General features: G+C 72.9%; 81 protein-coding genes and 1 pseudogene (2 of these 82 only partly in view). 23 read left to right on the plus strand and 59 right to left on the minus strand.

Translation table 11 applies throughout. The features are described 5' to 3' along the window. The 26 genes from CP969_RS29970 to CP969_RS30100 all read right to left on the minus strand — a co-directional run. A protein-coding gene (locus CP969_RS29970; RefSeq protein ID WP_016824056.1) for a daunorubicin resistance protein DrrA family ABC transporter ATP-binding protein crosses the window boundary here: on the minus strand, nucleotides 1–554 show its 5' portion. The gene continues 403 nt to the left of window position 1, outside the view; 554 of the gene's 957 nt are visible here — the first part of the coding sequence; it begins with the start codon at nucleotides 552–554; its stop codon lies beyond the left edge, outside the window. Next, nucleotides 551–1,135 carry a DUF3995 domain-containing protein gene (locus tag CP969_RS29975; RefSeq protein WP_004981609.1) on the minus strand — a complete coding sequence of 195 codons (585 nt, stop codon included), beginning with the start codon at nucleotides 1,133–1,135 and terminating at the stop codon, nucleotides 551–553. The genes CP969_RS29970 and CP969_RS29975 overlap by 4 nt, the downstream gene beginning before the upstream one ends. A gap of 48 nt (nucleotides 1,136–1,183) precedes the next feature. Further along, nucleotides 1,184–2,452, minus strand: coding sequence for a cytochrome P450 (locus CP969_RS29980; protein WP_016824054.1), 1,269 nt, complete (start codon nucleotides 2,450–2,452; stop codon nucleotides 1,184–1,186). Nucleotides 2,453–2,513: 61 nt separating this feature from the next. Further along, on the minus strand, nucleotides 2,514–6,485 hold the full coding sequence (locus CP969_RS29985; RefSeq protein WP_016824053.1) for an amino acid adenylation domain-containing protein: 3,972 nt from the start codon (nucleotides 6,483–6,485) through the stop codon (nucleotides 2,514–2,516). Then, nucleotides 6,482–20,845: a non-ribosomal peptide synthase/polyketide synthase gene (locus CP969_RS34310; RefSeq protein ID WP_150474982.1), complete on the minus strand. Its 14,364-nt coding sequence runs from the start codon at nucleotides 20,843–20,845 to the stop codon at nucleotides 6,482–6,484. Before CP969_RS34310 ends, CP969_RS29985 begins: the two co-directional genes overlap by 4 nt. Further along, nucleotides 20,842–42,447 (minus strand): non-ribosomal peptide synthase/polyketide synthase, encoded by a 21,606-nt coding sequence (locus CP969_RS34315; protein ID WP_150474983.1) that lies wholly within the window; start codon nucleotides 42,445–42,447, stop codon nucleotides 20,842–20,844. Before CP969_RS34315 ends, CP969_RS34310 begins: the two co-directional genes overlap by 4 nt. Before the next feature lie 315 nt (nucleotides 42,448–42,762). Then, nucleotides 42,763–42,975: an MbtH family protein gene (locus CP969_RS30000; RefSeq protein ID WP_004981600.1), complete on the minus strand. Its 213-nt coding sequence runs from the start codon at nucleotides 42,973–42,975 to the stop codon at nucleotides 42,763–42,765. Nucleotides 42,976–43,042: 67 nt separating this feature from the next. After that, nucleotides 43,043–43,663 (minus strand): 2-hydroxychromene-2-carboxylate isomerase, encoded by a 621-nt coding sequence (locus CP969_RS30005; RefSeq protein WP_039830687.1) that lies wholly within the window; start codon nucleotides 43,661–43,663, stop codon nucleotides 43,043–43,045. Between the two features lie 117 nt (nucleotides 43,664–43,780). Beyond that, nucleotides 43,781–44,527 carry a 3-oxoacyl-[acyl-carrier-protein] reductase gene (gene fabG / locus CP969_RS30010; RefSeq protein WP_004981596.1) on the minus strand — a complete coding sequence of 249 codons (747 nt, stop codon included), beginning with the start codon at nucleotides 44,525–44,527 and terminating at the stop codon, nucleotides 43,781–43,783. 9 nt (nucleotides 44,528–44,536) lie between these two features. Further along, nucleotides 44,537–45,016 carry a 3-hydroxyacyl-ACP dehydratase FabZ family protein gene (locus CP969_RS30015; protein ID WP_004981594.1) on the minus strand — a complete coding sequence of 160 codons (480 nt, stop codon included), beginning with the start codon at nucleotides 45,014–45,016 and terminating at the stop codon, nucleotides 44,537–44,539. Beyond that, the gene (locus CP969_RS30020) at nucleotides 45,013–45,471 is read right to left on the minus strand and encodes a 3-hydroxyacyl-ACP dehydratase FabZ family protein (protein WP_016824045.1); all 459 of its coding nucleotides are present in this window, start codon (nucleotides 45,469–45,471) and stop codon (nucleotides 45,013–45,015) included. The genes CP969_RS30015 and CP969_RS30020 overlap by 4 nt, the downstream gene beginning before the upstream one ends. Continuing rightward, nucleotides 45,471–45,710 (minus strand): acyl carrier protein, encoded by a 240-nt coding sequence (locus CP969_RS30025; protein WP_004981588.1) that lies wholly within the window; start codon nucleotides 45,708–45,710, stop codon nucleotides 45,471–45,473. Before CP969_RS30025 ends, CP969_RS30020 begins: the two co-directional genes overlap by 1 nt. Before the next feature lie 56 nt (nucleotides 45,711–45,766). Continuing rightward, the gene (locus tag CP969_RS30030; protein ID WP_016824044.1) at nucleotides 45,767–46,858 is read right to left on the minus strand and encodes a beta-ketoacyl synthase N-terminal-like domain-containing protein; all 1,092 of its coding nucleotides are present in this window, start codon (nucleotides 46,856–46,858) and stop codon (nucleotides 45,767–45,769) included. Between the two features lie 22 nt (nucleotides 46,859–46,880). Further along, nucleotides 46,881–47,303, minus strand: coding sequence for a DsrE family protein (locus CP969_RS30035; protein WP_016824043.1), 423 nt, complete (start codon nucleotides 47,301–47,303; stop codon nucleotides 46,881–46,883). Then, nucleotides 47,303–47,710, minus strand: coding sequence for a hypothetical protein (locus tag CP969_RS30040; protein ID WP_004981579.1), 408 nt, complete (start codon nucleotides 47,708–47,710; stop codon nucleotides 47,303–47,305). The genes CP969_RS30035 and CP969_RS30040 overlap by 1 nt, the downstream gene beginning before the upstream one ends. Before the next feature lies 1 nt (nucleotide 47,711). Beyond that, the gene (locus tag CP969_RS30045) at nucleotides 47,712–48,068 is read right to left on the minus strand and encodes a hypothetical protein (protein ID WP_004981578.1); all 357 of its coding nucleotides are present in this window, start codon (nucleotides 48,066–48,068) and stop codon (nucleotides 47,712–47,714) included. Then, complete coding sequence (locus CP969_RS30050) at nucleotides 48,065–49,036, minus strand: acyl-CoA thioesterase family protein (protein ID WP_004981570.1); 972 nt, start codon at nucleotides 49,034–49,036, stop codon at nucleotides 48,065–48,067. The genes CP969_RS30045 and CP969_RS30050 overlap by 4 nt, the downstream gene beginning before the upstream one ends. Further along, nucleotides 49,033–49,884: an alpha/beta fold hydrolase gene (locus CP969_RS30055; RefSeq protein ID WP_016824042.1), complete on the minus strand. Its 852-nt coding sequence runs from the start codon at nucleotides 49,882–49,884 to the stop codon at nucleotides 49,033–49,035. The genes CP969_RS30050 and CP969_RS30055 overlap by 4 nt, the downstream gene beginning before the upstream one ends. After that, nucleotides 49,884–50,837 (minus strand): beta-ketoacyl synthase N-terminal-like domain-containing protein, encoded by a 954-nt coding sequence (locus CP969_RS30060; RefSeq protein ID WP_016824041.1) that lies wholly within the window; start codon nucleotides 50,835–50,837, stop codon nucleotides 49,884–49,886. The genes CP969_RS30055 and CP969_RS30060 overlap by 1 nt, the downstream gene beginning before the upstream one ends. Continuing rightward, nucleotides 50,834–51,979 carry a beta-ketoacyl synthase N-terminal-like domain-containing protein gene (locus CP969_RS30065; RefSeq protein WP_016824040.1) on the minus strand — a complete coding sequence of 382 codons (1,146 nt, stop codon included), beginning with the start codon at nucleotides 51,977–51,979 and terminating at the stop codon, nucleotides 50,834–50,836. Before CP969_RS30065 ends, CP969_RS30060 begins: the two co-directional genes overlap by 4 nt. Then, nucleotides 51,973–53,235, minus strand: a complete 1,263-nt coding sequence (locus CP969_RS30070) for a beta-ketoacyl-[acyl-carrier-protein] synthase family protein (protein ID WP_004981559.1) — start codon at nucleotides 53,233–53,235, stop codon at nucleotides 51,973–51,975. Before CP969_RS30070 ends, CP969_RS30065 begins: the two co-directional genes overlap by 7 nt. Before the next feature lie 60 nt (nucleotides 53,236–53,295). Continuing rightward, entirely contained in the window at nucleotides 53,296–53,550 is a 255-nt protein-coding gene (locus tag CP969_RS30075; protein WP_004981556.1) for an acyl carrier protein, read from the minus strand. A gap of 304 nt (nucleotides 53,551–53,854) precedes the next feature. Beyond that, nucleotides 53,855–54,622 carry a thioesterase II family protein gene (locus CP969_RS30085; protein WP_016824039.1) on the minus strand — a complete coding sequence of 256 codons (768 nt, stop codon included), beginning with the start codon at nucleotides 54,620–54,622 and terminating at the stop codon, nucleotides 53,855–53,857. 49 nt (nucleotides 54,623–54,671) lie between these two features. After that, the gene (locus tag CP969_RS30090; RefSeq protein ID WP_026084769.1) at nucleotides 54,672–55,607 is read right to left on the minus strand and encodes an ACP S-malonyltransferase; all 936 of its coding nucleotides are present in this window, start codon (nucleotides 55,605–55,607) and stop codon (nucleotides 54,672–54,674) included. A gap of 269 nt (nucleotides 55,608–55,876) precedes the next feature. After that, nucleotides 55,877–56,872, minus strand: a complete 996-nt coding sequence (locus CP969_RS30095; RefSeq protein WP_016824037.1) for a helix-turn-helix transcriptional regulator — start codon at nucleotides 56,870–56,872, stop codon at nucleotides 55,877–55,879. Continuing rightward, a complete protein-coding gene (locus tag CP969_RS30100) occupies nucleotides 56,865–57,782 on the minus strand; it encodes a helix-turn-helix transcriptional regulator (RefSeq protein WP_223887122.1) in 918 nt (305 codons plus the stop codon). Before CP969_RS30100 ends, CP969_RS30095 begins: the two co-directional genes overlap by 8 nt. A gap of 513 nt (nucleotides 57,783–58,295) precedes the next feature. On the opposite strand from CP969_RS30100, the gene CP969_RS30105 reads away from it, so the two are divergent. From CP969_RS30105 to CP969_RS30130, 6 genes are all read left to right on the plus strand, one after another. Continuing rightward, nucleotides 58,296–59,060 carry a 4'-phosphopantetheinyl transferase family protein gene (locus CP969_RS30105; protein WP_223887123.1) on the plus strand — a complete coding sequence of 255 codons (765 nt, stop codon included), beginning with the start codon at nucleotides 58,296–58,298 and terminating at the stop codon, nucleotides 59,058–59,060. A gap of 2,168 nt (nucleotides 59,061–61,228) precedes the next feature. Then, the gene (locus CP969_RS30110; RefSeq protein ID WP_078495324.1) at nucleotides 61,229–61,480 is read left to right on the plus strand and encodes a thiamine-binding protein; all 252 of its coding nucleotides are present in this window, start codon (nucleotides 61,229–61,231) and stop codon (nucleotides 61,478–61,480) included. Beyond that, nucleotides 61,477–61,845, plus strand: a complete 369-nt coding sequence (locus CP969_RS30115) for a helix-turn-helix domain-containing protein (protein ID WP_016824032.1) — start codon at nucleotides 61,477–61,479, stop codon at nucleotides 61,843–61,845. Before CP969_RS30110 ends, CP969_RS30115 begins: the two co-directional genes overlap by 4 nt. A gap of 218 nt (nucleotides 61,846–62,063) precedes the next feature. Then, entirely contained in the window at nucleotides 62,064–62,984 is a 921-nt protein-coding gene (uraD, locus tag CP969_RS30120) for a 2-oxo-4-hydroxy-4-carboxy-5-ureidoimidazoline decarboxylase (protein WP_016824031.1), read from the plus strand. Nucleotides 62,985–62,988: 4 nt separating this feature from the next. Then, nucleotides 62,989–63,945, plus strand: coding sequence for a factor-independent urate hydroxylase (gene pucL / locus CP969_RS30125; RefSeq protein WP_016824029.1), 957 nt, complete (start codon nucleotides 62,989–62,991; stop codon nucleotides 63,943–63,945). Between the two features lie 155 nt (nucleotides 63,946–64,100). Then, nucleotides 64,101–65,480: an 8-oxoguanine deaminase gene (locus CP969_RS30130; protein WP_016824026.1), complete on the plus strand. Its 1,380-nt coding sequence runs from the start codon at nucleotides 64,101–64,103 to the stop codon at nucleotides 65,478–65,480. Nucleotides 65,481–65,596: 116 nt separating this feature from the next. On the opposite strand, the gene CP969_RS30135 is transcribed toward CP969_RS30130, so the two are convergent. The 3 genes from CP969_RS30135 to CP969_RS30145 form a co-directional block, all read right to left on the minus strand. After that, a complete protein-coding gene (locus tag CP969_RS30135) occupies nucleotides 65,597–65,983 on the minus strand; it encodes a 3'-5' exoribonuclease (RefSeq protein WP_223887124.1) in 387 nt (128 codons plus the stop codon). Between the two features lie 99 nt (nucleotides 65,984–66,082). After that, nucleotides 66,083–66,742 carry a peptidoglycan recognition protein family protein gene (locus CP969_RS30140; protein ID WP_016824023.1) on the minus strand — a complete coding sequence of 220 codons (660 nt, stop codon included), beginning with the start codon at nucleotides 66,740–66,742 and terminating at the stop codon, nucleotides 66,083–66,085. A 112-nt stretch (nucleotides 66,743–66,854) separates the two neighbouring features. Next, nucleotides 66,855–67,739 carry a lysozyme gene (locus tag CP969_RS30145; RefSeq protein WP_016824022.1) on the minus strand — a complete coding sequence of 295 codons (885 nt, stop codon included), beginning with the start codon at nucleotides 67,737–67,739 and terminating at the stop codon, nucleotides 66,855–66,857. Nucleotides 67,740–68,552: 813 nt separating this feature from the next. On the opposite strand from CP969_RS30145, the gene CP969_RS30150 reads away from it, so the two are divergent. Both CP969_RS30150 and CP969_RS34690 read left to right on the plus strand, forming a co-directional pair. Next, nucleotides 68,553–70,448, plus strand: a complete 1,896-nt coding sequence (locus CP969_RS30150) for a TerD family protein (protein WP_016824021.1) — start codon at nucleotides 68,553–68,555, stop codon at nucleotides 70,446–70,448. A 1-nt stretch (nucleotide 70,449) separates the two neighbouring features. Next, nucleotides 70,450–70,599: pseudogene (locus CP969_RS34690) on the plus strand (IS5/IS1182 family transposase); the annotation flags it as partial. Between the two features lie 365 nt (nucleotides 70,600–70,964). Here CP969_RS34690 and CP969_RS30160 read toward each other — a convergent pair. From CP969_RS30160 to CP969_RS30170, 3 genes are all read right to left on the minus strand, one after another. Then, entirely contained in the window at nucleotides 70,965–71,165 is a 201-nt protein-coding gene (locus tag CP969_RS30160) for a hypothetical protein (RefSeq protein ID WP_016824017.1), read from the minus strand. A 311-nt stretch (nucleotides 71,166–71,476) separates the two neighbouring features. Then, the gene (locus tag CP969_RS30165; protein WP_016824016.1) at nucleotides 71,477–72,130 is read right to left on the minus strand and encodes a class I SAM-dependent methyltransferase; all 654 of its coding nucleotides are present in this window, start codon (nucleotides 72,128–72,130) and stop codon (nucleotides 71,477–71,479) included. Between the two features lie 12 nt (nucleotides 72,131–72,142). Continuing rightward, nucleotides 72,143–73,084: a cation diffusion facilitator family transporter gene (locus tag CP969_RS30170; RefSeq protein ID WP_016824014.1), complete on the minus strand. Its 942-nt coding sequence runs from the start codon at nucleotides 73,082–73,084 to the stop codon at nucleotides 72,143–72,145. Between the two features lie 48 nt (nucleotides 73,085–73,132). Here CP969_RS30170 and CP969_RS34040 point away from each other — a divergent pair, with 48 nt between their 5' ends. Next, complete coding sequence (locus CP969_RS34040; protein WP_016824012.1) at nucleotides 73,133–73,312, plus strand: hypothetical protein; 180 nt, start codon at nucleotides 73,133–73,135, stop codon at nucleotides 73,310–73,312. An 852-nt stretch (nucleotides 73,313–74,164) separates the two neighbouring features. Here the strand turns inward: CP969_RS34040 and CP969_RS30185 are convergent. From CP969_RS30185 to CP969_RS30205, 5 genes are all read right to left on the minus strand, one after another. Continuing rightward, nucleotides 74,165–75,340 (minus strand): zinc-dependent alcohol dehydrogenase, encoded by a 1,176-nt coding sequence (locus CP969_RS30185; RefSeq protein WP_004981489.1) that lies wholly within the window; start codon nucleotides 75,338–75,340, stop codon nucleotides 74,165–74,167. Further along, a complete protein-coding gene (locus CP969_RS30190; RefSeq protein WP_016824009.1) occupies nucleotides 75,337–76,275 on the minus strand; it encodes an SRPBCC family protein in 939 nt (312 codons plus the stop codon). The genes CP969_RS30185 and CP969_RS30190 overlap by 4 nt, the downstream gene beginning before the upstream one ends. A gap of 438 nt (nucleotides 76,276–76,713) precedes the next feature. After that, complete coding sequence (locus CP969_RS30195) at nucleotides 76,714–77,889, minus strand: glutathione-independent formaldehyde dehydrogenase (protein ID WP_004981483.1); 1,176 nt, start codon at nucleotides 77,887–77,889, stop codon at nucleotides 76,714–76,716. Nucleotides 77,890–78,185: 296 nt separating this feature from the next. Beyond that, nucleotides 78,186–79,316, minus strand: a complete 1,131-nt coding sequence (locus tag CP969_RS30200; RefSeq protein ID WP_016824007.1) for a hypothetical protein — start codon at nucleotides 79,314–79,316, stop codon at nucleotides 78,186–78,188. A 962-nt stretch (nucleotides 79,317–80,278) separates the two neighbouring features. Next, nucleotides 80,279–81,010: a ferritin-like domain-containing protein gene (locus CP969_RS30205; protein WP_016824005.1), complete on the minus strand. Its 732-nt coding sequence runs from the start codon at nucleotides 81,008–81,010 to the stop codon at nucleotides 80,279–80,281. 466 nt (nucleotides 81,011–81,476) lie between these two features. On the opposite strand from CP969_RS30205, the gene CP969_RS30210 reads away from it, so the two are divergent. Next, nucleotides 81,477–82,205: a hypothetical protein gene (locus tag CP969_RS30210; protein WP_016824004.1), complete on the plus strand. Its 729-nt coding sequence runs from the start codon at nucleotides 81,477–81,479 to the stop codon at nucleotides 82,203–82,205. A 601-nt stretch (nucleotides 82,206–82,806) separates the two neighbouring features. Here the strand turns inward: CP969_RS30210 and CP969_RS34695 are convergent. The 3 genes from CP969_RS34695 to CP969_RS30220 all read right to left on the minus strand — a co-directional run bounded on the left by CP969_RS34695 (nucleotide 82,807) and on the right by CP969_RS30220 (nucleotide 84,278). Then, a complete protein-coding gene (locus tag CP969_RS34695; RefSeq protein ID WP_109542219.1) occupies nucleotides 82,807–82,881 on the minus strand; it encodes a 50S ribosomal protein bL37 in 75 nt (24 codons plus the stop codon). Nucleotides 82,882–83,244: 363 nt separating this feature from the next. Next, nucleotides 83,245–83,523: a hypothetical protein gene (locus CP969_RS30215; protein WP_016824002.1), complete on the minus strand. Its 279-nt coding sequence runs from the start codon at nucleotides 83,521–83,523 to the stop codon at nucleotides 83,245–83,247. Between the two features lie 83 nt (nucleotides 83,524–83,606). After that, complete coding sequence (locus tag CP969_RS30220; RefSeq protein ID WP_016824000.1) at nucleotides 83,607–84,278, minus strand: formylglycine-generating enzyme family protein; 672 nt, start codon at nucleotides 84,276–84,278, stop codon at nucleotides 83,607–83,609. Between the two features lie 304 nt (nucleotides 84,279–84,582). Here CP969_RS30220 and CP969_RS30225 point away from each other — a divergent pair, with 304 nt between their 5' ends. Then, nucleotides 84,583–85,383: a formate/nitrite transporter family protein gene (locus CP969_RS30225; protein ID WP_026084764.1), complete on the plus strand. Its 801-nt coding sequence runs from the start codon at nucleotides 84,583–84,585 to the stop codon at nucleotides 85,381–85,383. Nucleotides 85,384–85,494: 111 nt separating this feature from the next. On the opposite strand, the gene CP969_RS30230 is transcribed toward CP969_RS30225, so the two are convergent. Genes CP969_RS30230 through CP969_RS30245 form a run of 4 tightly spaced genes read right to left on the minus strand, consistent with a single transcriptional unit; the run spans nucleotide 85,495 to nucleotide 87,623 of the window. Next, nucleotides 85,495–85,917, minus strand: a complete 423-nt coding sequence (locus CP969_RS30230) for an acyl-CoA thioesterase (protein ID WP_004981448.1) — start codon at nucleotides 85,915–85,917, stop codon at nucleotides 85,495–85,497. A gap of 58 nt (nucleotides 85,918–85,975) precedes the next feature. Continuing rightward, complete coding sequence (locus CP969_RS30235; RefSeq protein WP_016823996.1) at nucleotides 85,976–86,602, minus strand: hypothetical protein; 627 nt, start codon at nucleotides 86,600–86,602, stop codon at nucleotides 85,976–85,978. Further along, complete coding sequence (locus tag CP969_RS30240) at nucleotides 86,599–86,796, minus strand: DUF397 domain-containing protein (RefSeq protein WP_026084763.1); 198 nt, start codon at nucleotides 86,794–86,796, stop codon at nucleotides 86,599–86,601. Before CP969_RS30240 ends, CP969_RS30235 begins: the two co-directional genes overlap by 4 nt. Continuing rightward, nucleotides 86,793–87,623, minus strand: coding sequence for a helix-turn-helix domain-containing protein (locus CP969_RS30245; RefSeq protein WP_016823992.1), 831 nt, complete (start codon nucleotides 87,621–87,623; stop codon nucleotides 86,793–86,795). The genes CP969_RS30240 and CP969_RS30245 overlap by 4 nt, the downstream gene beginning before the upstream one ends. Nucleotides 87,624–87,780: 157 nt before the next feature. On the opposite strand from CP969_RS30245, the gene CP969_RS30250 reads away from it, so the two are divergent. Beyond that, the gene (locus tag CP969_RS30250; protein WP_016823990.1) at nucleotides 87,781–88,236 is read left to right on the plus strand and encodes an ATP-binding protein; all 456 of its coding nucleotides are present in this window, start codon (nucleotides 87,781–87,783) and stop codon (nucleotides 88,234–88,236) included. 101 nt (nucleotides 88,237–88,337) lie between these two features. Here CP969_RS30250 and CP969_RS30255 read toward each other — a convergent pair whose 3' ends face one another. Continuing rightward, on the minus strand, nucleotides 88,338–88,664 hold the full coding sequence (locus tag CP969_RS30255) for a hypothetical protein (protein WP_004981440.1): 327 nt from the start codon (nucleotides 88,662–88,664) through the stop codon (nucleotides 88,338–88,340). 65 nt (nucleotides 88,665–88,729) lie between these two features. Continuing rightward, complete coding sequence (locus CP969_RS30260; RefSeq protein ID WP_016823989.1) at nucleotides 88,730–89,938, minus strand: pyridoxal phosphate-dependent aminotransferase; 1,209 nt, start codon at nucleotides 89,936–89,938, stop codon at nucleotides 88,730–88,732. Between the two features lie 89 nt (nucleotides 89,939–90,027). Between CP969_RS30260 and CP969_RS30265 the strand changes: the two genes are divergently transcribed. Then, nucleotides 90,028–90,654 (plus strand): winged helix-turn-helix transcriptional regulator, encoded by a 627-nt coding sequence (locus tag CP969_RS30265; protein WP_016823988.1) that lies wholly within the window; start codon nucleotides 90,028–90,030, stop codon nucleotides 90,652–90,654. Between the two features lie 88 nt (nucleotides 90,655–90,742). Here CP969_RS30265 and CP969_RS30270 read toward each other — a convergent pair whose 3' ends face one another. The 3 genes from CP969_RS30270 to CP969_RS30280 are packed head-to-tail and all read right to left on the minus strand — an operon-like array spanning nucleotide 90,743 to nucleotide 94,449. Beyond that, nucleotides 90,743–91,555, minus strand: coding sequence for a hypothetical protein (locus CP969_RS30270; RefSeq protein WP_016823987.1), 813 nt, complete (start codon nucleotides 91,553–91,555; stop codon nucleotides 90,743–90,745). Then, nucleotides 91,555–92,829, minus strand: a complete 1,275-nt coding sequence (locus tag CP969_RS30275; protein WP_004981429.1) for a VWA domain-containing protein — start codon at nucleotides 92,827–92,829, stop codon at nucleotides 91,555–91,557. Before CP969_RS30275 ends, CP969_RS30270 begins: the two co-directional genes overlap by 1 nt. A gap of 45 nt (nucleotides 92,830–92,874) precedes the next feature. Beyond that, nucleotides 92,875–94,449 carry an IucA/IucC family protein gene (locus CP969_RS30280; protein WP_016823985.1) on the minus strand — a complete coding sequence of 525 codons (1,575 nt, stop codon included), beginning with the start codon at nucleotides 94,447–94,449 and terminating at the stop codon, nucleotides 92,875–92,877. Nucleotides 94,450–94,574: 125 nt separating this feature from the next. Here CP969_RS30280 and CP969_RS30285 point away from each other — a divergent pair, with 125 nt between their 5' ends. The 6 genes from CP969_RS30285 (at nucleotide 94,575) to CP969_RS30310 (ending at nucleotide 104,388) form a co-directional block, all read left to right on the plus strand. Further along, nucleotides 94,575–96,200: an IucA/IucC family protein gene (locus tag CP969_RS30285; RefSeq protein WP_191093704.1), complete on the plus strand. Its 1,626-nt coding sequence runs from the start codon at nucleotides 94,575–94,577 to the stop codon at nucleotides 96,198–96,200. A gap of 104 nt (nucleotides 96,201–96,304) precedes the next feature. Next, nucleotides 96,305–97,291, plus strand: coding sequence for a phosphotransferase (locus tag CP969_RS30290; protein WP_016823984.1), 987 nt, complete (start codon nucleotides 96,305–96,307; stop codon nucleotides 97,289–97,291). 325 nt (nucleotides 97,292–97,616) lie between these two features. Next, nucleotides 97,617–98,639 (plus strand): DNA topoisomerase IB, encoded by a 1,023-nt coding sequence (locus CP969_RS30295; protein WP_016823983.1) that lies wholly within the window; start codon nucleotides 97,617–97,619, stop codon nucleotides 98,637–98,639. Between the two features lie 59 nt (nucleotides 98,640–98,698). After that, nucleotides 98,699–99,418: a type 1 glutamine amidotransferase gene (locus CP969_RS30300; RefSeq protein ID WP_026084762.1), complete on the plus strand. Its 720-nt coding sequence runs from the start codon at nucleotides 98,699–98,701 to the stop codon at nucleotides 99,416–99,418. 323 nt (nucleotides 99,419–99,741) lie between these two features. Then, nucleotides 99,742–102,618 (plus strand): lectin, encoded by a 2,877-nt coding sequence (locus CP969_RS30305; protein ID WP_150474985.1) that lies wholly within the window; start codon nucleotides 99,742–99,744, stop codon nucleotides 102,616–102,618. 27 nt (nucleotides 102,619–102,645) lie between these two features. Continuing rightward, nucleotides 102,646–104,388: a lectin gene (locus CP969_RS30310; RefSeq protein WP_016823976.1), complete on the plus strand. Its 1,743-nt coding sequence runs from the start codon at nucleotides 102,646–102,648 to the stop codon at nucleotides 104,386–104,388. Nucleotides 104,389–104,443: 55 nt separating this feature from the next. Here the strand turns inward: CP969_RS30310 and CP969_RS30315 are convergent, their stop codons facing one another. Beyond that, entirely contained in the window at nucleotides 104,444–104,701 is a 258-nt protein-coding gene (locus tag CP969_RS30315) for an HU family DNA-binding protein (RefSeq protein ID WP_016823975.1), read from the minus strand. A 272-nt stretch (nucleotides 104,702–104,973) separates the two neighbouring features. On the opposite strand from CP969_RS30315, the gene CP969_RS30320 reads away from it, so the two are divergent. The 3 genes from CP969_RS30320 (at nucleotide 104,974) to CP969_RS30330 (ending at nucleotide 106,331) form a co-directional block, all read left to right on the plus strand. Next, complete coding sequence (locus CP969_RS30320) at nucleotides 104,974–105,237, plus strand: hypervirulence associated TUDOR domain-containing protein (RefSeq protein ID WP_004981408.1); 264 nt, start codon at nucleotides 104,974–104,976, stop codon at nucleotides 105,235–105,237. 6 nt (nucleotides 105,238–105,243) lie between these two features. Beyond that, nucleotides 105,244–105,576, plus strand: a complete 333-nt coding sequence (locus CP969_RS30325; protein WP_016823980.1) for a DUF3140 domain-containing protein — start codon at nucleotides 105,244–105,246, stop codon at nucleotides 105,574–105,576. 176 nt (nucleotides 105,577–105,752) lie between these two features. After that, entirely contained in the window at nucleotides 105,753–106,331 is a 579-nt protein-coding gene (locus tag CP969_RS30330) for a Dps family protein (protein ID WP_004981404.1), read from the plus strand. Here CP969_RS30330 and CP969_RS30335 read toward each other — a convergent pair. The 4 genes from CP969_RS30335 to CP969_RS30350 all read right to left on the minus strand — a co-directional run bounded on the left by CP969_RS30335 (nucleotide 106,258) and on the right by CP969_RS30350 (nucleotide 109,083). Then, nucleotides 106,258–106,746, minus strand: a complete 489-nt coding sequence (locus tag CP969_RS30335; RefSeq protein ID WP_223887126.1) for a hypothetical protein — start codon at nucleotides 106,744–106,746, stop codon at nucleotides 106,258–106,260. The genes CP969_RS30330 and CP969_RS30335 overlap by 74 nt on opposite strands. Nucleotides 106,747–106,823: 77 nt before the next feature. Beyond that, nucleotides 106,824–107,468: a class F sortase gene (locus tag CP969_RS30340; protein WP_016823978.1), complete on the minus strand. Its 645-nt coding sequence runs from the start codon at nucleotides 107,466–107,468 to the stop codon at nucleotides 106,824–106,826. Next, nucleotides 107,461–108,303, minus strand: a complete 843-nt coding sequence (locus CP969_RS30345; RefSeq protein ID WP_016823977.1) for a DUF4397 domain-containing protein — start codon at nucleotides 108,301–108,303, stop codon at nucleotides 107,461–107,463. Before CP969_RS30345 ends, CP969_RS30340 begins: the two co-directional genes overlap by 8 nt. Before the next feature lie 171 nt (nucleotides 108,304–108,474). Next, the gene (locus CP969_RS30350; protein ID WP_004981393.1) at nucleotides 108,475–109,083 is read right to left on the minus strand and encodes an RNA polymerase sigma factor; all 609 of its coding nucleotides are present in this window, start codon (nucleotides 109,081–109,083) and stop codon (nucleotides 108,475–108,477) included. A gap of 164 nt (nucleotides 109,084–109,247) precedes the next feature. Here CP969_RS30350 and CP969_RS30355 point away from each other — a divergent pair, with 164 nt between their 5' ends. Beyond that, nucleotides 109,248–110,303: a MerR family transcriptional regulator gene (locus CP969_RS30355; protein ID WP_150474986.1), complete on the plus strand. Its 1,056-nt coding sequence runs from the start codon at nucleotides 109,248–109,250 to the stop codon at nucleotides 110,301–110,303. A 56-nt stretch (nucleotides 110,304–110,359) separates the two neighbouring features. Here the strand turns inward: CP969_RS30355 and CP969_RS30360 are convergent, their stop codons facing one another. From CP969_RS30360 to CP969_RS30380, 5 genes are all read right to left on the minus strand, one after another. Further along, a complete protein-coding gene (locus CP969_RS30360; RefSeq protein WP_016823972.1) occupies nucleotides 110,360–111,928 on the minus strand; it encodes an SDR family oxidoreductase in 1,569 nt (522 codons plus the stop codon). A gap of 103 nt (nucleotides 111,929–112,031) precedes the next feature. Beyond that, nucleotides 112,032–113,057 carry a TerC family protein gene (locus CP969_RS30365; RefSeq protein ID WP_004981385.1) on the minus strand — a complete coding sequence of 342 codons (1,026 nt, stop codon included), beginning with the start codon at nucleotides 113,055–113,057 and terminating at the stop codon, nucleotides 112,032–112,034. 62 nt (nucleotides 113,058–113,119) lie between these two features. Continuing rightward, nucleotides 113,120–113,974: an ABC transporter ATP-binding protein gene (locus tag CP969_RS30370; protein ID WP_004981382.1), complete on the minus strand. Its 855-nt coding sequence runs from the start codon at nucleotides 113,972–113,974 to the stop codon at nucleotides 113,120–113,122. Then, on the minus strand, nucleotides 113,971–115,173 hold the full coding sequence (locus CP969_RS30375) for a FecCD family ABC transporter permease (RefSeq protein WP_016823971.1): 1,203 nt from the start codon (nucleotides 115,171–115,173) through the stop codon (nucleotides 113,971–113,973). Before CP969_RS30375 ends, CP969_RS30370 begins: the two co-directional genes overlap by 4 nt. Next, on the minus strand, nucleotides 115,170–115,343 hold the end of the coding sequence (locus CP969_RS30380; RefSeq protein ID WP_016823970.1) for an ABC transporter substrate-binding protein. 873 nt of this gene lie beyond the right edge of the window; only the last 174 of its 1,047 coding nucleotides appear in the window; its start codon lies off the right edge, out of view; it ends in the stop codon at nucleotides 115,170–115,172. The genes CP969_RS30375 and CP969_RS30380 overlap by 4 nt, the downstream gene beginning before the upstream one ends.

Raw genomic sequence — 115,343 nt, forward strand, 5'->3', positions numbered from 1 at the left:
CCCTTGGCCACCTGCTCCCGGATCATCCCCCACAGCACGAGCCGGCTGCTGGGGTCGAGTCCGGTGGTCGGCTCGTCCAGGAAGAGGACCGGCGGGTCGACCATCAGGCTGGCCGCCAGGTCCAGCCGCCTGCGCATGCCGCCGGAGTAGGTCCGCACCACCCGGTCGGCGGCCTCGGAGAGTTCGAACCGCTCCAGCAGCTCGTCCGCCCGCCGGCGCGACGGGCCCTTGCCCAGGTGCAGCAGGGTGCCGATGAGCCGCAGGTTCTCCCGGCCGGTGAGCCGTTCGTCGAGGGCCGCGTACTGGCCGGTGAGGCCGATCCGGCGGCGCACCTCCTTGGGCTGCTTGAGGGCGTCGAACCCGGCGACCACGGCCCGGCCCTCCTCGGGCTGGAGCAGGGTGGCCAGGATGCGGACGGTGGTGGTCTTGCCCGCGCCGTTGGGGCCGAGCAGTCCGAGGACCGTCCCCTCGGGCACGGTGAGGGACACTCCGCTCAGCGCCTCGTGCCCCTTGTAACTCTTGCGGAGGCCCTCGGCCTCGATGGCGTTCGTCACGAGTTCACCTCGATGGTCGACGGGGTCTGCCGGGCCCGCCCGTCCGGCCGCGGGACGTCGGTCCCGGAGGCGGACGGGCGGCGGGGGCGGTGGCGCAGGTGGAGGCCGGCGAGCACCAGCGACGCGCCCCAGACGAAGAACACGGGGTACCAGTAGAAGTTCCAGGGGCCGAAGGAGGCGGCCACCTCCGCGCTCGGTTCGACCCTGCCCACGGCGACGAAGAACCGCAGGTAGCCGTAGCCGAGCCCCCACAGCGCGAGCCCGGTGCCGCCGATCAGGGCCGCCCCGACGCGGAGCCACCGGGGGAAGAAGTCCCCCCAGGGCCGGAAGAGGGCGGTGGTCGCGAGGGCGGCGAGAGCGGAGGCCGCCCCCATGCCCCAGAAGGCGATCATGCGCTGCCAGGCCACGTCCGGCACCGACTCGGGGGTGTCGGGGTAGGCGAACATGATCCCCAGTCCCCACCACAGGTGCGGCAGGGCGTAGGCGAGCCCGGCGATCACCGCGCAGTACCCGACGGTCCGCTCCCACCGGGAGACCGGGACCGCGGACACCGGCGTGGCACCCTCTCGTGCCTTCGACATCGAATTCCTCTTCCTACTCGTCAGGGCCGCGGGCGGAGCGAACGGCCCTCAGTTCCATCCGGCGAGCCCCGCACGGTCCACCTCGAAGCGGACGGGCAGGCTCTCCAGGCCGCTGAGGAAATTGGAGAACACCGGCTCCACCGGGCCGTTGGGCTCGATGCGGTCCGCCACGGTCCGCAGCCCGTCGAGCATGGCGTTGATCTCGACGCGGCCGAGGAACGCACCGAGGCAGAAGTGCGGTCCGTAGCCGAACGACACGTGCTTGTTGGGGGTGCGGGCCAGGTCGAACGTCCCGGGGGCGTCGAAGACGTCCTCGTCCCGGTTGGCGGAGGTGTTCCACAGGGTGACGATGTCGTCGGCGGCGATCCGCTGCCCCGCCACCTCGACGTCCCGCAGCGCCCGGCGGCCGAAGTGCATGCCCGGGGTCGTCCAGCGCAGCACCTCCTCCACCGCGCTCTCCACCGTCACCTCGCCCCGCTTCAGCGCGTTCCACTGCTCCGGGTGGCGCATCAGCGCCTGCACCCCGCCGATCATCGACAGCCGGCTGGTCTCGTCGCCGCCGATGATCAGGCTGTAGCAGTTCAGGACGATCTCGTCCTCGTCGAGCGGCTCTCCGTCGATCCGGCCGGTGGCCAGCACGCTGATGACGTCGTCGACCGGGTTCTTCTTGCGCTCCTCGGCGAGCTCGCCGAAGTACAGGAGGATCTCGTTGCGGGCGAGCCAGGAGTCCTCGGCACTGGTGTCGGCCGAACTGGAGCTGAGCGCCTCCTTGTTGAGGCTGAGCAGGAAGGCGCGGTCCGACTCGGGGACGCCCAGCAGGTCGCAGATGGTGGCGATCGGGATGTGCTCGGCGACGTCCCGAGCGAAGTCCGCCTCGCCCCGCTCCACCGCGTTCCTGAGGAGCGTGCGGGTGCGCTGCACGACCTGCTCCGAGATGTGCCGCAGGGCGCGCGGCGAGAAGGACTTGAGCATCAGCTTGCGGATCGCCGCGTGCCGGGGGCCGTCGGTGACCGCGAGCATCTTGCCCGCCGCGGAGTCACTGCCGTGCAACAGCGTGACCAGCAGGTTCCCCCGCTCGGAGGTGAAGTTCTCGTCGTCCTTGTACACCTTCATGATGTCGTGGTACTTGGACAGGACCCAGAATTCGGGCCCCGTCTCGGTCGCCGGGTGACGGTGCACCGGTCGCTCGGCGCGGAACCGGCGCCACATGGCGTGGACGTCGGTCGTCTGATAGGTCGCGGGATCGGTCAGGTCGAAGCTGTCGAGCTCACGGTCCTCGACGTCGGCTCCGCCCAGTGCCGCGGTGGCGCTGGTCATAGGGGCTTGCTCCAAGTGGGTGCGCTGTGGCGGGTCGTCGGTACGGTGACGCTCCGGCGGTTCACCGGAGCTCGCGCAACTGCGCGGCGAGCGCCCGGCCGATCTCGCCGATGGGTCCCGGCCGGGTCAGCTCGTTGTGCCCGCAGTCGACGACCTGGAGGTCGACCCGCCCTTCCACGAAGGGACGCCACGCCGCGGCCATCGCCTGCGGGGAGGCGTGGTCCCGGCCTGCGACGGTCAGCATGACATCGCCACGGACGACGCCCAGTAGATCAGGGCTGTACGGATGGATGATGCTCCTCGACATGTTGGTGCCAACACGGGCGAGCGCGCCGATATGACGCTTTTCCAGGCCGGCGAGTGCGCTGTCCCCGGCCCGCAGGACCTCCATCACCCGCTCGTACACCAGCGGCTCGTCCGGGTCGCGGTCCCCTGCCCGGCCGCTGAGGTCCAGCAGGGTGGCCAGCACGTCCTGTTCGTCGTACGCGAGACCCTCGTGCTCCTCGGCGGGGATGTCCGGGTCGGTGTCCAGCACGGCCAGCAGCCCGACCCGCTCGCCCGCGTCCTGGAGCCGGGTGGCGATCATGTGCGCGAGGATCCCGCCGAGGGACCAGCCCACCAGGTGGTAGGGGCCGGACGGCTGCACACTGCGGATCCGGTCGAGGTAGTCGTCGGCCATCTCCTGGATGGACGAGGGCAGTTCCTCGTCGCGGGCGAGCCCTCGGGCCTGGATCGCGTAGATCGGGTGGTCGGCCGGGATGTGCCGCAGCAGGCCCGAATAGCCCCACCCGATACCGGCTCCGGGGTGCAGGCAGAACACGGCCGGTTTCGAGCCGCCGGGCCGCAGGGGCAGCAGCACGTCGAACGGGTCGTGGTCGGAACCGGCGGTGAGCTCGGCGGCCAGCGCGGCCACGGTCGGGTTCTCCAGCAGGCTGCGCACCGAGAGCCGCACGCCGAACGCGGCCCGCGCCCGGCTGATCACCCGGGTCGCGAGCAGCGAATGCCCGCCGAGGTCGAAGAAGTTGTCGTCGACGCCGACCCTGGGCAGCGAGAGCACCTCGGCGAACAGGCCGCAGAGCACCTCCTCCTCGGGGGTGCGGGGCGCCCCGCTGCCCAGCGCCCCGGTGAACTGGGGGTCGGGCAGCGCCTTGCGGTCCAGCTTCCCGTTCGGCATCAGCGGGACCTCGTCCAGCCGCACGAACGCGGCGGGCACCATGTACTCGGGGAGCGTGCCGGCCAGACCGGCCCGCAGCGCCTCCGGCTCCAGGCAGCCGGCCGGTCCGGCCGGGTCCGCCGGAACCACGTAGGCCACGATCATCCGGTCGCCCCCGGCGTCCTCCCGCACCACCACCACCGCACGGCCGACACCGGGCAGCGCGGCGAGCGCCGACTCGATCTCGCCCGGTTCGATGCGGAAGCCGCGGACCTTCACCTGGTCGTCGGCGCGGCCGAGGTACTCCAGAGCGCCCTCGTCGGTCCAGCGCACCAGGTCCCCGGTGCGGTACATCCGCTCGCCGGGCCCGCCGTACGGGCAGGCGGTGAACCGTTCGGCCGTCAGCGCCGCACGGCCCAGGTAACCGCGGGCCAGACCGTCCCCGGCCACGTACAGCTCACCCGGTACGCCGACGGGCACGGGGCGCAGCGTGTCGCCCAGGACGTAGACCCTGGTGCCGCGGACCGGCCGGCCGATGGGCGGGGTGCCGCCCCCCGCGGCCAGGGGCTCGCTGAGGGTGGCCGCGACGGTGGCCTCGGTCGGCCCGTAGGCGTTGACCATGCGGCGGCCCGGCGCCCAGCGGTCCACGAGCTCGGCGCCGGTGGCGTCGCCACCGACGACCAGGGAGCGGAAGTCGGGCAGCCCTTCCACGGGCACGGTGGCGAGCGCCGCCGGCGGCACCAGGGCGTGGGTCACCCGCTGCTCGCGCAGCACCTCGGCGAGGGCCTCGTCACCGAGCGGGCCGGGCGGGGGCACGACCAGCGCGGCCCCGGCGGGCAGCGCGGAGCACAGTTCCAGCACCGAGGCGTCGAAGCTCGGCGAGGCGAACTGGAGCACCCGGGCCGTGCCGTCCACGGCGAACCCTTCGGCCACCGCGGCGGAGAAGGCCGCCAGCCCGGTGTGCTGCACCAGCACACCCTTGGGCCGGCCGGTGGAGCCGGAGGTGTGGATGACGTACGCGGGATGACCGGGCAGCAGCGCGGTGGCGCGGTCGGAGTCGGCCAGGTCGTGGGCCGGCAGCGCGGCGAGCTCCCCGGCGACGGCCGGGTCGTCCAGCCGCAGCACCGGGAGCCCGGCCGGCGGCACGCCCTGCGGCAGGGCGACGCCGGAGGCGGTGACGGCGAGCACCGGCGCCGCGTCGTCGAGCATGAACGCGATGCGCTCGGCCGGGTAGGACGGGTCCACCGGCAGGTAGGCGGCCCCGGACTTGAGCACCGCGAGCTGCGCCACCACGATGTCCACCGACCGGGGCAGCAGCAGGGCGACGATCCTCTCCGGCCCGGCCCCGCGCGCGACCAGCAGCCGGGCGAGCCGGTTGGCCCGCTCGTTCAGCTCGGAGTAACCGAGCCGCACCCCCGGCGCGACGACGGCGTCGGCGTCCGGGGTGCTGCGGACCTGCTCCTCGAACAGTTCGGGGAAGGTCCGGGCCCGCGGCCCGTCGCCGCCGCGGCTCCAGGTCTCGACGAGCCGCCGGTGCTCCTGCGGGGAGAGGACGTCCAACCGGCCGACGGCCTGCTCCGGGTCCTCGACCACGGCCCGCAGCAGCGCCTCCAGGCGTCCGCCCATCAGCCGCACGGTCTCGTCGGAGAACAGGTCGGGCCGGTAGCTCAGCCGCAGGTGGAGCCGGGGGCCGGGGACGGCCGCGAGGCTCATCGGGTAGTGGTTGGCGTCTTCCCCCACCAGCCCGGTGACCCGCAGCTCGTCCGGGTCGCCCGGGTCCTCGGCCGCCAGCGCGGACGGGTCGACGGGGTAGTTCTCCGTCACGGTGAGCGTGTCGAACAGCTCGCCGACCCCCTCCTGCCAGCCGCTGAGGGACTGGACCTCGGTGAGGCTCAGCTGCTGGTGGTTCATGAGGCCGGACTGCTGCTTCTGCAGCCGTGCCAGGAACCCGGCCAGCGATTCGGTGGGGTCGAGGGTGACCCGGACCGGCAGGGTGTTGATGAACAGCCCGATCATGTGCTCCACACCGGGCAGCTCCGGCGGGCGCCCGGAGACCGTACCGCCGAAGACGACGTCGTCCCGGCCGGTGAGACGGCTCAGCAGCAGCCCCCACACGCCCTGCAGGACGGTGTTCAGCGTCAGAGCGCTCCCGCGGGTCCGCGCCGCCAGCGCCGAGGTGAACTCCTCGGACAGGTCCAGCGTGTGGTGGCGCGGCCGGACCGGCCGGCGGGACGGGTCCCCGGGAGCCAGCAGGGTGGGCTCGCAGACGTCGCCGAGCACATCGCGCCAGGCCTGCTCGCTCTGCGCCCGGTCCTGCTTGGCCACCCACGCCAGGTAGTCGCGGTAGGGCGTGACGTGCGGCATCCCGGACGGGTCGCCGTGCTGCCGGTACAGCGTGAAGAGTTCACCGACCAGCAGCGGTGTGGACCAGCCGTCCAGCAGGATGTGGTGGTTGCTCACCACGAGCCGGTGCTCGCGCTCGCCGAGGCGCACCAGGGTGAAGCGCACCAGCGGCGGCCGGTTCAGGTCGAAGCGGCGCGCGCGGTCGTCGGCCAGGACCCGTTCCAGCGCGGCGGGCCGCTCCTCCTCGGGCAGCCCGCCGAGGTCGACCTCCCGGTAGGGCGGCCGGACCCGGCTGCGGATCACCTGCACCGGGCGCTCCAGGCCCTCGTGCCGGAACCCGGCGCGCAGGCTGGTGTGCCGGGCGACGAGCGCGGCGACGGCGGCCGTCATCCGCTCGGTGTCCACCAGGCCGGTCAGCTCCAGCACCAGCTGCACCGTGTAGACGTCCATCTCCTGCTCGTCGAGCAGGGCGTGGAACAGCAGTCCCTCCTGCAGCGGTGACAGAGGGAGCACGTCCTCGATCGCCGGCTTGGTCATCGGTTCCTCCTGTTGGTGCCGGCATCGGCGTCGTCGTGTTCGTTGTCCTGCGGGGCCCGCTTCGTCCATCGGTCCTGGGAACCGCCGGACGCGTCGGAGCCGTCGAAGTCGTCCTCGAAGTCGTCGTCGAGGTCGTCGCCGAGCCCGTCGATGTCGTGCTGGCTCAGCGACACCAGCGGCAGGTCGGAAGGCGTCCAGCCGCCCGCCTCGGGGGAGGCCGCGTGCTCGGCGAGCACGCGGAGCATGCGGAACCACCCTTCGGCCAGCCCGGCCACGTCCTCCTCGCCGAGGAGTTCCCCGGCCCAGGTCCAGGTGGCCACGAGCTGCGGACCCTCGGGGCCGTCCTGCGTGAAGGCGTTGACCTCCAGCGGGTGCGCGAGCGGCATGGCGTCGTCGGAGCCGCCGCCGAGCCCGCCCGACTCGGGAGCCGGGCCCCAGTCCGCGGCCTCGGCCGCTTCACCGCCCCCGCCGAGCCGGCCCAGGTAGTTGAAACCGATCTGCGGAGGGGCGAAGCCGGCGAGGACGGACCGGGTGTCCGGGTTGAGGTAGCGCAGCAGCCCGTACCCGAGCCCGTGGTCGGGCACCGCCCGCAGCTGCTCCTTGATCTGCTTGAGCACCTTGGCCGCACCCGAACCGGTGGCGGTGAGCTGCTCCCAGTCCTGGTGGCCGGTCTCCAGCCGCACCGGGTGGATCCCGGTGAACCAGCCGACCGTGCGCGACAGGTCGCGGGCGGCGTCGCCGCCCGGCCCGGTCCTGCCGTGGCCTTCGAGGTCCACCAGGACGCCCCGGGTGTGCCGGCCCCGGCTCTCCTGCCACGCGGCGACGGCCAGCGCGAACCCGGTCAGCAGCACGTCGTTCACCCCGGCGTGGAACGCGGAGACGACGGAGGTCAGCAGCGGCTCGGTGTGCTCGCGGGCGAGGGACAGGGTGAGGGTGCGCGCGGTCGCCAGGGTGTCGCGCGCCGGGTCGAGCGGACGCTCGCCGAGCAGCGGTTCGCCGTCGGCCAGCATCGTCGTCCAGCGGTCCAGGTCGCCGACGCGTTCGGGCCTGAGGGCCTCCTCGTGCAGCAGGCGGGCCCAGGTGCGGAAGGACGTGGGCACCGGTTCGAGCACCGGCTTCCCGCCGTCGGCCAGGGCCTGGTACGCCGCGGCCAGATCGGGGGCGATGATCCGCCAGGAGACGCCGTCGACCACGAGGTGGTGGGCGATCAGCAGCAGCCGCCCGGAGTGGTCCGGGCCGGCGTCGAACCAGAGCGCCTGGACCATGACGCCGTTCTCGGGCGACAGCCGGTCCCACGCCGCGGTGGCGTGCTCCTCCAGCGCGGCGGCGAGCGCCTCGGCCCGGACCGGGCCGGACGGCAGCGCCACCCGGTGCAGCAGGGCCGCCGCGTCGACCGTGCCGCGGTCCGGGACCTCCAGCGACCAGCCGTCGGCGCCGCGCGTGAGCCGCGCCCGCAGCATGTCGTGGTGGTCCAGCAGCGTCTGCAGCGCGGCCGTCAGGTGTGCGGCCGACGCGCCCGCGGGGACCTGGAGCAGCATCGACTGGTTGAAGCGGTCGACGGGCCCGCCCCGTTCCTCCAGCCAGCGGACGATCGGCGTCGCCCCCACGGTTCCGATCCCGGCGTCCGGGCCCTCGTCGGCCGTGCGGTCGACGGTGGTGGCGACGGCGGCCAGCGCCTCGACCGTCTTGTGCTCGAAGACGTCACGCGGGGTCAGGAGCAGTCCGGCCCTGCGGGCGCGGGCGACGAGCTGGATGGAGACGATGGAGTCGCCGCCCAGGTCGAAGAAGCCGTCGTCCACGCCGACGGAGGGCAGTCCGAGGACTTCCGCGAACAGGCCGCAGAGCAGCTCCTCGCGTTCGGTCCGCGCCGCGCGGCCTCCCACCGCGGCGGCGAAGTCGGGGGCGGGCAGCGCCTTGCGGTCGAGCTTGCCGTTGGCGGTCAGCGGCAGTCGCGGCAGCGTCACGAACGCCGACGGCACCATGTACTCGGGGAGTTGCGTGCGCAGGTGCTTGCGCAGGTCCTCCGGTTCCACGGTCCGGTCCTCCGCCTCCGGGACGACGTACCCGACGAGCTTGCGGTCGCCCGGCCGGTCCTCCCGTGCGACGACGGCGACCTGGCCGACCTGCGGATGCGCCGCGAGGCAGGCCTCGATCTCGCCGAGCTCGATGCGGAAGCCGCGGATCTTGACCTGGTGGTCGGCGCGGCCGATGTACTCCAGGTCGCCGTCTGCGGTACGGCGCGCCAGGTCGCCGGTGCGGTACATGCGGGTGCCGGGCGGGCCGTAGGGGTCGGCGACGAAGCGCTCGGCGGTCAGGGCGTGCCGGCCGAGGTAGCCCCGGGCCAGGCCCGCGCCGGCCACGTACATCTCACCGACGACGCCGGCGGGGACCGGTACGAGGTCGGCGTCGAGGACGTGCACCCGCAGATCCGGGATCGGCCGGCCGATGAGGCTGCCCGTGGCGGACTTGGCGGTCAGCCGGTCCAGTGCGCGGTGGGTGACGTGGACGGTGGTCTCGGTGATGCCGTACATGTTGATCAGGCGGGGGGCGTCCTCGGGGTGGCGGCCGTACCACTCCTGCAGCCGCCACAGGTCGAGTGCCTCGCCGCCGAAGACGACGTAGCGCAGGGCCAGCCGGGCGCCCAGGTCCGGGCGGTCGCCCTCGGTCCGCATCAGCTGGTAGAAGGCGGAGGGCGTCTGGTTGAGCACCGTCACCTTCTGGTCGGCCAGCAGGGCCAGGAAGTCCTCCGGCGAGCGGGAGACCTCGAAGGGGACGATCACCAGGCGGCCGCCGTGCAGCAGCGGGCCCCAGATCTCCCAGACGGAGAAGTCGAAGGCGTAGCTGTGGAAGAGGGTCCACACGTCGTCGGGGCCGAAGCCGAACCAGGGGTCGGTCGCGGAGAACAGGCGGACCACGTTGCCGTGCGGGATCACCACGCCCTTGGGGCGGCCGGTGGAGCCGGAGGTGTAGATGACGTAGGCGGCGGAGCCGGCGGTGAGCGGGCCGCCGCGGTCGGCGTCCGTCAGGTCGTGGCCGGCCAGGGCGGCCAGGTCCGCCCGCAGGTGGGGGTCGTCCAGGGTGAGGACGGTGGCGGTGCCGCAGTCGACGCCGGACAGGTCCACGCCGGAGGTGGTCAGCACCAGGGCGGGGGCGGAGTCGGTGACCATGTGGGCCAGGCGTTCGGCGGGGTAGTCGGGGTCCATGGGGACGTAGGCGGCGCCGGTCTTGATCACGGCGAGCAGGGCGGTGACCAGGTCGGTGGTGCGGGGCAGGGCGAGGCCGACGAACCGGCCGGGGCCGGCGCCGGTGGCGGTCAGGCGGCGGGCCAGCCGGTTCGCCGAGGTGTTCAGGTCGCGGTAGGAGAGGGCGTGGTCGCCGCAGACCACGGCGGTCGCGTCCGGGGTGGCGGCCGCCCGTGCCTCGAACAGCTCGGCCAGCGACGGCCCGTGCGTGTCGGCCTCACCCACCACCGCACCCACACCGGCGAGGGCGGCTTCCCACTCGGCCGCGTCCAGGACGTGCACGTCGCTGAGGACCCGGTCGGGCTCCTCGGCCCACGCGGACAGCAGCCGGACGAAACGCTCGGCGAGACGGCCGGCCGTGGACGGGTCGAAGAGGTCGACGGCGAACTCCAGCGCACCCGTGATCCCCGCGGGCGAACCGCCGGGGGTCCGCTGCTCGGTCAGGCTCAGCGCCAGGTCGTACTTGGCGACGGTGTGCTCGACCGGGTGACCGCCGAAGGTCAACCCGGGCAGCTCCAGGCCGTCCTCGGCGGGGGCCTGGTTGTGGAACGTCAGGTTGACCTGGAACAGCGGGTGCCGCGCCGCGGAGCGCTCCGGGTTCATGACCTCCACGAGCCGCTCGAACGGAACGTCCTGGTGGGCGTAGGCGGCGAGGTCGGTGTCCCGGACCCGCGCCAGCAGCTCCCGGAAGCTCGGGTTGCCGGAGGTGTCGGTGCGCAGCACCAGCGTGTTGACGAAGAAGCCCACGAGGTCGTCGAGGGCGCTGTCGGTCCGTCCGGCGACCGGCGTGCCGATCGGGATGTCGGTGCCGGCGCCCATCTTGGTGAGCAGGGCGGCGGTGGCCGCCTGGAGGACCATGAACACGCTGGTGCCGGTGCGGCGGGCCAGCGTCGTGATCCGGGCGTGCAGCTCGGCGTCGAGCTCCAGCGGGACCAGGCCGCCGCGGTGGGAGGAACGCTGGGGCCGCGGCCGGTCGGCCGGCAGCGTCAGCTCCTCGGGGAGGTCCGCGAGAACGGTACGCCAGTGCTCGAGCTGGGCCGAGACCTTGCTGTCCGGGTCGTCCTCGCTGCCCAGCACCTCCCGCTGCCACAGCGTGTAGTCCGCGTACTGCACCCGCAGGGGTTCCCAGTCGGGGGCCTGCGCCAGACGGCGCGCCGCGTAGGCGGTGGACAGGTCCCTGGCCAGCGGTGCCAGCGAGGCGCCGTCGGCGGCGATGTGGTGCACCAGCAGGTGGAGCACGTGCCGGTCGGGGGCGAGGGCGAAGAGGTCCGCCTTCAGCGGCACGTCGGTCGTCAGGTCGAAGGCGTGGCTGGCCGCGGCGCTCAGCGCGTCGGGCAGTTCGGCCTCGGTCACCTCGGTGACCGGCAGTTCGAGGCTGACGGCGGAGGTCTCCAGCACCCACTGGCGCGGACGCCCGTCGGTGTCGGGGAAGACGGTCCGCAGGCTCTCGTGCCGGTCGACCACGTCCCGCAGCGCGGCGGCGAGAGCCGCCCGGTCCAGGTCGCCGGTCAGGCTCAGCGCCAGCGGGATGTTGTACGCGGCGCTGGGCCCGTCGAAGTGACCGAGGAACCACAGCCTGCGCTGGGCGAAGGAGAGCGGAACCTCCGCGGGGCGTTCGACCGCGCGCACCGGGGGACGTACCCCGGACGCCGAGCCGAGCTGCCGGACGAGCTCGGCCACGGTCGGGTGCTCGAAGACGCTGCGCACCGGGAGCTCCACACCGAGCTCGTCCCGGACGCGGGCCGCGAGACGGGTGGCCAGCAGGGAGTGGCCTCCGAGGTCGAAGAACCCGTCGTCGATGCCGACGTCCTCCACGCCGAGCACCTCGGCGAACAGGCCGCACAGCAGCGCTTCCTGGACGGTCCGGGGGGCACGGCCGGTGGCGGTGGCGGCGGTGTCGGGTGCGGGGAGTGCGGTGCGGTCGAGTTTGCCGTGGACGGTGAGCGGGAGGGCGTCGAGGGGGACGATCGCGGCGGGCACCATGTGCTCGGGCAGGGTGGTGCGCAGCGCGTCGCGGAGGGCGGCCGGGTCGGCGGTGTGGTCGGTGTCGTGGACGGTGTAGGCGATGAGGCGGCGGTCGCCGGGGCGGTCCTCGCGGATGACGGCGGCGGCCTGGCGGATGCCGTCGAGGTGCCGGAGGGCGGTTTCGACTTCTCCGAGTTCGATGCGGAAGCCGCGGAGCTTGACCTGGTCGTCGGTGCGGCCGAGGTAGGTGAGTTCGCCCGGTGCGCTCCAGCGGACGAGGTCGCCGGTGCGGTACATCCGCTCGCCCGGCGACCCGAACGGACACGCGACGAAGCGTTCGGCGGTCAGGTCGGGGCGGTTCAGGTAGCCGCGGGCCAGGCCGGTGCCGGCCACGTAGAGCTCACCCACCACGCCGGGGGCGACCGGTCGCAGTCCCTCGTCCAGGACGTAGACGCGGGTGTTGGTGATGGGGGTGCCGATGGGCACGCTGTCGGGCTGGGGGCCGGTGAGCGGGGTGCTCATGGTGGCGCAGACGGTGGTCTCGGTGGGGCCGTAGGCGTTGATCATGCGGCGGCCGGGTGCCCAGGCTTCGACGACCTGGGCGGGGACGGCCTCGCCGGCGACGACGAGGGTGGTCAGTCCGGGCAGGTCCGACGGTTCCATCGCGGCCAGGGCGGCGGGGGGGATGGTGGCGTGGGTGATGCGCAGGTCGCGGACGGTGTCGGCGAGGTCGGTGCCGGGGCGCAGGTGGTCGGCGGTGGCGGTGACCAGGGTGGCGCCGGACAGCCAGGTGGTGAAGACCTCGGAGACGGAGGCGTCGAAGCTGGGGGAGGCGAACTGCAGCAGGCGGCCGGCGTCGGTGAGGGCGAAGCGGTCGATCTGGGCGGTGGCGAGGTTGCCGACGCCGGCGTGGGAGACCACCACGCCCTTGGGGCGGCCGGTGGAGCCGGAGGTGTAGATCACGTAGGCCGGGTGGGAGACGTGCAGCGGTGACCGCCGGTCCGCGTCCGTCGGGTCGCTGACGGGCCGGGTGTGGAGCGGCAGGTCGTGCAGGTGCAGGACGGGGCGGTTCCCGGTCGTCGCGGTCGCCGGGGCGGGGTGATCGGTGAGGACGAGGACGGGGTCGGCGTCCTTGAGGGTGTAGGCGATGCGGTCGGTGGGGTGGGCGGGGTCGATGGGCAGGAACGCGGCGCCGGTCTTGAGGACGGCCAGTTCGGCGACGAGGAGTTCCACGGAGCGGGGCAGGAGCAGGGCGACGATGCGCTCGGGGCCGGCGCCCCGGTCGATGAGGTGGTGGGCGAGGCGGTTGGCGCGCTCGTTGAGCTGGCTGTAGGTGAGGGTCTCGCCGTCTGCGGAGAGCAGGGCGGTGTGGGCGGGGGTGCGGGCGGCCTGGGCCTGGAACAGGTCCGGGAGGGTGCCGGTGAGGACCGGTGCCGTGGTGTCGTTCCAGGTGGTCAGGAGGTCGGTGCGTTCGTCGGCGGACAGGACGTCCACCGTGCCGACCGGGGCGTCGGGGTCGGCCGCGACCGCGCGGAGCACGCGCTCCAGCCGGCCGAGGAACGCCTCGATGGTCGATCGGTCGAACAGGTCCACGGCGAAGTCCACGAAGCCGTCCAGTCCGGCCGGGGAACCGTCGTCGGCCGACCGCTCACCGAAGCTCAGCGCGAGGTCGAACTTGGCGACGCCCGTGTCGGCCTCCTCGTTCCGCACGGTCAGACCGGGCAGTTCGAGGTCGCTGCCCCCCGCGTTCTGCAGGGTGAGCATGACCTGGAAGAGCGGGTGGCGGGCCAGCGAGCGCTCGGGGCTGACCAGGTCGACGAGGCGTTCGAAGGGGACGTCCTGGTGGGCGTAGGCCTCCAGGTCGGTCTCCCGGACCCGGTCCAGCAGTTCCCGGAAGGTCGGATCGCCGGAGGTGTCGGTGCGCAGCACCAGCGTGTTGACGAAGAAGCCGACCAGGTCGTCCAGGGCGCTGTCGGTGCGGCCGGCGACCGGGGTGCCCAGCGGCACGTCCGGTCCGGCGCCGAGCTTGCCCAGCCAGACCGCGACGGCGGCCTGCAGCACCATGAAGAGGCTGGCGCCGGATTCCCGTGCCAGCGCGGCCAGGCCGGCGTGGACGTCGGCGTCCAGGGTGAAGGGGACCACGTCACCGCGGTAGGAGGCGCGTGCCGGGCGCGGCCGGTCCACCGGCAGGGGCAGTTCCTCCGGCAGGCCCGCCAGGGCCCGGCGCCAGAAGTCCAGCTGGCCGGAGACCACGCTGGTCGGGTCGTCCTCGCGGCCCAGTACCTCCCGCTGCCACAGGGCGTAGTCCGCGTACTGCACCGGCAGTTCGTTCCAGGCCGGCGCCTCGCCGCGGCACCGTGCCGCGTAGGCGGCCGACAGGTCACGCGCCAGCGGACCCATGGACCACCCGTCGGCGGCGATGTGGTGCAGCACGAGCAGCAGCACGTGCTCCCGCTCGCCGGCCCGGAACAGCGTCGCCCGCAGCGGCAGGTCGGTCGCGAGGTCGAAACCGCGTGCCGCGGTCGCGCCGAGCGCCGTCCGCAGGTCCTTCTCGTCGACCTCGACGAGGTCCAGCCGGGGCACCGCCCCGTCCAGGACGACCTGGACCGGACTGCCGTCGACCTCCCGGAAGACGGTGCGCAGCACCTCGTGGCGGCCGACCACGTCGTGCAGGGCCGCGGCCAGCGCGGCCGGGTCGAGCACACCGGTGAGCCGCACCGCGACCGGCAGGTTGTACGTGGCGGCCTCCGCGCCGTCCAGCCGGCTGAGGAACCACAGCCGCTGCTGCGCGTACGAGAGGGGCAGGTGCTCGGGGCGCGGTACGCGGGACAGGGCCCGGCGGGCCGGTCGGGCGTCGCCGAGCAACCGGGCGAGCCCCGCCGGGGTGGGCGTCTCGAACAGGGCCCGGATGGGCAGTTCGACGTCGACCTCGCCACGGATCCGGCTGATCAGACGGGTGCCCAGCAGGGAGTGGCCGCCCAGCTCGAAGAAGCTGTCGTCGGCCCCGGCCGGGGCGTCGAGTCCGAGGACCTCCCCGAACAGGCGGCACAGCAGGGCCTCCTGCGCCGTGGCCGGAGCACGGCCGGGCTCCCCGGTCTGCACCTCGGGCGCGGGCAGGGCCTTGCGGTCGAGCTTGCCGTTGGGGGTGAGCGGCAGGGCGTCGAGGGTGACGAAGGCCGACGGCACCATGTACTCGGGCAGCGCGGCCGCCAGGTGCCTGCGCAGTGCGCCGCCGTCCGTGTCCGGGGCGGGGGTGTCGGCGGGGACGGTGTAGGCGACGAGTCGCTTGTCGCCGGGCCGGTCCTCGCGGACCAGGACGGCCGCCTGGGCGACGTCCGGGTGGGACACCAGCACCGACTCGATCTCGCCGAGCTCGATCCGGAAGCCGCGCAGCTTGACCTGGTGGTCGGCGCGGCCCAGGTACTCCAGGGCTCCGTCGGAGCCCCAGCGGACCAGGTCGCCGGTGCGGTACATGCGGCCGCCCGCGTCCCCGTAGGGGCAGGCGGTGAACCGCTCCGCGGTCAGCGCCGGGCGGCCCAGGTAGCCGCGGGCCAGCTGCTCGCCGGCGAGGTAGAGCTCTCCCACCACGCCCGGGGCGACCGGGCGCAGCGCCGCGTCCAGCACGTACACCCGGGTGTTCCACACGGGGTGGCCGATCGGGACGGCGCGTGCCTCCTCGGAGGGCTCGCAGGTCCAGTGGGTGACGTCGACGGACGCCTCGGTCGGGCCGTAGAGGTTGTGCAGCTCGGCGTCGAACAGGTCGAAGAAGCGGGAGCGCTGGTCGCCGGTGAGGGCCTCACCGCTGCAGATCACCCGGCGGAGGGAGGCCCCGCACCCGGCCGCGGCCGGCTCGGCGAGGAAGGCCTGGAGCATGGACGGCACGAAGTGCAGCGTGGTGATCCGTTCGGCGCGGATCAGTTCGGCCAGGTAGACCGGGTCCCGGTGGCCCTCGGGACGGGCCAGGACCAGCGTGGCGCCGGTGATCAGCGGCCAGAAGAACTCCCACACCGACACGTCGAAGCCGGACGGCGTCTTCTGGAGGACCCGGTCGTCGGCGCGCAGGCCGTACCGGTCCTGCATCCACAGCAGCCGGTTGACGATGCCGCGGTGCGGCACGGGCACGCCCTTGGGGCGGCCGGTGGAGCCGGAGGTGTAGATGACGTACGCCGGGTTGTCGGGGCGGGCGGTGTCCGGCAGCGGTGAGGCGTCGAGCGCCCGGAGCTCGGCGATCAGCCCCGCGTCGTCCAGGGACAGGCGGGGGGTGCGCAGGTCCGGCTGCTCCGGGAGCCCGGCCGCCGCGACCGTGAGGAGCAGGGCGGGCTCGGCCTCGCCGAGCAGGTGGCCGATGCGGTCGGCCGGGTAGTCCGGGTCGACGGGCAGATAGGCGGCGCCGGCCTTGAGGACGGCGAGCAGCGCGACGACGAGTTCGGGGGAGCGCGGTACCGCCACGGCAACGGTCCGCTCCGGCCGGACGCCCTCGGCGACGAGACGCCGGGCCAGGCGGTTGGCGCGGGCGTCGAGTTCGGCGTAGGTGAGGGTGGTGTCCTCGAAGACGAGGGCCGGCGCGTCCGGGGTGCGGGCCGCCTGCTCGGCGAGAAGGCCGGTCAGGGTGGTGTCGGGCACCTCGTGGCGGGTGTCGTTGCGGCGGACGAGGAGTTCGTGCCGCTCGACGGGACCGAGGACGTCGATCCGGCCGATGGCGCGGTCCGCGTCGGCGGCGACCGCCTCCAGCAGCCGGACGTACCGGGAGACGAACTTCTCGACCGTGGCCCGGTCGAACAGGTCGGTGCTGTACTCGACGATGCCGTCGAGCCCGTCGTGGCCGCCGTCGGCGCCGCGCTTCTCGCCCAGCTCCAGCGCGAGGTCGAAACGGGCCGAGCCGGTCCGCACCGCGCGGGGTGCGACGCTCAGGCCGGGAAGCTCCAGGGTGGCCCGTTCGGTGTTCTGCAGCGTGAGCATCACCTGGAACAGCGGGTGCCGGGCGAGGGAGCGCTCGGGGTTGACGACCTCCACGAGCCGGTCGAAGGAGACGTCCTGGTGGGCGTAGGCGGTGAGGTCCGTCTCGCGGACCCGGGCCAGCAGCTCGCGGAAGGACGGGTCGCCGGAGGTGTCGCAGCGCAGCACCAGGTTGTTGACGAAGAAGCCGACGAGGTCGTCGAGGGCTTCGTCCGTGCGGCCCGCGACGGCGGTGCCGATGGGGATGTCCTCGCCGCAGCCGAGCCGGTCGAGCAGGGCCGCGAGGCCCGCCTGGAGGACCATGAAGAGGCTGCAGCGGCTGTCGCGGGACAGCTGGACGAGCTTGCGGTGCAGCTTCGGGGTGAGCGAGAAGGGCACGACGTCGCCCCGCAGGCTCGCCTGCGCGGGGCGCGGACGGTCCGTGGGCAGCGCCAGTTCCTCGGGCAGACCGGCCAGGACCTGCTTCCAGTGGGCGATCTGACGCGCGCCGACGCTGTCCTCGTCGTCCTCGCTGCCGAAGAGTTCGTGCTGCCAGAGGCTGTAGTCGGCGTACTGCACCGGCAGCGGCTCCCACGCGGGGGTCGCGCCGGACCGGCGGGCGGCGTAGGCGGTCGAGAGGTCGCGGGCGAGCGGCGCGAGCGACCAGCCGTCGCCGGCGATGTGGTGCAGCAGGAGCAGCAGGACGTGCCGCCGCGCGCCGAGGGCGAAGAGGGTGACCCGCAGCGGCGTCTCGGTCGCCAGGTCGAACGGAAGGGACGCGGCCTCGGCGAGCCGGTCGTCGAGGTCGTCGTCGGTGACGGCGACGGGACGGAGCGCAGCGGCCGGGGCCGGGGGCAGGACGACCTGGTGGGGGCGGCCGTCGGTCTCGGCGAAGACGGTGCGCAGGCTCTCGTGCCGGGCGATGACGTCGGTCAGGGCGTCACTCAGGGCATCCCGGTCCAGTTCGCCGTCGAGCTGCAGCACGAGCGGGATGTTGTAGCCGGCACCGGTGGTGTCGAAGCGGCCGAGGAACCACAGGCGCCGCTGGGCGAAGGAGAGCGGGATCTCGGCCGGCCGCGGCCGGGGCTCCAGGGGCGGGCGGCCGTCCGCGGACCGCTGGAGGAGGGCGGCGAGCCCGGCCGGGGTGGCCGACTCGAAGAGGCTGCGCAGCGGCAGTTCGACGTCGAACGCGGACCGCACGCGGCTGACCAGGCGGGTGGCCTGGAGGGAGTGGCCGCCGAGCTCGAAGAAGCTGTCGTCCACCCCGACGGCCGGGAGGCCGAGGATCTCGGCGAACAGACCGCAGAGGATCTCCTCCTGCGGGGTGCGCGGGGCGCGGCCGGCACCGCCGACCGCCTCCTCGGGCGCGGGCAGCGCCTTGCGGTCGAGCTTGCCGTTGGCGGTGAGCGGGAGTTCGCCGAGCACGACGAACGACGACGGCACCATGTACTCGGGGAGCGTGGCGGACAGCCGGTCGCGCAGCGCCCGGGGATCGACCGGCGGGCCCTGGACGTCGCGGGGGACGGTGTAGGCGACGAGCCGCTTGTCGCCGGGCCGGTCCTCGCGGACCAGCACGACCGCCTGGGCGACGTCCGGGTGCGACACCAGCACCGACTCGATCTCGCCGAGCTCGATCCGGAAGCCGCGCAGCTTCACCTGGTCGTCGGCGCGGCCCAGGTACTCCAGGGTGCCGTCCTCGGAGGACCGCACCAGGTCGCCGGTGCGGTACATCCGGGCACCCGGACCACCGTAGGGGCAGGCGGTGAACCGCTCCGCGGTCAGCGCCGCACGGCCCAGGTAGCCGCGGGCCAGCTGCTCGCCCGCGAGGTAGAGCTCTCCCACCACGCCCGGGGCGACCGGGCGCAGCGCCGCGTCCAGCACGAGGACGCTGGTCCCGTCCACGGCCCGGCCGATGGCCGGGACACCCGTACCCGCGACCAGCGGTTCGCTGATCGTGGCCACGACGGTGGATTCGGTGGGGCCGTAGGCGTTGACCATGCGGCGGCCGGGGGCCCAGCGGTCCACCAGGGCGGCGTCGGTGGCGTCGCCGCCCACGATCAGGGTGGTGAAGTCCGGCAGCTCCATGGCCGGGACGGTGGCCAGCGCGGCCGGGGGGATCAGCGCGTGGGTGATGGCGCGGTCCGCGAGGACCCGGCCCAGGGCCTCGTCGGCCAGCGGGCCGGGCGGGGGGACCACCAGGGCGGCGCCCCGGGGGAGGCTCATGCACAGTTCGAGGACCGAGGCGTCGAAGCTGGGCGAGGAGAACTGCAGCACCCGGCTGTGCGGGCCGACCGCGCAGCGTTCGGCCAGGACCGTGGCGAAGGCGGCCAGGCCCTGGTGGGAGACCACCACGCCCTTGGGGCGGCCGGTGGAGCCGGAGGTGTAGATGACGTAGGCGGGGTGGGCCACGGTCAGCGGCGCCGGCCGGTTCGCGTCCGTGGGGTCGGTCGCCGGTGCGGCGGTCAGGTCGAGGCGGTCCAGGAGCAGGCGGGCGGCGGCGGTCGATTCGGGCAGGCGGTCCGCGTCGTGGCCGGTGGTGAGGACCAGGACGGGGTCGGCGTCGTGGAGCATGTAGGCGATGCGGTCGGCGGGGTAGTCCGGGTCGACCGGCAGGTAGGCGCCGCCGGCCTTCATCACCGCCAGGCGGGCCACGACGATGTCCACCGAGCGGGGCAGCAGCAGGGCGACGATCCGCTCCGGGCCCACGCCCCGGTCGATGAGGTGGTGGGCGAGCCGGTTGGCCCGCTCGTTGAGCTGCGCGTACGACAGCGACTCGTCGTCGGAGAGGACCGCGGGGGCGTGCGGGGTCCGGGCCGCCTGCGCCTCGAACAACGCCGGGAACGTCGCGGCGGGCACCGCGGGCCGGGCACCCCGCCACGCCTGCAGCAGCTGCTCCCGCTCCGCGCCGGTGAGCACGTCGAGGCGGCCCAGGAGCTGCTCGGGGGCATCGGTGAAGCTCTCCAGGATGTGCTGGAGCCGCCGGCCGATGAGCTCCGCCTGCCGGGCGGTGAACAGATCCGGGCGGTAGCCCATGCGCAGCCGCATCCGCTCGCCGGGGAGGATCGCCAGGCTGAACGGGTAGTGGTTGTCGTCGGTGGTGTGCACGCCGGTGACGCGCAGGCCGTCGACGGGCTCCGAGAAGCCGTCGGTGTCGATCGGGTAGCTCTCGAACGCCGTGATGGTGTCGAAGAGTTCGCCGCCGCCGAGGAGGGACTGGATGTCGGAGAGGCCGTAGTGCTGGTGGTCCATCAGCTCCGACTGCTCGTCCTGCAGACGGCGCAGCAGGTCGGCGACGGGCTGCCCGGCGTCCAGCCGGACGCGGACCGGCAGGGTGTTGATGAACAGGCCGACCATGTGCTCCATGCCGGCCATCTCCGGCGGGCGGCCGGAGACCGTGCTGCCGAAGACGACGTCGTCCCGGCCGGTGAGACGGCCCAGCAGGACGCCCCAGGAGGCCTGCACCACGGTGTTGACCGTGAGGTCGTGACGGCGGGCCAGGGCCGTGACGGCCGCGGTCAGCTCCTCGGAGAGCTCGTGGTGGTGGTAGTGCGGGGGCTCGGCGGCGGCGGCCGGGGCGGCCGGGGCCAGCAGGGTGGGCTCCTCGACCCCGGCGAGGGCCCGGCCCCACGCCTTCGCCGCAGCGTCGCGGTCCTGGGCGGCGGCCCAGGCGAGGTAGTCGCGGTACGGCGTGACCCGCGGCAGCCCGGTGGCGTCACCGCCCTGCGCGTACAGGACGAACAGCTCCTGCAGCATGATCGCCATCGACCAGCCGTCGAGCAGGATGTGGTGGTTCGCCAGCACGAAACGGAACCGCCGGCCCGAGAGCCGTATGAGGGTGAAGCGCACCAGCGGCGGCGCGGTCAGGTCGAAGTGCTGGGCGCGGTCGGCGGCCATGAGCGCCTCGAGGCGCCCCGGCTCGTCCTCGGCCGCCACGTCCGTCAGGTCGATCTCCTGCCAGGGGAGTTCCACCTCGCGGGGGATGATCTGCACGGGCTTGTCGAAACCCTCGTGCACGAAGCCGGCGCGCAGGTTCGCGTGCCGCCGCAGCAGGGCGGCGGCAGCCGTCTTCAGGGCCGCCACGTCCAGGGCGCCTTCGAAGTCGAAGGCGATCTGACCGCCGTACACGTCGAGCTCCTGCTCGTCGAGCAGGGCGTGGTACAGCATGCCCTCCTGCATCGGTGACAGGGGGAGGACGTCCTCAAGTCCCGCACCATTCATGACGACTTCCTCCACGTGCTTTCCAGAAGATCGAGTTGTGCCTGCGACAGGTTCACCAGCGGCATGTCCGACGGCGAGTGGCCGCCCGACTCCGGTGCGGCGGCGTACCGGGCCAGCGCCTCCAGGGCGTCGAACCAGTTGTCCGCCAGGTCCTGCATGTCCTGCTCGGGGAACAGCCCGTCGGGCCAGGTCCAGGTGACGTTCAGTTCGGGACCTCCGGGAAGGTCCCTGACGAGGGCGTTGATCTCGATGGCGTGTGCCAGTCGGGTGTCCGGGTCGCCGGCGGCGGCTCCGGTCAGGGCGGCCGACTCCGGTGCCACGGCCCAGTCCTGGTCCTCGGCGCCCGGAGCACCGAGGCGCCCGAGGTAGTTGAAACCGATCTGGGGGTCCGGGTACTCGGCCAGCAGGGGGGCCGTGGCCGGGTTGAGGTGGCGCAGCATGCCGTACCCGATGCCGTGGTCCGGCACGGCCCGCAGTTGCTCCTTGACCCGTTTCACGGCGCGTCCCAGCGCCGCCCCGCCGGCCCTCACCTCGTCCCGGTCGAGCTGTCCGGGGTCGAGCCGCACCGGGTACACGGTCGTGAACCAGCCGACCGTACGGGACAGGTCGGCGCCCCCGACCACGTCCTCACGGCCGTGGCCCTCCAGGTCGACGAGGACGGCTCCGTCCTCGCCGAGGCCCCGGCGGCGGCGCCACTGCGCCACGGCCAGAGCGAGCCCGGTGAGCAGGACGTCGTTGACCCCGCCGTGGAACGCGGCCGGGACGTCGGTGAGCAGCGGTTCGGTGCGGTCGGCCGGCAGGCTCAGGGTGAGCGAGCGCGCTCCGGCCGCGGTGTCGGACGGCGCGAGCGGGCGTGCGCCGAGAGGCGCCTCCTCCTCGGACAGCATCTCCAGCCACAGCTCCACCTCGTCCTCCCGCTCGGCGGCGGCCTCGGTCAGGCGCTGCGCCCAGCGGCGGAAGGAGGTTCCGTTCGGTGCCGGGCGCGGCTGCCCGCCCTCGGCGGCGGCCTGCCAGGCGGCGGCGAGGTCCGGGAGCAGGATGCGCCAGGACACGCCGTCGACGACCAGGTGGTGGGCGGTGATCAGCAGCCTGCCGGGGGTGGACGGCCCGGCGTCGAACCAGACCACCCGGAGCATCCGCCCGGCGGCCGGGTCGAGTGCGCGCCAGGCGGCCTCCGCCTCGGCGGCGATCAGCGCCTCCAGGTCCGCGCCGGTGAAGCCGTCCGTGGGAACGCGGACGACGACCTCGGCGGCCGGGACGCAGCCGCGGGCGGGTACCTCCAGCGACCAGGGCGTGTCGTCCGCGCCGCGGGTCACGGTCATGCGCAGCGCGTCGTGGTGGTCCAGCAGGGCCTGGACGGCCGTGGTCAGGTGCTCCAGGCCCAGTCCGGCCGGCACCCGCACCAGCATCGACTGGACGAAGCCGTCGGTGGCCCCGCCGTGCTCCTGGAGCCAGCGGATGACGGGGGTGGCCGGCAGGGTGCCGATCCCGGCGTCCGGGTCCTCCGCGGGGGTGTCCTGCGCCCGGCGGACCACGGGCGCCAGGGCGGCGACGGTCCGGTGCGTGAAGACGTCCTTCGGGGAGAACACCAGGCCGGCGGCGCGGGCGCGGGCGACGAGCTGGATGGAGACGATGGAGTCCCCGCCGAGGTCGAAGAAGCTGCTGTCGACACCGACCTCGGGCAGTCCGAGCACGTCGGCGAAGAGCGCGCACAGCGCCTGCTCGACCGGGTCGCCCGCCGCACGGCCGCCCGTCGCCCGGGCCGAGAAGTCCGGTGCGGGCAGCGCCCCGCGATCGAGCTTGCCGTTGGCCGTCAGCGGCAGCGCGTCCAGCAGGACGACGGCCGCGGGGACCATGTACTCGGGCAGGGTCCGCCCCACCCGCTCCCTCAGCGCCGCGGGCTCCGGGGCGGCGCCGGCGGCCGGGACCGCGTAACCGACCAGCCGGCGGACGCCGGGGGTGTCCTCACGGACCACGACGGCGGCCGCGGCCACGTCGGGACCGGCGGCCAGCGCCGACTCGATCTCGCCGAGCTCGATGCGGAAACCGCGGACCTTGACCTGATCGTCCGTCCGGCCCCGGTACTCCAGCAGCCCGTCCGCCGTGGCCCGCACCAGGTCGCCGGTGCGGTACAGGCGGGAGCCGGGCTCCCCGAAGGGGTTGGCCACGAAGCTGCCGGCCGTCAGGTCGGGGCGGCCCAGGTACCCGCGGGCCAACTGGTCGCCCGCGAGGTACAGCTCACCGGTCACGCCCGGCGGGACGGGCCGCAGGTGACCGTCGAGGACATGGACCCGGGTGTTGCGCACCGGCCGGCCCACCAGGGGCTTCTCGCTCTCCGCCAGGGGCAGGAACACGGTGTCGATGGTGGCCTCGGTCGGGCCGTAGAAGTTGTACGCGGTGGTGCGCGGGGCGGCGCGCAGCCGGGACCACAGGTCGGGGCCGAGGGCCTCGCCGCCGAGCATCAGCACCGCGGGGTGGTGCCGGCCGTCGGCCAGCAGCCCCGCCTCCACCAGTTGCCCGGCGAACGCCGGGGTGAGGTCGAGGAAGTCGACGCGTTCCCGGTCGACGTAGGCGGCCAGGGCCTCCGGATCGCGACGGGTGTCGTCGTCGATCAGGTGCAGTTCGTGGCCGTCGAGCATCCACAGCACGCCGTCCCAGGCGGTGTCGAAGGAGAACACGGCCGTCAGGGCCACCCGGAAGCGGCCGTCGGGGTCGTCGGCCCGTGCGTGCCGGTCGAAAAGCGTCTCCTTGTGGCCGTGGAACAGGTTGACCAGGTTGTGGTGCTGCACGACCACGCCCTTGGGGCGGCCGGTCGAGCCCGAGGTGTAGATGACGTACGCCGGGGCCGCGGGGGTCAGCGGCGCGGTGCGGTCGGTGTCCACCACGTCCGCCGGATCGGCGGCGGCCAGCTCCCGGCCGGTCTCCTCCGCGTCCAGCACCAGGCGTCCGATGCCCGCGCCGAGACCCTCGGCCGTCCAGTGGGCGTCCCCCTCGCGGTCGGTCAGCACCACCGTCGGCGCGGCGTCCCGCAGCAGGTAGGCGATGCGGTCCGCCGGGAACTCGGGGTCCACCGTCAGGAAGGCGGCACCGGCCTTCAGCACCGCGAACATCGCGACCAGCGCCTGGGGGCCGCGCGGCAGCGCGAGCGCGACGATCCGCTCCGGTCCGGCGCCGCGTGCGATGAGCAGCCGGGCCAGCCGGTTGGCCCGCTCGTTGAGTTCCGAGCAGGTCAGCGTGGTGCCGCGGAAGACGACGGCGGTCGCGTCGGGCGTGCGGGCGGCCAGGTCCTCGAGCAGGGCCTGGACGGGGTGCCCGGGCACCGGGTGCAGCAGCGCGTTCCCGCCGGTGAGCGCCGTCTCCCGCTCCTGCGCGGTCAGCACGTCCAGCCGGCCGACCGGACGGTCCGGGTCCTCGGCCACCGCTTCGAACAGCCCGGTCAGCCGAGCGGCCAGAGCCTCCGCCCGGTCCTGCGGGAAGCGGCCCGGAGCGTACTCCAGCCGCAGCCGGAGCCGGTCCCCGGGCAGCGCCGCGAGGGTGACGGGGTAGTGGGTGGCGTCCGCGCCGTCGACGTCGGACACCCGCAGTCCGGTGCCGGGGAGTTCGAGCACCGCGGCGTCCATCGGGTAGCTCTCGAACACGGTGAGGGTGTCGAAGAGGTCGCCGATGCCGACGAGCCCCTGGATCTCGGAGAGCTGCACGTGCTGGTGGGGCATCAGTGCGCTCTGCGCGGCCTGCACCCGGGTCAGCAGGGTGGTGACGGTCTCCGCCGGGTCGACGGTGATCCGCACCGGCACGGTGTTGATGAACAGGCCCACCATCGACTCGATGCCCGGCACCTCCGGCGGCCGGCCGGAGACGGTGGCACCGAACACCACGTCGTCCCGGCCGGTGAGACGGCCCAGCAGCACCGCCCACAGGCCCTGCACCACGGTGTTGAGCGTCAGTCCGGACCGGCGGGCCCACTCCTGGAGCGACGCGGTCAGCTCCGCCGGCAGCTCGAAGGGAAGCTGTCGCGGCACCTCGGCCCCGTGGTCCGCGCCCCGGGCCCCGGAGTCGTCCGGGACCAGCAGCGTCGGCTCCTCCACTCCGTCCAGCGCGCTCCGCCAGGCGTCCAGGGCCACGGCGCGGTCCTGCTCGCCGACCCAGGCCAGGTAGTCGCGGTACGGGGTGACGCGCGGCAGGTCGCGGTCGGCGCCGACGTTCCGGGCGTAGAGGGTGAACAGTTCGCCGAACACGATCGGCATGGACCACCCGTCGAGCAGGACGTGGTGGTTGGCGAACACCAGCCGGTGGCGTTCGCCGGCCAGCTTCACGAGGGTGAAGCGCAGCAGGGGCGCGACGGACAGGTCGTAGCGGGCGGCGCGGTCCTCGGCGAGGACCCGCTCCACCCCGGCCCGCTGCGCGGCCTCGTCGAGGCCGCTGAGGTCGACCTCCCGCCAGGGCAGGTCCACGGTCGCGGGGATCACCTGGACCGGGCGGTCCGCGACGTCCAGGCGGAACGCGGCCCGCAGGTTGTCGTGGCGTGCCAGCAGCGACTCGGCGGCGGCACGGAGGGCGCCGGCGTCCAGCGGTCCGTCCAGGCCGAAGGAGAACTGGACGCTGTAGACGTCCGGTCCGCCCTCGTCGAACATCGCGTGGAAGAGCAGCCCCTCCTGGAGCGGCGCGACCGGCAGGATGTCGGACGGCGCGGGGTGCGTCTCCTCGATCCGGTCGATCTGCTCCTGGCTGAGCCGTACCAGCGGAAGGTCGGCCGGGGTGAAGCCGCCCGCCCCCGGCAGGGCGGCGTGCGCGGCGATGTCCCGCAGCGCGTCGAACCATGCGGCCGAGAGCGCCCTGACGGCCGCCTCGTCCAGCAGGCCCTCGGCCCACACCCAAGTGACGGTGAGCACGGGACCCTCGTCCTGCCCGTCCCGGACGACGGCGCTGATCTCCAGCGGGTGCGGCACGGCCATCGCCGCGTCGGCGACGCCGGTGCCCAGCAACAGGTCCGACTCGGCGGCCGGGGCCCAGTCGGCCGGGCCCGCACCGCCGTCCATGCGGCCCAGGTAGTTGAAACCGATCTGCGGAACGGGCAGCGCGGCGAGCAGGGGCCGCGCCCCGGGGTCGAGGTGGCGCAGCAGGCCGTAGCCGATGCCGTTGTCGGGCACCGCCCGCACCTGTTCCTTGACCCGCTTCACCGCGGTGTCCACCCCGTCCGCACCCGCGTTCAGGCGCACCGGGAACAGGCTGGTGAACCAGCCCACCGTCCGGGACACGTCGACGCCGGCCAGTACGTCCTCCCGGCCGTGTCCCTCCAGGTCCAGCAGCACGTCGTCACCGTCGAGGCCACGGGCCCGGCGCCACTTCGGCACCGCCAGGGCCAGACCCGCCAGCAGCACCTCGTTCGCCCGGGCGTGGAACACCCGGGTCACCTCGCCCAGCAGCGCCGAGGTCACGGGGGCCGGCAGCGACACCGACAGCGACCGGGTGGTCCCCATGGTGTCGCGGGCCGGGTCGACGGGGCGGTCGCCCAGCAACGGGTCGGGCCCGGCCAGGGTCCGCTCCCAGAACGGCAGTTCGCCGGTGCGGTCGGCCGTGTGGGCGGTGAGCTCCCGGGCCCAGGTGCGCAGCGAGGTCGGCACCGGGTCGAGCTCGATCCGGCGGCCCGCCGCGACGGCCGCGCCCGCGGCGGCCAGGTCGGTGAGCAGGATGCGCCAGGACACACCGTCGACCACGAGGTGGTGGGCGACCAGCAGCAGCCGGCCGGGAGCCTCGTCCCCGGCGTCGAACCACACGGCCCGCAGCATCACCCCGTCCTCGGGGGCGAGGGCCGCCTGCGCCATGTCGTGGTGCCGGGTGACGGCCTGCCGCAGACCGGCCCCGGTCACGCCGTGCGCGTCGGCGCGCAGGATCAGGTCGGCGGCCCGGACGGCGTCGCGCGGGAGCACCTCCAGGGACCAGCCGTCGGCGCGGCGGTGCAGCCGGCTGCGCAGCGCGTCGTGACGGTCCAGGAGCGCCTGCAGCGCCTCGGTGAGCTGCTCCCGACGCGTTCCGGCGGGGATCTGCAGCAGCATCGACTGGCTGAACCGGTCGGTGGGGCCGCCGAGTTCGGAGAGCCAGGCGACGATGGGCGTGGTGTCGACGGGGCCGATGCCCGCGTCCGGGTCCTCCGCCGTGTGCGCGGTGGCGGCTTCGGCGACCTCCGCGAGCGCGGCGACGGTCTTGTGCTGGAAGACGTCGCGGGCGGTGAGGGCGAGCCCTGCCTTGCGGGCGCGGGCGACGAGCTGGATGGAGACGATGGAGTCGCCGCCCAGGTCGAAGAACCCGTCGTCGACGCCGACGGTCTCCACCCCGAGCACATCGGCGAAGATCGCGCACAGCGTCGTCTCCACCGGCCCGGAGGGTGCCCGGCCCGCGCCCGCCGCCCGGCCGTACGCGGGTGCGGGGAGTGCGGTGCGGTCGAGTTTGCCGTGGACGGTGAGCGGGAGGGCGTCGAGGGGGACGATCGCGGCGGGCACCATGTGCTCGGGCAGGGTGGTGCGCAGCGCGTCGCGGAGGGCGGCCGGGTCGGCGGTGTGGTCGGTGTCGTGGACGGTGTAGGCGATGAGGCGGCGGTCGCCGGGGCGGTCCTCGCGGATGACGACGGCGGCCTGGCGGATGCCGTCGAGGTGCCGGAGGGCGGTTTCGACTTCTCCGAGTTCGATGCGGAAGCCGCGGAGCTTGACCTGGTCGTCGGTGCGGCCGAGGTAGGTGAGTTCGCCGTCTTCGGTCCAGCGGACGAGGTCGCCGGTGCGGTACATCCGCTCGCCCGGCGATCCGAACGGACACGCGACGAAGCGTTCGGCGGTCAGGTCGGGGCGGTTCAGGTAGCCGCGGGCCAGGCCGGTGCCGGCCACGTAGAGCTCACCCACCACGCCGGGGGCGACCGGTCGCAGCGTCTCGTCCAGGACGTAGACGCGGGTGTTGGTGATGGGGGTGCCGATGGGCACGCTGTCGGGCTGGGGGCCGGTGAGCGGGGTGCTCATGGTGGCGCAGACGGTGGTCTCGGTGGGGCCGTAGGCGTTGATCATGCGGCGGCCGGGTGCCCAGGCTTCGACGACCTGGGCGGGGACGGCCTCGCCGGCGACGACGAGGGTGGTCAGTCCGGGCAGGTCCGACGGTTCCATCGCGGCCAGGGCGGCGGGGGGGATGGTGGCGTGGGTGATGCGCAGGTCGCGGACGGTGTCGGCGAGGTCGGTGCCGGGGCGCAGGTGGTCGGCGGTGGCGGTGACCAGGGTGGCGCCGGACAGCCAGGTGGTGAAGACCTCGGAGACGGAGGCGTCGAAGCTGGGGGAGGCGAACTGCAGCAGGCGGCCGGCGTCGGTGAGGGCGAAGCGGTCGATCTGGGCGGTGGCGAGGTTGCCGACGCCGGCGTGGGAGACCACCACGCCCTTGGGGCGGCCGGTGGAGCCGGAGGTGTAGATCACGTAGGCCGGGTGGGAGACGTGCAGCGGTGACCGCCGGTCCGCGTCCGTCGGGTCGCTGACGGGCCGGGTGTGGAGCGGCAGGTCGTGCAGGTGCAGGACGGGGCGGTTCCCGGTCGTCGCGGTCGCCGGGGCGGGGTGATCGGTGAGGACGAGGACGGGGTCGGCGTCCTTGAGGGTGTAGGCGATGCGGTCGGTGGGGTGGGCGGGGTCGATGGGCAGGAACGCGGCGCCGGTCTTGAGGACGGCCAGTTCGGCGACGAGGAGTTCCACGGAGCGGGGCAGGAGCAGGGCGACGATGCGCTCGGGGCCGGCGCCCCGGTCGATGAGGTGGTGGGCGAGGCGGTTGGCGCGCTCGTTGAGCTGGCTGTAGGTGAGGGTCTCGCCGTCTGCGGAGAGCAGGGCGGTGTGGGCGGGGGTGCGGGCGGCCTGGGCCTGGAACAGGTCCGGGAGGGTGCCGGTGAGGACCGGTGCCGTGGTGTCGTTCCAGGTGGTCAGGAGGTCGGTGCGTTCGTCGGCGGACAGGACGTCCACCGTGCCGACCGGGGCGTCGGGGTCGGCCGCGACCGCGCGGAGCACGCGTTCCAGCCGGCCGAGGAACGCCTCGATGGTCGATCGGTCGAACAGGTCCACGGCGAAGTCCACGAAGCCGTCCAGTCCGGCCGGGGAACCGTCGTCGGCCGACCGCTCACCGAAGCTCAGCGCGAGGTCGAACTTGGCCGCTCCGGTACCCAGCGGCAGGATCTCCGCGTCGACGTCGGCCAGCGCGAGGTGACCGCGTGCGTCGTTGTCCAGGGTGAGCATGACCTGGAAGAGCGGGTGGCGGGCCAGTGAGCGCTCGGGGCTGACCAGGTCGACGAGGCGTTCGAAGGGGACGTCCTGGTGGGCGTAGGCCTCCAGGTCGGTCTCCCGGACCCGGTCCAGCAGTTCCCGGAAGGTCGGATCGCCGGAGGTGTCGGTGCGCAGCACCAGCGTGTTGACGAAGAAGCCGACCAGGTCGTCCAGGGCGCTGTCGGTGCGGCCGGCGACCGGGGTGCCCAGCGGCACGTCCGGTCCGGCGCCGAGCTTGCCCAGCCAGACCGCGACGGCGGCCTGCAGCACCATGAAGAGGCTGGCGCCGGATTCCCGTGCCAGCGCGGCCAGGCCGGCGTGGACGTCGGCGTCCAGGGTGAAGGGGATCACGTCACCGCGGTAGGAGGCGCGTGCCGGGCGCGGCCGGTCCACCGGCAGGGGCAGTTCCTCCGGCAGGCCCGCCAGGGCCCGGCGCCAGAAGTCGAGCTGGCCGGAGACCACGCTGGTCGGGTCGTCCTCGCGGCCCAGTACCTCCCGCTGCCACAGGGCGTAGTCCGCGTACTGCACCGGCAGTTCGTTCCAGGCCGGCGCCTCGCCGCGGCACCGTGCCGCGTAGGCGGCCGACAGGTCACGCGCCAACGGGGTCAGCGAGGAGCCGTCGGCGGCGATGTGGTGCAGCACGAGCAGCAGCACGTGCTCCCGCTCGCCGGCCCGGAACAGCGTCGCCCGCAGCGGCAGATCGGCCGCGAGGTCGAAACCGCGCGTCACCTGCTCGGCGAGGAGCGCGTCCAGGCCGGGCCCGTCCGCGTCCACGTCGACGACGGCCCACTCGGGCCGTGCGTCGCACGCGTCGAGAACACGCTGGTGCGGCACGCCGTCGGTGTCGGGGAAGACGGTGCGCAGCGGCTCGTGGCGGCCGACCACGTCGTGCAGGGCCGCGGCCAGCGCGGCGGAATCCACCGGGCCGGTGAGCCGCAGGGCCAGCGGGATGTTGTAGGTCGCACCCGGGCCCTCGAAACGGCCGAGGAACCACAGCCGCTGCTGCGCGTACGACAGCGGCACCGCCTCGGGCCGGGGCATCGGGGCGAGCGTCCGCCGGGCCACCGCGGTCTCGCCGCTCAGCCGGGCGGCGAGACCGGCCGGGGTCGGGGTCTCGAAGAGCGCGCGCACCTGGAGCTCGACGCCCAGCGCCACCCGGATGCGGCCGGTGAGACGGGTGGCGAGCAGCGAATGCCCGCCCAGCTCGAAGAAGCTGTCGTCGGGACCGACCTCCGGCACGCCGAGGGCGTCGGCGAACAGGGCGCAGAGGATCTCCTCCTGCGGCGTGCGCGGGCTGCGGCCGGTCCCGGCGGCGGTGTGCTCGGGCGCGGGCAGGGCCTTGCGGTCGAGCTTGCCGTTGGCGGTGAGCGGCAGGGCGTCCAGGGTGACGAAGGCCGACGGCACCATGTACTCGGGCAGTACGGCGGAGAGCGCGGCACGCAGCGCACCGGCGTCCGGAGCGGAGGCGCCGTCGGGGACGGTGTAGGCGACGAGCCGCTTGTCGCCGGGGCGGTCCTCACGGACCAGGACGACGGACCGGCCGACCCCCTCGCAGGCCGTGAGCGCGGCCTCGATCTCGCCGAGCTCGATCCGGAAGCCGCGCAGCTTGACCTGGTGGTCGGCGCGGCCCAGGTACTCCAGGGTGCCGTCGGAGCCCCAGCGGACGAGGTCGCCGGTGCGGTACATGCGGCCGCCCGCGTCCCCGTAGGGGCAGGCGGTGAACCGCTCCGCGGTCAGCGCCGGGCGGCCCAGGTAGCCGCGGGCCAGCTGCTCGCCGGCGAGGTAGAGCTCTCCCACCACGCCCGGGGCGACCGGGCGCAGCGCCGCGTCCAGCACGTACACCCGGGTGTTGACGATCGGGGTGCCGATGGGAGGCGCTGTGCCGGCACCGGCGACCAGCGGTTCGCTGATCGTGGCCACGACGGTGGATTCGGTGGGGCCGTAGGCGTTGACCATGCGGCGGCCGGGGGCCCAGCGGTCCACCAGGGCGGCGTCGGTGGCGTCGCCGCCCACGATCAGGGTGGTGAAGTCCGGCAGGTCCATGGCCGGGACGGTGGCGAGCGCGGCCGGGGGGATCAGCGCGTGGGTGATGGCGCGGTCCGCGAGGACCCGGCCCAGGGCCTCGTCGGCCAGCGGGCCGGGCGGGGGGACCACCAGGGCGGCGCCCCGGGGGAGGCTCATGCACAGTTCGAGGACCGAGGCGTCGAAGCTGGGCGAGGAGAACTGCAGCACCCGGCTGTGCGGGCCGACCGCGCAGCGTTCGGCCAGGACCGAGGCGAAGGCGGCCAGGCCCTGGTGGGAGACCACCACGCCCTTGGGGCGGCCGGTGGAGCCGGAGGTGTAGATGACGTAGGCGGGGTGGGCCACGGTCAGCGGCGCCGGCCGGTTCGCGTCCGTGGGGTCGGTCGCCGGTGCGGTGGTCAGGTCGAGGCGGTCCAGGAGCAGGCGGGCGGCGGCGGTCGATTCGGGCAGGCGGTCCGCGTCGTGGCCGGTGGTGAGGACCAGGACGGGGTCGGCGTCGTGGAGCATGTAGGCGATGCGGTCGGCGGGGTAGTCCGGGTCGACCGGCAGGTAGGCGCCGCCGGCCTTCATCACCGCCAGGCGGGCCACGACGATGTCCACCGAGCGGGGCAGCAGCAGGGCGACGATCCGCTCCGGGCCCACGCCCCGGTCGATGAGGTGGTGGGCGAGCCGGTTGGCCCGCTCGTTGAGCTGCGCGTACGACAGCGACTCGTCGTCGGAGAGGACCGCGGGGGCGTGCGGGGTCCGGGCCGCCTGCGCCTCGAACAACGCCGGGAACGTCGCGGGCTCGATCGCCCGGCGGGCGCCGTTCCACGTGTGGAGGACGCGCTCGCGCTCCGCCTCGGTGAGGTGGTCCAGCCGGCCGACCGGGAGGTCCGGCTCGGCGGTGATGCGGGCCAGCAGGTCCGTCAGCCGGTCGGCCATGGCCTCGGCCCGGTCGGCCGGCAGCAGTTCCGGCCGGTGGTTGAGGCGGAGTTCCAGCCGGTCGCCCGGCAGGACGACGAACGTCACCGGGTAGTGGGTGGCGTCGCGGCCGTCGATGTGGGTGACGTCCAGCGCCCCGGGGGCCCGCAGCTTCTCCGGGTCCAGGGGGTAGTTCTCCAGCACCGCCAGCGTGTCGAAGAGTTCGCCGTGACCGGCGATGCGCTGGATCTCGGACAGGCCGAGGTACTGGTGGTCCATCAGGTCCAGTTGCTCCGCCTGCAGACGGGTGAGCAGCTCCGCGACGGTCTCGTCGTGGCGCAGCCGGACCCTGACGGGCAGCGTGTTGATGAAGAGGCCGGCCATCGACTCGATGCCCGGGACCTCCGGGGGACGGCCGGAGACGGTGGCGCCGAACACCACGTCCCGGCGTCCGGTGAGCCCGGCGAGCGTCAGCGCCCACGCGCCCTGGACCAGGGTGTTGAGGGTGAAGCCGTACCTGCGGGCGAGGGCCGTCAGCGCGGCGGTGGACTCCTCGGAGAGCCACCGGGAGACCCGGCCGGGCGTCACGGTGGCGTCGGAGGTCCCCGGCACGAGCAGGGTGGGCTCCTCCAGCCCGTCCAGCGCGGTGTGCCAGGCCCGCCTCGCGGGCTCGTCGTCCAGGCCGGCGCGCCACGTCAGGTAGTCGGCGAAGGCCGGGGCCGGAGGCAGCGCCGAGGCGTCCCCGCGGGTCTCGTAGAGCGCGAACAGCTCTTCGAGCAGGACGGGCATCGACCAGCCGTCGAGCAGGATGTGGTGGTTGGTGAGGAGGAGGCGGTGACGGTCGGCGGCGAGCCGGACCAGGGTGAAGCGGATCAGCGGTGCGGTCGTCACGTCGAACCGGGTGGTCCGGTCCGCCTCCATCACCCGGTCGAGCTCGGCGGCGCGCCCGGCTTCGTCGAGGGGGGCGAGGTCGATGTCGGTCCAGGGCAGTTCCACGGCGTTCGGCACGAGCTGCACGGCGTGCGGCAGCCCGTCCTCACGGAAGCAGACCCGCAGGTTCGGGTGGCGGGCCAGGAGCCCGGCGGCCGCGGAGCGCAGCGCCGTGACGTCCAGGGGGCCGGCGAGGTCCATGTGGAGCTGGACGTTGTAGACGTCCGGGGCGCTGTCGTCCAGCAGGCTGTGGAAGAGCAGGCCCTCCTGGAGCGGGGCCAGCGGCAGGACGTCCGCGAGGCCGGGCCGGTCGGCCTCCAGCAGATCGATGTGGTGCTGCTCCAGGGAGACGAGCGGCAGGTCGGAGGGGGTGAGGCCGGTGACCGGGCCGGACGGGCCCGCCGGGACGGCGAGCCGCTCCAGCGCCTCGAACCACAGCCCGGCCAGTTCGCGGACCGCGGACTCCTCCAGGATCTCGCCGGCCCAGGTCCAGGTGGCCACGAGGTGCGGCCCGTCGGGGCCGTCCTGGGTGACGGCGTTGATCTCCACCACGTGCGGCATGGCCATGTCGTCGTCGGCGCCGCCGCCGATCACGCCCGCCCCGCCCGCCGGGGCCCAGTCCCCCTCGCCCGGGGAGCCGAAGCGGCCCAGGTAGTTGAAGCCGATCTGCGGGGCCGCCAGGCCGTGCATCAGCATCGCCGTCTGAGGGTTGAGGTGGCGCAGCAGCCCGTGTCCGACGCCGCCGTCGGGGACGGACAGCAGCCGCTCCTTGACCCGCTTGACGGTCTCGGCGGGGTTCTGCCGGCCGTCCGCCTCCAGGCGGACGGGGTGCAGGCTGGTGAACCAGCCGACGGTGCGGGAGAGGTCCGCACCGGTCAGCGACTCGTCGCGGCCGTGGCCCTCCAGGTCGATCAGCACGCCCGCGGCCGTGTCGTGGCCGCGGCGGCGCCGCCACTCGGTGACGGCGAGGGTGAGCCCGGCGAGCAGGACCTCGCCGACGCCGGTGCGGAAGTCGGCGGGCACGCTGGTGAGCAGCGGTGCCGTGGCCTGCGGCGGGAGGGTCAGCGACAGGCTGCGGGCGGTGGCGACGGTGTCCCGGCGGGCGTCCAGCGGCCGGTCGCCGAGCGGTGCGTCGGGCACGGCGAGCATGTCGGTCCAGAACTCGAGCTCGTCGAGCCGCTCCGGTTCCTGGGCGAGGGCGGTGAGCTGCTCGGCCCAGCGGCGGTAGGAGGTGCCGACGGCCGGGAGACGCGGGGCGCGCCCCGCGCGGACGGCGTCCCAGGCGGCCGACAGGTCGGGCAGCAGGATCCGCCAGGACACCCCGTCGACGGCCAGGTGGTGCACGGTCAGCAGCAGCCGGCCCGCCGTGTCCGGTCCGGCGTCGAACCACACGGCCCGCAGGACGGCGCCGTCCTCGGGCGCCAGCGCGGCCCGGGTCCGGGCGGTGTGGTCGGCGACGAGCTCCGCGAACGCCTCGTCCCCCGTGCCCTCCGAGGGGACCCGGGAGAGCACGGACGCGGCCGTGACGCTGCCGCGGTCGGTCACGTCCAGGCCCCAGAGCGGTCCGCGGCGGGTCAGCCGCACCCGCAGCATGTCGTGCCGGTCGAGCACCGCCTGGAGGACGGCGACGAGGTCCCGCTCCGTCGCACCGGCGGGGGTGCGCACCAGCACGGACTGGCTGAAGGCGTCGACGGTGCCGGGCAGGGCGCGCAGCCAGTGCATGATCGGGGTGAGCGGCAGCGGGCCGAGGCCGTCGTCCGCGTTCTCCTGCGCGGCATCCTCCGGCGCGTCCTCCTCGGTGGCCCGGGCGACGACCGCCAGGGCGGCGGCGGTGCGGTGCACGAAGACCTCGCGCGGTGTGATGACGAGGCCGCGGGCACGGGCCCGGGAGACGAGCTGGATGGAGACGATGGAGTCGCCGCCCAGGTCGAAGAAGCTCCTCTCGGCGCCCACCGCGGGCAGGCCGAGCACCTGGGCGAACAGTTCGCACAGGATCCTCTCCCGCTCCGTCGCCGGGGCCCGGCCGGTGTCGGCGGGCGTCCCGGGGGCGGGCAGCGCCGCACGGTCCAGCTTGCCGTTCGGCGTCAGCGGCAGCGCGTCGAGCACGACGACGGCGGAGGGCACCATGTGGTCGGGGAGTTCGCGGGCGACCGCGGAGCGCAGCTCCTCCGGGTCGGCCGCGGCGCCGTCGGCCGGCACCGCGTAGCCCACCAGCCGGCGGGGCCCGGCGGGCTCCTCGCGCACCACGACGACGGCCTGGGCGACCTGCGGCAGGGCGGTGAGCACGGACTCGATCTCACCCAGCTCGATCCGGAAACCGCGCACCTTGACCTGGTGGTCGACCCGGCCGAGGAACTCGAGCTGGTCGTCGTGGTTCCAGCGCACGACGTCGCCCGAGCGGTACATCCGGGCGCCCGGTACGCCGAACGGGTCGGCCACGAAACGGTCGGCCGTCAGGTCCGGCCGGCCCAGGTACCCGCGGGCGAGACCGGCGCCGGCGATGTACAGCTCGCCCGCGACGCCGGGCGGCACCGGCCGGAGGTGGGCGTCCAGGACGTACACCCGGGCGTTGACGACGGGACCGCCGATGGGCGGCAGTCCGCCGCCGCCGAGGGGGGCGCTCATCGTCGCGCAGACCGTGGTCTCGGTGGGGCCGTAGGCGTTGACCATCCGGCGGCCGGCCGACCAGCGTTCGACCGTCTCGCCGGCGGTGGCCTCCCCCGCGACGACCAGCGTCGAGACCGAGGAGAAGTCGCCGGGGGAGGCGGCCCCGAGGACCACCGGCGGCAGCGTCGCGTGGGTGACCCGGTGCCGGTCGGCGAGCGCCGCCAGGGCCGGGCCGGGGGTGACCTCCTCCGCGGTGCCCACGACCAGGGCGGCCCCGGACAGGAGCGCCATCGTCAGCTCCCAGAACGCGGCGTCGAACGACGGCGAGGCGAACTGCAGCACACGGCTGTCCGGTCCGACGTCGAAGCGCTCGGTCTGGGCGGCGATCAGGCTCGCCACGCCGGAGTGGGTGACCACCACGCCCTTGGGACGGCCGGTGGAGCCGGAGGTGTAGATCACGTACGCGGGGCTCGCGACGTCCGCCGGGACGACGGGCGCGACGGGCCCGGCGAGGTCGTCCGGGCGGTCCACGAGGAGCCGCGGCACGTCACCGGGGATCGTGTCCGCCACCGCCGACGTGGTGATGACCAGCGCGGGCCGGGAGTCCCGCAGCATGTAGGCGACGCGGTCGGCCGGATAGTCGAGGTCGACCGGCAGGTACGCGGCGCCCGCCTTGAGGACGGCGAGCACGCACACGACGAGTTCCGCCGAACGCGGCACCGCGACGGCCACGATCCGCTCGGGGCCGACGCCCCGGCCGGCCAGCACGGCCGCGAGCCGGTCGGTGCGCTCGTCCAGCTCCCCGTAGGTCAGCACCCGGTCGCCGAAGAGGACGGCCGGGGCGTCGGGGGCGGCGGCGACCCGCGCGGAGAACAGCTGCGGGAAGGTGGCGTGCGGGACGTCGCGCGCGGCGCCGTTGACGCCGCGGACCAGGTGTTCGTACTCGGCGGCGGGGAGGACGTCGATCCGGCCCACCGGCTCCTGCGGGCGGTCCGCCCAGAACTCCAGGACCGCCTGGAAGCGGCCCACCAGCTGCCGGACGGCGTCGGCGTCGAACAGGTCGGGCCGGTAGTTGATCCGCAGGTGCAGCCGCTCGCCGGGCATCACGGCGAGGCTCAGCGGGTAGTGCGTGGCGTCCCGGCCGTCGATGGCGGTGACGGCGAGACCGGGCACCCTCAGCCGCGCCGGGTCCAGCGGGTAGTTCTCCAGCACGGTGATGGTGTCGAAGAGTTCGCCGATCCCGGCGATCCGCTGGACGTCGGCGAGTCCGATGTGCTGGTGCTCCATCAGCCGGGTCTGCTCGTCCTGCAGCCGGGTCAGGAACGCGACGGCGCTCTCCCCGGGCACGATGCGGACCCGCACCGGGAGGGTGTTGATGAACAGGCCGACCATCGACTCCACGCCGGGGACCTGGGGCGGCCGGCCGGAGACCGTGCTGCCGAAGACGACGTCGTCGCGTGCGGTCAGCCGGCTCAGCACCACGGACCAGGCGCCCTGGAGCAGGGTGTTGAGGGTGAGACCGTGTGCGCGTGCGGTGTCCTGGAGCCGCGCGGTCAGATCGGCGGGCAGGTCGGCCGTCAACTGGTCGGGCACGACCGGCTGCCGGTCGGGGACGGAGGGGGCGAGGAGGGTGGGCTCGTCGAGCCCCTGGAGCGCCTCGCGCCAGACGCTCGCGGTGGCGGACGCGTCCTGTTCGGCCAGCCAGGCGAGGTAGTCCCGGTGGGGCGGGGTGCGGTCCGGGGTCCGGCCCGCGTAGAGGTCGAGGAGTTCCCGGACGAACAGCGGCATGGACCAGCCGTCGAGCAGGACGTGGTGGTGCGTGAAGACCAGCCGGTGCCGGTCGTCGGCGAGCGCGACCAGCAGGAAGCGCATCAGCGGAGGGGCCGCCAGGTCGAAGCGGTTGCCGCGGTCCTCCTGCAGCATCCGGTCCAGGACGGTCTGCTGCTCGGTCGGGTCCAGGTGGCGCAGGTCCAGGTCCGTCCAGGGCAGTTCCACCGACTCGGGGACCACCTGGACGGCGTGGTCCAGCCCGTCGAGCCGGAAGGCCGCGCGCAGACCGGGGTGACGGCGCAGCATCTCCTCGGCCGCGCCCCGCAGGGCCGCGGCGTCCAGCCGGCCCTCCAGGTCGTAGAGGAACTGGACGGTGTAGACGTCCGGGCCGCCCTCGTCGAACAGGGTGTGGAAGAGCAGCCCCTGCTGGAGCGGCGTCACCGGGAGGATGTCGACGGTCGCCGGGTGCGCGGCCTCGATGCTCCGGATCTGCTCCTGGGTGAGCCGTACCAGCGGCACGTCGGAGGGGGTGAAGCCGCCCGCCCCGGGCTGCGAGGACGCCTCCACGAGCTCCCGCAGGGCCCGGAACCACAGGTCGGCCAGACCGCTCACCTCCGCCTCGGTGAGCAGGCCGCCGGCCCAGTTCCACACGGCGGTGAGCACCGGGCCCTTGGCGGTCTCCCGGGTGTACGCGTTGAGGTCGACGGTGTGGGCCACGGGCATCGACGGATCGTCGGCGCCCGTCAGGGCGCGCTCCCCGGCCACCGGGGACCAGTCGCCGCCCGACGGACCACCGACGCGGCCGAGGTAGTTGAAGCCGATCTGCGGGGTCGGCAGGCCGGCGAGCGCGGCCCCCGCCACCGGGTGCAGATGGCGCAGCAGACCGAAACCGATGCCGTTGTCCGGCACCGCCCGCATCTGCTCCTTGACGCGCCTCAACGCCTCCCCGGCGTCCTCCTCGCCGGCGTCCAGGCGGACGGGGAACAGGCTGGTGAACCAGCCCACCGTCCGCGACACGTCCACGCCCTCCAGCACGTCCTCCCGGCCGTGCCCCTCCACCTCCAGCAGCACCTCGGAGGTGTCCACGCCGCGGGCCCGGCGCCACCTCGGCACCGCCAGCGCGAGCCCCGCCAGCAGCACCTCGTGCGCACGGGCGCGGAACACCCGCGCCACCTCGCCCAGCAGGGCCGACGTCTCCGCGGGCGGCAGCGACACCGTGAGCGACCGCACCGTCGCCGCCGTGTCCCGCTCCGGGTCCACGGCACGGCTGCCCAGCAGCGGGTCCGGACCGGAGGCGAGGTGCTGCCACAGTTCGGCCTCGGCCACCCGCTCGGGGCGGTGGGCCAGCCGGTGGAGCTCGCGGGCCCAGGTCCGCAAGGAGGTCCCGTACGGGGGGAGCGCGGGGGTGCGTCCGTCGGCGGCGGCCTGCCACGCCTCCGCGAGGTCGGACAGCAGGATGTGCCAGGAGACGCCGTCGACCACCAGGTGGTGGGCGACCAGCAGCAGCCGGCCGGGAGCCTCGTCCCCGGCGTCGAACCACACGGCCCGCAGCATCACGCCGTCGTACGGGGCGAGTTCGGCGACGGCGGCGCCGGTCCGCTCGTCGAGCAGCTCCGGCGGGAGGCCGGCGGCCGGGTCCGGGACTTCGACGCGCCGCAGGGTGTCCCGGGCCTCGACCGAGCCGGCCGGTGCCACCTCGAGGGTCCATCCGCCGTCTCCGGTGGCCACGGCACGCATGCGCAGGGCGTCGTGGCGCTCCAGCAGTGCCTGCAGGGCCGCGGTGAGGTGCTCCTGCCGCAGGCCGGCGGGGACCTGGACGAGGGTGGCCTGGTGGTACTGGTCCATGCTGCCGCCGCGGCCGGCGAGCCAGTGGACGACCGGAGTGGCGACGAGCGGGCCGACGGGCTCGTCCCGCACCGGCTCGGCGGCCGCCGAGCCGGTGGCCGCGACGGCCGCCAGGGCCGCCGGGGTGCGGTGCTTGAAGACGTCCCGGGTGGTCATCCGCAGTCCGGCACGGCGGGCGAGGGAGATCATCTGCAGGGAGACGATGGAGTCGCCGCCCAGGTCGAAGAAGTTGTCGTCCGGGCCGACGGCGGGCAGCCCCAGCGCCTCGGCGAAGACGGCGCAGAGCGTCTCCTCCGTGTGGGTGGCGGGGGCACGGCCGGTGGTGCCGGCGGCCACCACGGGGGCGGGCAGCGCCTTGCGGTCGAGCTTGCCGTTGGAGGTCAGCGGCAGGACGTCGAGCGCGACGAACGCGGCGGGCACCATGTAGTCGGGCAGCAGCGCGGCCAGGTGGTCCCGGAGCGCGGCCGGGTCGCAGTGCCGACCGTCGGCCAGGACCGTGTAGCCCACCAGCCGCTTGTCGCCCGGCCGGTCCTCGCGGACGACGACGGCCGCCTGGACGACGTCGGCGTGGGTCTCGAGGCAGGCCTCGATCTCGCCGAGCTCGATGCGGAAGCCGCGGATCTTGACCTGCTGGTCGGCGCGGCCGATGTACTCCAGCTCGCCGTCGTCGTCCCAGCGCGCCAGGTCGCCGGTGCGGTACATGCGGGTGCCGGGCGGGCCGTAGGGGTCGGCGACGAAGCGCTCGGCGGTCAGGGCGTGCCGGCCGAGGTAGCCCCGGGCCAGGCCCGCGCCGGCCACGTACATCTCACCGACGACGCCCGGCGCGGCGGGCCGGAGGGCGGAGTCCAGCACACGTATCCCGAGGTCGGGGATGCCCCGGCCGATGAGGCTGCCCGTGGCGGACTTGGCGGTCAGCCGGTCCAGTGCGCGGTGGGTGACGTGGACGGTGGTCTCGGTGATGCCGTACATGTTGATCAGGCGGGGGGCGTCCTCGGGGTGGCGGCCGTACCACTCCTGCAGCCGCCACAGGTCGAGTGCCTCGCCGCCGAAGACGACGTAGCGCAGGGCCAGCCGGGCGCCCAGGTCCGGGCGGTCGCCCTCGGTCCGCATCAGCTGGTAGAAGGCGGAGGGCGTCTGGTTGAGCACCGTCACCTTCTGGTCGGCCAGCAGGGCCAGGAAGTCCTCCGGCGAGCGGGAGACCTCGAAGGGGACGATCACCAGGCGGCCGCCGTGCAGCAGCGGGCCCCAGATCTCCCAGACGGAGAAGTCGAAGGCGTAGCTGTGGAAGAGGGTCCACACGTCGTCGGGGCCGAAGCCGAACCAGGGGTCGGTCGCGGAGAACAGGCGGACCACGTTGCCGTGCGGGATCACCACGCCCTTGGGGCGGCCGGTGGAGCCGGAGGTGTAGATGACGTAGGCGGCGGAGCCGGCGGTGAGCGGGCCGCCGCGGTCGGCGTCCGTCAGGTCGTGGCCGGCCAGGGCGGCCAGGTCCGCCCGCAGGTGGGGGTCGTCCAGGGTGAGGACGGTGGCGGTGCCGCAGTCGACGCCGGACAGGTCCACGCCGGAGGTGGTCAGCACCAGGGCGGGGGCGGAGTCGGTGACCATGTGGGCCAGGCGTTCGGCGGGGTAGTCGGGGTCCATGGGGACGTAGGCGGCGCCGGTCTTGATCACGGCGAGCAGGGCGGTGACCAGGTCGGTGGTGCGGGGCAGGGCGAGGCCGACGAACCGGCCGGGGCCGGCGCCGGTGGCGGTCAGGCGGCGGGCCAGCCGGTTCGCCGAGGTGTTCAGGTCGCGGTAGGAGAGGGCGTGGTCGCCGCAGACCACGGCGGTCGCGTCCGGGGTGGCGGCCGCCCGTGCCTCGAACAGCTCGGCCAGCGACGGCCCGTGCGTGTCGGCCTCACCCACCACCGCACCCACACCGGCGAGGGCGGCGTCGAGCTCCGCGGGGGTGGCCACGTCGAGGGCGCCGACGGCCCGGTCGGCCGGGGCCTCGGCCAGTTCCGCCAGGAACCCCACGAAGCGCCGCAGGTGGGAGGCGAGTTCGCGCTCGGAGTAGAGCTCCGGGTTCGCGTCGAAGTCGATCTGCAGCCCCTGGCCGTCGGTGCGGTCGTAGACGATGACCGACAGGTCGTCGGCGGGGCCGATGCAGAGGTTGTGGACCGTCGCCCGGTGCTCGCCGAAGGTGAGGGCGTAGTCGAACATCATGATGTTGACCTGAGGCCCGGTCAGGCGCTCGTCGCCGCCGAGGAGCTGCAGGTCGCGGCGCAGGTCCTCGTAGCGGTAGCGCTGGTGCCGCATGACGCCGCGCATCTCGCGGGAGACCCGCTCCAGCAGCCGGGGGAGGGAGTCGGCCGGATGCACCGGAACCCGGAGCGGCAGCACGTTGGAGACCATGCCGGGCACGCCGCGGGCGGCCCTGCCCAGCCGGGTGGTGACGGGGAGGCCGAGCACGATCTCCTCCGCGCCGGTGAGCCGGTGCAGGTAGACCGAGACAGCGGCGGTCATCATGCAGGGCCACGGCACCCCCGCCTCGCGGGCCGCGTCGCGGAGCCGCTCGGCCGCCCCGGCGTTCAGGTACTCGGTGCGGCGCAGCAGGCCGCGGGCGGCCGTGGGCTCCTTGGCGGAGAGGCTCACGGGTTCGGGCCGGCCGGCCAGCTTCTCCGCCCACCACGCGCGGTCGGCTTCGAAGGCGTCGGAGGAGCGGTAGGCGGCGTCCATGCCGACGAGGTCGTCCAGGGCGCCGAAGGGGTTGTCGCTCGTCCCGCCGCCCAGCAGGGCGGTGTAGACCTCGGCGACGCGCCGGGCGACGAGCGCCACGGTGAACCCGTCGACGAGCAGGTGGTGGTAGCGGTGCAGCCAGAACCAGCGGTCCTCGGCGGCCCGGAAGAGAACGAAGAGGAACAGCGGCCCGACCGACGGGTCCTGGGGCCGTGCCAGGTCCGCGCGCATCCACGCCTCGGCGGCCGCCCGCGGGTCGGCCTCGCCGCTCACGTCGATGACCCGCAGCTGCCACTCGGGGTCCGGGTGGACGTACTGGCGCGGTCCGTCGGGCGTCTCGACGAAGGTGACGCGCAGGTTCTCCGCCTCGGCCACAACCTGCCGCAGCGCGGCCTCGAATACCGAGACGTCGACGGGCCCGTGAATTTCCAGGTATTCGCCGGCGTTGTAGATCGGATTCGACGCGTCGAGTTGCTGGGCGAACCAGATTCCCGACTGCGCGGACGTAAGCGGTACTCCGTCACCAGCGAGCATGATTCTCTTCCACCTCTAGCGGATCGCCTTGGCAGGGATTGCGCAGTGTGCGTGCGGCAGGTATCCCGGCGGTTGAATACCGCGACCGGACATGGCCGACGTCGGTCAATTCCGAGCACTGTCGCACCGGCTTCGGAAGACGGACAATGGCAACTGCATCAAGCTGCCAACGGAAAGCCCGTCGGCGCATTGCGGCGACGGGCGGGGCTCCCCGTACGCGGGAGGGCCCGGTGGGCGTCGCACCCGCCCACCGGGCCCTCCGCGCGGGGCGCGGCCGGCCGGGGATACCGGACCGCGCCCCCGTGCGACGCCCGGTCAGGCGTCCATGGCCATCGCGAGGCTCTTGGGCCGCATGTCGGTCCAGTTCTCGGTGATGTAGTCGAGGCACGCCTGCCGGGGCTCCTCGCCGAACACGATGGTCCAGCCGGCGGGCACCTCGGCGAACGCGGGCCACAGCGAGTGCTGGTTCTCGTCGTTGACCAGGACGTAGTAGCTCGCGTTGTCGTCTTCGAACGGGTTGGTCGCCATGTCGGGCTCCTTCGTTGCTGAGGGTGAGCGGGTCGGGTTGCGGACGGGGTCGGGGGTGTGGGCCGGTTCAGGAGGTGCGGGAGCGGACGGAGGAGACGAAGCCGGGCAGCCGGTCCACTCCCCAGAACTTCTCGTAGCCGTCGATGAAGAACGGAACGCCGAAGACGCCGTCGCGGTGGAGCGAGTCGAGGGCCTCGAGACCGCGCTCGCGTACGGCCGGATCGGTGCACGCGGTGGACAGGCGCACCGGGTCCAGGCCGATCCGCTCGGCGATGCCGGCGATGACGGCCGGATCGGAGATGTCCTGTCCCTCCTCCCAGCGTGCTCGGTAGACCGCCGCGATGAACTCCCGCCCGCGGCCGAGTTCGTCGGCCACCAGGTACGCCAGGTGCGACACCTCCCACCGGGGTTCGCGGTCGACCGGCCACACCATCTTCAGACCGCGGTCGCGGGCGAGTCTGCGCACGTCCTGGAGGATGTAGAGGTGCTTCTCCTTCGACATCGCCACGTACGGCAGGCTGATGCCGGCCTGCTCCAGGCGGTCGCCGGCCTCCGCGTCCGGCTCCCAGAAGGGGAACCAGTCGATGCGGTCCGCGACGTCCCGGTGGTCGGCCATCAGGTCCCGGTACGCCATCCACGCATAGGGACTGCGGAACGAGAAGTACCAGCGCGGCCTCCGTCGGGCCATCACCGCCTCCAAACATGCTGAGTGCTGCCGCCGGTCACGGATCGGGCCGGCGCGGACGGGCCGGACGCTCCGGCCCGTCCGGTGGTCGGGTGGTCGGGTGGTCGGGGGGTCGGGGGGTCAGATGGTGATGCCGCCGTCGATCTGCAGGACGGAACCGGTGATGTACTCGGCCTTGTCCGACACCAGGTACGCGACGAGGTCGCCGACCTCCTCGGCACGGCCCATGCGGCGCAGCGGGATCGTCCGGGTGATGTCCTTGCGGGCCTTGTCGTTCATCGCGGCGACCATGTCGGTGTCGATGAAACCGGGGGCGACCGCGTTGACGCGGATCCCGGAGCGGCCGACCTCCTTGGCCAGCGACCGGGAGAAGCCGATGATGCCGGCCTTCGTGGCGGAGTAGTTGCTCTGGCTGGCGTGGCCGTACACCCCCGCCACCGACGAGATGTTGACGATCGCGCCGGTACGGCGCTTCATCATGGAGAAGACGACCGCGCGGCACAGGTGGTAGACGCCGTCGAGATTGGTGTCGACGACCTGGTGCCACTGGTCGTCGTCCATCAGCACCAGGGGGTTGTCGCGGGTGATCCCGGCGGCGGTGACCGCCGCGTCGACGGGGCCGAGCGTGTCCTCGGCCTCCTCGACGAAGGAGCGCACGGCCTGGCCGTCGGCGACGTCCGCCCGCCGGGACACGACGCGTACGCCGAATTGGCCGGCCTCCTTCTCCACCTGCCGGGCCGCCTCGTCGTCGGCGCGGTAGCAGAAGGCGACGTCGAATCCGTCGCGGGCGAGGGCCAGTACGCACGCCCGTCCGATCCCGCGTGAACCACCGGTGACGAGTGCCACCCGGGAAGTGTTGTCCTGCATGGTCTTCGCTCAGCTCGCTTCGGGTCTCAGGACTTCGGCCGGGCGGAAGGCCATGACGATACGGCCGACGGTCATCACCGTCTCGCCGTCCACCAGGCTCTCGCCCTCGAACATCACGGTGTCGTCCACCCGGCGTTCGACGCGCACCCGGTGCTCCAGGACGTCGCCGGGCAGGACGGTGCGGTGGAACTCGACCCCGGTCATGCCGCCGAAGAGCATGACCTGCCCGGTCAGCACATCGGGGTTGGGGGCCTCCCAGGTGGCCAGGACACCCGCGGACTGGCACCAGGACTCCACCAGCAGCGGTTTCGGGTAGCCGAAACCCTCCTCGGGGGTGTCCGGGCCCAGGTCCGCGTACCAGGGCTCGTTGCAGGTGACCGCCTTGAGGGCGGTCAGCGCGCGGCCGGGATCGACGTGCGTGACCCGGTCCACCAGCAGCACGGGGTAGCGGTGCGGCAGCCTGCCGCGGATCTCCCTCTGCCCGCTCACGCCGACGCTCCGTCCGTGCCGCGGCGGTAGCGCAGGCGCACCGACGCGGCGTCGCCCCGGCCGGAGCGGATCTTCGCCCGGCACTGCCACGTCACGCCGTCCACTGGCTTCCAGTCGATGTCCGCGGTCAGCGCGTCGCCCGGGTACACGGGCCCGGTGAACCGGGTGCTCTCCACGGCCACGAGCTCAAGGCCGGGCTCCCGCGCGGGCGCCGTGGCGAGCACGCTCCGGTGCACGTACTCGACCAGGCACACGCCGGGGAAGATCGGGAAGCCCGGGTAGTGGCCGGGGAGCACCGTCTCGTCCGCGGTCACGGTGAACCGGGTGGAGGTGCGCCCCTCCCGCTGCGACGGCAGGACCTCGACGGCGCCCGAGAGCACGGCGGCGGACCGCGGTCCGGACCGGGTCGCGGCGCGGGCCGGGGCGCCCGGACGCGTCTCGGCGAGGACGTCCATCAGACGGCCTGCAGCTTTCCGGCCAGCAGGTCGTAGGCGCTCTGCAGGGTGACGATCTGCCGCAGCTCGGACTCCGGCAGCTTCACCCCGTACTTCTTCTCCAGGACGACCACGATCTCCAGGGCCAGGAGGGAGTCGACCTCCAGGTCGTCGACGAACCTGACGTCGTCGGTGATCTCGGCCGTATCGACGTCCAGCACCTGCGCGACGATCGAGCGCAGTTCTTCCTTGTCCAGCACGGTGGTACCTCTCTCGGCGTTTCGTTCTTCGGTTTCGGCGCGGGGGCGGACGGTGGTCAGCGCAGCCGGAGCAGGGCGCAGCCGACGGTCCCGGTCCGGTCGACGGAGGTGACGAGGCCCACCTTCCCGGCCACGGTGCGGTCGTCCTCCGCGTGAGCCAGCAGGGCGGCGGTCTGGAAGGCGGCGGAGGCGGCGCCGGTGTCGCCGATCAGCGCGACCTGGGTGAGGTCGGCCGCGTCCACGCCGGCCAGCAGCTCGCCGACGACCGCGGCCTCGGCGTCGCCCTCCGCCCCGGGGGCACCGGAGCGGGCGACGGCGGCGATCTCCGCGAGGTCGACGCCGGACCGGCGCAGTGCGCCGCGCAGGCAGGCCGTGAGGCTGCCGGCCACGTCGTCACGGAGCACGACGCCCAGTTCGACGGCCAGGATCTCGGCCAGCACCGGCTGTCCGCCGTCCTCGCCGGCCGCGGGTTCGACGAGGAACACGGCACAGCCCTCGCCGAGCGGCGCGCCCGGCGCGCCGTCACCGGAGTGGTGCTCGAGCCAGGCGCGGGCGGTGGAGTACTCCTCGGCGGCGCCGCACAGCACGGTCTGGGCACGGCCCGCGGCCAGCAGCCGGCGGGAGTAGTTCAGGGCGTGCAGCCCGGCCGCCCGGCCGCCCGCGATGGTCGTGTTGGGCCCCTTGAGCTGGTACCAGATGGCGCTCTGGCCGGCCGCGCAGTTCATCACGGTGTTGGGGAAGCGCGCCGGGTCGACGAAGAACGGCTGCTCGCCGGTGAGCGAGTCCCGCGTGAAGTCCATCATGCTCTGGGCGCTGCCGGTGGTGGTGCCCAGGGCCAGGGCGGCGCCCTCGCCGGTGCCGACGGCCCGGCTCCGTTCGGTGTCGTCGAGCAGCGCCCCCACGGCGGTGACCGCCAGCCCGGTGACCCGGTCCATGGACCGGGTGCCCTTCTTGCCGAGCACCGCCCGGACCTCGAAGCCGGGGACCGTGCAGGCGTCGTCCCGTGGCCCGGCCTCGGCGAGCGCGGAGACGGTGGAGCGCCGCTCGCGGGCCCCCTCGGCGAACGCGGTCCGGCCGATGCCGAACGGCGACACCGCGGACCACGCGGTGATGACGGGGCGGCCGGCGCCCGTTGCGGTGGTGGTCATGTCCGCCACGCTTCCCTTCGGTTCACAGGTAACAGACCATTCGGTACTCGGGCCAGCGCAGGGCCGTGCTCCCGTCGGGGACCGCCCGCACCCCGTCCAGCAGCCGGTCCGGGGCCAGTCCGTGCGCGGCCAGGGCGGACTCCTCGGCGTGGACCCGGACCCCGGCGTCCATGAGGGTGCGCAGGTCCCGGCGGGGGTCGGTGAGGGTGTCCAGGGTGCGGCTGCCGATCCGCAGCGCGGGCACCGGCTCGGCGCGCACGCCGTAGGTGACGGCGCGTCCGCGCAGCAGCACGTCCAGCCCGCCGAGCTGGCGGTGCAGCTCCACCGCCAGGTACAGGGCGTCGAAGAACTGCTTCTCCAGCGCCCCGCGGTAGGCCTTCTCCACGATGGCCAGGGTGCGCCGTCCGGGCGTGCCGGTCTCCCCGGCGGTCCGTGCGCCGGCCATCACAGGACCCCCACCTGGAGGGTGCGCCCGGCCGCGGCCACGTTGGCGCCGTAGCCGGACGGGGGACGCATGACGACCTGCGGCAGGTGGTCCGCCGCACCCCGGTCGTCGCTGCAGAACCGGCAGCCGTACCAGTACAGCCGGCCCGGGAACGTTTCCAGCATGTCCTTCACCAGGGCGGCCGTGGACGGGTAGACCCCGTTCCAGTTCGCCAGGTTGCGCGGTTTGTCCTCACCCAGCGGGTTCTGGGTGAGCAGGGTGGCGTACCCGCAGGCCCACACCTGTACGGCACGGCCCTGCTCCAGCAGTGCCTGGACCAGGCGCAGCGCGCTGGTGACGCGCTCCGACTCGTGCGGTGAGCCCATGAGGGTGATCAGTACGTCGGTGGGCGGAATGCTGCGCGCCATGTCAGTGCCACACCGCCTGTACGTCGGGGCCGGTGATCCAGCCGGCCAGTTCGTCCATGTCGGAGACCGTCGCCCGGGGGCGCAGCGGGAGGTGCTCGATCCCCCGCTGCACGAGGGAGAAGCGGTCGACGGCCAGCCGGCCGCCCGCCGCCTCGAAGCGGTCCAGTTCCTCGTCGGTCCCGGGCCGGGCGAGGAGGCATCCGTCCTCCACCAGGTACATCAGCACCGGGTGCCCGGCCCGCGCCTGCGCCGTGGCGTCCCGCCGCAGGCCGGCGTCGACCGGGGCGCACGGCCCGTGACTCTCGATCAGCAGGATCCGCGGCGTCTTCCCGCGGCTCCCTCCCCAGGCGTCGTTCACGGCTGCCGCGTCGTGCCGTTGAGCGCGTCCAGCACGTGCTGGTCGAAGTTCTCCAGGCTCCAGTCGCGGCGGTTCCTGATGACCGCGTAGCCGTGCACGATGGTGCCCGTGGCGGTCTTGAGGAGGCCGCCGTCGCGGACGACGTACCAGTTCATCCGGGTGGTGTAGGTGAAGTCCTTGAAGACCTCCTCCACCTCGTAGGTGGTGTAGAGGTCCTCCTCCATCATCGCCTCGTCGAGGATCCGGATCTGGGACCGCGGCACGACGGGGATCCACCGGCGCTCGTCCAGCAGCGTCTTGATGGAGATGCCCCGGTCCGCGACGAACCGGTCCTTGCCCTCCTCCATCAGCCTCAGGTAGCCGGACATCTGGAGGCGCTCGGTGAAGTGGCAGTACGGGTACGGGATGTTCCACTTCCAGCCGTAGGCGTTCTTGCCCTCCAGCAGCTCCCCCAGGACCGTGTCCTCGGAGGTGAACGGGGTGAGCGGCGCGGGCACCACGTCGGCTCCGAGCCGGTCCACGGCGAAACGGGCGAGTTCCTCGGGCACCTCGCCCGCGGAGTCGAGGTAGGTGTCGATCCGCAGGGACACGCGCACCTTGGAGGTGACGGCCTTGAGGATCTCCCCGTCGCGTTCCACGTGCACGGTCACCCTGAAGCCCAGCGTGCCGTCCGCGTCCTTGGTGACCGGGACGACCTCGGCGGTGGCGAGGTCGTCCATGTGGAAGGCGTGCAGGATACGGGTGTCGATCCCGACGATGTCGAGGCCGAGGCCGTGCTCCTCGTACAGGCCGCGGGCCGGCAGGGCGGCCTGCCGGAAGTGGTCGAGGACCGCCTCCTCGACCATGTAGTTCACGTGCTTGAAACCGATCCAGGTGCAGATGTTGGAGCCCTCGTAGCGGGGGCGGACCTGGACGGAGGTCGTCTCGGTGAGGAGCGCCTTGACGGCGGTCTCCGTGACGATGGTCATCGACGGTGCTCCAGAGCTGTGTCGGGGACGGGCCCGCGCTGCGGAGCGCCGGTCCCAAGGGAGTTGACGAAAGTGACGGTCTCGGAGGCGAACCGTTCCGCTTCCTCGATCATCGGGAAGTGCCCGCAGCCGGGGAGGACGAGTGCGCGCGCGTCCGGCAGCGCGGCGGCCAGCGCCACGCTCTCGCCGGGCGGCGCGGCGAAGTCCTTCTCGCCCCCCAGCACCAGACAGGGCACGGTGATCCGGCCCGTCTGGAGCTGCGGAGTACGCAGGTAGAGCTCGAAGAAGCGCAGCCAGCCGTACGGGCCCACCCGGTCCCGCACCCGCTCCCCCATGGCCGCCCGCAGGGAGGCGGGAAGCCGGTCGCCGGAGTGGACCCGCAGGCCCTCCTCCATGATCAGGTGGAAGTCGTTGAGGTAGTGGCTGATGGTGTCCCAGTCGAACTCCTCGGCGGTGCGCCGGTAGAACGGCGAGACCAGCACCAGGCCGCGGATCCCGAACCGGGCGAGGGCGTCGCCGCCGCGCCGGCTCTCCCGGTCGACGAGGTCCAGCAGGACGGCCGCCGACATGGAGTGCGCCACCACGATCTCCGGGCCGCCGGGCACCGCGGCCAGCACCCGGGCCAGGGGACCGGCGAGATCGCCGTCGGTGCCCCAGTCCTGCACGCCCTCGGCGCTCCAGGGGAGCCGGGCCGACCACACCTCGTACGCGGGCGGCAGGAGCCCGATGCTCCGGTCCCAGACGCTGTCGTTCTCCGCCAGTCCGTGGACCATCAGCAGCCGGGGTCCGCCGGCGCCGGCGGTGCGCCGGCGGACCGTCCCGGCGCCGGGGCCGTCGGGCGCGGGCATCAGAGGGCCTCCGGGGCCGGGGGCTCCAGCAGCACGAGCCCGGCCGAGGCGTCGTCGGCGTCGGTGCCGCAGACCGCGTACACCGGCCCCTCGCCGTACTCGTCGAACAGGCCGACGGCCGTCGCGCACTGCAGCACACCGAGCGCGCCGGAGGCGCGGCCGGAGTGCTCGGGCAGGGCGATCCGCTCCACCCCGGGCAGCAGGTCGGCGCCGATCCCCTCGGGAGCCGTGTCGGGGAGGTGCCACCAGGCCGGGCCGGGCGCGCCGGAGGCGGCCAGCCGTTCCAGGACCGTCCCGACACCGGCCGCGCGGACGTACCGGCCGAGCACGGCGCGGACCCGCACGCCCCGCGCGCGGGCCGCTCCCGCGTCCTCCAGGACGACGGCGGCGCCCCCGTCGACGGCGTGCCGGCCGCCGAGCAGCCGGCGTACGACGTCGTTGTCCGGCTCGACGCCGACGACGAGGACCCGGTCCACGCGGCCCGCCGTGATCATGGTCGTGGCCCAGTTGACCGCGTCCAGACCGGACGTCGCGCCGTTGCACACCATCAGGTTGGGACCGCGCAGGCCGTAGCGGATGGCCGCGGAGGAGGCGATGACGTTGCTCGAGGCGTTCGGCAGGTCCATCGGGCTGGTCGCCGAGACGGTGCCCTCCCGCAGGGTGTCCAGGGCGCGGACGACGGTGTCCAGGTTGCCGTAGTTGGAGCTGACGACCACGCCGACGTCCCCGCCGGAGACCGTGCCGTCCTCGCCGAGGAGTCCGGCGTCGGCCAGGGCCGCGGAGGTCAGGCAGTAGCCGAGCTGGGTGGCCCGGTCCTTGTAGCGCAGGCCCTTCCTGCCCACCAGGGCGGCCGGGTCGACGGGCCCGTCGCCGGGCTGGGGGCCGGCGGCCAGCGCCTTGGCGCTGTCGGCGCCGGGGATCAGTACGGACACTCCGCTGACGACGACGCTCACGGGGCGGCCTCCACGATGGCGACGGCGTTGATGCCGCCGAATCCGAACGCGTTGAGCTGCGCCACGTTCATCGACGCGGACGCGGCGTCACCGGTCACGAAGCGGAACTCCGCGGCCTCCTCGACCGGCCGCTCCAGTCCGACGGTGGGCGGGACGCGTCCCTCGGCGAGGGCGGTGACGCCCATGACCAGGCCCATCAGCCCGGACGCGCCGGAGGTGTGGCCGGTCATCGACTTGATCGCCGTCATCAGCGGACCGCCCGCCGCGTCGCCCAGCGCGTCGGCCATCGCCGTCGCCTCGGCCTCGTCGTTGAGCAGGGTCCCGGTGCCGTGCAGCATCACCAGGTCGATGTCCTTCGGTTTGACGCCCGCCATGTCGTACGCGGTGCGCATCGCCTTCGCGATGCCCTCCGGGGAGGGCGCGGTGACGTGGAAGGCGTCACAGTTGACGGCGACGCTGCGGAGCAGGGCGTGCGTCCTGCCGCCGCCGGTCTCCCGGCCGAGCACGACGGCGGCGGCGCCGTCGCCCATGAGGACTCCGGTGCGGTCCCGGTCGAAGGGCCGCACCCGGTCCGGCGGGGTCGGGTGGACCCGCTCCAGCAGTCCGTACATGCTCTCGGTGAGCACGTCCACGCCCGCGACGATCACCGTGTCGGGAGCGTGGTCGCCCTCCTCCGCCAGCAGGTCCGAGCCGAGCGCCAGCGCGTACAGCGAGGCGGAGCAGGCGTTGGAGAAGGTGTGGGTCACATCGGCGTTGAACCGCTCGCGCAGCGCGGTGCCGAAGTGCAGGCCGGTGTCGTCCAGGTCGGTGCCCTCGCGCCACCAGAGCTCCAGGGAACGCAGCTCGCGCAGCCCCGTCCCGATGAGTACCGGTATGCCGGAGAGGTCCTCGCCCAGGCCCGCGTCGGCCGCCGCCTGCGCGATCGCGTCGACGAGCAGCGCGGTGGCGCGGGCGGGCACGTCCTCGCCCGCCACGGGGCGGTCGTCCACCTCGTAGGCGTGCTGCGCCCGGAAGCGGGTGCGGTCGAACCCGCGCAGCTCCGCGTGGCCGGTGACTCCCCGGCACAGGTTCTCGAAGAGCGTTCCGACGCCTCTTCCGGTGCTGGCCACGGCACCCATGCCGATGATCGGACGGCTCAGCATGCTTCCTCCTCGGGGCGGTCGTACCGGCCGAGCAGAACCACCGCGTTGTTGCCGCCGAACGCCAGACCGTTGTTCTGGACGACCCTGAGGTCGGCCTCGACGGCCTGGTTCGGCACGCAGTCGACGTCGCACTCGGGGTCCGTGGTGACGTGGTTGATCGTCGGCGGGATGAACCGGTGGGCGAGGGCGAGCGCGCAGCCGATGGCGCCCAGGGCGCTGGCCGCGCCCATGCTGTGGCCGAGCATCGACTTCATGGAGACGGTGCGCGGCGGGGTGCCGAACACCTCGCGGATCGCGCCCGCCTCGGTGATGTCGTTGGCCTTGGTCCCCGTCCCGTGGGCGGAGATCAGGTCCACCTCGGCCGGTTTCACGCCCGCGTTGTCCAGGGCGAGTTCCATGCAGCGCGCGACGCTCGCCCGGTTGGGCGCCACCTGGTGGTGGGCGTCGCAGTTGAGGCCGTAGCCGAGCACCTCGGCGTAGATGGTGGCGCCGCGTTCCAGGGCCGACTCCAGCCGTTCCAGGACGAGCACCCCGGCGCCCTCGCCGGTCAGGATGCCCTTGCGGTCGGCGTCGAACGGCCGGCAGTGCTCCGGCGCGATGGTGCCCAGCCGGTAGAAGCCGGTGAACGTCTTGCGGCACATGGCGTCCGCGCCCCCGCAGAAGGCGTAGTCCGCCTCCCCGGAGCGCACCGCGTCGAAGCCGTAGCCGATGGCGTAGTTGCCAGCGGCGCAGGCGGTCGGAACCGTGACGGCTTCGACGTCGGCCAGTTCGAGCTCCTGGGCGATGGCGACCGAGAGCCGTCCGGCGGGAATCCTCCGGGCCGCCATCGGGTCGAACGTCTCCGGTCCGCCCTTGATCTCGGCCTCGACCAGCTGATCGAGGTCGTACGACTCGCCATCGGTGGTGCCGATGGAGATCAGACCCCGTCGGCCGCGCAGGTCGGCAGCGTCCAGGCCGGCGTCCTCCAGGGCCATCCGGGCCGCGGCGGCCGAGAACTGCGCCGCCCTGCCGAGCTGTTCCGCCTCCAGGGTGCGGATCCAGTCCAGCGGCTCGAACTCGACGATCTCGCAGCCGTTGGCGTGGGCGAACCCTTCGGTGTCGAACACCGTGATGGGCCGGGCCCCACTGCGGCCCTCCTTCAGACCTTCGAGGAACTCCTTCACCCCCAGCCCGATGCTGGAGACCACCCCGAGTCCCGTGAGAACCACCCGGTGCCGTCCCGTTGCCTCCGGGCCGGCGTCGTGCACTGCCGACATGCCTACCTCCTTGTCCACGTCCGACCTACGCGCGCGCCACCCGGAGGCGTCGCGGACGGGTCACCAGCCGGCCGGCTCCCCGACGACCTCGTACACGCCCGCGAGGTTGACCATGCGCGGCAGTTCGGACTGGTTGATGACCACGCCGAACTCCTTTTCCAGGGCCGCGAGGATCTCGATCGCGCGGAGCGAGTCGGCGTTGTGGTCCTCCTTGAAGAGGCTGGTTTCCGAGACCTCTTCCTCTTCGATCTCAAGAATGTCGCAGACGATTTCCTTGATGATGACAAGACGCTCTTCGCGCGTTGCAGCGGCCATGCCGACACCTCTCTCGTGAATTGCCGAACGGGCAATTCCAGTGACTTCCTGACGATTTCTAAGCCGTGGCCGTCCGCTCCGGCAAGCCGCCTTGCACAAAGCTGCCAAGCAACACCGGGGAATTCTCTGCGGGCAGCGGGCGGGGACAGGTTTCGGCAGGGTCCGGCCGCGGCCGGGGACACAGCCGCGCGGCCGCGGCCGGGGGAGGGGCGGGGGACGGGGGCAGCGCGGACGGGGCACCGGCCGCGGTCGCGCGGCAGGGGCAGGGGCAGGGGCAGGGGTAAGGACGGGGACGGGGCGGGGGTCAGCGCAGACGGGACGCCAGGTCGGCGACGAGTTCGTCCCTGCGCGGCGTCAGGTAGAAGTGGTCGCCCTGCAGCACCTTGAGCTCGAAGCCCTTCGGGGCGATGCCGGACCAGGCGGCCACCTCCTCCACGGTCACATTGGGATCGCGGTCCCCGACGTAACCGACGACCGGGCAGCGCACGGGCATGGCGGGCCGGGGGCCCTTCTCGGCGTACCGCCCGACGACGGAGAAGTCGGCCAGGAGCGCCGGCAGCACGAGTTCCCGGAGGTCGGGGTCCTCCAGCAGCGCGGCGTCGGTACCGCCCAGCTTGCGGACCTCGGCGAGGACGGACTCGACACCGTCCAGGTGCGCGGTGCGCGGCCGCTGTCTGTGCGGGGGTTGCTGGCCGGAGACGAGGAGGAGGCTCGGACAGAAGCCGTGCCTGCGTTCCAGGCGGACCACCACCTCGTAGGCGAGCGAGGCCCCCATGCTGTGGCCGAAGACGGCCAGCGGCTTGTCGAGGAGGGGCAGGACGGCGGTGGTCACCGCGTCGGCCAGTTCCTCCATGCTCTCCAGGCAGGGCTCGGCGATCCGCTCCTGGCGCCCCGGGTACCGGGTCGCCAGGACCTCGACGTCGTCGCCGAAGGCGTTTGCCCAGGAGTGGTAGAAACTCGCCGAACCACCGGCGTACGGCAGGCAGAGCAGTCGCATGCGGGTGGAGGAGGACGGGGGGTAGCGCCGGAACCACGTCACGTCGTTCCGGGGGGTGTGCTTCAGGGTGTTCATGGCACCGGGCTTCTCGTATCGGGGAGTTCGGTCCAGGGCGGCGGGGGTGTCACACGGCGGCGAGGCCCTCCAGGGCGCCGGGGCCGTCCACGGTGACCACCTCGACGCCGCGGTCGATCCGGTGGATCAGGTTCGTCAGTACGCGCCCCGGGCCCAGCTCGACGATCCGCCGGCAGCCGAGCTGTCCGGTCAGGGTCCGCACGCTCTCCTCCCAGCGCACCGGGGAGACCAGTTGGCGCACGGCCAGCTCCGGCCAGTCGCCGTCGCCGGTGTACGGCTTCGCGTCCACGTTGGCGACCACCGGGAGGTTCCCCGGGGCGAACCGCACGTCCCGCAGGGTCCGGGCCAGCCGCTCGGCCGCAGGCGCCATGAAGGGGCTGTGGAAGGCTCCGCCCACGGAGAGGCGGATGAGCTTGGCCCCCACGCCCGGAGCCAGTTCGGCCGCTCGTCCGATGCCCTCCGCGGAGCCGGAGAGCCCCGTCTGGCCGGGGGCGTTGACATTGGCCACCCACACGTCGAGCCCCTCGGCCCGCACCTCGGCGGCCAGTACCTCGGCTTCCGGCAGGCCGGTCCCGACGAGCACGCCCATGGTGCCCGGACGGAGCCGCTCGGCGTCCCGCATGGCCTGTCCCCGTTCCGTCACCAGGGCGACCGCGTCCGGCAGCGTGAGCACTCCGGCCGCCGTCAGCGCCGCGTACTCTCCCAGGCTGTGCCCGGCGCACGCCACGGCGCCGTCCAGTGCCCCGCACCGTGCCGCCTCCGCGTGGGCCATCAGGGCCACCGTGAAGACCGAGAGCTGGGCCAGGTCGGTGCGGCGCAGCACGTCGGTCGGGGTCCGCAGCAGCAGTTCCTCGACGTCCTCGCCGCTGTGCCGGGAAACCTCACCGGCCAGGCTCCACGCGGTGGTGTCCCGCCAGGGTTCACCCATGCCTTGACGTTGCGTCCCCTGTCCGGGGAATACCAGACCGATCGGCGTCGGGGTCAACTCTCCACACCTTCCACGCGGCACACGGGCAGAAACGGGGGCCGCACCCGGTCGGCCGGGTCTCGGACGACAGGCCCCCGTCATCCGGTGCGCCGCGGGCCGGGGAGTGAGGGTCCCCGGGGCCCGTGGCGCACCGGATCGCCGACGGCACGGAAAACGCGGGGGGCCGCCGGAGTTCTCGGGTCAGGGGCGTCCGGCGGTCCGCTCGGGGCGGACGCCGTTCGTGTGGTCCCTGTCTAACCGGCTCCGTCCGACGGGGGCAATGACGGCTACAGGAAGCTGCCAGTGCCGAACCGGCCGTCACGCGGAGCTGCGCCGTCCGCGTCGCGTACGTCCCGTGCCGCGGCCTGGGCCGGCACGTCCTGCCGTCGTGCGCCCCGCCGGACCGGCGGCCCGGACGACCCCTTGACCGGTCCGGCCGGCGGGTGACCGGAGCCCTTCCGGCCCTTGGGGAGCAACCCCAGCTCGGCCGCCCGGACCCCGGCCTGGAAGCGTGAACTCGCCCCGAGGAGCGTCATGATCTCCGCGACGTAGCGGCGGTAGGTGCGCACCGAGACGGAGAGTTCGCGTGCGGCGACCTCGTCGGTGATGCCGACCTGGAGGCGGTTCAGGATCTGCCGGGCCACGTCGGCACGGTCGCGGTCACCGAAGTCGATCCGTTCCTCGACGGGGACCGCGTGGCGCCAGAGCCCCTCGAAGAGGGTGCTCAGCGTGCCGATCACGGTGGTGGCACGGATCACCGAGGCCTGTCGCCCGATGACCGCTTGCGAGGTCACCAGGGCGGCCGCCCCGTCGACGAGCATCACCTGGAGCATGGGCACCCTGGCCACCCGCACCTCGTACCGGAGGCTCTCCAGCTTGTGGGGCTGGACCACGCCGTCGTCGAGCATCGCCTGGGTGCACAGGAGCCGCAGTCCGATGTTCTTCCGGGAGGTCTCCAACTCCCAGTAGACGGAGTTGATGGCCTCGACGTGCTCCGCGTCGGCCAGCACGATGTCGATGGTCCGTTCGGCCTCGGCGACGAGCCCGAGGGCGGCTGCCGCCACCTCGCCGACGCAGGCGGTGACGTTGGTGATCAGCGAGTCCCGCACGACACGGTCGCGGTGCTTGGCGACGGTGGCCTCGATCAGCCGGCGGACCTCCATGAGCGTCTGCTCCAGGTCGTCCGGGGGCTGTTCGTCGGGTCGCCCGGTGTCCCCGGTGCGGCTTCGCAGGTCCTTCGCGGTGGTGTACCGCGGTCGTTCGACAGGATGGGGATCAGCCATGGCCTCGTGTTTCCGTACCGGATTCTCTGGCGGGGACATCGGTGCGCTGCGGCAGCAGTGCCATCTCCACGGCCCTGACCCCGGCCTGGAAACGGGAGTTGGCCCCCAGCGTCTGCATGATCTCCGCGACGTGACGGCGGTACGTGCGCAGGGACACCCGGAGTTCGCGGGCCGCCACTTCGTCGGTGTGGCCCTCGCACAGCTGCTCCAGGATGCGGCGCACCGACTCCGTCCGCATGCGCGCACTGGTGCGCTGGTACTCGGCGAGCGATTGGGCGTTGGCCCACATCCCGGCGAACAGCAGGTCCAGGGCGCGCGCCGACGCCGTGTCCTTGACGATGGTGGCGTCGCCCGCCTTCCCGGGGAAGCCCGGTACGAGGGCGACCCGGCTGTCGACGATCAGCATGCCGCGCAACTCCCTGTCGTCGACCCGGATCTCGCATCGGGTGCCCCGGAAGTGCTCGGCGTTCGGCCCGCAGTTGTTCACCGCCTGCGGCGTGCACAGCAACCGGATGACCGGGCCGCCCGTCCCGCCGCCCGCCGCCCGCTCCTTGGAGGGTGTCGCGTGGGCGGCGAGCGCGTCGAACACGGCGGACACGTTCTCGCCGGCGGACAGCGACACGGAGACGGAGTGGCGTGCCAGTCCGACGAGCCGGGTGACCGTGCCCCCGATGTCGGAGTCGTCCGCGCGCAGGACGAGGGATTCGCGCACCGGCCTGGTCCGGTGCAGCGACATCGTCGATTCGATCAGCGCACGTGCCTGAAGCAGCGCGCTTTCCATCCTGGTGAAGTCTTCGACCGTGTCGATGGTGCCGTCGGCCGGACCCACGGTCGACTCGCCTGGTGAAGGTTTCCCGATCACGGTGGCCATCAGGTCTTCACCGTGGGTTTTCAACGTGGAAGTCTTCATTACACCGATTATTCCCCGTAATGCTCAGCGGTAGAATCCTCGCCCTGAAGGAGGATGAAGCTGGCGAATCCGATGTCAGGAATTGTATTCCTGTTGAAAAGTGCACAGGGATCCTGGCTGTTAATTTTGCCTGAACAATCATCCATTCATCGTCAATGTACTTGCCGAAGTAAAGCGATTTCCGACGTGGCGGGCGGGGCTCAGGACGGGCCAAGTCTGCTTGACTCCGAAGCTCAGAGATTATGGGCTGGCCGCGAGCCAGTCAACGTCGGTCACAGGCATAGTCCAGGTAAAGTCGCGCCCGCCGGGGGACCTCGCAGACCATCGCGCCCAAATCCTCCGGCCGGGCTGTCAGGAAGTTGCAGCACTTCCGGCGGGCGTCGTGGAACCGGCCCCGGGTCGGACACGGAGCACATTCGGGCGGTGACGGCCGGTCACTGTCACGGTCCGCTGCTGTCCACTTACTGTCATCCGGCGTCGGCCTGTCGAGTGGCGGACCTAGCGTCTCGGCGCATGACCGCGCTCCGGAACAGTGCCGAATCAGCCAGTGGGTCCCCGAACGTCCGGGGCGTACCGGACGGGGCGACCGTGTGGTGGTGGCGGGGCGCGACGACGGTCCTGGCCGCGGATCTCGCCCTCCTGGACGACTCCGAGAGGCGGCGCCTGAGGCGCATGCGCACCGCGGCCGACGCCGCGGAGTTCGTCGGCAACCGGGCGTCGGTGCGCCGCGTCCTGGCCGGTCTGCTGGACGCGGCGCCGGAGCGGATCCGCCTGGGCCGCAGGCCGTGCCCGGGCTGCGGGGACGAGCGGCACGGCCCGCCGGCGGTGCTGGATCCGCAGGTCGAGTGCTGGATCAGCGTCTCCCACACCTCGGGCTGCGGCATGCTCGCCGTGGCCGCGGTACCCGTCGGGGTGGACGTCGAGCGGATGCGGGACGTCCGGGTCCGGGATCTCGCGTCCGTCGTCCTCACCCCCTCCGAGGCGCGGTGGCTGGAGGGCCGCCCCGCCGGGGACGCGCCGATCCGGGCGTTCCTGCGCTGCTGGACCCGCAAGGAGGCCGCGCTCAAGGCGGTCGGTGTCGGCCTCACGGTCCCCCTGGACGGGGTGGAGACGCATCCGGCCGTCGCCGGCACGGTCACGGTCGCCACCGGGGTGCCCGGCACGCCCGACGCGTGGTCCGTCACCGATCTGCCGGTGCCGGCGGCCTGGACGGCCTCCGTGGCCCTCCCCGCCGGGACGGCCGGGCCCGTCCGGCTGCGTCCTCACACCGGAGACTGAGCCCGTCCCGGCGGGGTTACCTTCGGTATTCGGGAGGAAAAGGAAGTCGCCGGTCGAGTTCGCCCTTCGTATCGTTTCGGCGGGATTCTTGTTGAATTTTGAATGTCTCGCGGGATCCTTCCAGGTGAACTCACGAGTAACTTTTCCCCTCTTCCCGTGGTCCTGGCCGGGGGCTTCACCGAACCGTCTCCCGGCGCTTGCGCTTTGCTCCCTCGCAACGACGCGGTGCTCCCGTCTGCGAGACGGGCGAGGGGCACCGGCCGAGCCCTTTCCCACCTCGGGTCGAGGCGTGGCGAAGGGCGGCGACCGACTTTCACGGTGCGGGCGGGGATTCGGCCGGGGCCACGGCGGAGCGCGCACGGGAGGCGCCGGGTCTTCACGGGGTCCCCGGCGGACGGCCCGGCGGATCGGTGCGGACCGAAAGGTTCATACCGTGGCATTCGTGCCGTGTCCGGCGCGACGACGAGGTGCCAGGTGCTCGCCGGGGCGTTCACCGGGACGTCCTTCGGGCACGGAACCGCCCGGGCGCCCCGGCCGGAGGCCGGAACCCGGGCGCCACCCCACCTGCGGGCAGTCTCCGGGTGCCGGTCGGCGAGGGGTGCGGACGAGCGCTTCCCCCCGGCGGACCCGTCGGTGCCGTACCGGGCGGGTCCCCGCCCCGCGCCCGAACGTTCGACACCGCCGGAGGGGAGATCCGGGGTGCGCGCGGCCGACTGCGCCGGGCAGCGCGCGGCCGGCGGTCCCGAACGGCGCGATCGAGTACAGCGCCGAGTCGACCGCGTGCGGGGTGGAACGGGGCCGCGGCCCTGGCCCCGACGGGGAATTCTCCACGGTCCGGTGGTGTGCCGACGGCCGTTCGGCGCGGCAGGAAGGATTCGGCCAACGCCGGCCTCGAGCGCGGCTTGCCCGCACCCGCCGGACCGGAACCGGGCCGAACCCGTCGGCGGAATCAGCGGACTCTTTCACCGCTGAAAGGGCCGGTCCCGTTCTCTCGCCGCCCGATTCGAATTCTCTTGTCTCCGCTGCGCCCTTGAAGAAAGGATTCAAGAGGTTTCTGGTCGATGATTCACGTACAACGGACAATGAGGGGCAGGTGAACGCCGGAACCCGGCTCGGGGATATTCCAACGTACAGCACCTCCCCGGAACGGCGTTCGGCGAGCGGAATGCCCGGTGGGCTGGTGAGGAGCCTTTTCCGCGCGTGCGAGCTTTCCGATCTGTCAGGGCGGAAGTTCTCTTCTTTGCTTTGGGTACGGCCGGCACGGGGCCGTGCGGTGGCCGGCCGATTCCGGGAGGACAGGGTGTGGCGGGACCGTGAAGGCGGGACCGGCGCCCCGGCCGTGAGGGGGCGAGGTGACGGCGTCGACCCCTTCGCGTGCCGCGCGGTACCGCCCCGACCGGCCTGCTGCCCGTCGCGCCGCGTCGGGGGAGCGGCGCCGTGCCGTGGCGGGAGGAGCCGAACGGGGACGGGAACCGGTGGCGGACGAGGTCCGCACGAACGCGAATTCAAGCCGAGGACACCGGACTTGCCGAAGTGCGCGGTTTCGTGGCGCAAATGGTCCGGAACGGTGATGCCGAGGTGAAACAGGTGTTCAGCGCCGTGGCGCGTGAGGCGCAGGTGTCGAAAACCCCCGGTGCCGTACCTCGGGATTGCGCCACCGGCGGTTGATCTGGCCGACTTCTGGCTGATTCCGTGTCACGCCGGTGGCGGGTCCTCGTCTCCCTGGGCGCGGGCACCGGTCTCCGCACGGCCGGGACGGAGCAGCGACTTCGGCGACTTCGGTGAGTGCCGGGAGGAAAGGGGCTCACGCGTGCCCCCCGAGGGCGAGCGGGTCCGGCGTCCGGTCCCTGCCGGGTCCGGCGTCGGGTCCCTGTCGGGTCCGGGCTTCCCCGGAGGCGCCGGGCCCGTTTCCTGCGGCGTTCCCTCGCATGCCTGCCGATCGCCGCGGGGAGGGGAGTCCGTTAAGGTCGTGCCGGAGCGACCGGGACACGCCGACGCCGCGACGACCTCGACCGTCCGCAGCCGTCTCTTCCCCGAGCCGGAGGCGCGGACCGGGGCGGCGGTGGACCGGGCGTTCCGCGCCCTGACGGGAGAAGGTGCCCCGAACGGACCCTCTCGGCCGGGTGCTGGGAGAACAAGCCGGTCAGAGCCGAGGCCATGGGGGAGCAGTGCGGTTGAGAGTGGAGTTCACGACCGAGCCCTTCGACCTCGACGAGGCGCCCGCGCACGCGGTGGTGGCCCGTGAGGTCGTCGAGGCCGCGGACCTGGACGCCGTGGACGTCGGTCCCTTCGGCACCACCGCGGAGGGCGGCGCGGACACGCTGCTCGCCGCCGTGGACGTCCTGCTGCGCCGGGCCCTGGCGGAGGGGGCGACCCGGATATCGCTCCAGGTCAATGTGGTGGAGGAGGGCGAGGGATGAGTGGCGCGGGGGACGAGCCGTTCATCGCGGCCGTCAAACCGCTGGTCGACGCCATGGGCGGGGAGATGCTCCCGCCGGACGAGGCCGGCCCCGACGACGTGGTCCTCGTCTGGGAGGGCGTCGCTGCCGTCGCCGTGCGCCTGCCGCAGCTCGGGGACTCCCTCGACCACCTCCTCGCCGCCCTGGAGCGCAGGAAGGGCAGGCCGCTGGCGGACCTGGACCGCAAGGAGAAGCAGGAGGTCGTACGCGCTCTGGAGGCGCGGGGCGCCTTCGCCGTACGGCACGGGGTCGAGACCGTGGCGAGTGCGCTCGGTGTCAGCCGCTTCACCGTCTACAACTACCTCAACCGTGAGAAGCGCCCCTGACCGGGTGACGCGCTCCGCGGTCGCGGGCCGCCGCCCGGCATCCGGGCGGCGGCCCGCGGCGTTCGGGGCGTGAGCCGGCGGCGTTCGGGGGAGGGGCGTCACGGACGCGCAGACGTCCCCGCGAATTTTCAACAAACTGTTGACGCGCTGTCGGCGGCGGCGTTCACTGTCGGCACGTCCGTTCCGCACGAAGGCCGTCCGCGGCCACGGAGGCTCCCGTGACGTCGACTTCCACGCCCCCGGGGCTGGCCCGCTTCAACGCCCTCGAGGAACACGCGGCGCTCGCCGTGCTCCACGAGGTGTGCGCCTCCACGGCCTGGGCCCGGCGCCTGCTCGCCGGCCGCCCCTACGCCACCGCCGGGGACCTGTACGCCGCCGGCGACGCCGCCACGGCCGGCCTGACCGCGGCGGACCTGGACGAGGCGATGGCCGGGCACCCGCCGATAGGCCGCCCCCGGCCCGGCGACGCGGTCTCCGCCCGGGAGCAGAGCGGCATGACCGGCGCCTCGGACGCGCTCAGGGCCGAGCTGCTCGACCTGAACCTGGCCTACCAGGAGAAGTTCGGCCATGTGTTCCTCGTCTGCGCCACCGGCCGGACCGGCGAGCAGATGCGCGACGCGGTGAAGGAACGCATCGGCAACGCGCCGGAGCGGGAGCGCGAGATCGTCCGCACCGAGCTGGGGAAGATCAACCGTATCCGGCTGGCCCGACTCGTCGAAGGGGACCGACGCACCATGAGCACCGAGACCACCGCTTCCGTGTCCACGCACATCCTGGACACCAGCGCCGGCCGCCCCGCCGGGGGCGTCGCCGTCCACCTGCACGCCCGCTCGGGGCGCGCGGCGCACTGGCAGGCGCTCGGCGGCTCCGCGACCGACGAGGACGGACGGTGCAGGGACCTGCCGGCGCTGCCGGAGGGGACCACCCACGTACGGCTCGACTTCGCCGTCGAGGCGTACTTCGAGGAAACCGCGGAGAAGCAGGCCGATGCGCAGCAGGACGCCCCCGCGAACCGGGACGGCGGTGCCCCGGTGTTCTTCCCGGAGGTGGCGGTCACGTTCGCCGTCGTCCCGGGCGAGCACTACCACGTGCCGCTGCTGCTCAACCCGTTCGGCTACTCCGTCTACCGAGGGAGCTAGCTACATGACCGTCCCTTCCCGCCCTTCCCGCCCCGCGATCCTGGGCCAGAACCAGTACGGCAAGGCCGAGACCCGAGTCGTCAGGATCACGCGGGACGGCGCCACCCACCACATCAAGGACCTGAACGTCTCCGTCGCCCTGTCCGGTGACATGGAGGAGGTCCACTACTCCGGCTCCAACGCCCACGTCCTGCCGACCGACACCACCAAGAACACGGTGTACGCGTTCGCCAAGGAGTACGGCGTCGAGTCCGCCGAGCGCTTCGGCATCGACCTCGCCCGGCACTTCGTCACCTCGCAGGAGCCGATCCACCGGGCGCGCATCCGCATCGAGGAGTACGCCTGGGAGCGCATCGGGACCTCCGGCGCCGACGGGACCGGGCACCCCGCCGACGGGACCGGGCACTCCTTCGTGCGCAAGGGCCAGGAGACCCGCCTGGCACAGGTCACCTACGACGGCGAGGACTGGGAGGTCGTCTCGGGCCTGAAGGACCTGACGGTGATGAACTCCACCGGCTCCGAGTTCCGGGGCTACGTCAGGGACGAGTACACGACGCTCCAGGAGGCCCACGACCGCGTCCTCGCCACCTCGGTCTCCGGCCGCTGGCGGTTCGGCTGGACCGACGACGAGCAGCCGGCCCCCGACTGGGAGGAGTCCTACGCGCAGACCAGGCAGCACATGCTCCGGGCCTTCGCCGAGACCTACTCCTTCTCGCTCCAGCAGACGCTGTACCGGATGGGCGCGCGGATCATCGAGCACCGCGACGAAATCGACGAGGTCCGCTTCTCCCTCCCCAACAGCCACCACTTCCTGGTGGACCTGGAGCCGTTCGGGCTCGAGAACGACACCGCCGACGGAGCCGTGTACTTCGCCGCCGACCGCCCCTACGGACTGATCGAGGCCACCGTGCTGCGCGAGGGCTGCGAGGCGCGGATACCGGTGGACCTCACCAACCTCTGACCCACCCCGCCCGGAGTGCCCCCGGTCCGCCGAGGGCACCCGCCCCTCGGCACCCGCGGCCGAGGAGCACGCCTCCCCGGTCGCGGCACTCGGAACCCCCCGGGTCCTGCCGTGCCCCGCCCGCCCAAGGAACCAGAGAGCAAGAGGGACGCACCATGGCAGCAGTCCAGCGCACCGTCATCGAGAACTGCGCGATCGCGACCGTCGACGCGAAGGACACCGAGTACGCCCGCGGCCACCTCGTCCTGGCCGGCAACCGCATCGAGTCGCTCGGTGCGGGCCCGGCCCCCGAGGGCCTCCGGGAGGTCGTCCGCCGCATCGACGCCTCCGGGCACCTGGCGACCCCCGGCCTGGTCAACACCCACCACCACTTCTACCAGTGGCTCACCCGGGGCCTGGCCACCGACCGCAACCTGTTCGACTGGCTCATCGCGCTCTACCCGACCTGGGCGCACATCGACGAGCCGATGGTGCACGCGGCGGCCCAGGGTTCGCTCGCGATGATGGCCCGCGGCGGCGTCACCACCGCCGTGGACCACCACTACGTCTTCCCCCGGGGCGCCGGCGACCTGTCCGGCGCCCTCGTGCGCGCCGCCCGCGACATGGGGGTCCGCTTCACCCTCGCCCGCGGCTCCATGGACCACGGCGAGAAGGACGGCGGACTGCCCCCGGACTTCGCCGTCGAATCCCTCGAGGACGCCCTGGCCGCGACCGAGGAGACGGTGCGGCAGCACCACGACGCCTCCTTCGACGCGATGACCCGGGTCGCCGTGGCGCCCTGTTCCCCCTTCTCGGTCTCCACCGAACTCATGCGTGAGGGAGCCGAACTGGCCCGGCGCCTCGGCGTGCGCCTGCACACCCACGGCTCGGAGACCGAGGAGGAGGAGAAGTTCTGCCACGAGCGGTTCGGCATGGGCCCGACCGACTACTTCGCGTCCACCGGCTGGCTCGGCGAGGACGTGTGGATGGCGCACTGCGTCCACATGAACGACTCCGACATCGCCGCCTTCGCCCGGACGGGCACCGGCGTCGCCCACTGCCCCTCCTCCAACGCCCGCCTCGCGGCCGGCCTCGCCCGCGTCCCCGACCTGCTCGCGGCCGGCGTCCCGGTCGGCCTCGGCGTGGACGGCACCGCCTCCAACGAGTCCGGCGAACTGCACACCGAACTGCGCAACGCCCTGCTGGTCAACCGCCTCGGCGTCCACCGCGAGGCCGCCCTGGACACCCGGGGGGCCCTGCGGCTCGGCACGTACGGCGGAGCCCGGGTGCTGGGCCGCGCGGACGAGATCGGCTCCCTGGAGCCCGGCAAGCTCGCCGACCTGGTGCTGTGGCGGATGGACACCCTCGCCCACTCCTCCATCGCCGACCCGGTGGCCGCGCTGGTCCTCGGTGCGGCGGCCCCCGTCACCGCCTCCTTCGTGAACGGCCGGCAGATCGTGGAGAACGGCCGGCTGCTCACGGCCGACGAGGACGCGATCGCCCGCACCACCCGCGCCGAGGCGCGGCGGCTGGCCCGGATCGCCGCGCGGGACTGACCCCCGAAGACCCCGGCCGGGAGGGACGGCTCCCGACCGGGACCGCGGCCCCCGGCGGGGTCCGCGACGGCCGTCTCCGGGGCGCGTCTCCCCGCGCGCCCCGGAACGGTCCGCCGTCACGGCCGGTGCGAGGGCCCCGGCCACGCCATGAGGTTCGCGAACAGTTCGGCCTGCTCGATCGCGTCGTCGAGCGCGTGGTGAGTGTGGCGGCGCCGGGAGAGCGGTTCGCGCGGCATGGTGCCCTTCGCCACCGCCCGCAGCGGCAGCCCCGCCTTGGTGGCGTACAGGGTCTTCATGTCCAGGCACCCCGAGTGCCCGAAGGGGCTGGAGCCGGTGAAGCGGATCAGGTACCCGTACGGGAACGTCCAGTCGTACGGCGCGGGGTAACCGCACATCACCGGCTGGGCGCCGGCCGCCGCCTCGCGCACCCAGTCGGTGAACTCCCGCATCGCCCGCTCCGGTTCGGCGCCCTCGATACTGGGTGTGACGCGTCGTCCGGCCATGGGACGGAAGGATCCCAGGCCGGGGACGCCCCGGCAGCCGAATGTCCCTCCACCGGCGGGGCCGGCCGCCCGTGCCCCCGCACCGGCCGGCGGCACTCCTCACGCCATCCGGGCCGCCACCTCGTCGCGCAGCCGGGGCAGCCGGTCGTGGTAGACGCCCGGGCAGAGGGTGTCGCCGTAGTCCTTGTGGCCGTAGAGCCGCGTCGGCGGGATCCCGTACCGCGCGCACACGTACGCGCACAGCACCACCAGGACGTCCCACTGGGCCTGCGGCGGAGTCGCGCCCGCGTGGTACGCGCCCTCGCACGCGATCCCGATGGACTGCTCGTTCTGGCCCGAGGTGTGGGAACCGAGCACGAAGCCGGTTCCGCCGGTGAGGGTCTGCAGGCTGCCGTGCCGGCCCTCGGTGATCCAGCCGCCCCTGCTGACCAGGAAGTGGTAGCCGGTGTCGACCCACCCGTTGTCGTCCATGTGCAGGTCCTGGACCCAGTGGGCGTGGGCGTGCGCCCGGGCCCGGGAGAAGTCGGAGGTGTTGGCGCTCACCGTGTGGTGGACGACGATCCGGCTCGGCCGGTACGACAGCCGGCTGATGGTCCCCCGGGGGGAGCGGGCGCCCCAGGTGCCGGTGGCGTCGATGTCCGGCTCGACGACGGCGGCCTCCCGGGCGCGGGCGGTGCCCGGCAGGGCGGTGGCGGTGACCAGGCCGGCCGCCGCACCGGTGAGCAGCAGACGGCGGCGCAGTGGGTTCTCGGCGTGCACGATCACTCCTTGCGAGGAGGGTGGGGGGAAGCGGTGGAGCCGACGGGAGGGACGGTCGCCGGCTCCACCGCGTGATCGCTTGCTGGGACGTGACGGCGGGACGTCCGCGCCGCTACGTGTTGTTGGCGAGGGCCAGGAGCCGGTCGCGGGAGCCGTTGAACTGGTTGCGGTCCACGTTGCCGGAGACGCCGCTGACCGAACCCGTGGCGGTGTACTGCCACACCGTCCAGGTGGGGAAGCCGCTCGGGATGGCCGGGGACGAGACGCCCCAATGTGCCACCCACAGCGGGCTCTTGCTGTACATGCCGGTCCAGTTGCCGGTGCAGGTGTTCCACCAGCTCGCCGTCGTGTAGATCACCACGTCACGGCCGGTGCGGGACTTGTAGGTGGTGTAGAAGTCGTTGATCCAGGTGCGCATCTGCGTGGTGGACAGGCCGTAGCACATCGCCCCGTAGGGGTTGTGCTCGATGTCCAGGACGCCCGGCAGGGTCAGGTTGTCGCGCGACCAGCCGCCACCGTTGTTGACGAAGTAGGTGGCCTGGGTGGAGCCGTTGGAGACGTTGGGGAGGGCGAAGTGGTACGCGCCCCGGATCACCCCCGCGTGGTACGCGGCGGGGTAGTTGGTGTTGAAGCGCGCGTCCTTGTAGCCGGTGCCCTCGGTGGCCTTCATCCAGGCGAACTGGATGCCGGCGCCCCGCACCGAGGTCCAGTTGATGGCGCCCTGCCAGTGCGAGACGTCGATGCCCTGGACGCCGTCGGTCGGGGCCATGACGCCCATCGACGGCTCCCCGGCCGGGACGTCCTCGTGGATCCGGGCGCCCACGCCCATGTACGCCTGGCCCGGCTTGACCGCGACGGGGCCGTCGGCGGGGGGCTTGGGCGCGGCGGTCGCGCCGCCCGCGGTGGTGGCCGTCAGGGCGAGGGCCGCGCCGAGGACGCCGAGGGCGGTGACGGTCCGTCTGGGGAAGCCGGCCGTGCGGCGGCGGAAGGAGAACATGCTGCCTCCGGTCAGAGGTGGGGGATGAGGGAAGGAGACGATCCCGGCCGGATCGACGCGGGTAGACCCCGCGCTGTTTGACGTGCGCGCGTCATCAATTAGGCATGGGGATTCCCCGCGCGTAAAGAGTCTCCATCCTCCTCTGGTGGTCTGGTCCACTGCCGGGGCCGATAACCAGGAAACTCGTCCTCCGGATGGCGGAAACTTTCACCGGATGAAAGCGGATCCACGCCCTTCTGCCGCTCGGCCGCCCGGTCCTGCCGCCGCGTCACCCGTGCGCGGCGGCCCTGCCGCCCGCCCCGGGTGGGCGAGGGAGCGCACGGCAGCCGGAGCGGCCGCACTGCCATGGCGGGCCTTCTCGCCGACACGCGACCGGGAGCCCACCCGTGCTGCTGGACAAGTCCGCCCGCGGCTACTGGTGCGAGTGCGGGACGGAACGCCTCGGAGGCACGGCAGAGGGGGCGCCCCTCCAGCGGTCTTCCTGCCGCTCGCACACCGACAGTTCACCGAACTGCCCCTGTGCGCATAGCTCGTGACACGATCTTTCTGAAGGGGTGGAGAACGTGAGCGTGAGCGTGAGCGAGGAACGTGAGCGCTGGGAGCTGCTGCCCGGAGCCGGGCTGGGGCCACTGCGGTTCGGGATGGACCAAAGACGAGACGGTGCCGAAGCCTGGGCCGCGCGGTGGCTCTCCGGCGTTCCTGCAAGCGAGACGTTCCCAGCGAAGTGATGAGCGGTTCGTCCCGGCTCTCCAGACGAAGGTAAGTCACCAAGCAGGTTGAAAGAGGGGTGCATATCGGATCATCCTTGGCGTCATGAGTCTCGTCTCCCCCTCCTTCAACGCGCCCGCCATGGGCGATTACGCCTACGACTGGGCCCTGGTCGATGTGGAGACCTCGGGACTCATGGCCCGGCGGGACCGGGTGCTGTCCGTTGCGGTCATCACGATCGGCCCGGACGGTGAGCAGACCGGGGAGTTCTCGACGCTGCTCAACCCGGGGTGCGACCCGGGGCCGGTGGAGGTGCACGGGCTCACCGTCGAGCGACTGCAGGGCGCACCGACCTTCGACCAGGTCGCCGGGCGGATCGGAGCGATGCTCCAGGGCCGGATCCTGGTAGCCCACAACGCCCAATTCGACTACGACTTCCTGGCCCATGAGTTCGCCCGTGCGCGGATGTGGCTGCCGGTGTCGCAGCGGCTGTGCACCCTGGCCCTGAACCGCCAGGTGGATCCGCCCACGGACGACATGAAGCTCGGCACCCTCGCCGCCCACTACGGCGTCTCCCGACAGCGTGCTCACGATGCGTTGGACGACACCCGGGTGCTTGCCGGGATCCTGCGGGCATCGCTGCGCGAGGCAGCTCGGCTCGATCTGCCCTTGCCGCTGGTGACCTGCCCACCGCGGGCGGAATCCCAATTCACGCCGAAGCCGGCGAAGACTCCTTGTGCCTACCGCAATCCGGGACGGCTGACTCCCGGCGGACCGCTCCAACAGGGGATGAAGGTCGCGATCACCGGTGAGACCGCCCACGCCCGGGCGGAACTGGTCGGTCGGGCGGTCGCCGCCGGGTTGAACATGATGACCTCCGTCAGCCGGCACACCAGCGTGCTGGTCACCAACGAACCGGCGGCCGATTCGGCAAAGGCCCGACGCGCGCTCGCCGAAGGCGTGCCGGTCGTCGACGAGCGGACCTTCCTGCGGCTGCTGGCCGACGTACGGCCGGGGACAGCGCACGAGACGACGGCCGCCAGGGTCGCTCCGGTGACTGAGCCGGAAGCGGAACAGGTGGGGCCCGTGGGGCCGGTGTCCACCACCACCTCGGCCGTGCCCACCCCGGAAGCAGCGGCCTCTCCCTGCGTGCCAGTCCCCGCGCCGCGCCCGTCGGAGCCCTCCGCCGGCACCTCGGGCAAGCCCCTGGCGGGACGTCGGGTACTGGTGCTCGGTGGCGTCCATGCCGATGCCGCGGCAGCTCGTACCCGCGTCGTCGAGCTGGGCGGGTCCGCGGCGATCAACCTGTCCGCCAGCGTCACCGACGTCGTGCTCCTGCCGGGAGGAGAGGGCGACCGGCGCATGAGGCGCATCACCGCCCTCGAACTCCCCGTGCACGACCTGCACTGGCTCGCCTCTCCGACCGCAACGGACCGGAGGGCGGGGGCTCTCCGTCCTCAGGAGCCGCACGTAATGCCCAGGGGCGGCGTCATCGACCTGCCCATGCCGCACGGCGGGCCCGCGCCGCAGTGGTACGTCACCGCCGGCTGGACCCCGCAGTCCGACTGCGAGATCGACGTGATCGCCTTCCTCCTGGACGAGGACGAACAGGTCACCTCCGACGAAGACTTCATTTTCTACGGAGCACCGGAGAGCCCCGCCGGGACGGCACGCCTGCTGACCGGAGGCCCTGCCGAACAGACCATCGCCCTCGACCTGGCATCCCTGCCACCCGCGACGCGGAAGATCGTCATTGCTGCGGCCATCGACGGCGCCGCCACCTTCGGGACCGTCGGCGCGATCCAGATCGGTACGGCCCCCGGCAGCAGCGGGGCACCTCTCGCCCGAGCCACCCTGGACGCCGCCACCACCGAGCGCACGATGCTGCTCGCGGAGATCTACCGCAGGGGTCCGCTCTGGCGCCTACGTGCCGTCGGCCAGGGCTACGACTACGGCCTCGACACCCTCGCACGCGGATACGGGGTCGACATCGCCGACTGATGTGGCTGGGGTCTTGAGGGCCGAGCGGGTGTGGGTGGAGACGTTCACGGACCTGCGGGTGGATCAGTTCGGTCGGCTGTCGAAAGCGGTCCGAGAGCGTGGTGGCAAGGGGTGCAGGCGGGGCCGGCCCCGGCTGCTGCCGCCGGCCGAAGAGAAGCACCAGGTGGTATTGACCGCCTTCCGGTAGACGTGCGCGACATCCGGGCCTGCTCTGGGCCGTCCTGTTCCCCCAGTCACGATGGCTCGGACGGTGCGCTGTGCTGCACGACGACGAGCGCAACCCCCCGGAGATCTACTTTTGGGGACACTCGAGCGACTGAGCCTCAGGCCAAGATCGAACTCCTGATGCGGTGCTCACGCATGAGCGCCCTGCCGGGCCCTCCTCGAGCCGTGGAAGGGCGCTCAACGATGACCAACGCCGCCCACCGCCGACAGCTCAGCAGCAGGTCAGAACGTTGATCGACAAGACGGCCGCCGGTGATCAGTTGTGGCTGTGCTGAAGGGCCACCCTCAGGTTCACCAGGAGTGAGACCGTGTTCGATCACAGCTGAGAAGTCTCCGGATCAGCAAGAACGTGCCCGCGGCGATCAGGGCTGCCCCGGTAAGGATCAAGGCCACCCCGATCGCGATCAGGAACGTCCCGATCAGGACCAGAAGCGCCCCGATCAGGACCAAGAGCGTACCGATGATGAGCAGAAAGATCGCGAGGACGGTCACGGTTGTCTCCTGTCCTCCCTCCCGCTCTGACCCCTTCCCCGCCCCCGTGCAAACACTCTGCTTCACGATCACCAACAGCTTGCCGCGGCCAAGAGGTCACCCACGATCCGCTGGTTTCCATCAGGACCGTCCCTGGGCCGGCCCTGGGCCGTCCGAGGTCAGCCGACGCCGACCGACAACGACAGAAGCCCACGGCGTCTGAGCTGGTCAGAACCGTGGGCTTCGTCAGGCCCGCTGGTCAGCGGGACCGGTGATCAGTAGACCGGCTGCTGATGGCAGGCAGAGGCGCCAAACGCGCGGGGGCCATCAGATCACAGGCGAGCGATGAGCGCGTAGCGTTCATCAGCAACCGGGCCGCCCCACAGATCGGCGTCGCCGGTCAGGTCTTCGATGCGGAGCTCGGCGACGAGCGGACGCACGGCGGCGGTGAGGTCGTCGGCGGTGATGCCTCCGTGCCAGGGCAGGGTCTCGGCTCCAGCGACGTAGGGCACCCCGCTCTGTCCCGCCTCGCGCCAGCGGCCTTCGATCAGGACCAGCAGGCCGCCGGGGCGGAGCCGGGCGGTCCATTCACGCAGGGCGGCCTCGGGGTCGGGCAGGGTCCACACCAGATGCCGGGAGAGCAAGACGTCGAACTGTTCGCCTCCGGTGGGCGGGTTGGCGGCGTCGCCGACCAGGAAGCGGCCCTCCAGGCCGGCGACGCGCAGTTTCGCCTGGGCCTGATCGACCATCTTCGGTGCGAGGTCGACGCCGGTGACGTGGTGGCCGGCTTCGGCCAGAAGCTTGGACAGGGAGCCGGTACCGCACCCCACGTCCAGCACGCTTACCGGGGTGATCGGCAGCCAGGAGGTCAGGCGAGCGGCCCAGGCGGCGCGGGTGTGCTCCGCGTTCAGTCCGTGGTCGGGTTCGTTGTCGAAGGTGTCGGCTGCGGCGTCCCAATAAGCCTTGATGGCGGAGGAGTTCGTCATCCAGTGATCCTTTCAATGACCACTGACAGCCAGCCGGGCCGCGTGCGCCGGGTGTGCTGTGTGGTGGTCGAGGGCGGCGTGCGGGTCGCCTTCGACGGGGGTGTGATCCGTATGGACGGTGGCGGCGGCCAGTCGGGGGATGGCGTGGATGAGGGCGTGCTCGGCGGCGACGGCGATGCGGTGGGCCTGGACGACGGTCAGCTGCGCATCGACGACGATGTCGGCTTCGGCGCGCAGGGCGTGACCGATCCACCGCATCCGCACCTGCCCGGTGCCGAGGACACCGTCGACACTGCGCAGGGTGGTGTGGGCTGCGGTGACGAGGTCGGGATCAACGGAGTCCATCAGGCGCCGGTAGACCTCGCGGGCGGCGTCCTTGAGGACCATCAGGATGGCGAGGGTGATGAGCAGCCCGACGACGGGGTCGGCGGCGCGCCAGCCAAGTGCGGCGCCACCCGCGCCCAGCAGGACGGCCAGGGAGGTGAAGCCGTCGGTGCGGGCGTGCAGACCGTCGGCGACCAAGGCCGCGGAACCGATGCGACGGCCGGTGCGGATGCGGTAGCGGGCCACCCATTCGTTGCCGATGAAGCCGGCCAGTGCGGCGCCGGAGACGGTCCACAGATGGATGATGTCGCGGGGATTGAGGAGGCGATCGATGGCCGCACAGGCAGCCAGGACGGCGGATGCGGCGATGGTCGCGACGATGAAGATGCCCGCCAGGTCCTCCGCCCGGCCGTAGCCGTAGGTGTAGCGGCGGTTGGCTGCCCGTCGGCCGAGGAGGAACGCGATCCCCAGCGGAATGGCGGTCAGCGCGTCGGCGGCATTGTGGATGGTGTCACCGAGCAGGGCCACCGACCCGGACAGGGCGACGATCACGCCCTGAACAAGGGTGGTGATCCCCAGGACGACCAGCGAGATCCACAGCGTGCGCATGCCCTCGCGGGAGGTCTCCATTGCCGCGTCCACCTTGTCGGTGACCTCGTGGCTGTGCGGTGTAACCAGGTGCGCGAGCTGATGCCGCAGACGCTTCAGCCGGGAGGCGCCACGGTGATGCCCGGAATCCACGCCGGCGTGACCGTGCTGGTGTCCATGGCCGTGGTGGTGTGTGTGCTGGTTCCCCTCCATACGGCGCACCGTGGCACACGGATTCGATTGCGGCTACAGCCGTCGTACACCACCTGACCAGGTGCGATGTGCTGGCAACAGCCCGGCGGGAGCAGCTGGTCCACAACGTCCAGCTCATGCTGTCGCGGCCGTGCAGCACCAGCCGTGCGCGAGGATCCGTTCCGGCCAACGAGTGACCGGAGGAATGGCCTGAACGCGTACTGCGACAGGCGCAGTGCATCACTCGCCGGAGAATCGCTCCGCCCGTGCCGGCCACTTCCCTCGTCGCTGCACGCCGACAGTGACCGCACCACGAGCGCACCAGATCGGGCGGGGAACAGCGGGGAATCACAGTGAAGGAAACCGGACTCGCAGAAACCGCGAACCGGCCGTTTGCGCAGGTCAGCGCCTGCAGCGGACCTTTGATGCCCTCAGCTTCCCAAGCTGAGGGCGCGAGTTCGATTCTCGTCACCCGCTCCATGCGAATCGTCGATCGCGTCCAGGACGAGGGTGGCGCCCCCCGCGAGGTGGCGGTGCAGTTCGGCGGGCTCGAGCCGGTGCCACACGGTGCTGCGACGGGTGGTGACCGGCACCAAGTAGGCGTGTTGAGGCAACGCCTCGCTGCGAACGCGCTCTCTCCCGCGCGAAACGCCAACTCGACCCCGTGGACGGCAGCGACGCCGCCGCCGACCTGGTGTCACCCACCCAGTTCGGCCGCCTCGCAGGCTCCTGCCACCTCTCGCTCGGAGACCACCGTCGGGCCGAAACCTTGCTGACCAGCACCGCGGAGGAGCTACGGGACAGGCGAAAGTCACGCGCGATCGTGCTGGGGAACCTTACGCTCGCCCGTATCCGTCAACGCGATGCCGAGGCGGGGGTGGCCAGCCTCACCGAAGCCATCACCGAGCTGGAGACCACACGCGGAGGCCCTCACGGTGTGAGGACGACCTTCTCGCAGCGGTCCTTCTTGTTCTTGAACAGGTCGTAGCCGGTCGGTGCCTCGGTCAAGGGCAGCCGGTGGGTGATGACCCTGGTGGGGTCGATCTTGCCCTGTTCGATCAGACCGAGCAGCGGCTTCATGTACCTCTGCACATGGCACTGCCCGGTGCGCAGGGTCAGGGACCTGTTCATCCACGCACCCGCCGGGAACTTGTCGATCAGCCCGCCGTAGACGCCGATGACCGACACCACGCCGCCGCTGCGGCAGGACAGGATGGCCTGGCGCAGGGCGTGTGGCCGGTCGGTCTCGGAGCGGACCGCCTGCTTGGCGCGGTCGTAGAGGTGGACGTGGGAGGCACCGTGAGTGGCCTCCAGCCCGACCGCGTCGATGCACTTGTCGGGGCCCCGGCCGCCGGTGAGTTCCAGCAGCGCCGACCGTACGTCGGTGTCCTCGAAGTCGATGGTCGTGTAGCCCTGGGCGGCGGCCATGTCGAGCCGGTAGTTCTCCTTGTCGATCGCGATGACCTTCTCCGCGCCCAGAACCCGGGCGCTGTCCATGGCGAACTGGCCGACCGGCCCGGCGCCCCAGACGGCGACGACGTCACCTTCTTGGATGTCGCACATGTCGGCGCCCATGTACCCGGTCGGCAGGATGTCGGACAGGAACAGCACCTGCTCGTCGCTGAGGTCCGACTCGATTTTGAGGGCGTTGGCGTCGGCGAGCACCACCCGGGCGTACTCTGCCTGGCCGCCGGCGAAGCCGCCGGTGAGGTGGGAGTAGCCGTAGATGCCGGCGGTGGGGTGGCCGAAGAGCTTCTCCGAGATGCCGGCGTTGGGGTTGGTGTTCTCGCAACACGAGTACAGCTCCGCGCGGCAGGCCGCGCAGGCACCGCAGGCGATGGGGAAGGGCACGACGACCCGGTCGCCGACGCGCAGTTTGTCGCCGCTGACACCGGGGCCGACCTCGACGACCTCTCCCATGAACTCGTGGCCCAGGATGTCGCCCTTTTCCATGGTGGGGACGTAACCGTCGACCAGGTGGAGGTCGGAGCCGCAGATCGCCGTCGAGGTGACCTTCACGATGGCGTCGCGGCGGTTCAGGATCGACGGTTCGGGGACGTCCTGCACCTCGACCGAGTTGCGTCCCGTCCAGCAGTTCGCCTTCATGCCAGGGCCTCCTTCAGTTCGTCCTCGGTCAGCGGTCGGGCCGGGTGCTGCGGGAACTCCCCGCGGGCCCGCTTGCCGCCGGGTGCGCCCTCGGAACGGACGATCTCGCCGGTCTCCGCGATCTGCTTGAAGCGGCGCAGGTCGTCGTCCAGCTGCTGGTGCGGTTCCTCGCCGAAGTAGCGCGCCGCGGTCTTGCCCAGCGCTCCCCCCGGCAGGTCGTAGCGCAGGGTCACCCGGATCTCCGTGCCCCGGCCGCCGGGGGCGGGCACGAAGCGGACCTCGCCGGAGTTGTCGATGTCGGCGCCGTCCACCGACCGCCAGGCGATCAGCTGGCCGGGGACGTCCTGAGTGGTCTCGGCGTCCCACTCGACCGTCTTGCCGAACGGCGCGCCGGCCCGCCAGTGACTGGTGCGCGGGCCGGTGACGCGCACCTCGTCCAGGTGCGCCATGAAGTCCGGCAGTCGCTCCAGGTCACTCCAGAGGCCGTACACCTCGTCCGGGGGCTGGGTGACAGTGGTGGCCGCGGTCAGTTCCATGGGGGTGCTCCTACGGGTGCGGGTCACGGCCGCGTAGACGTCCGTGGCGGTGATGGCGGCGACCGCGGCGGTCGCGACAACGGTGCGGCCGAGGCCGCGACCGTTGTGGTTCCTCAGGGCCCGGGTCAGCATCGTCAGATCCATGAGGTCGCCACCGACGCGGCCCCAGAGCCAGGCCGGATGCGGCCGCCCCAGCAGCCCGGTCGCCGCCGCCAACTCGCGCACACCGACGGCGGTCGTGGCCGAGCGGTGCCGGAAGGTGTCGTCCACGCCCAAGGTCCGGGCGAAGCCCCCCGGGGCGGCGACCTGGGGCACGCCCAGGAGCGCGCTGGCCCAGCCGAGGCCACGCACGAGCGGATCGTGCCGTAGGCGGGAGGTGGAGCCGGTGTCTGTCTTCATGAGTGCTCCCCACATGCGGTGAGGTGAACGGAAGGCGGGCCACGTGAGTGAGAAGGTGAAGCGCGCATAGCGAACAAGTCCGGAGTTTCCGCGCGGCCCGCATTCAATCCTCAACTCCCGTCACCGAACCGGCAGCGCAGTCGTCCGGTCGCGGCTTGGACCTGACGCGTGCCAGGGGCTTGACCTGCATCAGCACCGAACTCCATGGCTTGACTTCAGGAGCGGATGCATGTCCGGCCTGTCGAGTACGCGTCCGTCACGCAGGGCGTCGGGGTCCGCCATCCGTCCTACCGGGCCGGACGCGGACGGTCACCGCTGCTCAGGTATGACGGGGACGCAGGCGACTACGGCCCGTCCAACCCCGGCCGGAGCCGGGGTTGGCGTCGCTCGTCGGCCGGCCCGGTCCGGGGGAGCAGGCGGACGGCGACCCCGGGGCCCTTACCGCTTGTGGCCGTTGCCGTGTCCGTCGGGATGCAGGACCACCTTGGTCCAGCCCTCGTCACGGGCGTCGAAGTGCTCGTAGGCGGTGGGGGCCTCGTCCAGGCTGAGCTCGTGGGAGACGACGAAGCTCGGCTTCGCCTTCTCGCCGGCGATCAGATCCCGCAGCGCCCGGTTGTACTTCTTCACCGGCGCCTGCCCGGTCCCCACGTGCTGGCCCTTGAACCACATCATCCCGAAGTCGATCGGGACCTTGCCCTGTGCCTCCAGCTCTCCCTGAGCCTCCGTGCCGCCGGGATCCTGGGGCAGGAACACACCCACCACGCCGATGTCGCCGGTGAACCTGACCGAGTCGATCAGGCCATTGAGCGTGAGGCTGGCGTCCTCGTGTCCCTCGGGGTCGTGCGCCTGGTAGCCGACGCATTCGCAGCCGTTGTCGGCGCCCAGACCGAGGGTGGCCTCCTTGACGACCTCCGCCGGGTTCTGCTCGGCGGTGTTGATCGGGATGGCCCCGATCTCCTCCGCCTTGCGCAGCCGGTCGGGCTGGTGGTCGGCCGTCCAGACGCGGCCGGCGCCCTTGAGGAGGGCGGAGTAGGTCGCCATCAGCCCGACGGGACCGGCCCCGAAGACGATGGTCTGGTCGCCCGGTTTGACGTGGGCCATCTCGGTGGCGTGATAGCCGGTGGGGAAGATGTCGGCGAGCATCACGTAGTCGGTCTGCCGCTCGGCGGCGTCCTCGCCCAGACGCAGCGCGTTGAAGTCGCCGTAGGGCACGCGCAGCAGCTCCGCCTGGCCGCCCTGGTAGGGGCCCATGTCGGCGAATCCGTAAGCGGCTCCGGCGAGGGCCGGTTCCGGCTGCATGGTCAGGCAGTAGTTGGTCAGACCCCGCTCGCACTGCTTGCAGAAGCCGCAGGCGATGTTGAAGGGCAGGACCACGTACTCGCCGACCTGGACCTTGCGGACGGCCGAGCCGACCTCCACGACCTGGCCCATGTTCTCGTGCCCCAGCGTGCGGCCGGACTCGAACGAGGTGCGGCCCTCGTACATGTGCAGGTCCGAACCGCAGATATTGGTAGTGGTGATCTTGACGATGATGTCGCAGGGATGTTCGATCTTCGCGTCCGGCACGTCCTTCACCGTGACCGTTCGCGGTCCTTCATATACCGCTGCTTTCATGACTGCTTCCCTCGGTGTCGCGGCATGACCGCGGCACAGCGATGATGAGACGGCGCAAAGAGCCCGACTCTCGGAAGTTGCCAGGACGGGGCCTGTGGCTCCGGCGCGCCTCTGCGGGCCGTTCACCCGGATCAGATGGAACGGTGGTGCCGCCACCGGTCCGCCAGGCGGAGCTTCGGCGCCCGGCGACGTGCCGTGCGGGTCCCCGTCGGCCTCCGGTGCGAAACAGCCATTCCCCGATCGATCAGCGGATTCTTCGCATCCAGTCGGCCACCGGCCAAAGACGCATCTCCGACTCAGGTCACCAGCTGGTCACCGTGGTCGTCCTCCAGCATGCGGCGACGTTCCTGTTCGCGCTTGGAGTAGGCGGCTGACCGGATCGCCTCGTCGCTCTCCAGGCCGGATCCCAGCGCGCCGCCCACCGTGGCGACCGAAGCGACGAACCAGGACAGCGTCCAGTATTCCGTGGCGTGCAGCGGGGTCCGTGTCATGGAGGCGAACACTTGGTCGTTGAGGATGAAGAGCGCCCACACCAAGTTGATGACCAACAAACCCACGTAGCAGACGAGCACCCCGATGCCCACGGTCGCGACCGTCGAGGCGTTGTAGAGAGCTGCCCGCTTCCTCGCCTCCGGCGAGACCTCTGCCGTTCGATGCCACAGGTGCGCGTCCACGATCAGCCAGCCGATCATGAGCGCGACGGACCCGACCATGGCGATCACGAGGCGTGGCGTGCCCAGGGACGCGGCCAGACTCCACAGGGTGGAGTTCACGGTGGCAATTGCTCCCGTGGCGAGTGCGGCCGCCAGGGCCTTCGAGAGACCCGGGACCAACCGCCACGGCCGGTTGGCGCGAACCATACCGCCGAGCACCCTCAGGTAACCGCGCGGCCCGCTGACGACGTACCGGAGATCAGCGGTCTCCTCCTCACCGATCGGGCCCGGGTGCACAGGCGCAAGACGACCGGCGAAACGTCCCAGCGACTGACGCTGAGGAAGTTCCTCAGCCCCAGTGGCTCGCGCATCCGCCAAGCTGAGAACGGCCTCTTCCACCGCCCGCAGGGCCCTTCTCTCAAAACGCAGGCCCCCCAACGAAGGAAGGGACAGCAGCGCCAAGCCGTGCTCGTGACTGAGATCCACAACGAGCTTGCGCCCGTGTGAGTGCAACGGAAGGTCGGTGAGGGCCACGACGATGTCCCAGTGCTCCGCACGCCCGCGGTCCATGATCCGGCGCGTCAGCGTGGACAGGTCCTCGGTCCCTGCGCTGAAGGGCTCACTGACCACCTCGACGTCGAACCGTCGCCCCTGGCCCGACTTGTCGGCCAGCCGAGCAGGGAGCATCCGGGCCATGCGCCGCGCGATCTCCGTCGGCGCGTCCGGATCCGCCAGGAGAGCCACGACCGTAACGCCTTGTGACGACACCCTCACGACCGGACCCTTCTCGTCGGCTGCCCCGGCGATTACCCGTGCCCCCAGGATGCCCCCGAGACAACGTCGGCGCCCCCTGACGCGCAGGCCCCCGTCAGGGGGCAAACACGGACAGAACCGCTCCTCCCGGTGCGGCGCGGCCACTACGGTGGTTGACCACCGGGCAACGGAGAGGTCGGCCAAGTTCCGAGCCATCCGTTCGTCGCGTGACACGGCCGTGCCAGTCACAGGGGTCGGATGAGCCGGCGGGTGCATCCCCGCCTGTCAGCTCAGCCAGTGAATCCCAGGTCACCGGCAGGGCGCCCCGACCTCTCGCCTCACGCGGTGGTCATGCCTACCTGCGACGCCGGACGCACCAGCCCACGACCAACACGACCAGAACCGACAGCACGAACGCCCAAACGGTCGTCGTCGCGTCGTAGGGCCGGTACACGACGGCCGGCATGCAGGGACGGATACCCGGCATGTAGCGTGGCAGCCCTGCACCACAAGCGCACCGGATCGAGCGGGGAACAGCGGGGAACCACGGTGAAAGCCACCGAGCCCCGTAAGGCTGATCCTTGGGTCGTTGACCCGGTTCAGCGCCCGAACCGCCCGCAAATGATCCCAGCTTCCCAAGCTGAGGGATCCGGAGGAGCAGCACATCTGGCGCTCTCGTCACGGGCCGGCCGTGGCATCTGGCTCTGGTCGACGGTACGAGCAAGGAGCGTGGCTGAGGCCGACGGGGGTACAGCGAGACACACGCGAGCGTGATCGGTCGGCGCACCCGCCGTCGTGGCTGACTGTCGTCAGCTGAGGTTCGTGCCACGACCGTGCCAGATTCCGCGGTCAGCCACGGTTAACGAGGGTTCGTACGGTCGCGTTGCCAGCCATCTCACCCGGTATCGAAGTCCCAGGTCAGCTTGAGAGCTCTCCAGCCTCTCTCCTGAAGAGGTGGGCGAGGGGCGGTGGGCTGCCTGGTGTCAGCCCGCGCTCGTCCATGCGTCTGGGCGGGGTGCCAGCACCGCGGAGACAACCGCGCCGGACGAGGCCGCGACATCAGCCACGAATCGCAGGCGTCCGATGCCGAGTCGTCGCAGCGCCGGACCGTGGTCGACGGCGACGACGAGGGAGACCGCGAGCAGGAGAAGCTGCCACAGGGCCATCACCGGGCGGCGCATCGCGCGGGGCAGTTCTACCAGGGAGGCGTGCAGCCGCTCGCAGTGGAACGGGACGTGACGCTGCTCGTCGGACAGGATCCGCCCCGCCACATCCGAAGTGAGCGAGTCGTGGGTGCCATCGCGCAGGGCCCGGTAATACCGCAGTGCCACCACTTCCGCGATCATCAGCACCAGCAATTCCATGCGCAGGCCCAGGAGACGCCGCAGCCGTACGAAGACCGTGTCGCTCCAGTGGCCGGGCAACGTCGGCACGCCACCCGCAGCCAGCAGTCGAGCGAGGAGACGGGCGTGGTTCTGCTCCTCGGCGACGAAGAGCCGGATTGCCTGCGCGTAGTCGCCGTCGCCGGCCTCCTCCGCCTTGCCGACGAGGTTGGCGCCGTCACCGTCCTCGCCGACCTGGAAGCGTTGAATGCTGGCCCACACCGCCGGATGCAGCGTCGCGCTTTGCCCCCAGTCCGGGTCGCCCCGGACGCGCCTGCGCTCGTGCTCGTCCTCGAACCGCCTTGTCCACTTGGCGAAGTCGCCCGTACGCACCCGGTCTCCCCTCTCCAGGGGCGCGGCCACCGTGCCCCTGGAGAGGGGAGACGTCGGCGCACATCAAACCGTTCCACTGCTGCCCGACGCCGCGAACTTCACAAGTTCACACGCGCGCACCGTGCGAGAGACCTGTAGGTCGTCTCATGAACAGCCAATTTTTCAAGGCAGGTTGACATCACCAGCCGGCATCAGCGGCGTCGGACAGTCATGGATCCGGGTAGTCCGAGGTGGATCAGCAGCCCCCGAAACCCGAGTAGGAGCATCCCACGTGCTTTGCTGACCGAACTCCTGAAGCGGGTGTCGAGGGCGCCGGCACCATCCCGCCCCATGCGCTCCGCTGTCAGACCCTGGTGAGACCGGTCCCGTGGGAGTGGTAGTGCACCGACCGGCCCAGGCCCAGTCCGTTGGCCCCGGTCTCGTGCATGGCACGATGCCCGATCACGGACGAGCGCAAGGAGACCCCATGAACGATCAAGGCACCCCTGTATCGGCAGATGGCTTCAGGGTCGTCGCTGTCGATGCCGACTGGCCGGAATCACGGCAGTTCATGGGTGGCGGCGACAACCAAGTCACCGGCGACATCCATGTGTGCCTGTGGTTCGGCTCTGCGTCCTGTGACCCACAGGTCGAGCACGTCATGGTTCTCAGCGCCTCCTCCGGCAACGCAAAGGCCGACGAGGCCCTGGAGGACGCTTTGGAGGACTACTGCCACCCCGGTGAGGGACCTCCGGCCAGTCTGCCGGTCCCCGAACCCATCACCATCACCGCAGAGGGGAAACCCGTGACGTTCGAACTCTGGCGGAACAGCAGCAACCCTTACTGGGTCGCCCGGGGCCGTGTCGAGAACACCGAAGTGGTCCTGTCCGGCTCCGGGACAGAACCCAGCGAGCTGCGCCTGGTCCGCGTGAACGACCTGGCCGCGTACTCGGCCCCGATCGCTTTCCTCCCGGTCCGGGAAGCGATCTCCGCTGCCATGGGAAGCGATCTCCAGACGGCGGGGCCCAGCCGGCAATTGCAGGTCGAGGAGGCGGACACCACGCTGCGGGCCCTGCGCGACATCGCCGCCCGGGGTGCCGCCCTCGGTGGACCCGGCCGGGAATTGCACGGCGAGGAGGCGGACACGGTGATGCGCGCCCTGCGCCACCTCGCCCAGGAGGCCGGCCCCGCGGGAGAATGGGGAGCAGAGAGCTGATCAGCTCCCGCCGCCCTGGCCCACTCCGCGAAGGCCGTCGGGCTCTCGTGGCCCGCGCTCCGCTGACCGACGACGTGCTGGGTCACGACGACCGCGGCAGCGATGGAGAGCATGACGTGCAACCTGTGCCCCGAGCGAGCGGCGATCCGTGTCCGCCCGGCCGAGCCAACAGGATGCGCCCGCGTCTTCCAAGCGCCGGGGCGCATCCTGGGTGAGCGTCTGACTGCGTGACGACGCCGACGAGCAGCGGCGGACAAGCGCGAACGTCTGCGGGCCGTCAGCGCAGGTGAAAGGTACTCCAGCCCAAGGCGCCCAGCGCATCCGGCCCGCACGGGAAAAGCGGCCGATGCAGTGCCCGGCCGCAGCCAACCGAGGGCTCCTGCGACACAGCTCCGACACACTGTGTGTCCCCATACCGTAACGGACTGGCTCCCGCGCAGGTCGGAGAGGATGCATGGCTCGATCGACGCAATCACTCCGGAGCCGTGCGCGCGGGCTCGAACATCCTTCCAGCTCTGGAAAGGCGCCCAGGCCTCAAGAACTCCTCCGCCTCAGTCCGGGCGGCGAAGACACGGGACCCCTCGGTCGTCTGCTCGGTTGGTCAGGCGTTGGGACGCTTGCCGTGGTTGGCCTTCTTCTTCTTACGGCCGCGTCGCTTGTTCCCTCGTTTGGACATGGTGCACATCTCCCTAATTCGGGGCCTTCCGTGCGTCCGCCAGTCTAGATTCGGCCCGAGACGTCCGCATCAGCGGTGCCGCGGGCCCTCGTGCTTGGGTTTGTTCTCTCCGCTGTGGGCGTCCTGATCAGCCAGGTAGGGGAGACCGTGGTGAGTGGCGCTGTACGACTGCGCGGCCTGGTGCTGTCCCTGGCGTGCAGCCGGAGAATCTGACATCAGCCGCTGACATCAACGTCGCCGGACGACGCTGAACCCAGGCGGTCGGAAGAGGGCCGGGAAGCGTCGGTCGCGGGCGGGTAACGGCAGGCCGTTGCCCATCGGGATCGAACTTCCAAAGCGGTGCTCTCTCAGCCGACGTCGGGCTCATTCTTCCTGTTCCTCGACCAGACCACAGGCGGAGGGAAACGACTCCAAGAACTCCCGTCGTGCGGCGTCCTGTTCTGCTTCAGCCAAGTCGGCGAGCACCTGCAAGAGCCGGTTGCGCTGGTCCAGAGGCAGTCTCAGCAGTTCCCCGCCCACACCTTCCATCATCTTCACCGCGGAGTCGGGATCGACTTCGTCGTCATCGCAGCTCTCGAGGAACCAGACGGCGTCGACAACCAGCCCTGCAAGGGCTGGCACAAGCGGATCCATGGCGGTCATCCCCGCAACCTGGTCGACCCCTCTGACAGCAGGGCCGCCGTCTGCCGGGACATGAGGAGGCACCGCGTCCCCTTCTGAGCCGATCATGTTCCCTGACTGGTCGGCACAGGTGCTGCCGGACGGACCGCGGTGAAGTCCTGGAGCTCGTCGCGGGTGGCGGAGAGCAACAGCAGCCACTCATCGCAGCCCTGCCACGGGTATAGGTCGCCGGCCCCTCCTCGCACCACCCGCGGTCCGTCCCCGGTGCGGGGGCGTGCGTCCGCCGGCGCCTCCGTGAAGTGCGGGATCCACACGTCGGCGCAGATTTCGTTGGCCGATCCCATCGCCGCCAGCCCGAAGGCGTTCTCGGCCGCGGCGGTGCGCTCCTCGTCGGCGAAGTCGTCGAGCACCTGGTCCTCGTCCGGCCTCCCGTCCCCGCGGAAGGTCAGGGTGGTCGTGCCCGCCCGGGCCGCGTACTCCCATTCCGCCTCGCTGGGCAGCCGGAACGGCAACGTTCCCAGCAGGTCGTCCACGTCGTCCTCGAACCGGGCCGTGCTCGAAGCCGACTCGGCGAAGCTGTCCTCGTACTCGGGCAGCCAGTGCCGTACCTGCGCCACCGTGAGCGGATGCCGGGCGATCAGGAACGGCTCGACCCGCACTTCTCGCACCGGCCGGGCTCGGACGGCACCGGCGAAGAACGCTTCGAGGTCGTCATCGGCGCCCTCGGCCCGCTCGATGGCACGAACGGCGTCCAGCTCCGCGTCGGACAGGCCCATCCGGAATGTCCCACCGGGAACGGCCCGGAAGACCACTCCGGAGGGGGTGTGCCGCCAAGCCGGTCGGCCGGCCACGATCTCTTGAGCCCACATGGTGCCGGACGCTAGCAGCCGCCCCCGCTCCGCTCCCGGCAAGGCGACTCGATTCCACGGGGGCGGAACGACCGGTGCCGTGAACTGCACCGAGTCGGACGGCGTGGGTGACGGAATCAGGGGGCGGCCCCACCGAAGATCTCTCCGGGAACGCCTCTGCCGCGAGGCCGGCGGCACGTTCCCATGGTGACGCGAGACCGGAGGAGCCGTCATGCAACCAGACGACCAGATCATGCAAGGGCCCGGGGAGCGGCGAGTCGCCGAAGCGGCGGAACGGATCGTGGCCGAGGGGCGGCCACGGTTGCACCGCACCTGGACGTCATTGGTGGCCACCTCGCTGCTGGGCGGGATCGATGTGGGTGTCGGCGTCATGACGCTGCTGTTCGTGCGGCACGAGACCGGCAGTGAACTCCTGGCCGGACTGGCCTTCTCCGTGGGGCTCATCGCTTTGCTGCTCGGTCACAGCGAGCTGTTCACGGAGGGCTTCCTGGTGCCCGTCGCCACCGTGATCGCCGGCGCGGCCACCTGGCTCGACCTGGTGCGGATGTGGGTGACGGTCCTGGTGATGAACCTGATCGGTGGATGGGTGTTCACCTGGCTGGTCATGCAGGCTTACCCGGACCTGCACCGCACCGCGGCTGCTATGGGCGCGCATTTCGTCAACGGAGGGTACACACTGGGCACCTTCTGCATCTCTGTGCTGGGCGGCGGTGTCATCACGCTCATGACCCGTATGCACCACGGCACCGAGTCCATGACCGGGAAGCTCATCGCATCGATCGCCACCGCGTTCGTCCTGGCGGGACTCGGGCTGTGGCACTCGGTCCTGGACTCCCTGATCGCGTTCGCCGGCCTGCACACCGGCAGGACGGCCTACGGTTACGCAGACTGGCTGGGATGGCTGGCCTGGGCGGTCCTCGGCAACGTCGTCGGCGGCCTCCTGCTGACGACGTCACTGCGCCTCGTGCGCAGTGCCCCGGTGCTGAGCGACGACGCCCCCTCGGCTGGCTGACCATCGTTCGGCCCGCCGGCGCACGGACCGGGGCGGGCGACGATGCGTTTCCTCCCCATCGTCACCCACATCGACTCCGCGCGTCCAGACCGGGATTGCCGGGCCTTCCGCCTACAGACCGAACAGGCCGGGGTCCTTCGCCAGTGCGCGGAAGATGTCCTGCGGGTTCGCGACCAGCTTGCGCCGTTCGAGGTCCAGGATGCCGCCGACCCCCGTGAGTTCGGCCGCCACCGTGCCGTCGGACTTGGTGATGGTCTGCTCGATGCCGAAGGTCTTGCCCCCGCTCCAGACGAAGGCGCAGCTCACGTCGACCTCGTCGCCGGCGAGGAGTTCCCGCCGGTAGCGGATGGTGGTCTCCAGCGCGACCGGTCCCACACCCCGCGCGATGAGTCCGGTCTGGGTGATGCCCGCCTCCTGGAGCAGCGACCAGCGCGCGTGCTCGGCGTAGTTGAGGTACACGGCCTGGTTGAGGTGCCCCTGTACGTCGGTCTCGTACCCGCGCACGGTCACCCGGACGGAGAACGGCTCGCTCATCGCACATTCCTCGCATCTGCTCGGTTCGTCGCCCTGCCCCCCGATCCTGGCACGCCCGTCACACCCGGCGCGGAGAGGCCAGCAGGTAGCGCGCCCGCGTCCTCGGCTCCGTGTACTCCCCGACCTGCCAACCGGCCCGCTCCAGGGTGGCCGCGCAGGCCCGCAGCGCCTCGCCGTCCGGCTCGTGCACGGCGACCGCCTCCGGCTGCGGGGTCGCCCGCACCCGATAGCCGCCCTCGGCGTCCCCCACCGCCGGGGCGTGCCCGGCCGCCTCCAGGGCGAGCGCGGCGGCCTGCACGAGGTGCGAGCGCTCCCAGCCGCAGGGCCGGTCGGTGGCGCCGTCGGGGTTGGTCATCCGGCGCAGCTCCAGCATGCCCTCCCAGGCGCTGCGCACCTCCCGGAGCCGGGCCGCCCCGGCCCCGGGCAACGGTTCCTCGCCGCCCACCCGTGCGGCGAACACCCCGGTGGCGGCGGGCGTCTCCGGCTCGGCCGGTTCGGGCTCCGCCTCCCGTGTCCGACGGCCCGCGGGCGTCAGGAAGTGGTCGTGCGGCGGCCTCGGATGCCGGAAGGCCAGCCCGCGCTTCACCAGCGCCGCGAGCTGCGCCGGTGTGCCCTTCAGCCGCCCGGTGGCGGGGTCGGCGGCCTCGATGAGGCGCCGTTGCGCGGCGGTGAGCGGTCGGGTCATCGGTGTCCGGAGGCGTAGGGCAGGAACGCGGCCCACTGGTGGGGGGAGAAGGTGAGGTGGGGACCGGGTATCTGCTTCGAGTCCCGTACGTGGACGGTGTCCGCCGTGGTGGCGACCTCGACGCAGGCAGCGCCATCGGGGTTGCTGTGGCTGCTCTTGAACCACTGCAACTCGGCCAAGGGTGTCAGGCTCATGTCTCTCCCAGTAGTTTGTCGACGTAGGCCAGCGACTCCCGCGGAGCGAGGGCCTGGGCCCGGATGATCCCATAGCGCAGTTCCAGGATCTGGATCTCCCTGCGGTCCGAGATCAACCGGCTGACAAGCTGAATGTCGCTGTGTCCCACTGTGACGCCCTCCCTCAACCGCAGCAGGTGGAAGGGGCCGTCGAGACCGGCGTTGTCCTCGGAGGTCAGTGGCAACACCTGGATCTCGACGTTGCGCATCTGCCCGACCTCCAACAGTCGTTCGAGTTGTCGACGCAAGACCATCTTGCCCCCAACCGGCCGCCGCAGCGCAGCCTCGTCATGCACGAAGCTGAAAGCCGTGCTCGGCTGCGTCCCCTCGATGATCTCCTGACGGGACAGTCGTGCGGCGACCAGCTCGTTCACCTCGTCCTCGGAGAAGGCGGGCCGTCGCGACCCGAACACCGCCCGCAGGTATTCCTCGGTCTGCAACAGCCCGTTGACGACGGAGTTGTCGTAGGCGCAGATCTCCACGGCCTCCGCCTCCAGCTTGGCCAGGTCTCGTACCTTCTTCGGGAACCGGGCCTTCTCCACCTCCTTCTTCAACCCCGAGATCAGGCCGCCCGCGTCCAGCACCCGGTCCGCCGCGTCGAGGAACGGCTCCATCGGCGCCCGCCGTCCCCGTTCGACGGAGGACACCTGCTCCTCGCTGTATCCGATGGCCGTTCCGAGGCCGGCCTGGGTCATGCCCTCCCGCTCCCGGCACATCTTGATGATCCTGCCGACGGTCCGCAGGACGGCCGCCGACTCCTCGTCCGCACCGTAAGGCTCCACGCTCATGTCCCCGCACCTCCCTGTGCCTCCCGTGCTCAACTCGCCGTCGGTGCGGGGCGTCACGCGTCGCGGCCCGGACAGGGCCGGACAGCTCCCGTACGGTGGTGACGCGTACCGCCTTCGTGACTCTCCGGAGTCGGTCCGATCGGCCACGCTGAGTGACATGAACGTCGAGATCGTGTCCGCCGGCGAACACACCGGCCCTACCCGCCACTTCGGCATCCGCCTCTCGGCCACCGCCAGGGGCGCGCGCCTCGCCCGTCACCTGTCGGCCGAGCAACTCGCTTCCTGGGGCTGGCCGTACGACAGCGAGGCCAACCGCACGGCGGCCCTGCTGGTGGGCGAACTCGCCGCGAACGCGGCGGTGCACGGCCGTGTGCGGGGGCGTGACTTCAGGCTCCGCCTGACCCTCCACCCGGAGGACGCCACGCTCCGTATCGAACTCACCGACGCCCGCCCGGACCGCCGCCCCCCGGCACCCGGCACGCTCGCCCCCGCGGCACCGGAGCAGGAGTCGGGCCGGGGCCTGCTCCTCGTGGAGGCGCTGGCGACGCACTGGGGCACCACCTGCGGCGACCCGTACACCAAGACGGTGTGGTGCGAGGTCGTCCTGGGCTGAGGGTGCCTCGGGCCGGAGGTCGGCGATCCGGGGTCGGCATCCGGCCGGTCGCCCGGTGACGCCCTCCTCGCGGGCGACCGCCGTCCCGCCCCCGTGGGACGCTAACCCATGAACTCCGGCTGCTCGTACGGCGTCCACCAGGCCAGGAGCCCCCAGATGCCGAGGGTCAGGGCGGTCGCGGTGAGGACGGTCGCGAGCCACGGGCGGCGCAGCGCGCGCAGGGTGAGCAGCCACACGGCGAGCGGGACGAGCGCGCCGCCGACGGCGATGAGCGGGAGGTCGACGTAGAGGACGCTCAGGTCGCGGTGCATGGCCTCGAAGCCGCCGTGGATGCTGACCCGTGCCCTCGGTGCCCAGGCGAGCACGGCGGTGATGCCGCCGACCGCCGCCCAGAGGAGGGCCGCGCAGCCCTTGCTGTTGTCCGTCATGATCTTTTGGGACGCCGGTGGGCCGCTGGCCGGTTCCGGACGGCGGCCGTGGGGCCGGGGACCGCCTACTGTCGGTAGCCGCCCAGGAAGCGGCCGATCCGGCCGATCGCCGCCTCCAGGTCGTCTGCGCGGGGGAGGGTGAGGATGCGGAAGTGGTCGGGGGAGGGCCAGTTGAAGCCGGTGCCCTGGACCACCTGGATCTTCTCCCGCAGCAGCAGGTCCAGGACGAACTTCTCGTCGTCGTGGATCCTGTGCACCTTGGGGTCCAGGCGCGGGAACGCGTACAGCGCGCCCTTCGGCTTCACGCAGCTCACGCCGGGGATCTCGTTCAGCTTCTCCCAGGCCACGTCCCGCTGTTCGCGCAGCCGCCCGCCGGGCGCGGTCAGCTCGCGGATGGACTGCCGTCCGCCGAGCGCGGCCTGGATGGCGTACTGGGCGGGGGCGTTGGCGCACAGCCGCATGGAGGCCAGCATGGTCAGGCCCTCCAGGTAGTCCTTGGCGTGCTGCTTGGGGCCGGTGACCACCAGCCAGCCGGAGCGGAAGCCCGCCACGCGGTACGTCTTGGACAGGCCGCAGAAGGTGAGGACCACCAGGTCGGGGGCGAGGGCGGCGGCCGAGTGGTGCACGGCGTCGTCGTAGAGGATCTGGTCGTAGATCTCGTCGGCGAGGACCATCAGGCCGTGCCGGCGGGCCAGGTCGAGGATGCCCTCGACGACTTCCTTCGGGTAGACCGCGCCGGTGGGGTTGTTGGGGTTGATGATGACCACGGCCTTGGTGCGGTCCGTGATCTTCGCCGCCATGTCGTCCAGGTCCGGGTACCAGTCGGCCTGCTCGTCGCACAGGTAGTGGACCGCCTTGCCGCCGGCGAGGGTGGTCACCGCCGTCCAGAGGGGGAAGTCCGGGGCGGGGACGAGGATTTCGTCGCCGTCCTCCAGCAGGGCCTGCACGGCCATGGACACCAGCTCGGAGACGCCGTTGCCGAGGAAGACGTCGTCCACGTCGACCTCCAGGCCCAGGGTCTGGTAGCGCTGGGCCACCGCGCGGCGGGCGGAGAGGACGCCCCGCGAGTCGGTGTAGCCGTGCGCCTGCGGGAGCATCCGGATCATGTCCTGGAGGATCTCCTCCGGCGCCTCGAAACCGAACAGGGCCGGGTTGCCGGTGTTCAGGCGCAGCACGCTGTGCCCCGCCTCCTCCAGCGCGTCGGCGTGCTCGATGACCGGACCGCGGATCTCGTAGCAGACCTCGCTGAGCTTGCTCGACTGCCGGAACTCCATGCGCCGCTTCCCCTCGTGCCCGTCTGGTGTCACTTGGTTTTACCAAGTGGGAGCTTGGAAAGTCCAACAACATGTCTAGACTGCGCCGCATGTCACCTCGCCGAAGCTACGACCAGTACTGTTCCGTCGCCCGCGCGCTCGACGCCGTCGGCGACCGCTGGACCCTGCTGATCGTCCGGGAACTCCTCGCCGGCCCGCGGCGCTACACCGACCTGCACGCGGACCTGCCCGGCGTCAGCACGGACGTGCTGGCCTCGCGGCTGAAGGACATGGAGCGCGACGGGTTGACGGCCCGGCGGCGCCTGCCTCCGCCCGGCGCGGCGTACGTGTACGAACTCACCGCCCGGGGAAGTGAACTGCTGCCCGTGCTCCAGGCCCTCGGCACCTGGGGGCAGGCGGGGCTGGGGGAGCGGCGGCCCACGGACGCGGTGCGGGCGCACTGGTTCGCGCTGCCCCTGCTGCGGGCGCTGGAGGGGGAGGGACTGGTCGAAGTCCTGCTGGAGGAGGGGACGTTCCACCTGCGCGTCGGAGCCGGGGACGGTCCCGTGTACGGCGACGGGCCCGCCCCCCGGGACCCCGACGCCCGACTGGTCCTCGACACCGGCACGTGCACGGCGATCGGCCGGGGCGAGTCGACGGTCGCCGCCGCGGTGCGGGCCGGCCGGATCGAGGTGACCGGCGACGGCACGCTCGCCAAGGCCCTGCGGGAGGCGTGAGCGGAGGGACGGAAAAAGCGGGGCGAGGAAAGACGGAAGGCCCGCACGGGGCGGGCCTTCCGGGCCTTTCGGACCTTCCGAACGAGCGTCACGCGCCCGGCGGCACCCGGGACGGACGCCCGGACCCGCGGGTCAGCCGGTACCCGCCGACACCCGCCAGCGCGGCCAGCGCACCGCCCACCGCCGTCCACACCCAGCGGTCGGACCACCAGCCGGAGGACCAGCCGTCCTCGGGCTCCAGACCGGCCAGCACGGGGAAGTCGGAGCCCTCCTCGGCGTCCTTCTCCTCCGCCTCGGTCCGCATCGCGATGCCCGGCACCAGCGGCTCCGCCAGCGCGCCGTCCACCGCCGCCGCACCGCCGACGTCCTTGGACTCGACCCGGAGTTCGGCTTCCACCGGCTGCCCCAGGTCGGCGGTCGACAGCCGCACCGTCGTGAGCCGGACGTAGTACGTGCCGGGCAGCGGGTCGTTGCCCCACGGCTCCGACCAGGCGCGGACCGTGCGCAGCACGCACGTCAGCTCCACCGAGGCGGTGCCCGCCCCGGCGGTGCGGGTCTGCGCGCCGTACTGGCAGGCCTGGCGGCGGCGCAGACCGTCGTACACGTCGATCTGCCAGGTCTGGGCGGCGTGGGTCTCGGGCAGCTTCACCTTCGCGCGGACGGTGGGGCGCTGCTCGGCGTCCGCCGGGAACGACCAGTACAGGTAGTCACCGGCGGAGGCGCGCGCGGTGGCCGTCTGCCCCTGCTCGATCTCCGTGGCGGTGCGGAACGACGTCCCCGCGCGGGTCGGCGCACCGTCGTCGTCGGACGCGCCCGGCGAGGGCGTGGAGTCGGCCGCCGCGGGGGCCGCGGCCAGGCCGAGCGCCAGCAGCGCGGCGCCCAGCACCCGTGTGATGCGCATCAGTTCGTCCTCCAGACCGCGAACCGCCAGCGTGACAGCCAGCCCCAGAGGAGACCGGCGAGGAAACCGGCCAGGACCAGCGTGCCGAGCAGCCACCAGCCCCGGCCCAGGCCGAAGGAGGCCACGTCGCTCGCCCCGTCCGGACCGTCCACGACGTCGACGGTCAGCTCCAGCGGCAGACCGGGCGTGGTCTTGACCCCGGCGCCCGCCGAGAAGGAGTGGGTGACCGCCAGGCACACCGTCTCGGCCGCCGGCTTGCCGTCGTCGTCCTCCCGCTCGGGCTTGGGGTAGCGCAGGCCGGTGGAGAGGACGTCGGTGCGGCCGTTGCCGGCCGCCTCGCCGCGCACGATCTCCCGGCCGTGCACCGTGACGGCCCGCAGCAGCACGCCGTGGTTCGGGTTCATGGCGCGGTCGGCCCCGACGCTCACCGAGGCGCGCAGTTCCTGGCCCGGCAGCACGTCCACGCGGTACCAGCGCTGCTGCCCGAACTCCTCGCGGTCGGTGTAGAGGCCGGACTTCAGCGTCGGCGCCTTCGCACACGAGTCGGCGCCCTCGGTGGCGACCGGCGTCACCACCGGTTCGGCCGCGCGGTCCACCAACTCGTTGACTCGGTCGGTGAGTTCGTCCTGGTGCTCGACCGAGGCGTAGGTCCCGCCGGTCGCCTCGGCGATGCAGCTGAGCTGCCGGCTCAGCTTGGCGTTCGGCACCAGGCCCAGGGTGTCGATGGTCAGGCCGATGCCCTTGGCGGCGATCTCCCGGGCCACCTCGCACGGGTCGAGCGGCGCGCAGGTGTCCTCGCCGTCGCTGATCAGCACGATGCGCTTGGAGCCGTTGCCGCCCTCGAGGTCGTCGGCCGCCTTCAGCAGGGACGGGCCGATCGGGGTCCAGCCGGTCGGGGTCAGGGTGGCCACCGCCGCCTTGGCCTCGGTGCGGTCCAGCGGGCCGACCGGGTAGAGCTGCGCGGTGTCCTTGCAGCCCTCCTTGCGGTCGTCGCCGGCGTAGTTCGCCCCGAGGGTGCGGATGCCCAGTTCCACCTCCTTCGGCGTCGCGTCCAGCACCTCGTTGAACGCCTGCTTCGCCGCCGCCATCCGGGACTGGCCGTCGATGTCCCGGGCCCGCATCGAACCGCTGACATCGAGGAGGAGGTTGACCTTGGGCGCGTCCCGGCCCGTGGGTTCATCGGCTGCCGCACCGGCCGGGAAGGCGACGAGCCCGGCCGTCAGCGCGGCGAGCAGGACGCAGACGCCTGCCACCGGCCGTTTTCTTGTGATCATCGGAGGAGCCTATTGATCGGATGCACCACCCTCCAAAACGGGTGATCACATGGGCTCGGTCCGAAGGGGATTGGGCAGTTCCGTCCACTGGTCCCCGGTGGTCCCCGGCGACAGCCGCATCAGCGTCAGCGCCTTCGCGGGCAGGGGCTCACCGAGCAGCGCGGTCAGGTCCGGGGTGCGCGGCAGATCCCGTACGGCCCTCTCCAGGGCCGCCCGCAGTGCCGGGCCCGACCCCGCCGTCCCCGCCAGCGCGCCCGCCACCAGGGAGCCGAACAGCTTGCGCCGCAGGACCCGTTCGTCGTCCGTGACCATGCGCGCGGGCAGCTCGGGAAGGGGGAGGCCGTGCCGCGCCAGGCGGGCCGGTCCCACCCGGATGTCGGCCAGGTCGCGGTAGACCAGCCGCAGCGGCTCACCGTCCGGCGACAGCACCACCAGGAGGTTCTGGCCGTGCGCCTCCAGGGCCGCCCCCAGCTCCAGCAGCCGCAGCCCGACCGTCAGGGCGAGACGGGCGAACCCGGCCAGCCAGACCTCCGAGCGGGGCAGCCCGGTGGTCGCCAGGGCCGCCACCGGCAGCACCCGCTCCCCGGCCGCCGCGTACGCCCGGGGCGACTCGCGCAGGACGGCCGCGAGGTCGGGGGACCCGGCGGCCACGGCGCCCAGGGCGCGGGTGACGTGCAGCAGCCCGTCCGTGCGCGCCGCCACCGCCTCCCCGAAGTCCGACAGCACCGCCGACGCGGCGACCGAACCGAGCGAGATGTCCCGGACCGAGGACGTCAGACGGGCGCTCAGCGCGGTCTTGACGTGCGGCCCGCCGGGCAGCGCGAGGGTGCGCAGCGCCATCAGCGGATGCGCCACGAGCCGTTCCTCCCCCCCGGGGCCCGGCCCGAGCATCGTCCAGGGCTCCGTTCCGGGCACCGTCCAGGGCTCCGTTCCGGGCTCCTTCCGCTTCAGCACGTGCGCCGCCTGCCACGGATGCACCGGGATCACCACCCGGCCCCCGTCCCGCAGCCGGTCCGGCCAGACCCCGGTCACCAGGCACTCCCCGGCCGGGACCGGCAGCGGGACCAGCTCCACGAGCGGCCCGTGCTCCGGCGCGTAGGCGAGCTGGTCGGCCACCGAGAAGCCCGGCCGGGAACGGCAGGTGGGATGGAACGGATGCCCGTCGACCACCCGCTGCTCCCACTCCCAGTCGTGGTGCGGCCACTCCTTCGGGTGATCCTGCTGCCCGGCCCGCGAGAGCGCCAACGAGGCGGTGCTGTGACCGAGTTCGGCCGCGAAGGCCGCCGAGTGCGGTACGGCGAGGTCCGCCATCAGCCGTGCCGGATCGTCGTACACCGCCCCCTCGAGCCGTACGGCGGTGACGTACGCGCCGGTCGCGTACGGGTCCGCCCGCGGGCCGTGCAGCCGCCGCCCGTCCGCCAGGCGCAGGACGAGCCCGTCGCGGCCCGGTTCGCGGCGGGCGACCCACGGCAGCGGCTCGTGCGCGAGACCGCGCCACAGCCGGGTCAGCACGGCCGCGCGGGCCCCGGGCAGCGCGTCCGCGTAACGGGGCACGAGACCGGGCCGTACGGCGGCCAGCTCCTCGGCGACCTCGGTCTCGGCGGTGGGGGGACGGTGCACGGGCGGGCTCCTCGGGTACGCACACGGTGGGCCGAAAGGGCGGACGACGACGGACACGGACGACGGACATACTGATCGCCCGCACCCGGACAGACCGTAGGGAACCAGTGGAACGCGTGGACCCCATGCCCCCGCCCGCAGACGACGGCGCGGCGAGCCGCGCCGGTCTCGCCGACGCCTACGCGGCCGTGCCGCTGCTGAACTGCCTGCTGCGCGAGGTGGCCCGGCCGGTGCCCGGGGCGGGCGGGGCGGGCGCGCGGCCCGGGCGGGGGCCCGGCGGGTTCCGGACGTACCGCCTGCCCGGAACGGGCCGTCTGCTGCGGGTGCGCGGCACCCGGCGCCCCGCCGCGCCCGAGGTGCGCACGGCGGGCGCCTGGCACCGGATCGGCCACACCGAGCTGGTCAAACTCGTCGCCGAGGAGTTGCGCCGGCACACCGGCCTGTCCAACCACGAACTGCCCGCCGAGATGATCGACAGCCGGGACGCGGTGGCCGCGCTGCTCGCCGCGCGGGCCCGGGCCACCCCGCCCGACGACCCCTACCTGCGCTCCGAACAGGCCCTGCTCACCGGCCACACCCACCACCCCGCCCCCAAGTCACGCGGCGGCGGCCCCGCGGCCGGCTGGCTGCCGTACGCGCCCGAGGCGCACGCCCGCTTCCCGCTGACGCTGCTCGGGCTGCGCGAGGACACGGTCGTCGACGAGGGCGACACCCGCGCCCTCGACCGCCTGGGCACGGCCCCGCCCGGCTACCGCCTGCTGCCCGCCCACCCCTGGCAACTGGACCTCGTTGCCCGGGACCTCGCCCCCGCGTTCGCCGACGGCCGCCTGGTGCGGCTGGGCGAGACCGCGTTCCTGGTGTGGCCGACGGCCGCCGTCCGCACCCTGTACGCGCCCGGACGCGACCTGTTCCTGAAGTTCAGCCTGGACGTGCGCATCACCAACGACGTGCGGCGGCTGTGGCGCCACGACCTGCTGAGACTGCGCGCGACCGACACCGCCGCGCGGTCCGCCCTCGCCGCCTTCGACGGCCCGGCGGCCTGGCTGAGCGACCGCGGCCACCGCACCGCGGACTTCGCCCACGAACAACTGGCCGTCGTGGTGCGCGACGGGCTGCGCGCCCATCTGCTGCCCGGCGCGACCCCGTACCTCGCGGCGGCGCTGGTCGAGGGCTTCGACGGCAGCCCGCTGGCCGCCACCGCCGATCCGGCCGGCTGGTGGCGGGCGTACCTGGCCCGGGTCGTGCCGCCGGTCCTGACGGCCTTCGCCGGGCACGGCGTCGTCCTGGAGGCGCACCTGCAGAACACCCTGGTCGCCGTGGACGCCGGCAGCACCCCCGTCCAGGCGCTGTTCCGGGACGCCGAGGGGGTGAAGCTCCTGCCGGAAGCGGCGGAAGCGGCGGAAGCGGCGGAAGCGGCTGGGGCAGCGAAGGCGGTTGGGGCGGCCGGGGCGGCGGGAGGCGCGAGCCGGCCGCCCGCGGTCTCCCGGGAGGCCGGCTGGGAGCGGCTGGTGTACTGCCTGGTCGTCAACCACCTCACCGAGATCGCCGCCGCCCTGGCCGAGCACCACCCCGGCCTCGACCCGTGGCCCGCCGTGCACCGCGAGCTGGCCCGCCACGACTTCCCCGAGGCCGCCGCCCTGCGCACCGCGCCCACCCTCCCCGGCAAGACCAACCTGCTGCTGCGCTGGACCGGCGCGGACGGCGCCGACGCCCGCTACCGGCCGCTGCCCAATCCGCTGGCCGGCGGGTGAACACCGGACCGCCGGGCCCCCGGGACCGCCTCCACCGCCGGGCCGTGGACTCCTTCCCGCCCCGTGCCTTGCCGGTCGCCTCCCGGCCCCTGTTGAGTGCACCGATGCGGAAGTTCATGGAGATCGGGGACCTGTCGGGGCTGATCCGTGACGCGTTGGGGCCGGGCTGCCGGGTGGTCGCGGTGGACCGGTTGCGCGGAGGCAGCAGGAAGGGGGTGTACCGGGTCCGGGTCGACGGGGCCCCGGCGGCGAGTGCGATCGTCTACAGCTGGGCCGAGGAGGAGAACTTCTGGCCGGGCCGGAACGGCACCGACGCCGGGGGCCCGTTCACACCCGTCTCGGGTCTGGCCCCGTTCCTCGCCGCCCGGCGGAAACTGGACGGCCTGGGCGCGAGGGTTCCGCGGGTCCTCCTGGCGGACGACAGCCGGCGCCGCCACCCGGCGGACGTGGCCGTCGTCGAGGACGTCCCCGGCGGCACCCTCGAAGCGCTCCTGGAGAGCGACCCCGCCCGCGCGGCGGCGGTCCTGGACGACCTGGCCGCGACGGTGGACGTCCTGCACGGGCACCTCGCCCCGCGGTACGGCCGGCCGGACCCGCCGGAGCAGGGCGGCACCGCGAGTGAAGTCCCCTGCGAGCGGCTGGTCCTCGACCGGGCCCTGCGCGACCTCGAGGAGGCCTCGGGCAGGGAGCGGAGGGTCGCCGCGGCGCGGGGCCGTCTGCGCGACCGTCTGCACGGCCTCGCCGCACGGGTGTCCCCCCGTGCCGCGCACGGGCTGGTCCACGGAGAACTGGGCCCCGACCACGTCCTGGTCGACGCCGACGGCCGTGCGGTGCTGATCGACATCGAGGGCCTCATGCACTTCGACGTCGAATGGGAGCACGTCTTCCTCCGGCTCCGCTTCGGCCCGCACTACCCCGCCCTGTCCCGGCCCGGTCTCGACCCACGACGGCTGGACCTCTACGCGCTCGCGATGCACCTGTCCCTGGTCACCGGCCCGTTGCGCCTGCTCGACGGCGACCATCCCGACCGGGCCGCCCTGCGCGGGATCGCGGAGCACAACCTGCGGGAGGCGCTGGCGCTCCTCCCGTAGCGGACGGGACCGCCGCCGGGCGTCCCGGCCGCCGGCGCCGGAACGCCCTTCGCCGGCACCCGCGTGCCCGCGCGGCGGTGGTGGCGGAGGGGCACGAGCGCCGAGACCCCCGGAGGGGAAGGAGACCGGCTGCCCGGCGGACATCACCCGGGCGGCGGTCACGGACGAGGGAACCCGCGGTCCGAGTAGGCGAACGGGAACGGGGAACCTCATGCTCTGCCGAGCACCGAGCACCGAGCACCGAGCACCGAGCACCGAGCACCGGGCGGCGGCGCGGCGACGAGCCGGCCCCCGGGTCCCACCGGACGAGGAACAGGAGGCCGGGATGCGTCTCTACCACAGCCGCCCCACGGACCCCGGGTACCGTCGGCTGCGGCACGGGCGCGGCTTCCGGTACCTCGGCACCCGGGGGGAACCGCTGCGCGACCCCGCGGAGCTGGCCCGGATCCGGGAGCTGGTCGTCCCGCCGGCCTGGCGCGACGTGTGGATCTGCACCCGTGCCAACGGGCACCTGCAGGCCGTGGGCACCGACGCCGCCGGACGCCGCCAGTACCTGTACCACCCGCAGTTCCGCGCCGAGCAGGAGCAGGCCAAGCACGAGCACGTGCTCGACGTCGCCGAGGTGCTGCCCGCGGTGCGGGAGGCCGTCGAAGGCCATCTGCGCGACCGCGGACTGACCCGGCAGCGGGTGCTGGCCACGGCCGTGCGCCTGCTCGACCTCGGCTTCTTCCGCATCGGCGGCGACCGCTACGCCGAACTGAACAACAGCTACGGCCTCACCACGCTGCTGCGCGGGCACTCCCGCTGCCGGGCCGGCGCCGTCCAGTTCACCTACACCGGCAAACACGGCAAGGAGATCGTCCGGACGGTGGCGGACCCCGCCGCCTGCCGCAGCCTCACCGCCCTGAGACGGCGCCGGGACGACGGCGACCGGCTCCTCGCCTACTGGGAACGGCGCTCCTGGCACGAGGTGAGCGGCGAGGACGTCAACGCCTACCTCAAGGAGCTGGCCGGACTGGAGATCACCGCGAAGGACTTCCGCACCTGGCACGCCACCGTCATGGCCGCGGTGGCGCTGGCCGTCTCGCGGTCCGTCGCGAGCAGCGAGACCGCCCGGCGCCGGGCCGTCGCACGGGCGGTGCGCGAGGTGGCCGGGTACCTCGGCAACACCCCCGCGGTCTGCCGGGCCTCCTACATCAACCCGCGGGTGATCGAGCTGTACGAGGAGGGCGAGACGGTCGCTTCCGCGCTGCCCCACCTCGGCAAGGAAGGCACGCACGGCACCCCCGCCACCCAGGGACCCGCGGAACGGGCCGTACTGCGTATGCTCCGCGACGACAGGACCTAGGGGGGTGTCGTTCGGAACAGACCGGCTCCTCCACGCACCGAGCCAGGAGGCGAACCCCGATGAGTGCCACCCGAGGGCGGAGCGTGCTCGTCGTCCAGAACACGACGACCGCCGGTCCGGGCCGGGTCGGCCCGTGGCTGCGGGAGTGCGGGCTGCGTCTGGAGGTGGTGCGCGCCTACGCCGGTGAACCGCTGCCCGGACGCCTGGACCGCCGGGCCCTGGTCGTCCTCGGCGGCGGCTTCCTCCCGTACGAGGACGAGCGCGCCCCCTGGCTCCCCGCCGTGCGCCGCCTCGTCGGCCAGGCGCTCCGGGACTCCAGCCCCGTGCTGGGCATCTGCCTGGGCGGTCAGCTCCTCGCCCATGTCGCGGGCGGCACCGTGAAGGGCCGGCACGGCGAGCCGGAGTACGGCAGCACGCCGATCCGGCTGCGGGCCGGGGCCCGGGGGGACGCGCTCTTCGGTGAACTGCCCGCGGTGACGCCCGCCATCGAGCGCCATGTGGACGCCATCACCGAACTCCCCCCGGGAGCCGTGTGGTTGGCGGACAGTGAGCGGTGTCCCCACCAGGGCTTCCGGGTGGGCGAGCGTGCCTGGGGCCTGCAGTTCCACCCCGAGGCGACCGCCGCCGGGATCCGCGACTGGGACACGGGACCGCTGGCCGCGCACGGCCTCGACCGGGACCGGCTGTACGCGCGGGCGCTGGCCGACGAACCCGTGTCGACGGCCGCCTGGCGGGCCTTCACCCACCGGTTCGCCCGGGAGGTCGCGTCGAAGCCGTGACCAGGCGGCCGATCGGAGGATTCGGGGCTCCGGCCCGTACCGGGGCCCGTATCGGGGCGCGGGCCGGGGGTGTCGGCGCGGCCGGTCCGCGGCAGCACTTTGTCCCGGGCGAGGAAAAAGAACAGGGTCGCCGTGCGGAAGGGGTTACGCCGCTCGGCGAAGGCCGCTAACTTCCTTGAAGTGTACCGGTCATGCTCGCGATGGCCGGCGACCGGTGACCGGTGATCGGCGACCGGTGACTTCACGGCGCGACGGCGCGCGCCCGTACTCCCCTCCCGGCAGGACGCCTCGTCCTGCCACCACCCCACACCCGGGAGACACCTGTGCGCACGAGACCGTTAGGACCACGCCCGCCGGGACTCCGGCGGATCCGCTCACTGGCGCTCGCCGCGGTGTGCGTCGCCGGCTGCTTCCTGCCGGTGACCGCGGCCGGAGCGGCCGAACTCGGCGACGCACCGCCCCCGGCGGCCGCGGCGCCCGGGGACTTCCAGCAGGTCACCCTCGCCAAGGGAGTGGCCGAGACGGGTGAGCCGATGACCCTGGCGGTGCTGCCCGACCGCTCCGTCCTGCACACCTCGCGGGACGGCACGCTCCGGCTCACCGACGCCGCCGGCACCACGAAGGTCGCCGGCCGGCTGGACGTCTACAGCCACGACGAGGAGGGGCTGCAGGGCGTCGCGGTGGACCCGGGCTTCGCCGCCAACCGGCACGTCTACCTCTACTACGCCCCGAAGCTCGACACGCCGGCCGGTGACGCCCCGGCCGACGGCTCGGCGGCGGACTTCGCCCGCTTCGACGGCGTCAACCGCCTGTCCCGGTTCGTGCTGAGGACCGACGGCACCCTGGACACCGGCAGCGAGAAGAAGATCCTCGACGTGCCCGCCTCGCGCGGCACCTGCTGCCACGTCGGCGGCGACATCGACTTCGACGCGCAGGGCAACCTGTACCTGTCGACGGGCGACGACACGAACCCCTTCGCCTCCGACGGCTACACCCCGATCGACGAGCGGGCCTCCCGCAACCCCGCGTACGACGCGCAGCGTTCCTCCGGCAACACCAACGACCTGCGCGGCAAGGTGCTGCGCATCAAGGTGAACGCGGACGGCTCGTACGCGATCCCCGGCGGCAACCTCTTCCCGCCGGGCACGGCCGGGACCCGCCCCGAGATCTACGCCATGGGCTTTCGCAACCCGTTCCGGATGAGCGTGGACCGGGCCACCGGCATCGTGTACCTCGGCGACTACGGCCCGGACGCCGGTACCGCGAACGCCTCGCGGGGACCGGCCGGCCAGGTCGAGTTCAACCGCATCACCCGGGCGGGCAACTTCGGCTGGCCGTACTGCACGGGCAGGAACGACGCCTACACGGACCACGACTTCGCCTCCGGGGCCTCCGGCGCGAAGTTCGACTGCGCCGCGCCGAAGAACACCTCGCCCCGCAACACGGGCCTGACCGACCTGCCGCCCGCCCAGCCGGCGTGGATCCCCTACGACGGAGGCTCGGTACCGGAGTTCGGCAACGGCTCGGAGTCCCCGATGGGCGGCCCCGTCTACCGCTACGACGCCTCCTCCCCCTCGCAGGTGAAGTTCCCGCAGGAGTTCGACGGCGACTTCTTCGCGGGCGAGTTCGGGCGCCGCTGGATCAAGCGGATCGAGACCGGCGGCGACGGCACCGTGCAGTCGATCAACGCCTTCCCCTGGAACGGCACCCAGGTGATGGACATGGCCTTCGGCCCGGACGGCGCCCTGTACGTCCTCGACTACGGCACCGGCTACTTCAACGGCGACGCGAACTCCGCTCTGTACCGCATCGAACACGTCACCGGCGGGCGTGCGCCCGTCGCCCAGGCGACGGCGGACGTGACGTCGGGCAGGGCACCGCTCACGGTGACGTTCTCCTCGGCGGGCAGCTCGGACGCCGACGGCGACAGCCTGACGTACGCGTGGGACTTCGGTGACGGCAGCGCCTCCACCCAGGCGAACCCGTCGCACGTCTACCGCACCAATGGGCAGTACACGGCGACGCTGAAGGTCACCGACTCCACCGGCAGGTCCGGGACGGCCTCCGTCCTCGTCACGGTCGGCAACACGGCGCCCACGGTCGCCCTGAGGCTCCCCCTGGACGGCGCGATCCACGACTTCGGTGACGCGATCCCGTTCGAGGTGACGGTGACCGACCCCGAGGACGGCACCATCGACTGCTCCAGGGTCAAGGTCAGCTTCATCGTCGGACACGACAGCCACGGCCACCCGCAGACCTCGGCGACCGGCTGCTCCGGCACCCTGCGGACGCTGGCCGACGGCGAGCACGACCCGAACGCCAACATCTTCGGCGTGCTCGACGCCGAGTACACCGACCGGGGCGCGAACGGCCAGCCCGCGCTCACCACCCACGACCAGCGCATCACCCAGCCCTCCCACCGGCAGGGCGAGCACTACGGCGACTCCTCGGGGGTCCAGGTCGTGGACCACGCTCCCGCGCACGGCGGGAAGACGGTCGGCCACATCGAGAACGGCGACTGGATCTCCTTCACGCCGTACGCCCTGGGCAACGCGACCGCGTTCACCGCCCGGGTCTCCTCCGGCGGCAGCGGCGGCACCATCGAGGTCCGGGCGGGCTCCCCGGCCGGCACCCTGCTGGGCACCGCGACCGTCCCGGTGACCGGCGGCTGGGAGACGTTCCAGGACGTCACCACCGCCCTCGGCAACCGGCCGGCCGGTTCCACCACCCTGTACCTGGTGTTCAAGGGCGGCGGCGGAGCGCTGTTCGACGTGGACGAGTTCTCCTTCACCACCTCCGGCGGGGGCACGCCCGGTCCGCGTTCCGGTGAGGTGCGGGGTGTGGGCGGCAAGTGCCTGGACGTGGACGGCGCCGGTACGGCCGACGGGACGAAGGTGCAGGTGTGGACGTGCAACGGCACCGGTGCGCAGCGGTGGACGGTCGCCGGGGACGGGTCGCTGCGGGCGCTGGGCAAGTGCCTGGACGTCTCCGGCGGCGGCACGGCGGACGGGACGCGGGTGCAGCTGTGGACGTGCAACGGCACCGGTGCGCAGGCGTGGGCGGCGCAGTCGGACGGCACGGTGCGCAATCCGCAGTCCGGCAAGTGTCTCGACGCCTCCGGCGGCACCTGGAACGACGGCACCGCCGTCCACCTGTGGACCTGCCACACCGGACCCAACCAGAAATGGACCCTGCCCTAGCGAAGCCCCAGAGAAAGGAGGCGACCCATGCGCAACCACCTGAGAACGGCGATCGGCCTCTTGGCGGGCGCCCTGCTGTGCGCGGCACCGCAGTCCTGGGCGGCCCAGCCCGCCCCGGCGCCCCGAGCGGCGGCCGCCGCCGACCCGGCCTACGAGGTCCTGGTCTTCTCCAAGACCGCCGGGTTCCGCCACTCCTCCATCGACGACGGCATCGCGGCCCTGCGGGAACTGGGCGCCGCCCACGGCTTCGGCGTCGACGCGACGGAGGACGCCCAGGCGTTCACCACCGGCAACCTCGCCCGGTACGAGGCGATCGTGTTCCTGTCCACCACGGGCGACGTCCTCAACGGCGCGCAGCAGACCGCGATGGAGCAGTACATCAGGGGCGGCGGCGGATACGTCGGCGTCCACGCCGCCGCCGACACCGAGTACGACTGGCCCTTCTACGAAGGGCTGGCCGGGGCGCTGTTCCGGTCCCACCCGGCGGTCCAGCGGGCCACGGTCGAGGTCGAGGACCGGGCGCACGACGCCACCGCCCACCTGGGCACCACCTGGCAGCGCACCGACGAGTGGTACGACTACCGCACCAACCCCCGCACCACCGCGCACGTACTGGCATCGCTCGACGAGTCCAGCTACTCGGGCGGTTCGATGGCGGGCGACCACCCCATCGCCTGGTGCAAGGACTACCAGGGCGGCCGCGCCTTCTACACGGGCGGCGGGCACACCGACGAGTCCTACGCCGAGCCCGCGTTCCGCCGGCACCTGCTGGGCGGCATCCGCTGGGCGGCGGGCATGACCGAGGCCGACTGCCGGCCCGAGACGGGCTACCGCCCCCTCTTCGACGGCACCGGTACCACCGGCTGGAAACAGGCGGGCCCCGGCGGGTTCACCCTCGCGGACGGCACGCTCAGCTCCCACGGCGGTCTCGGCCTGTACTGGTACGAGGCGGAGGAGTTCACCGGCGACTACTCGCTGAAGCTGGACTGGAGGATGAGCGGGGACGACAACTCCGGTGTCTTCGTGGGCTTCCCGGCCTCCGACGACCCGTGGTCGGCGGTCGACCACGGCTACGAGATCCAGATCGACGCCACCGACGCCCCCGACCGCACCACGGGCGCCGTCTACGGCTTCCGGTCGGCCGACCTCGCCGTACGGGACGCGGCGCTCAACCCTCCGGGCGAGTGGAACACGTACGAGATCCGGGTCACCGGGGAGCGGCTGGAGGTGTTCCTCAACGGCCGCAGGATCAACGACTTCACCAACACGGACCCGGCGCGCAGTCTGCGCCAGGGGCACATCGGCATCCAGAACCACGGTGACGGCGACGAGGTGGCGTTCCGCAACGTCCGGATCAAGGCAGAGGGCGGCACCACGCCTCCCGTTCCGCGCTCGGGTGAGGTGCGGGGTGTGGGCGGCAAGTGCCTGGACGTGGACGGCGCCGGTACGGCCGACGGGACGAAGGTGCAGGTGTGGACGTGCAACGGCACCGGTGCGCAGCGGTGGACGGTCGCCGGGGACGGGTCGCTGCGGGCGCTGGGCAAGTGCCTGGACGTCTCCGGCGGCGGCACGGCGGACGGGACGCGGGTGCAGCTGTGGACGTGCAACGGCACCGGTGCGCAGGCGTGGGCGGCGCAGTCGGACGGCACGGTGCGCAATCCGCAGTCCGGCAAGTGTCTCGACGCCTCCGGCGGCACCTGGAACGACGGCACCGCCGTCCACCTGTGGACCTGCCACACCGGACCCAACCAGAAATGGACCCTGCCCTGACCGGGTGATCACGGCGAGCGGGACGAGCGGGCCGGGGACGTGCTCCCCGGCCCGCTCAGCGCGTCGTGTGCTGGAGGAACTCGGTGAGGGCCTTGCCCGGACGGAACGCGGCCGTCCCGCCCTCGAGGTGGAAGCTGCCGAAGCTGCCCAGGTGGACCGTTTCCCCGCGGCCGAGGGCCTCGGCGATCGAGCCCGGATGCTCCACGGTCCCGAAGAGGGCGTCGAGGGTGTGCCCGACGCTCTCGGTGGTGAGCTGGTCGCCGTCGTCCGCCGCCCTGCCCGTGGTCGCCTCGATCAGCTGGGTCTTGTCCATGTGTCCTGCCTGTTCCGTGGGGAGCCGGAGGGCCGGAGCCCGTAACGCCATGGTCGCGGCACGCACCGGTCGGTGCACCTGCTGAGGGGCGTGCGGGTGGGGAGCGCGCCGGCCGCCACGGGGGTGTCCTCGCCGCCCCGGGGCGTCCCCGCCGCCGCGGGGGACGACGACCGCTCGGCCGCGGCGGCCCGCGAGCTGCGCCGCGGACGGAAAGCCCGCACCCTGGAGAGGGGGCGTCGAGCTGTCCACCGTGCGCAACGAGGGAGAACGGGATGGCGAAGAGCCGTGGCGAGGGCAGGAAGCCGGAGGATCCGGGGAAGGCGAAGAATCCCGAGAAGCTGAGAAAGGGCGACAAGGTCGCCTGGAGCAGCCACGGCGGCCGGGCCGAGGGCGAGGTGGAGAAGGAGATCACCGAGCGGACGGAAGCCGCGGGACGGACGGTGGACGCCTCACCCGAGGAACCGCAGTACCAGGTCCGCAGCGAGAAGTCCGGCAGGTCCGCGGTGCACAAGCCGTCCGCCCTGCGGAAGAAGTGAGGCCGCGTGGACGACGACCGGCGGAAAGAGACCTGGGACGAGTTCCGCGAGCTGGTGAACATGACGCCGGCCGAGCTGGAGCAGTGGCTGGCCTCGGAGCAGTCGCGGAGCGTCGGGCAGCACGAGGACGGCGGCGAGTCCACGGGGCACGCCTCCGGCCGCCGGATCGTGGCCATCCTGCGCGCGAAGAAGGGCGACCTCTCGGACGACGACTACCGGCACATGCGGAAGGTCGTCGGCTACGTCCGGCGGCATCTCGCCCAGCGGCCCGCCGGCGACGTACGGGACACCCGGTGGAGGTATTCGCTCATGAACTGGGGCCACGACCCGCTGGCGTGACCCCGGGCGGGACCGCGAGCGGGACCGCGGGACGCGGCAGCCGGTCGCACCCGGCGGCCTCCCGCCCTGCTCCACTCCGGTGAGATCGGACCGGTCGGCCGCCGTCGGACGGCCGGATCCGCACCCTAGCCGCTTATCTGAATGTTCCAGTACCGGACCACACAAGGAGCACCACCGTGCCGTCACAGCCTTCGGACGTCTCGTACACCGTGCCGGGGATGAGCACCCAGGACAGCCGGCGCATCATCGAGCTGCTGCAGATGCGTCTCCACTCCCTCAACGACCTCCACCTCACCCTCAAGCACATCCACTGGAACGTCGTCGGGCCGCACTTCATCGCCGTGCACGAGATGATCGACCCCCAGGTCGACAAGGTCCGCGACATGACCGACGACCTCGCCGAGCGGATCTCCACCCTCGGCGGCGAACCCGACGGGACCCCCGGTGCGCTGGTGAGGGAGCGGACCTGGGACGACTACTCGATCGGCCGTGCCGAGGCGATCGAGCACCTCGGCGCCCTCGACCTGGTGTACACGTCCGTCATCGAGGACCACCGCGAGGCCATGAAGGAGACCGAGACGTCCGACCCCGTCACCCAGGACATCCTCATCGAGCAGCTGCGCGGTCTGGAGCTCTTCCAGTGGTTCGTCCGCGCCCACCTCGAGTCGAGCGGCGGCAAGCTCAGTACGCGCGGGGCCACCACGGAGACCGACGCCGCCGACCGGGCCGCCGAACAGGCCCGCACGCAGCCCTGACCGGACGGCCGCGTCCCGCCCTCCGGGCGACGGCGACCCCCGCGAGCAGGCCGAGCAGACCGAGCAGGCCGAGCAGGAGGCGGCGTGCCTCTCCGCCGGCCCCGACGGTCCGGCCGGGTGCCGCCCGGCCGGCCGGGCCCGCGGGAGGCCGGTGGGCGGCGTCCCGCGCGGACGGCGGGGGAGCGCCCGCCCCCTGCGACAGCTCCCGGGCGATCCGCTGCCACACGTGCTCCGGTGGCGCCGTCGGCAGGTCCACGATGTCCGCGGTGCGCGCGGCGGCCACCACGCGTGTCATCGTCCTCAGTTCGTCCCGGCAGCGGGCGCACTCCGCGATGTGCCGCAGGGCGCCCAGGTCGTCGTGGGCGATGTGTCCCAACGCCAGTTCCACCAGGTGCGCCGTCTCGACGTGGGTCACCGTACCCTCCCGTTGCTCGTGCCGGGTGCCCGCCGCCCGCACCGCTCGGGTGCGGACCGGGCGCTCCCGGCGTACCGTCAGGACCCGGCCGGTACCGCCGTGACGACGAGGTTGGCCAGATAGCCTCCCCGCTCGGGGACGAACGGGGGCGCGCAGGTGACGAGGGTGAGGACCGGGGCCCCCGTCCGGCGGAAGACGGAGGAGGGGAGGTCGTCCTTCGGCACCGTCGAGCGCGACACGACGCGGTAGACGACCGGATCCGCTCCCGCGCGCCGCACCTCGACCCGGTCGCCGCGCCGCACCTCGTACAGTGCGGCGAACTCGCCGAGGGCGCCGGTGTCGTCGTCCACGTGCCCGACCAGCACGGCCGACCCCCGGTCGCTTCCGGGCGCCGGACCGAAGCGGTACCAGCCGGCCGTGGAGGGGCCCTCGGGGACGGCCACGGCGCCCCGCGCGGTCACGCCGGCCGGTTCGACCCGGGCGTCGAGGCCGATGTCGCGCACCAGGACGCGTCGCGGCGGCGGGCTTCGGTGCGGGGCGTCGGCCCGCGGCCCCGCACCACCCGGCGGCCGGGCCGCCGCGGTGTCGCGCGCGGGGGCCGCGGGGCTGAAATCGGACGGGGGAGGAGCCGGGTCCGACGGCGCGCCCGACAGGCCGAGCACGACTGCCAGCGCGGCGGCCGTCACCGCCGCGCCGGTCAGCCACCGTCGGTTCTCAGCCACGCCGGCCCGCGACCCGGCGGGCCACCAGCACGCCCGTCACCGTCAACGTCACCGTTCCGGCCGCGGCGGCCCAGGCCGTCCACTGGTCGGAGGAGTTCGCGGCGACGGCCGCGCCGCTGCCGCCGGCGTCGACGGTGTCGGGCGCCGACTCCATGCCGCCGAACGTCTGTGTCTTCAGGGCCAGGTTCCCGTCCTCGGCGCTGCCCCAGGCGTAGACGACGGTGCTGGTCCCCTCCTGGAGGCCCAGCTCGGCCGGGCCGATGGCCACGGTGTCCGTACCGGCGAGCACGACGTCGGCGTTCACGGTGCCCGCGTCGACCTCGGTGGTGTCCTCGTTCGGATTCTCCAGGCCGGTGAAGACCGGCTGTCCGCCCGCGCGGACGTCGACGGCGGGAGCGGCCGCGACATGGCGCACCGTCAGCCGCGCCTTGCCGGCGTCGACCTGCGAGACGTCGTTGACGAAGGCCGTCAGCTGGGGTTCGCCCGCGGCGGTGAGATGGGCGGCGACCGTGGCGTTCGCGCCCTCGGGCACCTTGATCTGCTTCTCCAGGGCCGGTGTGCCGTCCGGTCCCCGGCCCGCTTCGAAGATCTGGATGTCGTAGGTCCCGGCGTCGAGGGCCTGCGGGGCGGTCACCGTGCCGGGTTCGAAGTCGCCGAGCAGTTCGTCACCGTTGGCGTACACGTCGACGGTCATCCCGGGGATGCCGTGGAAGACGGACACCATGGCCTTGTCGTCCTGGGCGGGGGGAGCCGCCAGGGCGGGCGCGCCGACCCCGAGGGTCAGGGCGCAGGCACCGGCGGACGCGGCGACGGCGAGGGGGGTGCGGGAGGTCATGGGGATCATCCCTTCGCGGGGGAGCTCTGCCTGCTGTGAGGTCCTACGGGGTCTTGGTCCTGTTTCGCGCGGAAGGGGCGCCGCGGATGCGCGGGCGGCGCCCCTTTCTCGGCCGGCTCCTCGCCGACCGGTTCCTCCGGCCGGCTCCTCGCGGCCGGCTCCTCGACCGGCTCACGGGCCCGTCCCCCGGGCGCGGCCCTGTTCGATCGCCCCGCGCAGCCGGTGCAGGCCGCGGCGGGCGTGGCTCTTGACGGTGCCCAGGGGCATCCCGGTCCGTTCCGCTATCTGGCTCTGGGTCAGGTCCTCGTAGAACGCCAGGCGCAGCACGTCCCGCTGGTGCCGGGGCAGCCGGGACAACTCGTCGACCAGCAGCACCCGGTCCAGGACGTTCTCCGGGACCTCCGCGTCCGGCGGGGGCGGGCCGGTACCGCGGGCGGCCGAGTCCACGAGCGCCAGCCGCCTCGTCCTCGCGGCCAGCGCGTCGGCGATCTTGCGGCGGGTGATGCCGACGAGCCAGGCGCCCAGCGGGCCCCGCTCCGGGTGGAAGCCGTCCCGCCCGCGCCAGGCGCCGAGGAACACCTGCTGGGTCACGTCCTCGGCCTCGTGGGTGTCGCCGAGCGACCGGGTGGCCAGGGTGTGGACCAGGGGGCCCCAGCGCCGGTAGATGGCCGCGAACGCGTTTGCGTCGGCCGCCCGGAGGCCGCGGGCGAGTGCGTCCTCGTACCGCGTTTCCGCCGCGGGCGGGGCGAGCGCTGCGGTGGGGCGCGTGTGCGTGCTCATGGCCTGGTTCCTCCTGCCGTGCGTCCTGTGCGGGGACGGAGAGCCGTCCGTCGATCGATGCCGGTCGCCGTGCGGACCGTGGGGGCCGTGCGCATGCCCCTCAGTCTCGGGACGCACAAACGACGCAGACAACATGCGTCGTTTGTGCGTCGTACGCTGGTCCCATGAGCAGGAACGCAGACGACGGCGACGACCGGACCGACGAGAACCGGACCGGAGAGGACCGGACCGACGAGGACGTGCGGCGCGGCGGAGGGCTGACCACCGGCGAGGTGGCCAGACGGCTCGGGGTGGCGCCCACCACGGTCCGCACCTGGGACCGCCGCTACGGGCTCGGCCCCGACGCGCACACCGGCGGCCGGCACCGGCGCTGGACCGCCGCGGACGTGGCGCGGCTGGAGCGGATGTGCGCCCTGACGGCGACCGGGCTGCCGCCCGCCGAGGCCGCCCGCATGGCGCGCAGCGGCACATCGCCGAACGCGGCCCCGGCCCGGCGGGCCCCGGCCCCGGCGCCGGCGCCGGCCTCGGCACCGCGTCCGCCGGTCCGGGACCGCAGCCGGGCCGGCAGCGGCCTCCGGCTCGGCGACGCGCGGCAGGAGTGCAAGGGGATCGCCCGTGCCGCGCTGCGCCTCGACGCCACCGCCCTGGAGGAGCTGCTGCTGGCCGCGATCGCCGAGCACGGCCTGGTCACCGCCTGGACCGAGGTGATCATGCCGACGCTGCAGGCGGTCGGCCGCAAGTGGGAGAGCTCGGGCGAGAGGTACGTCGAGGTCGAGCACTTCCTGTCCTGGCACGTCTCCGGCGCGCTGCGCCGCAGCGCGCCCCCCGTGGGCGCCGACCGTCCCGGCGCCACCACGGTGCTCGCCTGCGTCCCCGGGGAGAGCCACACCCTGCCGCTGGAGGCCCTGGCCGCCGCCCTGGCCGAACACGGCCTCCCGGTGCGCATGTTCGGCGGCGCGCTGCCCGTCGAGTCACTCGTCGCGGCGGTGCGCAGGACCGGGCCGGCCGTGGTGGGGCTGTGGGCGCAGTCCCGCACCACCGCGAGCCGGCCGCTGGCGCAGCACGTGGCCGCGATGGAGTGGGGGGTGCGCGGCGCCCGCCGGAGGCCGGTCGTCCTGACGCTCGGGCCCGGGTGGGCCGGGCAGGGCGCGTCCGGCCTGCCGCGTCCGGCGGGGCTGGCGGAGGCGGTCGCGGTCGTGCGGTCGGTCGTGGCGGGGTGACGGACCGCGTCCGGCGGGCCGGTGCGCGCCGCGCGCTCCCCCGGGCACCGGGTGCGCTACCGCCGCGCTCCGCGCGCGCGACGGTGCCGGATGCGGCCGGCGCGCTGCGCGCTCCCGCGCGCGCTCATCCCCTTGGTGGCGGCCTGGGTGATGTTGCGGGCCATGCCGCCGAAGACGACGGCGTGGAACGGGGAGACGGACCACCAGTAGGCGTGACCCGGCAGGCCGCGCGGGTGGAACAGGGCGCGCTGCCGGTAACGGGTGCGGCCCTCGGCGTCCGTCTCGGCGTACATCTCCAGCCACGCCAGGCCCGGCAGCCGCATCTCCGCCCGCAGCCGCAGCAGACGGCCCGGCTCGATCTCCTCCACCCGCCAGAAGTCCAGCGAGTCGCCGGCCCGCAGGCGCTCGGCGTCACGCCGCCCGCGGCGCAGGCCGACCCCGCCGACGAGCCGGTCCAGCCAGCCGCGGACCGCCCAGGCCAGCGGGAAGGAGTACCAGCCGTTGTCGCCGCCGATGCCCTCGATCACCTTCCACAGCGCCTCCCGGGACGCGGCGACCGGTAGCTGCCGCTCGTCCTGGTACAGGCTGCCGCCGGCCCAGTCCGGGTCGGTGGGCAGCGGGTCGCTGGGCGCTCCGGGGACGTCGGCGGACGACCAGCGCGTGGCGACCTGCGCCTCCCGCACCTTCCGCAGCGCCAGGACCAGCGCCTCGTCGAACGGCATCGGCCGGCCCGGGGTGTCCGGCACGTACCGGGCGATGTCGTGCTCGAGGCAGACGACCTCGTGCCGCAGCGACTCGGTCAGCGGGCGGGCGAGGGCGGCGGGCACCGGGGTGACGAGGCCGACCCAGTGGCTGGACAGCCGCGGGGTGAGGACCGGCACCGGCACGATGAGCCGCCGCCGCAGTCCGGCGACGACGGCGTAGCGGCGCATCATCTCCCGGTAGGTCAGGACGTCCGGCCCGCCGATGTCGAACGTCCGGTCGACCTCGGCCGGCAGGGTGGCCGAGCCGACGAGGTAGCGCAGCACGTCCCGGACCCCGATGGGCTGGGTACGGGTGTGCACCCAGCGGGGGGTGACCATCACCGGCAGCCGTTCGGTGAGGTAGCGCAGCATCTCGAACGAGGCCGACCCCGAGCCGATGACGACCGCGGCGCGCAGCACGGCGGCGGGCACCGGCGCGTCGAGGAAGATGCGCCCGACCTCGGCCCTGGAGCGCAGGTGCGGGGAGAGGGCGTGCTCGGGCACCCCCTTCGGGGTGAGTCCGCCGAGGTAGACGATCCGGCGCACGCCGGCGGCGTGCGCCTGCTCGGCGAAGATCCGGGCCGCACGGCGGTCGGTGTCCTCGAATCCGGAGCCGGACCCGAGGGCGTGCACCAGGTAGTACGCGACGTCGACGCCGCGCATGGCCGCGGCGACCGACTCGGCGTCCGTGACGTCCCCGCGCACCGCCTCGGCGTCACCCGCCCAGGGGTGGTCACGCAGTTTGCCCGGGGAACGGGCCAGGCAGCGGACCCGGTGGCCGGCCTCCAGCAGTTCCGGCACCAGACGGCCGCCGATGTATCCGGACGCTCCGGTGACCAGGCAGTGCAGCCCCTGCGCGTTTCGCTGTCCGTCCGTGTCCACGGCCGTTCCTCCGCACGCTCGCTCCGACGTCGCTTCCGCGTCCTTGGCGTTCGCTTCCGCGTCCTGCTGTTCGAGCATGACCGCAGGAGCGCGCCCGCGCCCGTCACGGCGTCGACGGCGGGTCGTCCGACCGGTCGCCCGATCGGTCGGACGGCCGGTCGTCCCGGGGCGGGGCGGCGGGTTCGGAGGGCCGGGACGGTGCGGGACGGAGCATGCTGAGGGCGATGGACGCGGCGAGGACGACGACGATGACGGCCAGGCTGACGGGGGAGGGGATCTCGGGGATGTCGGTGCTGATCATCTTGTGGGACGCCTGGAGGACGAGCTTGACGCCGATGAAGGCGAGGATCACCGCGAGACCGACGCCGAGGTAGTGGAAGCGGTCCAGCAGCCCGGCGAGCATGAAGTAGAGGGCGCGCAGGCCGAGGATGGCGAAGGCGTTGCTGGTGTAGACGATGAAGACGTCGTCGCTGACGGCGAGGACGGCCGGGACGCTGTCGACGGCGAAGATCAGGTCGGCCGCCTCGACGGCCACGACCACCGCGAGCAGCGGCGTGGCCACGCGCTTGCCGGCCTCCTTGACGAAGAACTTCGTGCCCGCGTACTCGTCCCGGACCGGGATGACCTTCCGCAGCATCCGCACGGCGAAGCTGTTGCCCGGGTCGAAGGACTCCTCCTCGCCCCTGAGGAGCTTGTAGGTGCTGTAGAACAGCACCGCGGCGAAGAGGTACAGGACGACGGTGAACCGGTTGACCACGGCCACGCCCGCGGCGAGGAAGAGGGCGCGGAAGACCAGGGCGCCGAAGACGCCGAGGAACAGCACGCGGTGCTGGTAGGCGCGGGGGACCTTGAAGTAGCTGAAGATCACGGCGAACACGAACAGGTTGTCGACCGACAGGCTCTTCTCCAGCAGCCACGCGGTGGTGTATTCGGTCCCCGCGGTCGTGCCCAGGACGAGGAAGACGACCGCGCCGAACACCAGGGCGAGACCGATCCACCCCGCGCTCCAGGCGGCGGCCTCCTTGAATCCGATGACGTGCGCGGTGCGGTGGGCCAGCAGGTCCACGGCGAGCGACACCACGACCGTGAGGGCGAACGCCACCCACAGCCAGACCGGGACATCGAGCACGTCGGACCCCTCTCCCTCGCGACCGGTGCGGGAACGTGTACCCCCTCCGCGGGGCGTCCCCTCTACAGGAGTGTGTGGCATTCCTCCTCGCGGGGCGCGTCGGCCGCGGGCCGCGCCCGTCCGGACGGCGCACCGGGCCGCGGACGCCCGGGGAGGAACGTCACCTGGGGTGCCCCCGTGCCCGGATGGACGGCGACCTCGGCCGTGACGCCGTAGACCTCGGCCAGCAGCCGGGGGGTGAGGACCTCGGCGGGCGGGCCGGAGGCGGTGACCCGGCCGTCGCGCAGCACGTAGAGGCGGTCGCAGTGGGAGGCGGCCAGGTTGAGGTCGTGCAGGGCGACCAGAGCGGTGGCGGGCAACTGCCGCAGTGTGCCGAGGACGTCGAGCTGGTGGCGGATGTCGAGGTGGTTGGTCGGCTCGTCCAGCACGAGCAGGGAGGGCTGCTGGGCGAGGGCGCGGGCGATGAGCACGCGCTGGCGTTCGCCGCCGGAGAGCCGGTCGAAGGAGCGGTCGGCCAGATCGGTGGCGTCCACCGCGGTGAGGGCCTCCTCGATCAGCGCGGTGTCCTCGGCGGTGTCGCCGTCGAGCAGCCGTTTGTGCGGGGTGCGGCCCATCGCGACGACCTCGCGGACCGTGAGGTCGACGCCGGCACCCGGCTCCTGCACCACCGCCGCGACGGTGCGGGCCAGCCGCCGCACGGGCAGCGACCAGGCGTCGGCACCGTCGACGCGGACCCGGCCGGCGGCGGGGCGCAGGACGCGGTAGACGGCGCGCAGGAGGCTGGACTTGCCGCTGCCGTTGGGGCCGACCAGGCCGATCACCTCGCCCGGGCGGGCGGTCAGGGAGACGTCCTGGACCAGACGGCGCGCCCCGGCGGTGAGCGTGACCCCGTCGACGACGAGTTCGGTCGCCCTCATGCCCCTCCTCGGTCGGTGCCGCGGCGGGCGTCGCGGCGCATGAGCCACAGGAAGAACGGGCCGCCGCACAGCGCCGTGAGCACCCCGACGGGGATCTCCATGGGCGCGGCGACGGTCCGCGCGGCGATGTCGGCCCAGACCAGGAAGACGGCTCCGCCGAGAGCGGCCGTCGGCAGGACCCGGCGGTGATCGCCGCCGACGAACAGGCGCACGAGGTGCGGCAGCATCAGGCCGACGAAGCCGATCGGCCCCGCCGCCGCGACCAGCACGCCCGTGACGAGGGAGACCAGGACGAACATGCGGGCGCGGAAGCGGGCCACGTCCAGGCCCATCGTGGTGGCGGCCTCCTCGCCGGCCAGCAGCAGGTTCAGGTGGCGGGCCTGCGTCATGAGGACCCCGACGCCGGTCAGCAGGGCCGCGCCCGGCAGCCAGAGGGTGCCCCAGGTGACGCCGCCGAGGCCGCCGAGGGTCCAGGCGAGGACCGTGCGGGCCTCGTTGCCCCGGCCGGTGGTGAGCAGCAGCAGGTCCAGGACCGCGGTGAGCACCGACGCGATCGCGACGCCGGACAGCACGAGCCGGACCGAGGTGATCCGGCCGCCGGTGCGGGCGGTGGCGTAGACGAGCAGCAGCGCGCCCAGCGCACCCGCGAACGCGGCGACCGACAGGGACACCGGCCCGAACACGCTCACCCCGAACACGATCACCGCGACCGCGCCCAGGGACGCCCCGGAGGAGACTCCCAGGAGGTAGGGCTCGGCGAGCGGGTTGCGCAGCAGGGCCTGCAGGGCGGTGCCCACGACCGCGAGCCCGGCACCGGTCACCACCGCGAGCAGGACGCGCGGCGCCCGCACGTCCAGCACGATGGTCTCCCGCGCCCCGGACCAGTCCGGTTCCGGCCAGGGGGCGCCCAGCGCGTGCGTCACGATGCCCCACACCTGGCCGGGCGGCACCCGGACCGAGCCGATGGCCAGCCCCGCCGTGGCCGAGACCGCGAGCAGCGCGGCGAGCACGAGGAGGGTCGCGGTGAGGGTGCCCCGGCCCGCGCGCCTCCCGCCCGGCCGGCCCGCGCCCTTCCCGCCCTTCCCGTCCTCCCCGCCCTTCCCGTCCTCCCCGCCCGGCCGGCGCCGGTCGGCGGCCGGCCCGGCGGAGGCGTCCGCGGTGTCCGCGGTGTCCGCCGCGTCCGTGGCGGGGCGGATCACCGGAAGCTCTCGGGGTGCAGCCCGCGGGCCAGGTCCTCGACCGCGTACGCCGACCGGATGCCGACCAGGGTGGCGGTCAGCGGCAGGACGACGAACCGCTTGTTCTTCACGGCCGGCACGTCGGCGAGCGCGGGCCGGGAGAGCAGGAACTCCTTCTTCTGCTCCACGCT

The organism is Streptomyces viridosporus T7A (assembly GCF_008704515.1).
Classification (GTDB): Bacteria; Actinomycetota; Actinomycetes; order Streptomycetales; family Streptomycetaceae; genus Streptomyces; species Streptomyces viridosporus.

Coding starts and splice junctions, on each gene's coding strand:
- CP969_RS29975 (WP_004981609.1), bottom strand. CDS start 1,135: ATGTCGAAGGCACGAGAGGGTGCCACGCCGGTGTCCGCGGTCCCGGTC.
- CP969_RS29980 (WP_016824054.1), bottom strand. CDS start 2,452: ATGACCAGCGCCACCGCGGCACTGGGCGGAGCCGACGTCGAGGACCGT.
- CP969_RS29985 (WP_016824053.1), bottom strand. CDS start 6,485: ATGACCAAGCCGGCGATCGAGGACGTGCTCCCTCTGTCACCGCTGCAG.
- CP969_RS34310 (WP_150474982.1), bottom strand. CDS start 20,845: ATGAATGGTGCGGGACTTGAGGACGTCCTCCCCCTGTCACCGATGCAG.
- CP969_RS34315 (WP_150474983.1), bottom strand. CDS start 42,447: ATGCTCGCTGGTGACGGAGTACCGCTTACGTCCGCGCAGTCGGGAATC.
- CP969_RS30000 (WP_004981600.1), bottom strand. CDS start 42,975: ATGGCGACCAACCCGTTCGAAGACGACAACGCGAGCTACTACGTCCTG.
- CP969_RS30005 (WP_039830687.1), bottom strand. CDS start 43,663: ATGGCCCGACGGAGGCCGCGCTGGTACTTCTCGTTCCGCAGTCCCTAT.
- fabG (WP_004981596.1), bottom strand. CDS start 44,527: ATGCAGGACAACACTTCCCGGGTGGCACTCGTCACCGGTGGTTCACGC.
- CP969_RS30020 (WP_016824045.1), bottom strand. CDS start 45,471: ATGGACGTCCTCGCCGAGACGCGTCCGGGCGCCCCGGCCCGCGCCGCG.
- CP969_RS30030 (WP_016824044.1), bottom strand. CDS start 46,858: ATGACCACCACCGCAACGGGCGCCGGCCGCCCCGTCATCACCGCGTGG.
- CP969_RS30035 (WP_016824043.1), bottom strand. CDS start 47,303: ATGGCCGGCGCACGGACCGCCGGGGAGACCGGCACGCCCGGACGGCGC.
- CP969_RS30040 (WP_004981579.1), bottom strand. CDS start 47,710: ATGGCGCGCAGCATTCCGCCCACCGACGTACTGATCACCCTCATGGGC.
- CP969_RS30050 (WP_004981570.1), bottom strand. CDS start 49,036: ATGACCATCGTCACGGAGACCGCCGTCAAGGCGCTCCTCACCGAGACG.
- CP969_RS30055 (WP_016824042.1), bottom strand. CDS start 49,884: ATGCCCGCGCCCGACGGCCCCGGCGCCGGGACGGTCCGCCGGCGCACC.
- CP969_RS30065 (WP_016824040.1), bottom strand. CDS start 51,979: ATGCTGAGCCGTCCGATCATCGGCATGGGTGCCGTGGCCAGCACCGGA.
- CP969_RS30070 (WP_004981559.1), bottom strand. CDS start 53,235: ATGTCGGCAGTGCACGACGCCGGCCCGGAGGCAACGGGACGGCACCGG.
- CP969_RS30075 (WP_004981556.1), bottom strand. CDS start 53,550: ATGGCCGCTGCAACGCGCGAAGAGCGTCTTGTCATCATCAAGGAAATC.
- CP969_RS30085 (WP_016824039.1), bottom strand. CDS start 54,622: ATGAACACCCTGAAGCACACCCCCCGGAACGACGTGACGTGGTTCCGG.
- CP969_RS30095 (WP_016824037.1), bottom strand. CDS start 56,872: ATGGCTGATCCCCATCCTGTCGAACGACCGCGGTACACCACCGCGAAG.
- CP969_RS30100 (WP_223887122.1), bottom strand. CDS start 57,782: ATGAAGACTTCCACGTTGAAAACCCACGGTGAAGACCTGATGGCCACC.
- CP969_RS30105 (WP_223887123.1), top strand. CDS start 58,296: ATGACCGCGCTCCGGAACAGTGCCGAATCAGCCAGTGGGTCCCCGAAC.
- CP969_RS30115 (WP_016824032.1), top strand. CDS start 61,477: ATGAGTGGCGCGGGGGACGAGCCGTTCATCGCGGCCGTCAAACCGCTG.
- pucL (WP_016824029.1), top strand. CDS start 62,989: ATGACCGTCCCTTCCCGCCCTTCCCGCCCCGCGATCCTGGGCCAGAAC.
- CP969_RS30130 (WP_016824026.1), top strand. CDS start 64,101: ATGGCAGCAGTCCAGCGCACCGTCATCGAGAACTGCGCGATCGCGACC.
- CP969_RS30135 (WP_223887124.1), bottom strand. CDS start 65,983: ATGGCCGGACGACGCGTCACACCCAGTATCGAGGGCGCCGAACCGGAG.
- CP969_RS30145 (WP_016824022.1), bottom strand. CDS start 67,739: ATGTTCTCCTTCCGCCGCCGCACGGCCGGCTTCCCCAGACGGACCGTC.
- CP969_RS30150 (WP_016824021.1), top strand. CDS start 68,553: ATGAGTCTCGTCTCCCCCTCCTTCAACGCGCCCGCCATGGGCGATTAC.
- CP969_RS30165 (WP_016824016.1), bottom strand. CDS start 72,130: ATGACGAACTCCTCCGCCATCAAGGCTTATTGGGACGCCGCAGCCGAC.
- CP969_RS30170 (WP_016824014.1), bottom strand. CDS start 73,084: ATGGAGACCTCCCGCGAGGGCATGCGCACGCTGTGGATCTCGCTGGTC.
- CP969_RS30185 (WP_004981489.1), bottom strand. CDS start 75,340: ATGAAGGCGAACTGCTGGACGGGACGCAACTCGGTCGAGGTGCAGGAC.
- CP969_RS30190 (WP_016824009.1), bottom strand. CDS start 76,275: ATGAAGACAGACACCGGCTCCACCTCCCGCCTACGGCACGATCCGCTC.
- CP969_RS30195 (WP_004981483.1), bottom strand. CDS start 77,889: ATGAAAGCAGCGGTATATGAAGGACCGCGAACGGTCACGGTGAAGGAC.
- CP969_RS30210 (WP_016824004.1), top strand. CDS start 81,477: ATGAACGATCAAGGCACCCCTGTATCGGCAGATGGCTTCAGGGTCGTC.
- CP969_RS30215 (WP_016824002.1), bottom strand. CDS start 83,523: ATGACCGCCATGGATCCGCTTGTGCCAGCCCTTGCAGGGCTGGTTGTC.
- CP969_RS30220 (WP_016824000.1), bottom strand. CDS start 84,278: ATGGGCCTGTCCGACGCGGAGCTGGACGCCGTTCGTGCCATCGAGCGG.
- CP969_RS30225 (WP_026084764.1), top strand. CDS start 84,583: ATGCAACCAGACGACCAGATCATGCAAGGGCCCGGGGAGCGGCGAGTC.
- CP969_RS30230 (WP_004981448.1), bottom strand. CDS start 85,917: ATGAGCGAGCCGTTCTCCGTCCGGGTGACCGTGCGCGGGTACGAGACC.
- CP969_RS30235 (WP_016823996.1), bottom strand. CDS start 86,602: ATGACCCGACCGCTCACCGCCGCGCAACGGCGCCTCATCGAGGCCGCC.
- CP969_RS30240 (WP_026084763.1), bottom strand. CDS start 86,796: ATGAGCCTGACACCCTTGGCCGAGTTGCAGTGGTTCAAGAGCAGCCAC.
- CP969_RS30245 (WP_016823992.1), bottom strand. CDS start 87,623: ATGAGCGTGGAGCCTTACGGTGCGGACGAGGAGTCGGCGGCCGTCCTG.
- CP969_RS30250 (WP_016823990.1), top strand. CDS start 87,781: ATGAACGTCGAGATCGTGTCCGCCGGCGAACACACCGGCCCTACCCGC.
- CP969_RS30255 (WP_004981440.1), bottom strand. CDS start 88,664: ATGACGGACAACAGCAAGGGCTGCGCGGCCCTCCTCTGGGCGGCGGTC.
- CP969_RS30260 (WP_016823989.1), bottom strand. CDS start 89,938: ATGGAGTTCCGGCAGTCGAGCAAGCTCAGCGAGGTCTGCTACGAGATC.
- CP969_RS30265 (WP_016823988.1), top strand. CDS start 90,028: ATGTCACCTCGCCGAAGCTACGACCAGTACTGTTCCGTCGCCCGCGCG.
- CP969_RS30270 (WP_016823987.1), bottom strand. CDS start 91,555: ATGCGCATCACACGGGTGCTGGGCGCCGCGCTGCTGGCGCTCGGCCTG.
- CP969_RS30275 (WP_004981429.1), bottom strand. CDS start 92,829: ATGATCACAAGAAAACGGCCGGTGGCAGGCGTCTGCGTCCTGCTCGCC.
- CP969_RS30285 (WP_191093704.1), top strand. CDS start 94,575: ATGCCCCCGCCCGCAGACGACGGCGCGGCGAGCCGCGCCGGTCTCGCC.
- CP969_RS30290 (WP_016823984.1), top strand. CDS start 96,305: ATGCGGAAGTTCATGGAGATCGGGGACCTGTCGGGGCTGATCCGTGAC.
- CP969_RS30295 (WP_016823983.1), top strand. CDS start 97,617: ATGCGTCTCTACCACAGCCGCCCCACGGACCCCGGGTACCGTCGGCTG.
- CP969_RS30300 (WP_026084762.1), top strand. CDS start 98,699: ATGAGTGCCACCCGAGGGCGGAGCGTGCTCGTCGTCCAGAACACGACG.
- CP969_RS30310 (WP_016823976.1), top strand. CDS start 102,646: ATGCGCAACCACCTGAGAACGGCGATCGGCCTCTTGGCGGGCGCCCTG.
- CP969_RS30315 (WP_016823975.1), bottom strand. CDS start 104,701: ATGGACAAGACCCAGCTGATCGAGGCGACCACGGGCAGGGCGGCGGAC.
- CP969_RS30320 (WP_004981408.1), top strand. CDS start 104,974: ATGGCGAAGAGCCGTGGCGAGGGCAGGAAGCCGGAGGATCCGGGGAAG.
- CP969_RS30345 (WP_016823977.1), bottom strand. CDS start 108,303: ATGACCTCCCGCACCCCCCTCGCCGTCGCCGCGTCCGCCGGTGCCTGC.
- CP969_RS30350 (WP_004981393.1), bottom strand. CDS start 109,083: ATGAGCACGCACACGCGCCCCACCGCAGCGCTCGCCCCGCCCGCGGCG.
- CP969_RS30355 (WP_150474986.1), top strand. CDS start 109,248: ATGAGCAGGAACGCAGACGACGGCGACGACCGGACCGACGAGAACCGG.
- CP969_RS30370 (WP_004981382.1), bottom strand. CDS start 113,974: ATGAGGGCGACCGAACTCGTCGTCGACGGGGTCACGCTCACCGCCGGG.